General features: G+C 66.1%; 55 protein-coding genes and 1 riboswitch (1 of these 56 only partly in view). Of the genes, 23 read left to right on the top strand and 32 right to left on the bottom strand.

All coding sequences use genetic code 11. The features are described from left to right. The 13 genes from RBA40_RS02750 to RBA40_RS02690 form a co-directional block, all read right to left on the bottom strand. On the bottom strand, positions 1-760 hold the 5' portion of the coding sequence (locus RBA40_RS02750; RefSeq protein ID WP_306645758.1) for a PfaD family polyunsaturated fatty acid/polyketide biosynthesis protein. 635 nt of this gene lie to the left of the window's left edge; only the first 760 of its 1,395 coding nucleotides appear in the window; it begins with the start codon at positions 758-760; its stop codon lies off the left edge, out of view. Further along, entirely contained in the window at positions 760-1,599 is an 840-nt protein-coding gene (fabD, locus tag RBA40_RS02745) for an ACP S-malonyltransferase (protein ID WP_306645757.1), read from the bottom strand. Before fabD ends, RBA40_RS02750 begins: the two co-directional genes overlap by 1 nt. After that, on the bottom strand, positions 1,600-2,346 hold the full coding sequence (locus RBA40_RS02740) for a polyketide synthase (protein ID WP_306645756.1): 747 nt from the start codon (positions 2,344-2,346) through the stop codon (positions 1,600-1,602). Further along, positions 2,343-3,092: an enoyl-CoA hydratase-related protein gene (locus RBA40_RS02735; RefSeq protein ID WP_306645754.1), complete on the bottom strand. Its 750-nt coding sequence runs from the start codon at positions 3,090-3,092 to the stop codon at positions 2,343-2,345. The genes RBA40_RS02740 and RBA40_RS02735 overlap by 4 nt, the downstream gene beginning before the upstream one ends. Next, entirely contained in the window at positions 3,083-4,300 is a 1,218-nt protein-coding gene (locus RBA40_RS02730; protein WP_306645752.1) for a hydroxymethylglutaryl-CoA synthase family protein, read from the bottom strand. Before RBA40_RS02730 ends, RBA40_RS02735 begins: the two co-directional genes overlap by 10 nt. Beyond that, on the bottom strand, positions 4,297-5,493 hold the full coding sequence (locus RBA40_RS02725) for a beta-ketoacyl synthase N-terminal-like domain-containing protein (protein WP_306645750.1): 1,197 nt from the start codon (positions 5,491-5,493) through the stop codon (positions 4,297-4,299). The genes RBA40_RS02730 and RBA40_RS02725 overlap by 4 nt, the downstream gene beginning before the upstream one ends. Beyond that, positions 5,490-21,308: an SDR family NAD(P)-dependent oxidoreductase gene (locus RBA40_RS02720; RefSeq protein ID WP_306645748.1), complete on the bottom strand. Its 15,819-nt coding sequence runs from the start codon at positions 21,306-21,308 to the stop codon at positions 5,490-5,492. The genes RBA40_RS02725 and RBA40_RS02720 overlap by 4 nt, the downstream gene beginning before the upstream one ends. A 7-nt stretch (positions 21,309-21,315) precedes the next feature. After that, entirely contained in the window at positions 21,316-46,977 is a 25,662-nt protein-coding gene (locus RBA40_RS02715) for an L-histidine N(alpha)-methyltransferase (protein WP_306645746.1), read from the bottom strand. Between the two features lie 12 nt (positions 46,978-46,989). Continuing rightward, a complete protein-coding gene (locus RBA40_RS02710; protein ID WP_306645745.1) occupies positions 46,990-50,949 on the bottom strand; it encodes a non-ribosomal peptide synthetase in 3,960 nt (1,319 codons plus the stop codon). A gap of 289 nt (positions 50,950-51,238) precedes the next feature. Then, the gene (locus RBA40_RS02705; RefSeq protein WP_306645743.1) at positions 51,239-52,978 is read right to left on the bottom strand and encodes an ABC1 kinase family protein; all 1,740 of its coding nucleotides are present in this window, start codon (positions 52,976-52,978) and stop codon (positions 51,239-51,241) included. A gap of 17 nt (positions 52,979-52,995) precedes the next feature. After that, complete coding sequence (locus tag RBA40_RS02700; RefSeq protein ID WP_306645742.1) at positions 52,996-54,846, bottom strand: AarF/UbiB family protein; 1,851 nt, start codon at positions 54,844-54,846, stop codon at positions 52,996-52,998. 124 nt (positions 54,847-54,970) lie between these two features. After that, positions 54,971-55,276, bottom strand: coding sequence for a DUF6312 domain-containing protein (locus RBA40_RS02695; RefSeq protein WP_306645740.1), 306 nt, complete (start codon positions 55,274-55,276; stop codon positions 54,971-54,973). A 14-nt stretch (positions 55,277-55,290) separates the two neighbouring features. After that, a complete protein-coding gene (locus RBA40_RS02690; RefSeq protein ID WP_306645738.1) occupies positions 55,291-55,566 on the bottom strand; it encodes a DUF6200 domain-containing protein in 276 nt (91 codons plus the stop codon). 810 nt (positions 55,567-56,376) lie between these two features. On the opposite strand from RBA40_RS02690, the gene RBA40_RS02685 reads away from it, so the two are divergent. The 6 genes from RBA40_RS02685 (at position 56,377) to RBA40_RS02660 (ending at position 66,451) form a co-directional block, all read left to right on the top strand. Beyond that, the gene (locus RBA40_RS02685; protein ID WP_306645736.1) at positions 56,377-59,355 is read left to right on the top strand and encodes a SpvB/TcaC N-terminal domain-containing protein; all 2,979 of its coding nucleotides are present in this window, start codon (positions 56,377-56,379) and stop codon (positions 59,353-59,355) included. A gap of 2 nt (positions 59,356-59,357) precedes the next feature. Continuing rightward, positions 59,358-59,492, top strand: coding sequence for a hypothetical protein (locus tag RBA40_RS02680; RefSeq protein ID WP_306645734.1), 135 nt, complete (start codon positions 59,358-59,360; stop codon positions 59,490-59,492). A gap of 122 nt (positions 59,493-59,614) precedes the next feature. Continuing rightward, positions 59,615-59,851: riboswitch (cobalamin riboswitch) on the top strand. A 177-nt stretch (positions 59,852-60,028) separates the two neighbouring features. Further along, positions 60,029-62,131, top strand: coding sequence for a TonB-dependent receptor (locus tag RBA40_RS02675; protein WP_306645733.1), 2,103 nt, complete (start codon positions 60,029-60,031; stop codon positions 62,129-62,131). Between the two features lie 119 nt (positions 62,132-62,250). Beyond that, positions 62,251-62,634: a DUF2946 domain-containing protein gene (locus RBA40_RS02670; protein WP_306645731.1), complete on the top strand. Its 384-nt coding sequence runs from the start codon at positions 62,251-62,253 to the stop codon at positions 62,632-62,634. A 107-nt stretch (positions 62,635-62,741) separates the two neighbouring features. Then, positions 62,742-64,880, top strand: coding sequence for a TonB-dependent receptor (locus RBA40_RS02665; protein WP_374710447.1), 2,139 nt, complete (start codon positions 62,742-62,744; stop codon positions 64,878-64,880). Between the two features lie 8 nt (positions 64,881-64,888). After that, positions 64,889-66,451: a PepSY domain-containing protein gene (locus tag RBA40_RS02660; protein WP_306645729.1), complete on the top strand. Its 1,563-nt coding sequence runs from the start codon at positions 64,889-64,891 to the stop codon at positions 66,449-66,451. A 232-nt stretch (positions 66,452-66,683) separates the two neighbouring features. Here RBA40_RS02660 and RBA40_RS02655 read toward each other — a convergent pair whose 3' ends face one another. The 4 genes from RBA40_RS02655 to RBA40_RS02640 all read right to left on the bottom strand — a co-directional run bounded on the left by RBA40_RS02655 (position 66,684) and on the right by RBA40_RS02640 (position 72,060). Continuing rightward, positions 66,684-67,190 (bottom strand): DUF6506 family protein, encoded by a 507-nt coding sequence (locus RBA40_RS02655; protein ID WP_306645727.1) that lies wholly within the window; start codon positions 67,188-67,190, stop codon positions 66,684-66,686. Between the two features lie 159 nt (positions 67,191-67,349). Then, positions 67,350-69,158 (bottom strand): NHL repeat-containing protein, encoded by a 1,809-nt coding sequence (locus tag RBA40_RS02650; RefSeq protein ID WP_306645725.1) that lies wholly within the window; start codon positions 69,156-69,158, stop codon positions 67,350-67,352. Beyond that, a complete protein-coding gene (locus tag RBA40_RS02645) occupies positions 69,155-69,418 on the bottom strand; it encodes an SDR family NAD(P)-dependent oxidoreductase (protein WP_306645723.1) in 264 nt (87 codons plus the stop codon). The genes RBA40_RS02650 and RBA40_RS02645 overlap by 4 nt, the downstream gene beginning before the upstream one ends. Before the next feature lie 338 nt (positions 69,419-69,756). Further along, on the bottom strand, positions 69,757-72,060 hold the full coding sequence (locus tag RBA40_RS02640; RefSeq protein WP_306645721.1) for a beta-glucosidase family protein: 2,304 nt from the start codon (positions 72,058-72,060) through the stop codon (positions 69,757-69,759). 230 nt (positions 72,061-72,290) lie between these two features. Between RBA40_RS02640 and RBA40_RS02635 the strand changes: the two genes are divergently transcribed. Further along, positions 72,291-74,417 carry a beta-galactosidase gene (locus tag RBA40_RS02635; protein ID WP_306645719.1) on the top strand — a complete coding sequence of 709 codons (2,127 nt, stop codon included), beginning with the start codon at positions 72,291-72,293 and terminating at the stop codon, positions 74,415-74,417. 237 nt (positions 74,418-74,654) lie between these two features. Here the strand turns inward: RBA40_RS02635 and RBA40_RS02630 are convergent, their stop codons facing one another. Continuing rightward, the gene (locus RBA40_RS02630) at positions 74,655-75,509 is read right to left on the bottom strand and encodes a GDSL-type esterase/lipase family protein (protein ID WP_306645717.1); all 855 of its coding nucleotides are present in this window, start codon (positions 75,507-75,509) and stop codon (positions 74,655-74,657) included. Between the two features lie 1,242 nt (positions 75,510-76,751). Between RBA40_RS02630 and RBA40_RS02625 the strand changes: the two genes are divergently transcribed. Continuing rightward, positions 76,752-78,911 carry a beta propeller repeat protein gene (locus RBA40_RS02625; RefSeq protein ID WP_306645715.1) on the top strand — a complete coding sequence of 720 codons (2,160 nt, stop codon included), beginning with the start codon at positions 76,752-76,754 and terminating at the stop codon, positions 78,909-78,911. Positions 78,912-79,225: 314 nt separating this feature from the next. Here RBA40_RS02625 and RBA40_RS02620 read toward each other — a convergent pair whose 3' ends face one another. Further along, complete coding sequence (locus tag RBA40_RS02620; protein WP_306646036.1) at positions 79,226-80,458, bottom strand: glycoside hydrolase family 27 protein; 1,233 nt, start codon at positions 80,456-80,458, stop codon at positions 79,226-79,228. 136 nt (positions 80,459-80,594) lie between these two features. Beyond that, positions 80,595-82,253 (bottom strand): alpha-L-fucosidase, encoded by a 1,659-nt coding sequence (locus RBA40_RS02615; RefSeq protein WP_306645713.1) that lies wholly within the window; start codon positions 82,251-82,253, stop codon positions 80,595-80,597. A gap of 203 nt (positions 82,254-82,456) precedes the next feature. Between RBA40_RS02615 and RBA40_RS02610 the strand changes: the two genes are divergently transcribed. Beyond that, a complete protein-coding gene (locus RBA40_RS02610) occupies positions 82,457-84,493 on the top strand; it encodes a glycoside hydrolase family 2 protein (RefSeq protein ID WP_306645711.1) in 2,037 nt (678 codons plus the stop codon). Between the two features lie 80 nt (positions 84,494-84,573). On the opposite strand, the gene RBA40_RS02605 is transcribed toward RBA40_RS02610, so the two are convergent. From RBA40_RS02605 to RBA40_RS02585, 5 genes are all read right to left on the bottom strand, one after another. Beyond that, positions 84,574-85,416 carry an aldose epimerase family protein gene (locus RBA40_RS02605; protein WP_306645710.1) on the bottom strand — a complete coding sequence of 281 codons (843 nt, stop codon included), beginning with the start codon at positions 85,414-85,416 and terminating at the stop codon, positions 84,574-84,576. A 204-nt stretch (positions 85,417-85,620) separates the two neighbouring features. Further along, on the bottom strand, positions 85,621-86,817 hold the full coding sequence (locus RBA40_RS02600; protein WP_306645708.1) for a XylR family transcriptional regulator: 1,197 nt from the start codon (positions 86,815-86,817) through the stop codon (positions 85,621-85,623). A gap of 450 nt (positions 86,818-87,267) precedes the next feature. Beyond that, positions 87,268-88,119, bottom strand: a complete 852-nt coding sequence (locus RBA40_RS02595) for a helix-turn-helix domain-containing protein (protein WP_306645706.1) — start codon at positions 88,117-88,119, stop codon at positions 87,268-87,270. A gap of 79 nt (positions 88,120-88,198) precedes the next feature. Further along, positions 88,199-88,537, bottom strand: coding sequence for a hypothetical protein (locus RBA40_RS02590; protein ID WP_306645705.1), 339 nt, complete (start codon positions 88,535-88,537; stop codon positions 88,199-88,201). A gap of 210 nt (positions 88,538-88,747) precedes the next feature. Then, positions 88,748-88,933 (bottom strand): hypothetical protein, encoded by a 186-nt coding sequence (locus RBA40_RS02585; protein WP_306645703.1) that lies wholly within the window; start codon positions 88,931-88,933, stop codon positions 88,748-88,750. Between the two features lie 657 nt (positions 88,934-89,590). Here RBA40_RS02585 and RBA40_RS02580 point away from each other — a divergent pair. From RBA40_RS02580 to RBA40_RS02560, 5 genes are all read left to right on the top strand, one after another. Then, the gene (locus tag RBA40_RS02580) at positions 89,591-91,429 is read left to right on the top strand and encodes a beta propeller repeat protein (RefSeq protein ID WP_306645701.1); all 1,839 of its coding nucleotides are present in this window, start codon (positions 89,591-89,593) and stop codon (positions 91,427-91,429) included. Further along, entirely contained in the window at positions 91,321-92,094 is a 774-nt protein-coding gene (locus RBA40_RS02575) for a cellulose binding domain-containing protein (RefSeq protein WP_306645700.1), read from the top strand. Before RBA40_RS02580 ends, RBA40_RS02575 begins: the two co-directional genes overlap by 109 nt. A 25-nt stretch (positions 92,095-92,119) precedes the next feature. Next, on the top strand, positions 92,120-92,713 hold the full coding sequence (locus RBA40_RS02570; protein ID WP_306645698.1) for a hypothetical protein: 594 nt from the start codon (positions 92,120-92,122) through the stop codon (positions 92,711-92,713). A 175-nt stretch (positions 92,714-92,888) separates the two neighbouring features. Beyond that, the gene (locus tag RBA40_RS02565) at positions 92,889-93,125 is read left to right on the top strand and encodes a hypothetical protein (protein WP_306645696.1); all 237 of its coding nucleotides are present in this window, start codon (positions 92,889-92,891) and stop codon (positions 93,123-93,125) included. 81 nt (positions 93,126-93,206) lie between these two features. Further along, positions 93,207-94,259 carry a glycoside hydrolase family 62 protein gene (locus RBA40_RS02560; protein ID WP_306645694.1) on the top strand — a complete coding sequence of 351 codons (1,053 nt, stop codon included), beginning with the start codon at positions 93,207-93,209 and terminating at the stop codon, positions 94,257-94,259. A 45-nt stretch (positions 94,260-94,304) separates the two neighbouring features. Here RBA40_RS02560 and RBA40_RS02555 read toward each other — a convergent pair whose 3' ends face one another. From RBA40_RS02555 to RBA40_RS02525, 7 genes are all read right to left on the bottom strand, one after another. After that, positions 94,305-94,481, bottom strand: a complete 177-nt coding sequence (locus RBA40_RS02555; protein ID WP_306645692.1) for a hypothetical protein — start codon at positions 94,479-94,481, stop codon at positions 94,305-94,307. 224 nt (positions 94,482-94,705) lie between these two features. Beyond that, positions 94,706-94,864 (bottom strand): hypothetical protein, encoded by a 159-nt coding sequence (locus RBA40_RS02550; protein ID WP_306645690.1) that lies wholly within the window; start codon positions 94,862-94,864, stop codon positions 94,706-94,708. Between the two features lie 75 nt (positions 94,865-94,939). Beyond that, positions 94,940-95,794 carry a hypothetical protein gene (locus tag RBA40_RS02545; RefSeq protein ID WP_306645688.1) on the bottom strand — a complete coding sequence of 285 codons (855 nt, stop codon included), beginning with the start codon at positions 95,792-95,794 and terminating at the stop codon, positions 94,940-94,942. Between the two features lie 65 nt (positions 95,795-95,859). After that, positions 95,860-96,048 carry a hypothetical protein gene (locus RBA40_RS02540; RefSeq protein WP_306645686.1) on the bottom strand — a complete coding sequence of 63 codons (189 nt, stop codon included), beginning with the start codon at positions 96,046-96,048 and terminating at the stop codon, positions 95,860-95,862. A gap of 107 nt (positions 96,049-96,155) precedes the next feature. Continuing rightward, a complete protein-coding gene (locus RBA40_RS02535) occupies positions 96,156-99,317 on the bottom strand; it encodes a TonB-dependent receptor (RefSeq protein ID WP_306645684.1) in 3,162 nt (1,053 codons plus the stop codon). 79 nt (positions 99,318-99,396) lie between these two features. After that, positions 99,397-100,671 (bottom strand): hypothetical protein, encoded by a 1,275-nt coding sequence (locus tag RBA40_RS02530; RefSeq protein ID WP_306645682.1) that lies wholly within the window; start codon positions 100,669-100,671, stop codon positions 99,397-99,399. Between the two features lie 52 nt (positions 100,672-100,723). Then, on the bottom strand, positions 100,724-100,936 hold the full coding sequence (locus RBA40_RS02525) for a hypothetical protein (protein WP_306645680.1): 213 nt from the start codon (positions 100,934-100,936) through the stop codon (positions 100,724-100,726). Positions 100,937-101,753: 817 nt separating this feature from the next. On the opposite strand from RBA40_RS02525, the gene RBA40_RS02520 reads away from it, so the two are divergent. The 9 genes from RBA40_RS02520 to RBA40_RS02480 all read left to right on the top strand — a co-directional run bounded on the left by RBA40_RS02520 (position 101,754) and on the right by RBA40_RS02480 (position 114,999). Next, positions 101,754-104,174, top strand: coding sequence for a dockerin (locus RBA40_RS02520; RefSeq protein ID WP_306645679.1), 2,421 nt, complete (start codon positions 101,754-101,756; stop codon positions 104,172-104,174). A gap of 326 nt (positions 104,175-104,500) precedes the next feature. Further along, positions 104,501-106,105 carry a glycoside hydrolase family 43 protein gene (locus RBA40_RS02515; protein ID WP_306645677.1) on the top strand — a complete coding sequence of 535 codons (1,605 nt, stop codon included), beginning with the start codon at positions 104,501-104,503 and terminating at the stop codon, positions 106,103-106,105. 323 nt (positions 106,106-106,428) lie between these two features. Further along, a complete protein-coding gene (locus RBA40_RS02510) occupies positions 106,429-107,502 on the top strand; it encodes a glycoside hydrolase family 62 protein (protein ID WP_306645675.1) in 1,074 nt (357 codons plus the stop codon). A 116-nt stretch (positions 107,503-107,618) separates the two neighbouring features. Then, on the top strand, positions 107,619-109,172 hold the full coding sequence (locus RBA40_RS02505; RefSeq protein WP_306645673.1) for an alpha-N-arabinofuranosidase: 1,554 nt from the start codon (positions 107,619-107,621) through the stop codon (positions 109,170-109,172). A 34-nt stretch (positions 109,173-109,206) separates the two neighbouring features. Beyond that, on the top strand, positions 109,207-110,265 hold the full coding sequence (locus RBA40_RS02500; RefSeq protein WP_306645671.1) for a PA14 domain-containing protein: 1,059 nt from the start codon (positions 109,207-109,209) through the stop codon (positions 110,263-110,265). Positions 110,266-110,275: 10 nt separating this feature from the next. Next, positions 110,276-110,452 (top strand): hypothetical protein, encoded by a 177-nt coding sequence (locus RBA40_RS02495; protein WP_306645669.1) that lies wholly within the window; start codon positions 110,276-110,278, stop codon positions 110,450-110,452. After that, positions 110,449-111,927, top strand: coding sequence for a glycoside hydrolase family 43 protein (locus RBA40_RS02490; RefSeq protein WP_306645667.1), 1,479 nt, complete (start codon positions 110,449-110,451; stop codon positions 111,925-111,927). The genes RBA40_RS02495 and RBA40_RS02490 overlap by 4 nt, the downstream gene beginning before the upstream one ends. 79 nt (positions 111,928-112,006) lie before the next feature. Next, on the top strand, positions 112,007-113,452 hold the full coding sequence (locus RBA40_RS02485; protein ID WP_306645666.1) for a nucleoside hydrolase-like domain-containing protein: 1,446 nt from the start codon (positions 112,007-112,009) through the stop codon (positions 113,450-113,452). Positions 113,453-113,835: 383 nt separating this feature from the next. Next, positions 113,836-114,999, top strand: a complete 1,164-nt coding sequence (locus RBA40_RS02480; protein WP_306645664.1) for a helix-turn-helix domain-containing protein — start codon at positions 113,836-113,838, stop codon at positions 114,997-114,999. The last annotated feature ends 344 nt before the right edge of the window (positions 115,000-115,343 follow it).

Below are 115,343 nucleotides of genomic sequence, written 5' to 3'. Positions count from 1 at the left end.
ACTCGGCCCCCAGCACGAAGCCGGCGGCCAGCGCGGCCGGCGTGCCCATGCCGCCGGCCAGCCCCACGCGCGGGCGCGCCAGGTAGCCGTAACGCTGCTGCGCGGCGTCGCGCAGGCGCAGCAGCTCCGGGATCAGCACCGACGCGACGCGTTTGTCAGTGTGTCCGGCCGAATCGGCCTCGCCGCACAGATCGCTGGCCAGCGGAATGCGCGCGGCCAGCGCCGCTTCGTGCGCACTGATGCGCCCCTCGGCCAGCAGCGCGGCGACCAGCGCGGGCGGCGGCGGCGCCAGGAAGCGCTCGGCCACCTCGATGCGCGAGGCCTTGCCGAGAATGTGATGGCGTGCACGCACGCGCCCGTCGGCGTCTTCGCTCAGGCCGCTGCAGCGGTAGCGCACCAGGGCCGGCGTGATGTCGATGAAAGCGGCCGCCTCGATCACGCGCACCTCATGCCGGATCAGCAGGTCGACCAGGTCCTCCTCCAGCGACGGCATCAGCATATTGTGCAAAAAATTGACCCCGAACGGGGCACCGGCCGGAATGCTGGCGCGGATCTCGGTGAGCGCGGCATCGATCGCTTCGAGGCGCTGGCCGCCGGACCCGTAAAAGCTGAGCAGGCCGGCCCTGGCCATGCGCGCCACCAGCGCAACGGATGCGATGCCCTTGACCATGGCGCCGCACACATAGGCATAGCGCACGCCGTGATCGCGCAAGAATGCCGGGCTGCCCAGGCTGGCGGGATGGATCGTCGCGGTATTCATCAATTGGCGAACGCCGTGCTCTGGCGGATATTCTGGATCAGCCGGGTCAGCACCGCGCCTGGACCCACCTCGACGAACTCGCGCTCGCCGCGCCGGATCAGGTACTCCACACTCTCGATCCAGCGCACGCTGCCGCACACCTGGCGCAGCAGCGTTTCGCGCAGCGCATCGGCGGCGTAGGGCAAGGCGGTGGCGTTGGCGACGACCGGTGTGTGCGGCGGGGAAAACGCCAGGGTGTCCAGAAAACGCGCCAGCTCATCCTCGGTCGGTTTCATGTACCGCGAGTGAAACGGCGCGCTCACGTCGAGCTCGACGATGTGCCTGGCGCCGGCCTCGCGCAGGCGCGCGCCGGCCGCTCCCAGCTCGGCCTTGGGACCGGAAATGACGGTCTGGTCGTAGGCATTGTAGTTGGCCACATCGAGCGCGCTGCCTTCGACGGCGCGGCGCACCTGCGCCGGCGTCAGTCCGATCACGGCGGCCATGCCGCCGCCGCTCACGCGCGCCATCAGTTCGCCACGTTTTTGCACCAGCCTCACCCCTGTGGCAAAGTCGATCGCCCCGGCGGCCCACAAGGCGGTGATTTCGCCCAGGCTGTGACCGGCGAAAAACGCCGCCGGCGGCGCGCCGCGCGCCAGCCATGCGAGCGCGCCGACCACGAACAGCGCCGGCTGGGTGTACTGGGTCTGCGACAGTTTGCCGTCGGGGTTGTCGCGGCATAGCGCGGCCAGGTCGTAGCCGAGGATGGCCGAGGCTTGCGCCGTTTCCTGTGGAAATTGAGCAAACAGCGCCGCACCCATGCCCACGTGTTGGGAGCCTTGTCCCGGAAAGATAATTGTCATTTAGGTTCCAAATCTGGTTTCGATACGTTCGCGCACTTCGCTGCCGGCGAAGGTCGTCTCGTGCATGCGCCGTTCCGCCGCCACCGTGCCCGGCAGTGCTTCGCGGATGCGCTGCGTCAGGTGCCGCTTGAGCAGCACCAGCGACGCGCGCGGCTTGTCGGCGATCTCGCGCGCCAGGCGCAGCGCCAGCGCGACCACGTCCTTGCGCCTGGCCACATGCGCGCCGATGCCGCGCCGCGCCAGCTCGCCGCCCTGGTAGCCGCCGGCCGTGAGCAGCATTTCGGCGGCCAGCGCGGTGCCGAACTTTTCAGGCAGGATCAGGGTCGCCCCCATCCCCGGCGTAAAGCCGTATTTCATGAAGTTGGCGCTGTAGATGGCTTCTTCGGCGAGCACGATCACGTCGGCAAACAGACCCATCACGAGGCCGCCGCCGAGGGCGTGGCCCTGCATGGCCGCCACCACCGGGATCTCGCAATCGAGCAGAAGGCGGTACAGCGGCATGTCGTCGAAGCGGATGCGCTGCTCGACAATGCCGATCAGCTCGTCCCGGGTGCCGCCGGTACAAAACACATTATCGACCCCGTGCAGCACGACGACGTGGATGGCGGGATCGGCCTGGGCCTGGTCGAGCGCGTGCGCCAGGCCAACCACAAGCTCGTGCGTGAACTGGTTGCTGTTGGCGCGGTCGGCCAGTTCGATGAGCGCGATATGCGGCGCTGGAAAATCAAGGTGAACCACGGAACTCATGCTGTTTTTCCTCCCCAAAGGCCGTGTTCGATCAGCTCGTGCGTGCGGTCGAGACTGCCTGGTTGTTCCATGATCGCGACGATGCTGGCCACGGCCAGCTGCTCATCGCGGTCGGTGATCGGAGCGAGCTGCCCCATGTACTGCTTGAGCGTGGCCACCGCCGTCTCGGGAATGCGCTCGACCGACAGCACCAGGCGGCGCAGCGCCTCATGCCCCTGCGCCGCCAGCTGGTCGGCCAGGTGCAGCTCGACGGCGCGGCGCGCATCGATCTTGTGCGCCGTCAGCGCCAGCATCTGGCTGTTGTGCACGCCCAGGCGGCGGATCAGGAACGGCAGCACGCACGCCGGTATCAGGCCGATCAGCACTTCCGGCAGGCGGAAGCTGGCCGCCTCGGTGCAGATCACGTAGTCGCTCGCCGCGACCAGGCCCACGCCACCGGCCTGCACGGCGCCCTCGACCAGCGCGACGATGATGCACGGGCTGCTGGTAAACCGGCGCAGCAGCCTGAAATACTGTTGCGCCGCCTGGGCCGGCGCACAGCTGGCGCTGCCGCCCAGGTCGGCCCCGCTGCAAAACACGGCGCCGCTGGCGCACAGCGCCACCACGCGCACCAGCGGATCGGCCTCGGCATGGTCGAGCGCCGCGCCGAGCTGGCCGAGCAAGGCGGCATCGAGGGTGTTGTTGCGGTCCGGCTTATCGAGCGTGATGGTCAGCAGCCGGCCCTGCTTGTGGAGCTTCATGCCCATCGGTACTCCCGGTGGTAATCCTTGATACGGTCCAGCACCAGCAAGCCGCGTCCGCGCATCAGGCGTTCCCAGTCGAGCGATTCCGGCTCGGCGTCGCGCACGCCGAAGCGGAGAAGCTGCTGGGTTTCCAGCAGCAGCTCGTAGTCGGCCATCGACAGGGCATGGCGCGCGTCGAGGTGGGCGCCGATGTCGAGCCGGGCGATGGCGCGCTGCGAGGCTGCCGTGGCCACGGCGCTGTAGAACTCCGAACAGCATCCGGAGCCGTAGGAAAACAAGCCGACCCGCTTGGGCGCGTCGTCGAAGCGCCCGTGCGCCAGGATCCCGGCCAGCGCCAGGAACACCGTGCCCGAGTAGATATTGCCAACCCGTGCGCAAAAGCGCAGCGACGGTTCCAGCCGGCGCAGGAAATCCTGTTCGACCAGGGGCGGCGCCACGCGTTCGAACTTGCGCATCATGGTCCGGTGCGCGCCCTTGGCCATGCCGCCGAACGGGGTGTGCAGGGCCAGGTAGTCGAAGCTGCCGAAGGTGGTGCCGGGCGCCTTGCGCTGATAGGCCAGGAAGCTGTTTTCCATGCATTCGAGGTAGGTCAGCAGCGACAGGTCGGCATCGCCCGTTTCGATGTCCGGGGTCGGACGGCATGAATCCATCACTTCGAAGCCGTAGCAGCCGCTCAGCCCTTTCTCGATCTCCACCAGCACCGGCTGGTCGCCGATCAGCATGGCCACGCCGGCGGCGCCCTGGGACGGCTCGGCGTAGGTATTGGGAATCGGACGCGCCATGTCGGTGGTGATGACCAGCGACTTGGACCCCGGCGACAGGCCGGCGTGGGCGTGCGCCAGTGCGCTTTGCACGGCTGCCGTGCCGCCGTAGCAGGCATGCTTGACCTCGAAGGTGCGGCAGTTGCGGCTCAGCCCCAGCGCCTGGTGCACGTAGGTCGACAAGGGCTTGCCGAAGTCGACGCCCGATTCGCTGGCCACGATCAGCTGCTCGATGCGCTCCAGGCGCTCCGGCCCCAGGCGGTCGATCACCGGCTTGGCCGCGTTGACGGCGAACGTCACCGCGTCTTCGAACGGCAGCGCCACGGTTTTCTCGCGCATCAGCAGGTTTTGCATACGCTGCACGTCCAGCCCGCGCGCCGCCGCCAGCACGTTCACGTCGAGCGCGGCGCGGCCGACGTACACGCCCATGTCTTCGATCCCGGCCCTCATGCGCGGCTCACCGCGACGCAAGTGTTGAAACCGCCGATGCTAAAGCCGTTCGACAGCGCCGCATTGATCGTCAACGGCGCGCTCTCGCGCCCGGCAAAGCGCAGGCGCGGATCGATCGGCTCGTGCAGGCGCGGATTCGGATGGACGAACCGCTCGCGCATCTGGATGACGGTGGCCACCAGTTCCACCACGCCGGCCGCGCCGATGGTGTGCCCGGTGATGGCCTTGGTGGAATTGAGCACGGCGCCGGTCCCGACAGACTGGCTAATGGCGGCGCATTCGGCGCGGTCGCCCGACGGCGTGCCAGTGCCGTGCGTATTGATGTAATCGATCCGGCTGCCTTCGAGGCCGGCGGCGGCCAGCGCCGCGCGCATCGCCGCCGCTTCGCCGTCGGCATTGGCCTCGGTGCCGGCATTGCCGTCGAGGACAATCGACGCCCCGGCCAGCCGCGCCAGCGGCAGCGCGCCGCGTGCGCCGGCGCTGTCGGCGCTTTCGAGCAGGACCGCGGCGGCGGCCTGGCCGTACACGAAGCCCAGGCTGGCGCTGTCGAAGGGGATTGACGCGCGCGCCGGGTCGCTGTCCTCGGGCGGCGCGGCCAGCGCGCCCAGGTTGGCAAAGGCGAGCATCTCCAGTTCGGAAAAATCGCTCATGGCACCAACGACCAGGCAGGCGCGCGCGGCGCCCGAGCGGATCAGGGTCCAGCCCTGGAACAGGGCGGCGTTCCCGCTCGCCATGCCGGCGCCGGTGGTAAAGCCGATCCCGCCCAGGCCGGCGATCTCGCTCACCGCCGCCACCACCGTGCTGTCGAGGAAACTGGCGGCGTAGCGCGGATTGACGTAGGCCGGGCGTTCCATGAAGCGTTCGTAGGCGTCGGCAAACTGCGCCTGGTGCAGATTACTGCCCGCCACCACGATGGCGCAATCCGGGTCGGTCCACCTCCCCGATTGCAGCGCCTCGAGCGCGGCGGCGCAACTGGCCTGCAGCGCCGCCGGGCGGCCGCGCAAGACCTGGCGCGCACGCTCATCAAGCGGCGCGGCGCCGCCCTGGTACAGCGCGGCCGGAAAACTGCGTCCCGAGCGCGCCAGCCTGGTCCAGCCAAAAACGCCCTGCCCGCTGCGCAGCGCCGCGCCGAAGCCCGCCACGTCGGGCGCCAGCGCGCCCTGGAACCCCATGCCTGTCACGATCACCTTCATGCCTGCCCCTCCACCAGCACCGCACCGGCACGCCGGCGCAGGTGTATCAAAAATACCTCGACCAATGAGGCGATGTCCTGCACCCCGGCCAGTTCGGTTGGCGCGAACGTCAGCTGCAAGTCCTCCATCGTGCAGATCGCCACTTCCACCCGGTCCAGCGAATTGGCGCCCAGCTCGTGCAGGCTGGCGCCCATGGTGATGCGCGCGCCGTCCACGTGCGGCAAGACGCGCCGGACGTGTTCGCGCACCTTGCTGAACACCGCCTGCGCCTGCGGCTCGATGAAGCCGATCACCTGCTGCGCCACCGCGCCGATGGCCGGTTCCAGCCCGAGGCAAAAGTGATCGGTATCGATCGCCGCGATCCGAGGCGGCTCGCCCAGCCATGTGCTCCAGCCGTGATCGGGCTGGTCGTCGTCGATTTTGACCGGCGCCAGGCCGAGCGGACTGTCGGGGCCGATGAAACTGTGGCGGTTGCGGATCATGATGGTATGCATAGGACAAGGTTCCGGGTTGTAATGATCGAGCAAGGGTGCGCACTGGTTCGCCGTTGCTAGCAGCGGTGCGGTGAGCGCGGCCAGCTCGCGTTCGGACAGGCGCACGTCGCGCGTGCGTTCGAGCAGCGCGCCGACCACGGTGTTGAGGAAGCCATCCCACGAGGCGGCGCGCAGCGAGGCCAGCGCGGCCGAACCGGGGGCAAAGGCGTCGAGCAGGATCAGCGCCCTGACCTGCTCGCCGGCCTGCACCAGCTGGCGCCCCATCTCGAAGGCGACCGCGCCGCCGAACGAGTAGCCGCCCAGGATGTACGGGCCACGCGGCTGGATGCGCCGCACTTCGGCCAGATAGGCGCTGGCCATCGCTTCGAGCGTGGCAAACGGCGTTTCGCCGCAGTCGCACACGGGTGCGCGCAGCGCGTGCAGCGGCCACGAGGCCGGCAGGTGCGCGCCCAGGCGGGTGACCCAGTCGGTTTCACCGAGCACGCTGTGGACCCAGAAGCTGCGCGGCCCGGCACCGGCGCCGTTGATGGCGATCGAACTGGCCGGCGCCTGCCGTGGCGCGGCCGGCGCACTGGCGCCGCGCACCGACAGTTCGGCGGCCAGCAGCGCAATGCTGTTGTAGCGATGCAGCAGCGTGGCCGGCAAGGCGCCGAAACGCGGCTCGAGCTTGTGCAGGATATCGATGGCGACCAGCGAATCGACACCATACGCATCGAACGGGGCTTCATTATCGAGCTCGTCATCGAGCGTGCGCAGCACACCCGCGACCACCGCGCGCACCGCGTCCAGGTCGGCGCCGCCGTGCGCCACCTGTGCGGGCGGCGCCACTGCCGGTACAGGCGCCGCCTCAGGCTGCGGCGCGAGCAGGCGGATTACCGCCACCTGTTCCTGGTCCGAGGCGACGATCCGTTCGATCGCCTCGACCGCGTCGGCCAGCGTGACCGAACCGACGCCGTGCCGGCGCGCCAGCGCGCGATGGCGCTCGGTTGCGACCACGCCCACATCGCCCCAGAACCCCCAGTTGATGATCTTGACGGGCCAGCGCCGGCGTAGCGCCAGCGCCGCCGTGGTGGCGTCCTGCAGCGTGCTGGCGGCCGTGTAGCTGGCCTGGCCCGCGTTGCGGGTGAATGAAATGGTCGACGAAAACACCAGCAGCCAGTCGAGCGTCACGGCGTCGAACGCCTGCGCCAGCATGCAGGTGCCGCGCCCCTTGGCGCGCAGGGTGGCGCTGAAAGCATCGTCGTCCAGGCGCGCCAGGGTCTGGTCCTGCAGGGCCAGCGCCGAGTGGATCACCCCGTGCACCACGCCCCAGCGCGCCAATGCGGCGTCGCGTGCCTGTTCCAGCGCGGCCAGGTCGCCCAAGTCCGCGCGCAGGTAGATCGCCTCGCCTCCGGCCGCCGTGATGGCGGCGATGCTGGCGTCGATGGCGGCGTCGGCCGGGCGCCGCCCAACCAGGGCGATGCGCGCCTGGTGGGCCTGCGCCAGGTGGCGCGCAAGCGCACCGCCGATACCGCCGCCACCGCCGACGATCATATACACGCCGGCGCGGCGGAACGCCGGCTGATCGGCCGCCGGCAGCGCCAGCGGGTCAAGATGCTGGGCGTAGTACTGGCCGGCGCGCCAGGCGGCGCTGCCGGGAACGGCCTCGTTCACGAGGGCCGCCACGGCCGCGCCGGTGGGGCCGGCCTGCCCGGGAAGATCCAGGTGGGCCACGCCAACGGCGGGGAACTCCTTGGCGAGCACGCCGGCCAGGCCGGCCAGCGCGGCCGCCTGCGGCATGATCGCGTCGCCGTCGAGCACCCGGTAGATGCCATTGGTGAGCACCACCAGTTCGGGCAGCACGCGCTCGGCCAGCACCCAGGCACGCACAAACCGCACCAGCGAGAGCGTGGCCGTTTCCTGGAACTGGTCGAGCGCCACGCCTTCGGTGAGCGCGTGGCCGGCCAGTCCGGCCATGAAGACCACCCGGCCCAGGTCGGGCAGCGCGGCGGCCAGTTGGGACCAGTCAGAAAGCGAACGGTGATCGATGCCGAGCGGGCTCGCTCCCTCCGCACCGGGGCGCCAGCTTGAACCGAGCAGGACCTCGGTGACCGGCCCCGCCCCGGCCAGATGCGCGCCAAGGCCAAGATCGATCCCGGCGTGCAGGACCAGCGTATGCCCGGCCGTCACGGCGCGTGCCGGCGGCGCCGCGGCGGCGCGCCACTGCGGGCCGAAGTACGAGGCGGCGTCGGCGTCGGCGCCCGCGTCGCGGCGCGGCGGCAGCGAACTGAAACCGCTGATCTCGACCAGCAATTGGCCCTCCGGCGAAACGATCTCGATGTCGAAGCTGGGTGCCTCGCCCGGGCGCAGCGTGGCGATGGCCAGGCAGCCCGGCACCAGCGGTCCATGCTGCACCAGGCTGTCGAGCAGGTAGGGCAGCATGGCGTCGGCGGTACTGCCCTGGCCCAGTGCGAAACCGATCGGTGTCTGCAGCGCCGCGTCGAGCACACGCGGGTCGAGCGTGTAGCGCGCAAAGTCGGCCGGTATGTCCAGGCGCGCGATGACCCGGTGGCGGTCGCGCCGCAGCGACGCAATGCCGCGCAAGGCGCCACCGTACTCCAGGCCCAGGCTGTGGAAGGCGGCATACACCGCTTCGCCGCTGAATTCGTCGCCCTGGTCGAGCTGCAAGTCGATGCGGCGGGCGGCGGGCCGGTCGATCACCACCACCCGGCCACGGCAAAATTGGCTGTCAAAGACAATGTCGCCGGCGTCGGGCCGGAAGCGCGTGGTCAGCGCCTGGTCCGGCGCAACGAACGGCCGCATCCACACCACCTTGCGCAGCGCGATCAGGCGCGCGCCCGGCGTGGCCAGCCGCGCCGCGCAGGCCAGCGCGATCTCGACATAGGTCGCCCCCGGCAGGGTCGGGGTGCCGGCGATGACGTGCTGCGCCAGCAGTTCGTGGCGCGCGCTGAACTGCTTGCGCGCGGTGGCCGTGGAAAAGCTGTGCTCCAGGCTGTCGATCAGCGGATGCACCGCTTTTTCCGGGACCCAGAAGCGCCTGCGCTCGAACGGATAGGCCGGCAGCGACACCACCTGGCCGGCGCCCGGCGCGATCATCGTGGCGCTGGGGGCGCCGCTGGCGCGCAGCGCCACGATCAGGCTGGGGCGATCGGCGGCATTGACGACGCGCTGGTGCGTGTGGCGTGTGCGCCGCTGCGCCAGGGTGTGCGCAATGTCGGCCAGGGCCACACCGCTGCCACCGGCCTCGAGCCAGTCGGCCAGGGCACAGCAACTGCGTTGCAGCGCGGCCGGCGTGCGCGCCGACAGCACGAAACTGAGCGGTCCGGCCGGCGTTGGCGTCGCCGCCGGCGCCGGCCACTCTTCCAGTACCAGGTGCGCATTGGTACCGCTGAAACCGAAGCTGCTCACGGCGACGCGGCGCGCCATGCCGGCCGGCGGCACCCAGTCGCGCAAGACCTGGTTGACGTAGAACGGCGACGTGGCGAAGTCGATCTTCTCGTTCTCGTTCTTGCAATGCAGCGTCGGAGCCAGCTGGCGCGCGCGCAGCATCAGGACACTCTTGATCAGTCCGGCCACGCCGGAGGCCGGCAGCAAATGCCCGATATTCGTCTTGACGCTGCCGATCGCACAGTACTGCCGGCTTGCCGTGTAGTGGCGGAACGCATCGGTGAGCGCATCGACCTCGATCGGGTCGCCCAGCTGGGTGCCGGTGCCATGCGCCTCGGCACAGGTAATGGTCGACGGATCGATGCCATAGCGCTCGTACACGCTCATGGCCAGCGCGCTTTGCGACAGCGCACTGGGCGCCGTCATGCCATTGGTGCGGCCATCCTGGTTGATGCCGCTGCCGCGGATGACGGCGTAGATCCGGTCGCCCTGCGCCAGCGCGTCGTCCAGGCGCTTGAGGACCACCACGCCAACCCCTTCGCCGGGCACGAAACCGTTGGCGCCGGTGTCGAAGGTCTTGCAGTGTCCCTCGGGCGAGAGCATGCGCGTCTGGCACGTCAACAGGTGCATCTGCGGCGTGATCATCAGCGACACGCCACCAGCCAGCGCCAGGTCGCATTCGCCGCCGATCAAGGCCTGCGCGGCCAGATGGGTCGCCACGAGCGACGACGAACACGCGGTGTCGAGCGAGACGGCAGGACCCTTCAGATTGAGGAAATACGCCAGGCGGGCGGCCAGGATGGAACTCACATTACCCATGCCGAACTGCGCACCGGCCTCGGAATCGGGATCCATCAGGCGGAAGTAGTCGCCCTGCCCGGCCCCGGCGAACACCGCGCAGCGCATGCCCGAGAGCGCGCTGTCGGGCATGCCGGCGTCTTCCAGGGCCAGCCATGCCTGTTCCAGGAACAGGCGCTGCTGCGGGTCCATCCACTCGGCTTCCTGTGGCGAAATCTTGAAGAACAAGGGATCGAACTGGTCGACGCCGTCGATAAAGCCGCCTTTGCGGCAGTACGTCTTGTGCGGATACAGCTCGTCCACCGACCAGCGCTCGCGCGGCACGTCGGTGACCGAATCGACACCTGCCGCGAGGTTGCGCCAGAACGCATCGAGGTTGTCGGCGCCGGGGAAGCGCCCCGCCATGCCGACGATGGCAATGTCGGTCGCGCGCACCTCCGGCGCGGCTGCGGCGGCCACCTGCGGCGCGGCTGCCGGCGGCGGTGCGGCCGCCGTCATGCTGTCGACCCAGCCGGCCAGTTCGCACAGCCGCGAATAATCGTACAGACGCGTGGCGCGCAGATCGATGCTGAAGCGGTCCTGCAGTTTTTTGGCAAACTCGACGGCCAGGATCGAATCGAGTCCCAGTTCGACGAACGGCGCGTCGTCGGCGATGTCGGCGCGCTCGAGGTAGAGCAGCTCGGCAAGCATGGCGCGGATATCATCGAGGCTGCCGCCAGGGATGGCGCGCGCCGGCGCGGTGGCCGCCGGCGCCGAAGGTGGCACGGGCTGCACTGGCTGGGCCGGCGCCACGGGCGGCGAATCCGACAGGCCCGCAGCGCCGATGTGGGCGGCCAGTTCCGCCACGCTCGAATGGTCGTACAGGCGGCTGGCACGCAGGTCGATGGTGAAGCGGTCCTGCAGTTTCTTGGCAAATTCGACCGACAGGATCGAATCGAGCCCCAGGTCGACGAAGCGGGCATCGGCGCCGATGGCCTCCGGTTCCAGGTACAGCAGCTCGGCCAGGATGGCACGTACCTCCTCCAGGGGGCCGGGAGCGGCAGGCGCCGGGACCGTCGGGGCTGCGCTGATTGCCTCGGCGGACGCAGGTGCCGGGGCCGCCGTGGCGGCGCTGATCGCCTCGGCGGACGCACGCGCGGGGCTCGGCGCTGCGGTCTTTGCCGCGGGCACGGAAGGCCGCTGCTGCGCCTGGTCGAACCAGACGTGCTTGCGCTCGAACGGATAGGTGGGCAGCGATATGCGCCTACCGTGCGTGATGTGAGGCAGGCCGGCATGCGCCGCCAGGCTTGCTCCGCCCAGCCATGCGCGGCACTGGTTCAGCAAGTCAGGCGTGGAACTGGCCTGCAGCGCGATCCGGTGCTCGAACTGTTCACGCCCGTTCTGCAGCGTGAATACCAGATCGCGCCAGTCCACTGACGCGCTTTCGAGGTGCTCGCACAGCTGCACCACGGTCGCGCGCAAGGCACCAGCGGTCTTGGCCGACAGCGGCACGGTGGCGGCGAAGCCGGGCGCCGCGTCGCCTGGCGCGGGTGGCGCCGATTCCAGCGCCACATGGGCGTTCGAACCGCCGAAGCCGAAGGCGCTCACGCCCGCGCGCAGCACCGCGCCGCTCCAGTCGCTTCCTTCGGTGACCAGCCGGAATGGCGAGCCGTCCAGTTTCAGGTACGGATTGACCTGCCTGACATGCAGGGTCGCCGGCAAGCGCCGGTGCCGCATCGCCAGCAGCACCTTGATCAAGCCAGCGACGCCGGCGGCCGGCTCAAGGTGGCCGATATTCGATTTGATCGAACCGAGTCCGCAGGCGCCTGGCGCGAGCGTGACGCCCTGTTCGCGCGCCAGGGCCTGAAATGCGCTGGTGAGCGCCTCCACTTCGAGCGGGTCGCCCAGCTCGGTGCCGGTGCCGTGCGCTTCGATATAGCTGACGCTGTCGATCGGCACACCGGCGCGCTTCCAGGTATTGAGCACCAGTTCCGCCTGGGCCTGCGGGTTGGGAGCGGTGAGCGAGCTGGCCTTGCCGCCATGTCCCTCGGCGCTGGCACGAATGATGCCGTAAATATGGTCGCCGTCGGCCTGGGCACGCGCCAGGGTTTTCAGCACCAGCACGCCCACGCCTTCGCCCTTGACATAGCCGTTGGCCGCACTGTCGAAGGTTTTGCAGCGCCCGTCGGCCGAGAGCATGCCCAGTTGCGACGCCAGCACGTAGGTATCGGGCGAGAGGATCGCGCTCACCGCGCCGGCGAGCGCCAGTTCGCATTCGCCCTGCTGGAGCGACTGCACCGCGCGGTGCACCGCCACCAGCGAGCTGGAACAGGCTGTGTCGACGGTCTGGCTCGGGCCACGCAGGTCGAACCAGTACGACACCCGGTTGGCCAGCATGGTCTGGGTATTGCCCAGGGCGGCCTGCGCCCTGGCCTCGCCGGCGTCGCCGATGAGGCGCATGTATTCGTTGGGCTGAGCTCCCGCCCACACCCCGACCGGCCGTCCGGCCAGTGTCGACGGACGAATCCCGGCATCCTCCAGCGCCGACCAGGCATGCTGCAGGAATAGCCGGTGCTGGGGATCCATGAACACCGCTTCGCGCGGCGACATGCCGAAAAATGCGCTGTCGAAGTGGCCGATGTCCGGCATGAAGCCGCCCCAGCGCGATACCGACTTGTCATGTTCGCGCCCGGTGCTGGCGTGATAGGCGCGCCAGTCCCAGCGCTGCGCCGGCACTTCGGTCACGCAGTCGTCGCCGGCGTCCAGGTGTTCCCACAGCGCGGCGATATCGGCCGACTGCGGGAAGCAGCCGCTGATGCCGACCACCGCCACCGGCTCGGGCTTACCCGGAGCCGGCTTGGCGGCCGGCTCGGGTGCAACCGCAGGCTGCGCCGGCGGCGTGGCCGCGGCGCGTGCGGCGGCCCAGGAAGGCTGCAGATGGGCGGCCAGGGCGGCCACGCTCTGGTGCTGGAAGAACGCCGTCGGCAGGATCGGCACGCCGAGTTCCTGGCCCAGCGCCGAAGCCAGGTCCTTCATATACAGTGAATCCAGACCCACCTCCGAGAAGCGCGACGCGCGCGTGAGTTTTTCGGCCGGCAAGCGCACAATGCGCGCCGTGCACTGAAGTACGATCTGTTCGAGCGCATCGATCCCGGCATCGGCCTGCAAGGCCGGCATGGCGACGCCATGGCGTGGCGCCAGCGCCGCCTCGATGCGCCCGATGTCGCCGCACGCCACGGCGAGCACCGGCGCCCCCGGGGCCAGCGCCTGCCCCAGGAGGCGCAAGGCGCTGTCGCTGCGCAGCAGGTCGAAACCACTGCTGGCGACATAGCGTTCCTGCTCGCTCCCGGCCAGCCCCATGCCGCCATCGGCCCAGAGCGGCCAGTGGATCGCCACGCTGCGCCCGGGACGGCGCGCCGCCCGCCATTCGGCAAACGATTCCAGATAGCGGTTGGCACTGGCATAGTCGCACTGGCCGAAGTCGCCGATCAGGGCCGATAGCGACGAAAACATCACAAAGGCGTCGAGTGGCGTGTCGCGCGTGAGTTCGTCGAGAATGCGGGCGCCCTCGATCTTCGGCGCCAGCACCGCGCGCAGTGCGCTCTTGTCGGTCAACAGCGCCGGCTCGATGGCGCCGGCGGCGTGCACGATCCCATGCAGGGCGCCGTGGCGCAGGCGAATCGCATCGAATACCTGCTGCATCGCGGCGTGGTCGGTGACGTCGGCGCCGATGAATTCGATATTGCGTCCTGGCGCTTCCGGTGGCGCATGGCGGCTGGTGACGATCACGCGCGCATTGCACTGTTCGACCAGCCAGCGTGCCACCTGCATGCCGATGCGCCCGGACCCGCCGGTGATCCACCACACGCCGTCGCGGCGCAGCGGCGCTTCGCCGCGCGCCAGGGCCATGGGCACGACAGCGTGCAGCGAGCGCACGCCGTCGACGTGACGCAGCTCGGCGCCATCGACGCCGGTTTTCTGTTCACGGGCGATGGCCGCCACCGCATCGCCGTCAACCTGCAGGGTTTGCCACAGCATGTGCGGATGCACGTTACGCAGCGAGTGATGCAGCGCCGCGCTGGCCGCCGCGGCGTGCTCACCATTCCGGTGCAGTACCAGCACGCGCCGCGCCTGCGGCGCAGCGCGCGCGACCTCCAGATACTCGTCGAGCCGATCGAAGCAGGCGGGCATCATGGCGATCGCGCTCGCTGAACGCCAGTCGCGTCCGACCGGCACGGCCAGCAGCGCGCCAAGCCGCGCCAGGTCGGCATCGCTGCCGCCGATCAGGCACAGCGACGCTGGCGGCGCCGCCGGCGTCCCCTCCTGCGCGCTCCAGCACCGGCCGAAGACATGCACGCGCTCAAGCGCTACAGGCTTGGTCGCGGGCGCCGAATCGACCCAATAGCGCTCGCGGCTGAACGGATAGCCGGGCAGCGGCACGCGACGGTGCGCCGCCGCCGGGTACAGCGACTCCCAATCGAGCTGCTCGCCGGCCAGGTAGCGCGCGGCCAGCGCCTGGTTGACCGGGGCGCCCAGCACGGCGCGATGGGCATGGTGCTTGCGGCATGCGCCGAGCGTGTAGGCGATATCGTGCGGATCGTGGCGCTGGCCTTCGCCGGCCAGCCAGGCTTGCATCTGTTCCACCTGCGCGCGCAGCGCGCTCTCGCTCATGGCCGAGACGACCAGAAGGGACGCGTCGCTGGTGCGCGCCGGCAGCGGCGCGCGTGCCGGCGCCTGCTCGATCACCACATGCACATTGGTGCCGCTCAGGCCAAACGCGCTCACGGCCGCGCGCATCGGTGCGGCCGGCCAGGCCTGGCGCCCGGTTGCGACGAAAAACGGGCTGTTGGCGAAGTCGATGGCGCCGTTGGCGCGCTCGAAATGCAGCGATGGCGGAATTTCGCCATGCCGCATCGCCAGCAATACCTTGATCAATCCGGCGATGCCGGCGGCCGGTCCGGCGTGGCCGATGTTGGTCTTGGCCGAGCCGATGGCGCAGAACTGCCGGTCCTGGGTCGAGCGCCGGAAGGCGCGTGTCAAGCCTTCTATCTCGAGCGGATCGCCCACGCGGGTACCGGTGCCGTGCGCTTCCACGTAGCCGATGCTGCGCGGGTCGATCCCGGCGCGCTGGTACACCTCGGTCTCGAGCTCGGCCTGCGAGCGCGCGCTTGGCGCGGTGATGCCATTGCTGTGCCCATCCTGGTTGGCCCCGGACGCGGCGATGACGCCATATATATAGTCACCATCGCGCAGCGCCGCATCGAGCGGACGCAGTACCACGGCGCCCACCGCTTCGCCGGGAACGAAGCCGTCGGCGCCGTCGTCGAAGGCGCGGCAAAGGCCGTTCGGCGTAAGCATGCCGAGGCGGCCGGTCAGGTGATGGAAGCTTGGCGTGGTGCTGACGAAAACGCCGCCGGCGAGCGCCATGTCGCACTCCCCGCTGCGGATACTCTGGCACGCCAGGTGCACCGCCAGCAGCGACGACGAACACGCCGTGTCGACCGACAGCGCAGGTCCGCGCAGGTTGAGGAAATACGAGATGCGCGCGGCCAGCATGGAAACCCCGTTGCCGAGGAATGCCTGCGGCTGCAGGTTTTGCGGATCCATCTGATGAATATAGTCGCCGGCCCCGGCGCCGACGAACACGCCGCAGCGCCTGTCGTCGAGCCATGCGGGAGAGTAGCCGGCGTCTTCCAGCGCGTGCCACGCTTCTTCGATGAACAGGCGCTGCTGCGGATCGGTGAACTCGGCCTCGGCGCCCGACATGTGGAAGAAAGCCGGGTCGAACTTATCGATATCGTCGAGGAAACCGCCCCACTTGCATGGGCTCTTGCCCGGTTTGGACGGATCGGCGTCGTAGTAGCTGTTGACATCCCAGCGTTCGGCCGGCACTTCGCCGGTGCGGCACACGCTGTCGCGCAGATCGCGCCAGAACGCATCGGCATTGCGCGCACCGGGAAAGCGCCCCGCCAGGCCAACCACGGCGATGGCGCCGGACGCGCGCGCCGGCTCGGCCGGCGCCGGTTCTTCACTCGCCGCGGGGGAGGCTGGCGCGGCGGCGGACGGTGAGGCGACGGCGATATGCCGCGCCAGCTGTTTGACGTTGCTGTAGTCATACAGCACGGTGACCGTCAGTTCGGTCGCACAACTGGCGTTGACGCGCTTGACGAGGTCGAGCCCGGAAATGGAATCGACACCCAGCTCGGAGAAACGGCGCTCCGGATCGATATCGGCGGCCCCCACGCACAGCACCGCCGCCAGATGGCGCGCGATCACGCGTTCGAACTGCGCCACGTCGGCGCTGGCCGGCGCGACGGCGGCGGCAGGCTGCACGGGCGCACTGGCGGCAACGGGTGCCGGCGCCACGTGGCTTTCAGGCGCGCGCGCGGTGGCGATGAACACCGCCTGGGGCGCGTCAGGCTCGGCGCGAGCCAGTTCGACCCGGCCGAAACACTCCGCCAGCGCGGCACGCCAGCGGGCCTCGTCGAGCAAGGGCGAATGCGGCAGACGCGCCGCGGCGTCGTCGTACAGCCACCAGCCATCCGTCAGTCCGAAGGTCAGGGTCGAGAAGTCGAACACCTGGATGCTTTCGTTGAGCAGCAGTTCGCCGCCCTCGCGCAGCAGGCTGCGCACATTGCGCAGGCTGAGGCCGATGTTGCGCGTCGCGTGCAGCACATTCGAGGCCAGCACCAGGTCGAAGCTGTTCTCGTCGATGCCCTGGGTTGACGGCGCGCGTTCGACGTCGTAGGTGCTGAAGCGGGCAAACCGATACTGCGGACCGAGCTCCGTCTTGGCCTTGTGAACCAGGCCGGCGGACAGATCGCTGAACACAAAATCGACCCGGCCGGCATCGGCCGCCAGCGCCGCCAGCACCGCCCGCGTGGTGCCGCCGGTACCGGCGCCCACCTCGAAAATGCGGACCCGCCCGCGTTGTGCCAGGATGTCCCGGACCCGCAAGAGCAGCGCCTCCACCACACGGCTGTTATAGCGGTCGACGATCGGATTGTCGCGATACAGCGGCGCCACCAGTTCGGTCGAGCCGCCCGGGAACAGCACCTCGGCCGGGTTTTTCTCGCCCGCCAGCACCGCCGGGTAGTGCGCCAGGCACTGGTCGATCAACGTGGCGAATGGTGCACCCCAGCCGGTGATCGGTCCGCCGTCTGCTTCGACCGGCTTGGCCGCGATGGCCTCCAGCGCCGCGCCCAGGCGCGCGTACTTGGGCGCCACTGTCAGATTGAGGCGGCCGTCGGGACCGAAAAATCGGCGCAGCGCGGCGCGTCCATGGTTTTCGACCGCGGCAAAGGCGGCCGCGATATCGTCGTCCTGCGTCGGTGCCAGAAGGCCCATGCGCGCCAGCGTGGCGGGAACGACCTTCATCGGCATCAGCTGCGGCTGGTCGCTGGACAGGCACGCTTCCAGCGCGGCCAAGCCCTCCTCCACCCCGATCGCGCCGATCCCGTGTTCGAGCGCGCGCTGGCGATGCAGCGGCGTAGCCACCGCGCCGACGTCGCCCCAGAAGCCCCAGTTGACGACCCTTACCGAAAACCCGGCGCGCTCCCGCAGATCGAGCGCGATGGCATCCTGCGCCATCGACGCGGCCGCGTAGTTGGCCTGGCCGGCGTTGCCGAAGAACGAATTGGCCGACGAAAAAAACGCCATGAAGTCGAGCGCCTCTCCAGCGAACAGTTGCGCCAGAATGGCGCTGCCGGCCAGCTTCGGTGCCAGCACCGCCCGCAGCGTGGCGGCATCCATGTTTTTCATGCGCACGTCACGCAGCACCATCGCGGCATGGAACACGCCATTGATCGCACCGCAGCGCGTCCGGGTGTCGGCGATGATGGTGGCCAGCGCCGCCGCGTCGGTGATGTCGGCCTGGCGATACACGATCGCCTCGGGCAGCGCGAGCGTCAAGGCGCGCCGTCCCACCAGCACCACGCGGGCATCGTACCGGCTCGCCAGGTAGCGGGCCAGCACCAGGCCGATGCCGCCCGCGCCGCCGGCGATCAGGTACACGCCGCCGCGCCGCAGGCGGCTGGCCGGGTGCGCCGGCGGCACATGTTCAACCAGCGTGCGGCGATAGCGCTGGCCGGCGCGCACGGCCAACACCACGCCGGCTTGCGCGGCCGGCGCTTCGTGCCACGCGGCCCCCGGGTCGTCCGACTCGAGCGCACACACACGCAGGTGCGGCTCCTCGCGCGAGACCGTCTGCGCAAATCCCAGCAGCGCGCCACCCTGCGGCGGCGCGCAAACAACCACCGGCAGGGGCCGCGCGGCATCCTGGGGCAAGGCATGCAGCAAATGCAGCAAGGCGACCAGGTCGCGTTGCGGGTCGACGCGACCGCCGAGGAAAATCACGCGTTCGATCGGCTTGAGCTGTGCCACCAATTGGGCAAAAGCCGCCGGCGCCGCCGCATCCACCTGCCACTGCCCGGGTCCGACCGACAGGGTTTGCTCACCCAGGACCACATCGAGCACCTGCCCGGGGGGCGCCGCGTCGGCGCTCACGTCGGGCGAGCGCACCAGCAGCGTCAGGCCCGGCACGGCCGCGTCGGCCGCTGGCGCCGGGGCGGCAATCCATTCCGGCCGGTAGTAGCGCAAGGCCGGCTCGCCAGCCTGTTGCGGCACGGGCGCGGGATGCAGCTCCGCCACGCCGAATTGCGTCAGGTTCGCCAGCACCGCGCCGGCTTCGTCAACGAACGTCATCTCGAAACTGCGTGCGCCGGTCAGGCGCACGTGCGCATAGCAGATGGCCGGCAGCGGCGAATGCACGGCAACCACGCCGATCGACGCCGGCACCAGCACCGCCTGCGAGCTTTGCGCCAGCAAGGCCATGGCCGCCTGGAAGGCGCCATCGACCAGCGTGGGGTGCAGGGTGTAGTAGCCGATGCTGCGCGCTTCTCCCGGCGCCAGCTGCAACTGGGCCAGGGCCTCGCCCTCGCCCAGCCACAGCCGCTGCAAGCCGCGGCAGTAAGGTCCCAGCACCACGCCGGCGCCGGCGAAGCGCGCCAGCAGCGCCTCGACGTCGACGCCGGCGCCGTTCAGCCACTTGTCCAGATCGAGCGCCGCCCCCGGTGCGCCGCTCGCGGCCACGGTCCGGCCGCTGGCGACCGTGATGCCCGCGCCGAGGATGGAAAAGGCGCCATCGGGCTGCAGGCGCAGTTCGACGCTGGCGGCCTGCGCATCGATATGCAGCGGGCTGCGCAAGACCACCTCGGCCAGCGCACGCGCGCCGGTGGCGGCCAGGGCCAGCTCCAGGAAACAGGCGCCCGGCACGATGTGGCGGCCGAGAACCCGGTGGTCGCGCACGAATGGCAGGCTGGCGTCCCACAGGCTGTGGAAGCCGTCCGCCCCCGCGTGGTCCAGCAGCGGATGCGGCGCGCTGGTCAGTTTGGGCTTGGTCGAAACGCCCAGCGCGTGCTTGCGGCGTTCGAAACGGTAGGTCGGCAGGCCGATGCGCGGCGGCGTCTGGGTGCCGAACTGCTCGCCGGCATGCGGCAGCGCGGCATCGGTCTCGCCGATGGGTGCGCGCAGCATATCGATCAGCGCCGCGCGGGTTGCCGCGTGCAGAACCACCCGGTGCGCGTGATGATCGCGCCCGGTGAGCAAGGTCCAGCTCACCGAATCGAGGGGTGTCTCGGGCCGCTGTTCGAGCCAACGCGCCAGTGCGAGGCAGTTGTGCTCCAGCGCCGTGCGCGTTTTGGCCGACACCACAAACGGCAGCGTCTGGTGGCGTGCCTCGGCGCGCGCGCGTGCCGGTGCCTGGGCGATGACCAGGTGCGCGTTGGTGCCGCTAAAGCCGAACGAACTGATCGCGGCGCGGCGCGGTGCGCCGGCAGCCGCGGGCCAGGGCGCGAGCGTGGTATTGACGTGGAACGGGGTGGCGGCGAAACCGATGGCCGGGTTCTCATGCTCGAAGTTGAGCGACGGCGGCAACTCGGCCGCCTCCAGCGCCTTGAGCACCTTGATCATGCCGGCCATGCCGCTGGCGCTCATGGCGTGCCCGATGTTTGTCTTCGAGGAGCCGATGGCGCAAAAACCGCGGGCGGCGGTAAATTTGCGAAACGCCGCGGTGAGCGCTTCAATTTCGATCGGGTCGCCCAGCGCGGTACCGGTGCCGTGCGCCTCGACATACCCGATTGTCGCCGGGTCGATGCCGGACTTCTCGTACACTTCGAGCGCCAGGGCCGTTTGCGATGGTGCGCTCGGCGCCGTGATGCCGTTGGTGCGGCCATCCTGGTTGATCGCCGAGCCTTCGATCACGCCCAGGATATTGTCGCCATCAGCCAGCGCGCGCTCGAGCGGCTTGAGCACGATCACGCCCACCCCTTCGGCAGGGACGAAACCATCGGCGCTGCGGTCGAAGGTGCTGCAGGCGCCCTTCTTCGACAGCATGCCCGCCTTGGAGCCCGCCATGTAGAAATTGGGCGTGTTCAGCACGCACACGCCGCCGGCCAACGCCAGGTCGCTGGTGCCAAGGGCCAGGCTCTCGCAGGCAAGGTGGATCGCCACCAGCGACGACGAGCAGGCCGTATCGATGGCCACGCTGGGGCCTTTCAGATTGAGGTGGTACGAAATGCGCGCCGCCAGGATCGAACTGGCGTTGCCCATGAAGGCGTAGGCGTCGGGCTTGATGCCTTCATCGGATATCTGGTGGATGAAATCGCCGCCGGCCACGCCGGCGAAAACGCCGCAGCGCACGCCATCGAGCCTGGCCGACGTCATGCCGGCGTGCTCCAGCGCGCCGCTGGCCTCTTCCAGGAACAGGCGCTGTTGCGGGTCGATCAGCTGCGCTTCCTTGGCGGAGATGTTGAAGAAGGCACAGTCGAATTCATCGATGCCGTCCACCAGGCCGCCGCGCTTGCAGAAGTCCTTGCCGCGCGCCTGAGGATCGGCCTCGTACAGCTGCGCGAGGTCCCAGCGCGAAGGCGGAATCGGTCCCACGCTGGAGACGCCATTGCGCAGGTTTTGCCAGTACGCGTCGGCGTCGTTCGCGCCGGGGAAGCGGCCCGACATGCCGATGATGGCCACCGGCTGGCGCAGCGCCGGTGCCGGGGCTGCGACGCACGCCTGCACTTGGCCGATGAGGTTCATCGCCTGCACGGCGCTCAGTTCCTTGCGCGCCACCATGCGCAGGACGGTTTCTTTAAATGTAGTCATGTCTGCCTCAATTCCAGATCGGATGGTGGTGCACGGCCGCCAGCGCGGCCTCATAGTCAACCGCGCCGGACTCGAGCTGCTCGAGTACCTTGCGCAATGCTTCCTCGCTATCGGCGCCGGCGGGCCCAGGCGCGACCGGCGGCGCCTGGACCGGCGTTAAACGGGGCGTCACGACGGACGCAATCACGGGGGCCATCGCCGGCACCGTAGCCGGCATCGATTCATGCACGTGCCTGGCCAGCTGCGACAGCGTGGGATAGTTGAAAATCACGGTCGTCTGGAGTGCCAGCGACAGCCTGTCGTTGATGCGCTGTACCAGCTCGGCGCTGAGGATCGAATCGGCGCCAAAATCGGAGAACGACATCACGCCGCCGTTACGTACCTGCTCGACCGACATTTCGAACACCCCGGCCACGGCTTCGGCCACCACCTCGGTGACGGCGTCGAGCGACAGGGCGGCCGCCGTCGGCGCGCAAGGCGGCGCTACCGGTGCCGCAGCTTGCACCGCACGCTTACCGGCCGCCAGCACGCTCTGCGCGCCGCCGCCGTGCACCAGGCGCGCGTCCAGCCCCGCGCCCTCGAACACATGCAGCCACTGCTGCTGCGACAGCAACGGCGTATCGGGCAGGCGCGCCTGCGGGTCTTCGGCCAGCCACCAGCCGTCGAGCAGACCGAAGGTGACGGTGGCGAAATCGCTCACCGCGCTCATCTCGTTGACCAGCAACAGCCCTTGCGGGGCAAGCAGCGCTGCCGCATGGCGCACGGTGCGCGCGATCTGCTTGCACGCGTGAAGGCAGTTGGCGGCCAGGACGATGTCGAACGAGGCCAGCTCAAACCCTTGGGTCTGCGGTTCGCGTTCGATGTCGAGCAGCGCGAAACGGACGAAGGGATGGCTTGCGCCGAATACGCGCTCGCCATGCGCCAGGAAGGCTGGCGAGATGTCGGAGTAGACGTACTCCACGTCCATCCCCAGCGCGGCCAGGCGCTTGAGCAGCTCGGCACTGGCGCCACCGGTGCCGGCGCCAATTTCCAGTACGCGCACGGGGCGTGCGGCGGCGCTCGCGGCTTGCACATGCTGGCAGGCGGCCCCCGCCAGCGCTGCATGGAACTCGTCGGCCTTGGGCGAGCCGCGGTAGACCCGTTCCATCAGGTCGGTAGTACCTTGCGGGAAGAATGCCTCGGTCGGTGTGGCGGCCCCGCGCAGAATCGCCGGATAGGCATCCAGGCAGCGCGCCAGCAGGGTGCGGTGGGCCGCCAGTGCCGGGTGAACCGGCTCGTCGGCGACGGCGTCGCCGGTACGCAGCGCCATCGCTTCGAGCGCCGCCAGCAGCGGCCGATAGCGCGCCACCACACCCGGCAAGTCCGGTGCGGCGACAGCGCCAGCGGCGCGCCAGCCCATCGATTCGAGTACCAGGCGCACCCGCACGGCCGCGTAGCGCTCCAGCGCCTGGAACGCCTGCTCGTCGTCCGGTTCGGCCACGGCGGCGCGCGCGGGTTGGCGCATCGCCCTCAGTTCCACCCCGTCCAGGGCCAGCAACACGCGGCCGGCGCTATCGGCGATGGCGATATTGGCGCCGTCGAGGTGAATCCACGCGGCGCCGGCCAGCGAGGTCGTGCCCGACAGCGCGCCGACCGCGTAGGGCAGCTTGGCCTGGGCATCCTGCGCGTCGATCAGGAAGCCCATCAGGGCCTGCATGGCGCAATCGACCGTGCTGATAAAGTCACCGCCGGGGCGCAGTTCGGCGAGCACCTCGTTCGGCCCCACCGACAGCGATTGCAGCTTGCGCAGGCGCTCGCCATAGAAAATCCCGGCGCTGCGCGAGGCCGCATAGATGCCCTCGTGCGTCATGCGCGGCTGGCAGCGTGCGCGAATCTGTTCGATCGGCAGCGTGCGCGGGGCCAGGACTGCGCCGCCGGTCCTGCCACGGCTGCAAACGTTGCCGTCGGCCCTTACCTGGAACGCGCCGTCCGCGTCGAAACTGATCTCCAGCGTGACGCCCTGCTCCGCTGCCACCACCGGCGCCAGCCAGACGATGCCGGTCAGCGCCCCTGGCGCCAACGCAAGCACTTCGGCCAGCTGCGCGCTGGCGGGCATGACGCGCCTGCCATCGACCTGATGCCCGGCGAGGAACCATTCCTCGCCGCTGAAATGACGGGTATGGACAGTTCCCGGCGCGGCGTGCGCGTGCGCCGCTTCGGCGATCCAGTGGCGGGTGCGCTCGAACGGATAGGTCGGCAAGGCGATGCGGCGCCCGCCGCGCGCGGCGCGCCAGGCGCTCCAGTCGACACGTTCGCCGTCGCGCCATGCCTGAACCAGTTGCGCGGCGAGTGCGTCGGCCGGCTCGGTGGCGCCGCCGCGCAACTGCGCCAGCAATGCGGCGCTGCTGCCCGCCGCAAACGCTGTGCGCACGGCCATCGGCTCGCGCCCGGTCTGCAGGGTATGCGCAAGGTCGCCCAGTGCGATGGCCGGATGGCGCTCGATGAACAGCGCCAGTTCGGCGCACAGCGCCTGCAAACGCTCGCTCGTGCGGGCCGACAGCGGCACGATGTCGAGCATGCCGGCATGCGGGACGGTGCGCGTGTCCACGTGTTCTTCGACGATCAGATGGACATTGGTACCGCCCGCGCCGAACGAACTGATGCCCGCGCGAAGCGGCGTCCCATCGCTGGTCCACGGCTGCGCGCAGGTAGCGAGATGGAACGGTGACTGCTCCAGCGCCAGGGCGGGATTGTGCGGGGTGCAGTGCAGGCTCGGGGCAATGGTCCGCTCGCGCAGTTGCAGCAGCACCTTGTGCAGCGCCACCATGCCCGCCGCCGCTTCCAGGTGGCCAACGTTCGACTTGACCGATCCGAGCGCGCAAAACCCGCTCTGGCCGGTGAAGCGGCGAAATGCCTGGGTCAGCCCCGCCAGCTCGACCGGGTCGCCCAGTGCGGTGCCGGTGCCGTGCGCCTCCAGGTAAGTGATGCTCTGCGCCGGGACGCCGGCGCGGGCGATGGCGCCGGCGATCAGGTCGGCCTGGGCTTGCGGATTGGGCACCGTGAAGCCGCTTGTGCGCCCGCCCGAATTCATCGCGCTGGCGCGTATCACGCCGAGAATGCGGTCGCCATCGCGCAGCGCGTCGGCCATGGGGCGCAGCAGCACAGCGCCGACGCCCTCGCCCACCACCAGGCCATCGGCGCCACTGCCGAAAGGACTGCAATGCGCTCCACGCGAAAGCATCTTCATCTGGCTGAGCACGACGTATTGACGCGGGTGCAGCAACAGGTTCACCGCGCCTGCCACGGCCATGCTGCACTCGCCGCGCCGGATGCTTTCGCAGGCCAGGTGCACGGCCGACAGGGCCGAGGAGCAGGCCGTGTCGACCGCCATGCTGGGACCGCGGAAATCCATCAGGAACGACACCCGGTTGGCGATCGACCAATACGGCGAGTTGGCGCCGGCGGGCTGGCCGCCGCCCCACTGGCCGGCGCTGAACAGCTGGTAGTTACCGTGCATGACACCGGCAAACACGCCGACCTGCTGGCCGGCCAGCGCGGCGCGTGTGTGGCCCGCATCCTCAAAGGTGGCCCAGACGGTTTCCAGGAACAGGCGCTCCTGCGGATCCATCGCGTTCGCTTCGCGCGCCGAAATGCCGAAGAACTGCGCATCGAAATTGTCCACGCCCTCGATAAAACCGCCCCAGCGGCTGTAGGTCTTGTCGCGCGCCGCGCTGGTGTCGAAATAGGCGTCGTGCTCCCAGCGGTTGACCTCCGTGATGCAGTCGACGCCCTTGCTGAGCGTCTCCCACAGGGCGTCGGCATCGGGCGCGCCGGGGAAGCGCCCGCTCATGCCGATGATGGCGATGGCGTCGTCGGCCGATATGGCGCGCACGCCCGCCTGCGCGGGCAGCGGCGCTGGCAGCGGCACCGGCGCGGCAGCTGGCGCCGGCAATTTGAGCGCCAGTTGCGCCAGGTTGCGCGTTTCGAAGAACAGCGTCTTGGACAAGGGCCCGAGTTCCTGCTCCAGGCGCGCCGTGATCTGCATCATCACCACCGAATCGATACCCAGCGTTTCGTGGGCCTGCTCCGGCTGCACCTGTGCGGGATCGAGGCGCAGCACCTCGGCCACGATGCGGCGCAGGAATGGCAAGCGCTGGTCGGCGGCGCTGCCTGCCACAGGTGCGGCGGCGCGCACCGGCGCGGACTGCGGCGCCGCCGTGGTGCCGTCGGGCGGCGCCGACAGCTTGATCGGCACGGCCGCGCTGACCCCGGCCGCGAGAATGCGCAGAAACGCGGCGACGCCTTCGTCCGCGCCAATCGAAGCGGCACCGCGCCGCAGCGCCTGGCGGCGCGCCTGCGCCGACGCCACGATACCGACGTCACCCCAGTAACCCCAATGCATCGTCACCACCGGACAGGCGAAGGCGGCACGCCAGCGCGCGGCCAGTGCGTCCTGGATGCCGCACGCGGCCGCGTAATTGCCCTGGCCGGCGCCACCGCTAAACGAGATGGCCGACGAAAAGACGGCGACGAAATCGAGCGGCTGGTCTGCCACCGCCGCCAGCACCGCGCCGGTGCCTTGCGCCTTGGGCCGCAGGGCGGTGGCGATCGCGCTGTCGCTCATGGTCTGGATGGGCGCATTGGCCAGCACGATGGCCGAATGAATGACCCCGTTGATGCCGGCCCACAGGCCCTCGACTTCTTCCACCAGGGCGTGCATCGCGGCGCCGTCGGACGCATCGACCGCGCGATACATGGCCTGGCCACCGGCGCCGGCAAGTTCCGCGAGCAGCGCATCGATAGCGGCATCGGCCTCGCGGCGGCCGGTCAGAATGAGGCGGGCCTGCCAATGCCGCGCAAGGTGGCGGGCAAACGTCGCACCGAGCCCGCCGGCGCCGCCGACGATCAGGTAGACCCCGCCTTGGCGCAGCGGCACCGGTTGCACCGGCGCCAGCGCGCTCGGACGCAGCGCGGCGACACGGCGCGTGCCGTCCCGTCCATGCACCACATGGTGCACATCGGCCCCGGTTTCGCCGACGATGCGCGCGCCGGCGTCGGGCGCCCCGGCCGCCTCGACTTCAATGGTGCAAAACGCCATGCCGGGAACCTCCACGGCCAGCGAGCGGCACAGCGGCGCGAAGGCGCCGAGCACGCAGCTGCCGCCCGCCGGCACGATCACCCGCACCGCGCGCGTGGCAATGCCGCTGCGCATAAGCGCGAAAAATGGCATCAATTCCGATTCGATCGCGCCATCAATGACACCCAGGTCCGCGTCCGCGGTGCCGAACGCGCACAGGTAGTACAGCGTATCGAAGGGCCCAAGGGCGGCGCAGTCGGCCGCACCGGCAATCTCATGGACGCCGCTGCCGATGGCGCGGAAACTGCGTCCCATGACCGCCTCGACGCACTCGCCCGGCAGCGCGCTGCGAATCCGTGCTCCCAGGCCGGCGTCGGCCATCTGGCGCACGATCAGGGTGCGCCCGGATGGCGCGGCGACGGAAGGCGCCGGCGCGTCTTCCCAGACCGGCTCGAAATACTGGAGTGGCGCCACCACCGCCGGGGTCACGGCGCGCGGTTCGAAGCCGCGCATCTCGGCCAGCACCTCACCGTGCGCGTCGAGCAGTGCCAGGTCGAACCCGGCCCCGCTGCGCCGGACATGCGTGTGCGTGGCCGCGCCAAGGTCGGCGAAAACATCCAGCGATGCCAGCGCAAACGGCACCAGTACCGCGCCCTGGCCATCGATCAGCAGCGCCGCCGTTTGAAACGCCGCGTCCAGCAGCGCCGGATGTGCGGTCCATTCGCTCGGCGCCGATGGTTCCAGCGTTCCGATGGCCTCTGACTGGTCGAAGGCGATTGTCCGCAGCAGGCGGTAGCTGTTGCCGTACTCGATGCCGGCGGCGGCGCAGTGCTGGTAAAAATCGGGCGCGTCCATGCGCTGCGCCGGCGCGCCAGGCACCCGCCGTGGCGGCGCGGCGCATGGCGGCGCAAAGCTGCCGGCCGCGTGAATGCCGGCGTCGCTCACCAGTTCGAAGCGTTCGCCGCTGCGGCGCACTTCGACGGTGGCGTGATCGTCCACCTGGAGCGCCCGGCGCCACTCCACCGACGTGATGCGCCGTCCCGGCGCGCTGGCATGCGCGATGGCCAGCTGCGCCGCCGCCGACAGGGTCGGCTTGCCGCCCAGAAGATGGTCGCGCAGGTGCCAGTCGTGCGCCGACAGCGCCAGCGTGGCGCGCGGCGCCGGCTGGCCGTGCCAGTGCGAATCGGTGGCGAATGGATAAGTAGGTAAATGCATGCGGACTCCAGAGGTACTAAATGCAATCGGTTCGCCGGCTGCCCAGCGCTGCGCCAGCTTGCGCAGGTCGCCGCTGACAGGCACGCGCTCGCAGGCGGACAATTCGCGCAGCGCGCGCACCGGCGCCACGCCGGTGTAAAGGCGATCGTTGAAGGTTCCGCTGCGCCAGTCGCGCAAGCCCTGGTTCAGCTCGTCGATCGTGGCGGCGATGACCACCAGCCGGTGCTCGAAACAATCGCGGCCGCCTTGCAGGGTGGCGGCGATCCACCCCAGCGGCGCCTCCACCTCGAGCAGCGCGGCGACGCTGCGGCCAAGGGCGGCGGCGCTGCGCGCCGACACCGGGAACAGCTGCGCCGCCGCGCTGGACGGCGCCGGCGCTGCCGCCGGCGGCGCGGCGCGCAACAGCACATGCGCGTTCACACCGCCAAAACCGAAACTGCTCACGCCGGCCGTCAGCGGCGCGCCATCCGCGCCAGGCTCCCACAAGCGCCGCTCGCGCACCACTTCCAGCACGCTGCCGTCCAGGCGCAGATGCGGATTGAGCGTTGCGCAATGCAGGCTTTTGGGAAGGACCCCGTGTTCCATCGCCAGTACCACCTTGATCACGCTGGCAATGCCGCTGGCCGGCTCCAGGTGGCCGATGTTTGATTTGAGCGAGCCGATGCCGCAGAACGCCTGCGCCGGGAGCGTGCGTCCCTGGCGCCGCGCCAGCTCGCGGAAAGCGGCAGCCATGCCTTCGGCTTCGACCGGGTCGCCCAGTTCGGTGCCGGTGCCATGGGCTTCAATATAGGTCAGCGCCTCCGGCAGCACGCCGGCGCGCTCCCAGACGTCGGCCAGCAGCGTGGCCTGGGCCTGGGAGCTGGGGGCCGTCAGGGAACTGGAACGGCCGCCGTGCGCCACCCCCGTGCCAAGCACGATGGCGCGGACCGGATCGCCGTCGGCCAGGGCACGCGCGAGCGGCTTGAGCACAACCGTGCCCACGCCTTCGCCACGCACATAGCCATCGGCGCCCTGAGCGAATACCTTGCAGCGGCTGTCGGAGGCGAGCACGCCCATGGCCGCCACGGCTGCCCCGGTGGCCGGCGCGAGCAGCAGGTTGACGCCGCCGGCGATGGCCAGCTCGCATTCGCCGCTGCGCAGGCTTTGCACGGCCCGGTGCAAAGCCACCAGCGCGCTCGAACAGGCGGTATCGAGCGCTTCGCTCGGCCCCCTCAGGTCGAGCAGATAGGACAGGCGGTTGGCGATCATCGCGTGCGCGGTGCCGGTTGCAGCCTGGGGCTCGCTGGCATCGATCAGCGACGCGTAGTCGTTGGCCTGCACGCCGACGAACACGCCGGTGCGGCTGCCGCCGCACGACAGCGGCGCGATGGCGGCGTCCTCCAGCGCGTTCCATGCGCTTTGCAGGAACAGGCGCTGCTGGGGATCCATCAGCGCAGCCTCGCTCGGGGCGATCTGGAAGAAGGCTGCGTCGAAACGGTCGACGCCATCGATAAAACCGGCGTCGGGCAGATGGCCGCCGAGGGCGGCGCGCTCGGCCGGGATGGCGCGTACCAGGTCGGTCCCGGCGTCGAGATGACGCCAGAACGCGGCGATATCGGGCGCTCCCGGCAACTGCGCGTGCATGCCGATGATGGCGATGGCGTCGTCGGGGCGCGCATCGGGGATGGCCGGCGCTGCCGTTGCCGACGCGGCGGCCAGCGGCGCCAGGTGTTGAGCCAATGCGGCCGGGGTATTCTGTGAAAAGAAGATCGCCGGCGTCACCAAGGTTCCCAGGCGCTCGCTCAGGCGCGCGGCCAGTTCCTTGAGCGAGATCGAGTCGAAGCCATACTCGTGGAAGCTGAGCGAGGGGCGGATCTGGGCCGGGTCCATGCGCAGCAATGCGGCCATTTCATCGCGAATCACCTCGGCCAGCGGCACCGCAGACGGAGCGGCGGTTACGCGCGGCGCGGACGGTGCCGCCGCCGGGGCCTGCGCCAGCAGGTGCGCGCGCAGGCGTTCGGGCGCGCCGTTTGCAACCAGCACCACCGGCACGCCCAGCGACAGCGCGCTACCCATGGCCTGCAGCATGGCGTCGGCGCTCAGGGCGCGCACGCCGCTGGCCTGCTCGAACAGGGCCAGGCCCTGCGCAGGAAACGCGATCCCGCCACAGGCGAGCAATGGCCATTCAATTGCGACGATGCGGCCATCGCTGCGCGCCGCGTAGTCGCTCTGGAAGCGATTGGCGTAGGCATAATCACCCTGTCCGAAATCGCCGACGGTCGAGGCAAGCGACGAAAACAGCACGAACAGCGCGGGGCGGTCCGCTCGGGTAAGGCGGTCCAGCAGCATGGTCCCGTCCACCTTGGCGGCCAACACCTCGCGCATGGCGGCGGCGCTGCGCCCGGCCAGCGGCCCGCTGCCCATGGTGCCGGCCGCATGCAGGATGCCGTCGATGCGGCCGAAGCGCGCACGGACCTGTTCCAGCACGGCGCCGAGCGCCGCCTCGTTGCTCACATCGACCTGGTGATACTCGACTTCGGCACCAAGCCCGGTCAGCTCGCGCAGCAGTGCCGGATCGGCGGGACGCCTTCCCAGCAGGGCCAGGCGGGCGCCGTGACGCCGCGCGAAATGGCGCGCCAGCGCCATTCCCACGCCGCCCATGCCGCCGCTGATGACCAGCACCCCGTTGTGCGGGAAAGCGATATCGGCGGGTGCCGCGCTGACCTCGCGCACCTGGCGCTCCACCGCCCTTCCCTGCTCATCGTGCAGGGCGACGGTGAGCGCCAGGCGCGGATCGGCCTGGCGCAACGATGCGCCGAGCGCGTCGAGCGCGGCAAACGCCGGCTCGCCTGCGCTGACCCGGACGCTGACCGGCGCCAGCGTTTCTGCCGTCCCCCGGGCCAGCGCCTGCGCCAGCAGCAACAGCGCCACCGGACCGCGCTGGGCCAGTTCGGCGCCATCGCGCGGGGCCTCGCCGTCCGACCAGTGCCAGCAAAATTCGCATGGCCCGATGGCGCGCGCCTCAAGGTCTTCCAGCAGGCGCACATAGTCGCCCTGCTCCAGTGGCCGGATCGCCAGCGTCGCTTCATCCTTCCAGCCGTAGCTCCAGCCGGGAACGACCCGCACCGCGGCGCGCCCATCGTCGCCGAATACCACGCGCGCCAGGGACGGCGCCACGGCTCCGTCCTGGTGCGCGCGATGCTCCAGCTGCGGCACGAACAGCAGGGGCGCGGCCACCACCGCAGCAGGCGTGCACCAGTAGCGCTCGCGCGCAAACGGGTACGTCGGCAGCGGCACGCGCCGCACCTGTTCACCGGCGAACAGCGCCGCGATGTCGAGTTCCCCGCCGTCGAGATAGTCGCGGCGCTGCTGTTCCAGCGCTCCGGCCTGGACGACGGCGCCATCGGCCCGCACGGCGAGCAGCTGGTCGACCGCACCGGCCACGCTGTCGGCGACAAAGGCGGCCCGGTGCTCGAACTGGCGCCGCCCCGTGGCCAGCGTAAAGCTGACATCGCCCAGGCGCAGGCCCGGACGGCGGCGCAGTGCCGCCGCCAGATTGACGCGCATGGCGGCCAGCGCTTCGGCGGTGCGTGCCGACAGGCAGACCAGCCACGGGCGCGTGGCCTGCGCCGGCCTTGCGAGCGGCGGCGCCTCCTCAAGTACCAGATGGGCATTGGTGCCGCTGAAGCCGAACGCGCTCAGCACAGCGCGGCGGCGCCCCTGCGCCTTGCCCGGCCAGGCGCGCACGCTGGTCGGGACATAGAACGGCGTGCCATCGAGGCGGATGCGCGGATTAACCCGGGCGAAGTGGGCGGAAGGCGGAATTTCGCCATGCTCCAGGCATAGCAGCAGTTTTGCCAGCCCGGCCACGCCGGCGGCGGCGGCGGTATGGCCGATCGACGACTTGATCGACGCCAGCGCGCAGCTGTCCGCCGGCAGTCCGCCGAACACCTGGGTCAGGGCGGCCGCCTCGATCGGGTCGCCCAGGGACGTACCGGTGCCATGGCCTTCGACGACGTCGATGCTGGCCGGATCGATCTTGCCATTGCGGAGCACCTCGGCGAGCAGTTCGGCCTGCGACGCGGCGCTGGGCGCCGTGATGCCGTTGGTGCGCCCATCCTGGTTGGTGCCCGATGCCGCAATGACGCCATAAATATGGTCGCCGTCGGCCAGCGCCTGGTCCAGCGCCTTGAGCAGGACCACCCCGGCGCCTTCGCCGGGCACGATGCCGTCGGCGTCGGCGTCGAAGGCGCTGCACACGCCGCGCGGCGAGAGCATGCCGGCGCGCGACATCAGCAGGTACGGTTTTTCGGTCAGGTGCAGCGTGACCCCGCCAGCGAGCGCCATGTCGATATCGCCCTGCGCAATCGCCTTGCAGGCCAGGTCGATCGCCACCAGCGACGACGAGCAGGCGGTATCGATGCTCAGGGCCGGCCCGCGCAGGTCGAGAATATAAGCGATGCGCGCGGCCAGGATCGACGGCGCATTGCCCAGCATCTGGTAGACGTCGGCGGCGGCGCCGCTGGCGCTGATCAAGCCGTCGTACTCGTTGCCGAGCACGCCCGCGTAGACGCCGCAGCGCCGCCCTTGCACACCCGACGGCGCAAAGCCGGCATCCTCGATGGCCTTCCAGCACTGCTCCAGGAAGATGCGGTGCTGCGGGTCCATCAATTCGGCCTCGCGCGGCGAAATGCGGAAGAACAGCGGATCGAAGCAGTCATGCCCGTCCAGGAAGCCGCCCCACTTGCCGTAGGTGCGGTCGGTGCGTTCGGGGTCGCTCGACCACAGGGCGGCACTGTCCCAGCGCGCGGCGGGGACTTCGCCGATGGCGTCGGCGCCCGTGCGCAGCAGGTCCCACAGGGCGTCGGCGCTGGCGGCGCCGGCGAAGCGCACCGACATGCCGACCACGGCCACCTGGCGCGTGGCCGGCGCCAGCGCCGCTGCCGGCACGGCGCTGGCGACAGGCGCGGCCACCGGCGCGCGTGCCGCGATATGGCGCGCCAGGTCGCGGATGGTACTGTGATCGTAAATGACGTCGGCCGCCATGCTCATCGCGTACTGCTGGTTGAGCGCATCGAGCAGGCGCAGGCCGCTGAGCGAGTCGACCCCCAGTTCGGAAAAGCTGGCATCGATATCGAGCTCGCCCGCCAGCGCGCCGAGCGTGGCGGCGGCGTGACGGCGCACGCTCGCTTCGACCGTTTCGGCCGCCGGGGGCGCTGCCGCGGCCCGTGGCGGTGGCGCCCCGAGCGCGGCCAGGTTGGCCCCGGCCAGATCGGGTGCGTCCGCCGCCAGGCGGGCCTCGACCAGCACGTAGCGCATCAAGCCGGTGCGCAGCGCTTCGCCGAAGTTATCCCATGCTCCATGAACCTCGGCCACGAGGGCCGAATCGGCCTGCCGCAGCGTCTCGTGCAGGCGCGGGTCGACCAGGAAGTTCCCCACCTGCGCGGACAGGTCCAGGCAGCTGTCGATGCCGATCCGATGGCGCGCGAACAGCTGCGCATAGCGTTCGGCGTCGAGCGTGTAGGAGCCGGTCTGGCGCGAATTGACCGCGCTCGACGCCGACACGCAGTCGGCCAGCACGATGCGTCCCGACGGCGCCAGGTGCGCCGTCAGGTTGCTCAGCAAGCCATCCTTGTTGTCGATGTGATGCGCCACTTCGACGCCGAACGCCAGGTCGAACACACCGGGAAAGGCATCGCAGCTGCTGTCGCGATGCACAATGGTGACCCGCGCGCCGACGCCGGCATCGAGGGCGCGCGCGGCGCCAAGCCGGGCCTGTTCGGACGAGACGGTGAACCCGACCAGTTCCAGATGCGGATGGCGCAGCGCCAGCATGATCAGGTCAGTACCGACCCCGCAACCGATATCGAGCACCCGGCGCAGGCTCGCGAAATCGACCGAGCGAAACAGCCTGCGGCGCAGTTCGCGCTGCGCTTCGAGCATGCTGTCGTAGCCGGCGGGGTTGCGCTCCGGCGCGAAAAATGCCTCGGTCCAGGAAAAACCCGGCACCACGCTGTCGAACGGCGCCAGCGACAGATATTGCTCCTTGAAGCGCAGATCGGGCGCCACCACGGTCTGGTCGTAGTAGCTCGCCGCCGCGTTCGCGGCCGGCGCGGGCGCGCCGTCGTCCAGCCAGTACGGCTTGCGGTCGAACGGATACAGCGGCAGTGCGAGGCGCCGGCGCGGCTGCGGATGCAGACGCGCCCAGTCGACCTGGGCTCCCGCGCACCACTGGCCGGCAAGCGCATGCAGGTCGCTGGTGTCGGCGACGGTGCCCTCGCGGCGCGCCCGTCCCTGGCTGACGGCGTCGCCGTGCACGATCTGGCTGCCCAGTTGCGCCAGCGTCGATACCACCGTGGCCCAGCGGTATTCGAGCGCGGCGCGGCCGGTTTGCAGCGTGTAGGCCAGGTCGGCCAGCAGCGGGGCCTCGGCCAGGGCGGCATTGAGCCGCTCCAGCACGCGGCGCAGTGTTTCCGGCGTCTTGGCCGAGACCACGATCAGCTGCGGCCCGGCGTCGGCGGCGGCAGGAGCCGTCCGCTGCGGCGCCGCCTCGACCACCATATGCGCATTGGCGCCGCCGGCGCCGAACGAGCTGATGCCGGCAATCGGGTGCGCGGCGCGCCACGGCGTGGCATCGCGCGCGACGCTGAAGGCCGAATTGGCGAAGTCGATGTGTGGATTGAGCGCGCGCGCGGCGGCGCCGGCGTAAATGGTGCGATGGCGTATCTGCAGCAGGACCTTGGTCAGCGCCGCGATGCCGGCCGCCGATTCGCAGTGGCCGATATTGAACTTCACCGAGCCGATCGCGCAGGCACCGGGGGCGGCACCGCCAAAGGCTTTTTGCAGGCCGCCGATCTCGATCGGGTCGCCCAGGCGGGTGCCGGTGCCGTGTGCCTCGACGTAGCTGATATCGGCGCCGCTCACGCCGGCGCGCTGCATGGCCTGCGCCACCACGGCGCCTTGCGCGGCCGGGTCGGGCACGGTGTAGCCGGCGGTGCGCCCGCTGGCATTGATCGCACTGGCGCGAATGACGCCGTGAATCCGGTCGCCGTCGCGCAGCGCGTCGTCCAGGCGGCGCAGCAGCACCGCGCCCACGCCTTCGCCAGCCACGAAACCGTCGGCATCCTGGCCGAACGGCGCCGAGGAGCCGGTTGGCGAGAGCATCTGCATTTCGCTGAGCTGGATATCGTGCAGCGGGTGGGTGATCAGGTTGACGCCACCGGCGATGGCAGCGCTGCAATCGCCGTTGCGAATCGCCTGGCAGGCGAGATGGATCGCGGACAGGGACGACGAGCAGGCACTGTCGATGGCCAGGCTCGGGCCGGTGAAACCGAAATAGAAGGACGAGCGGTTGGCCACCGACCAGTGGGCCGAGCCGGCCGTGGCGGCGCTGGCGCCGCGTGCCCACGCCTCCGTTGCATTCCACTGGTAGGCCGCGTACATCACGCCGGCGAACACGCCCACCGGTCCGCGCGCGTTGAGCGTGTCGGCCGACTGGCCGGCGTCTTCGAGGCAGTGCCAGACGGTTTCGAGGAACAGGCGTTCCTGCGGGTCGATCAGGCGCGCTTCGCGTGGGCTGAGATGGAACAGCGCGGCGTCGAAACCGCGAATATCGTCGAGGTAGCCACCGCTACGGGCGTAGCTGCGCCCGGGCGTGCCGGGGCGCTGGTCGTAATGGGCAGCGCCGTCCCAGCGGCCGGCTGGAAGGGAGCCGATCGCACTGCGCCCTTCGGCCAGCAAGCCGGCAAACGCCTCGATCGTGGCGGCGCCCGGATAACGTCCGGCCAGGCCGACAATGGCGATGGCGTCGGTATTGGTCGCGCTGGCGGCGCCGGCCTGCGCGGGCGGCGCGGCGCTGTCGCCCGGTGCCAGCCTGGCGCCCAGGTGCTGCTCCAGCCGGGCGATGGTGTTAAATTCGAAGAGCAGCGTTTTCGACAGGCGGCCGGTACGCTCCTCGATGCGTTCGATGATTTCGAGCGCGGCGAGCGAATCGAGACCGTAGCGGTCGAACGGCTCGCCGGCCTCGATATCGGCCACGCTCAGCTTGAGCACCTCGGCGAACACCGACTTGAGCCAGTCGACGGCGCCGGACGGCGCCACGGCGGCGCTGGTGCGGGCGCTCGCCGGCGCCACCCGCGCGGGCATGGCGGGCGTGGCGGCAGGGGCCAGGCGCCCCGCTTCGATCTGGCCGTCGCTGACGGCGGCAATGACGGCCTGGATCGCCGTCTCGGTGCACAGCACGGCGCCCTGGCGGTAGCCGCACTCGTCCAGCAGGCGCAGCCAGCTCGACGGGGCTGCGGCCGGACCGTGGTCGAGCCGTTCGCCGCCATCCTTGAACAGCCACCAGCCCGGCGTCATGCCGAAAGTGAGCGTGGCGAACAGCTGCAAGCTGCTGATTTCATTTAGCAGCAGCACGCCGCCGCGCGACTGCAAGCGCTTGGCGTTGGTGAGCGCCGTGCGCAAGTCGGCGGTTGCATGCAGCACGTTGGCGGCGATGACGATGTCGGCGCCTCCGTCCGCCTCGACGATCGACGGGTCCAGCGTGTCGATATCGAGCAAGCGGAAACGCACGAACGGGTACGTTTCCTGCCAGCGCTGCTGGCCGCGCCGCAGGAACACCGGCGACACGTCGGTAAACAGGTAGTCGACCGGCTTTCCGGTTGCCGCCAGTGCCCGCAATACCGCCTCGGTGGTGCCGCCGGTGCCGCCACCGATTTCGATGATGCGCACGGGCCCCGTCGCGCGGCGCACCAGATCGGCGGCGGCGCCGGCCAGCACGCCGTTGTAGTAGCCGGTCAGCGCGTTGCCCTGGTAGATCGGCTCGACCAGGTCGAGGGTACCGCCGGGGAACAGGACTTCCATCGCATCCTTGCGTCCGGCCAGCACCTCGCCGTAGCTGGCAAGGGAGACGTCGAGCAGGCGCACGTAGGGCGTCAGTTCCGGATATTCCCGCTCCAGATCGGCGCGCTGCGGCGCGGGCATTGCGCTCTGGCCCTGCCACATGCTCAGTGCCGCCGCCAGCCGCTGATGGCGCGCCACCACCTGGAGCGGCAGGGTCAGCGCCTTCAGGGCGGCGTGCGCATAGTGCTCAAGCTGCGCGAAGCCGGTCACCAGGCGGCGCGCGTCGGCATCCGGCGCCAGCGCCGCGGCGGGGATCGGTGCCACGGCGCCCGGGGGGGCGATGGCCGCCGTCACGTCGGGCAGCATGTGCAGGCGCAGCAGCGCCTGCGGGGTGGCCTTGATGGCCACTACCTGGGCCAGCGGCGCGCCGAGGGTGCGGCGTAGCGCGTCCATGCCTTCGGCCGGCGTGATGGACAGGATGCCGACCCGTTCCAGGCGCTCGCGCACCACCTGGTTCGCCACGCTGCCGGTCTCGCCCCAGTAACCCCAGTTGATGACGCGCGCGTTCCAGCCACGCTCGCAGCGCAGCCACTCGGCGTAGGCATCCTTGAAGGTGCAGCCGGCCACGTAGTTCGATTGCCCGGCATTGGCGGAAAACGAGTTGGCCGAGGAGTAGAACAGGAAAAAGTCGAGCGTGTCGGTGCCCACCGCCTCGGCCAGATGGATCGAGCCCAGGGACTTCGGCTGCAACGCGGTGGCAAAGCGCGCCTCGCTCATCTGGGCGATGCTGGTATCGGCCAGCACCAGCGCCGAATGAATGACGCCATTGATCGGCCCCCAGGCGCTGCGCACCTGCTCGAACGCGGCGCGCACCTGGTCGCGCTGCTCCAGCGCGGCGCTGCAGTACATCACCTCGGCCCCCAGCGCACGCAGCTCATCGACCTGGCGCTCCTGCGCCGCGCTGCGCCCCAGCAGGGCGATGCGGGCGCGCCCGCTGCCCGCCAGATAGCGCGCGGTGGTCATCCCCAGGCCGCCGGCGCCACCGGCGATCACGTACACGCCGTTCTCGCGCAGCGGCAGGGCGGCCGGCGCGTCAAGCCGCACGGCGCGCAGATGGCGCCGGTAGCGCCGGCCGGCACGCCAGGCCACTTCCAGGCCCTCGCCTTCCGGCTCGGCGGCAATGGCCGCTGCCGCCGCCTCCGGCTCGAACGCCAGCGGCAGGTCCAGCACGCCCACCGCCACGCCCATCTCATTGCCGATGGTCCGGGCCAGGCCGGTGGTGGCGGCCGACCAGGGCTGCGGGCGATCCCCGCTTAGCACCGCGAACACGCCGTTGGTGACGACCTGCAGCGGCCCGCGCCAGCGCCGCGCCAGTTGCAGCAGCGTGTACACGCCATCGCGTTCGGCGCGCTCGAGCGCCACGCCCTCGGGCTGCACGGAGCCGAGGAAGAACAACCCTGCCAGGTTATCGAGCGGGACATGCGCCGCATCGGCGCAGGACAGCAGGCGCGCATCGGGCAAGCGCCGCGCCAGCGCTTGCGCCAGTTCGCGCGCATGCTCGGAATGGACGATCCCCACCGTGCCGGCGCGCGCACTCCTGGCCGGCGCCGTCTCCGGGCGCCACACCGGCTGCAGCGTGTCGATAGGCTGGGTGGCTGGCAGCGGGCGCACCGCCAGTGCCTCCACCCGCGCCAGCGTGGCGCCGCCGGCGTCCATGACCGTCACATCGAAGCCAAAATCGCTCTTGCGCACGTGGACCGTGGCGGCCTGCCCGGTCGCCCCGCACACGTCGATCCTGTCGGCCGCGAACGGTGCCGCCGCGACGCTGTCGGCCAGCGGCAGCGCCGCCTGCCACGCCGCGTCGAGCACCTGGGCCAGCGCGCCACCGGCGCTCAGGGTCGCCCACACCTGGTCGGCGCCGACCTGGAGCGCCTGCAACAGACGGAATGAGGGCCCGTAATGCATGCCGAGCGCGTCGAAGCGGGCATAAATCTGCTGGTGGCTAAGGCCTTCGCGCACGAGCGCGGTGGTGGCCGGCGGAATGCTGGCGCCGGCGCCTGAAACGCCGGGCGCCGGGTCGAACGAACCGCTGCAGTACAGCACGTCGTCGCAGTGGACCTTGAAGGCGGGACCGGCAAAGCTGATGCGCAGCTCACGCGCCGCGCCATCGACCACCAAAGGCTGCAGCCAGACCAGATCGCGGAAGGTGCCGCGCGCGCAGCCGTGCGCCGCCAGCACCAGTTGCAGGTACGCCGACGCCGGCAGCACGCCCCTGCCCTGCGGCCGGTGCTCGCGTATCAATATGTCGGCCGCGCCGATAGTGCATTCGGTCGCCGCGCGCGCCGGCGCCGCCGCCGATACGGGCAGCGGCTCGGCCCAGATGCGCTTGCGCTCGAACGGGTAACCCGGCAGCGGTGTCACGCGGCCCTGGCGCGGTACCGGCAGCGTTGCGCCGGCCAGCCATTCGGCGGTCAGTTGGTCCAGCGTGCGGCCGCCGGCGGCCTGCGCCCCGTCGAGCGCTTCCCAGGGAGCCTTGGCCATGGCGTATTCGCCGCGATCGAGCCGTTCGACCAGCTCTGCCAGGGTGGACGCGCTCAGCGCCAGGCGCCACGGCAGCGGCTCGCGCCCGGCCGCCAGGGTAAAGGCCACATCGGCCGGCGCGGCGTCGGACTGGCGCAGCGCGTCGGCCAGCACGCCGCTGTAGACGCGCAGCCGTTCTTCGGTGCGCGCCGACAGCACGAACAGGTGCGGCTCGACGGCCGTGGCGGCGCGCGGCGCGGCCACATGCTCTTCGACGATCAGGTGGGCGTTGGCGCCGCCGGCGCCGAAGGAACTGATGCCGGCGCGGCGCGGCGCGTCATCCCAGTCGGTCAGCGTGTGCGCCAGGCGCATGCCGGCAGCATCGAGGTCGAGCGCGGGATTGGGTTCGGCCGCATGCAGGGTCGGGGCGATTTTTCCATGTTTCATTTGTAATAAGACCTTTGCGAGAGACGCGATGCCGGATGCCGCTTCCAGATGGCCGATATTCGATTTGATGGAGCCGAGCAGGCGCTGGCGGCGCGTGCCCGCGAACGCGCTGGCCAGTCCGGCCAGCTCGATCGGGTCGCCCAGCGCGGTGCCGGTGCCGTGCGCTTCGATGTAGCCGATGCTCTCCGGCGCCACGCCGGCGCTGCGCATCGCGCTGGCGATCAATTCGCCCTGCAGCGCGGGACTGGGCACCGTGTAGCCGTTGGTTCGCGCGCCGTGATTGACGGCGCAGGCGCGGATCACGCCATGAATATGGTCGCCATCGGCGATCGCCTTGTCGAGCATCTTCAGCACCACCACGCCCACGCCCTCGCCCGGCACGTAGCCATCGCCGCCGGCGCCGAAGCTGCGGCAGCGCCCATCGGTCGAGGCAAACTGGCCGTGGCTCAGGCCAAGATATTTTTGCGGATGCAGGTTCAGATTGACCGCCCCGGCCAGCGCGGCCTCGCACTCGCCCCGCCGCAGGCTCTCGCAGGCAAGGTGGATGGCGCTCAGGGACGACGAGCAGGCCGTGTCGACCGCCATGCTGGGGCCGCGCAGGTTCATGGCGTACGACACGCGGTTCGGAATCGACCAGTAGGGCGAATAGGCGGGCAGGAAGCGGCCCTCGGCGCGGGCGGTGGCCGCCAGCAGCTGGTATTCGCCGTACATGACACCCGCAAAAACGGCGGTGCGCGCGCCCAGCCGGGCCGGCGTGTAGCCGGCGTTTTCCAGCGCGTGCCAGGCGCTTTCGAGGAACAGCCGCTCTTGCGGGTCCATGGCCTCGGCGTCGACCGGGGAGATCTGGAAAAACAAGGGGTCGAAGCAGTCGACATTGGACAGGAAGCCGCCCCATTTGGCGTAGCTGTAGCCGGGCTGCCTGCGCTCATCGTAAAAACCGGCCAGCGGCCAGCGCTCGGCCGGAATCTCGACGATGCTGTCGCGCCCCTCGCTCAAATTGCGCCACAGCGCGGCAAGGTCGTCGGCGCCGGGAAAGCGCCCCGCGATACCGATGACGGCCACCGCCGACGATGCGGGCGGCGCCGCGGCGGGTTCGGCGTGGTCGCCGGCGGGCGCCGCTTTCGGGGCCAGGTAGTTGGCCACTTCACGCAGGTTGCGGTATTCGAACAGCAGCGTTTTCGGCAGCGTGCCGAAGCGGCGCTCCAGCGCGCGGTTGATCTGCACCACCAGCACGGAGTCGAGCCCGAAGCGTTCGAACGGCGTGTCGGGCTGGACCCGCTCGGCGGGCAGTTGCAGTTCGGTCGCGAACAGTGCGCGCAGCCAGTCGAGCAGCGCCGCCGGCGCCTCGGCTGCCGGCGTCACCGGCATGGCTGGCATGACAGGCGCGCGGCGCCGATGCAGGATGGCGACGTTGACCGGTCCGGCGGCCAGTGCGCGCCAGGTGGCGGCAACGGCGCGCGCCGTTGCCATGGCCACGTGCAGCGGATCGGCCGCCAGTGCGCCAGCCATGCCGCCGTGCTGCCAGATCGGCCACGCGACCGAGACGCTGCGTCCCTGGCGCCGGCCGGCGGCGCGCAGCGCCTCGCGGGCCTGGGCGAAGGCGTCCAGGAAGCCGTTCGCCGCGGCATAGGCGGCCTGCCCCGCGTGGCCGTACAAGGAGGCGATCGAGGAACCGCACAGGAACCAGTCGAGCGGCAGGTGGCTGGTCGCTTCGTCCAGGTTGACGGCGCCGGCCACCTTGGTTTGCCACACCAGTGCGCAAGCCGCAGGGTCGTGGTTCACCAGCAGCGCGTCGCGAATCACCCCGGCCGCGTGGACGATGCCGTCGATGCGGCCGAACTGCTGCATCACCTGGGCGATGGCCGCGCGCACCTGGGCGGCATCGGTCACATCGGCCTGGATATAGGTGTAGTCGCCGACCTCGCGGGCGCTGCGGCCGATCAGCACGACCTTGGCCTGGTACTCGCGCGCCAGCGACTGTGCCAGATGCATGCCGACCGCGCCGGCACCGCCACTGATCAGATACACCCCGCCGTGGCGCAGCGTTGGCGCCTGCGGAGCGCCTTCCACGGGCTGCAGCTGCAGCCCCGGTTCGCGCCCGCCCAAGCGAAAAACGGGCCGCAGGCGCGCGCTTTCCAGCGCGATCGTGCGCACCGCCGCGGCGAGGGCGGTTTGCGCGGGCACGTCCTCGCTCGCCTCCACGGCCAGCTCGACGCCACGGCCGGCGCGCATCAGGCTCCGGGCCGCGCCGAGCAGCGCCTGCAGGTTGCGCAAGCCGTCGCCGCCGGGCACGATCACCACCCGCTCAAGCGGCAGATGGCGCAGGTCGAATTCGCCCAGCAAGCGTTCGAAGCTGGCAGCGTCATCGAACGGAAACTCCCAGCTGTATTGAAAGGTGTCGCGCCACTGCGCCGCGTGGCGCACGAGCGGCGCGTCGGCCGGCAACTGCGCGTGCGGGTCGCACAAGATGTACAGCGACGCGCGCGCGGGCGCGGCGGCCGGCGCCCCGCCAGCCTGCCAGCACGGCGCCGCCAGCACGGTTTCGGTCACGCGCACACAGTAGTGACGCACTGCCAGCAGCACCTCGCCATGCTGGTCCAGCAAGTTCAGGCTATACGTGTCGGGCGCCGTCAGTTCGGCGTGGGCCCAGCGCGGCACGCCCGCGCCGTGCCAGCTGACCGAGGCCAGTGCGAACGGCAGCGGCAGTTCGGTGCCGACCGCGCCACCGATGGCCGCCAGCGCCTGCAGGCCGGCCTCCAGCGAGGTGGGGGCCAGTTCGCCGCTGCGCGGGGCGATTTCGGCCAGCACCTCGCGCTCGTTGCTGGCGGCGCTGACCAGGCCACGGAACGCGTCGCCATAGGCGAAGCCGGCCGCCGCGAGGGCTCCGTAAAACGCGTCGGCGTCGATGCGGCCGGTGCAGCGCCGGGCGATGGCGTCCAGGTCGACCCGGGCGGGCGTGGCCGCAGCCGCGCCGAAGCCGCCTTCGCACAGCACCTGGGCGCCGCTGCGGATCACGAATCGGTCGCCCGCGATGTCGACCTCGACCCGCGGCGGCGTGGCGCCGGCCACCAGGGCACGCTGCCAGCTGACATCGTGCAGCGCGCCGGCGCCGCTGGCCTGGCGCGCCAGTTCGAGGTACATGACCGCCGGGAGCACGCGTTCGCCGTCGATGACGTGCTGGGAGAAGAACCATTCGTCGCCGCGCCAGTCGTGCGCGTGGGTCCGGCCTTGCGCGGTGCCGGCTTGCGCAGCGGCGCGCCAGTGGCGCTCGCGCGCGAACGGGTACAGCGGCAGCGCCACGCGGCGCCGCGCCTGTTGCGCATGCAGCGCGGACCAGTCGATCTGCTCGCCGGCGAGATAGCGGCGGGCCAGCGCGGCCAGGCCGGGCGGCGCGTCCGCCGGCATGGCGGCGCCGCCGAGCTGCGCAGCCAGGCCGGCGCGCTCGCGCGCCACGAAAGCGGCCCGGTGTTCGAAATGGGTGCGTCCGAATGCCAGCGTGAAAGCGATATCGGCCAGCGCGGCATCGCTCTGCCATGCCTGCATCTGGGCGATCTTGCGCTGCAGCGCCGCTGCGCTCAACGCCGACAGCGCGATGAGCTGCCATTCGTCCGGGGCCGGCGGCGCCTGCGGCGCAACGGGCCCTTCCTCGATGACGAAGTGCGCATTGGTGCCGCTGAAGCCAAAAGCGCTCAGGGCGGCGCGGCGCGGCGCACCGGCCCACGGCAGCAGCGTGCTATTGACGAAAAACGGACTGTGCTCGAAATCGATCAGGGGGTTGGGCGCGTCGAAATGCAGCGACGGCGGAATGCTGCGGTGGCGCAGGGCCAGCAGCAGCTTGATGAATCCGGCCGCGCCGGCGCCGGTGAGCAGGTGGCCGATGTTGGTCTTGACCGAGCCGAGCGCGCAAAACCGGCTGCGCTCGGTGAACTGGCGAAACGCCGCGCTCAGCGCCTGCACTTCGATCGGGTCGCCCAGGCGGGTGCCGGTGCCGTGCGCCTCGACATACTGGATCGAGGACGGATCGACCCCGCTGCGCTGGTACACCCCCACTTCAAGCGCGGTCTGGGCCGGACCGCTGGGCGCGGTGATGCCGTTCGAGCGGCCATCCTGATTGGTACCGCTTCCGCGAATGACCGCATGAATGCGGTCGCCGTCTGCCAGGGCGCGCGCGAGCGGTTTGAGCAGCAGCACCCCTACCCCTTCGCCCGGCACGAAGCCGTCGGCGGCGCCGTCGAAGGTGCGGCATTTGCCGTTGGCCGAGGCCATCCCGCTATCGGCGAAAAAGCGCGCGCTGCGCTCGTCGAACAGCGACACCGACACGCCGCCGGCGAGCGCCATGCCGCATTCGCCGGCGTGGATGCTCTGGCACGCCAGATGAATGGCCACCAGCGACGAGGAACAGGCCGTGTCGACCGCCAGCGTGGGGCCCTTCAGGTCAAGATGGTAAGACACCCGCGCCGGCAGGATCGCCAGCGAATTGCCGATCATCGACAGGCTGCTCGCGTCATCGCCGCCGTACTGGTTGGGCTGCACACCGGCGAACACCCCGGTCGCGCTACCCTTGAACGCGGTCGGATCGTAGCCCGCCTCTTCGATCGCATGCCAGGCCGCTTCGAGAAAGAGGCGCTGCTGCGGGTCCATCTGCGCCGCTTCGAGCGGGGTGAAGTTGAAAAACTCCGAATCGAAGCAGTCGCGCTGCTCCAGCGCCGCGCCGAAGCGCCCCGGCGCCAGTTCGCGCACGCTGTCGCGCCCTTCGGCCAGCAGCGCCCAGAATGCCTCCAGATCGGGGGCGCCGGGAAAGCGCCCGGCCATCCCGACCACCGCGATGCTGTCGCCGGCCAGCGGCGCCGCCGCCGGCGCGGCGGCCGGCCCAGCCCCGGCCAGGTTCAGGTGCCGAGCCAGCGCCGTTGCCGTGGGATGGTTGTAGAAGTCGGTCGCCTGCACGGTCACGCCAAGCGCTTGGGACAGCTCGATGGCCAGGGTGGACGAAACCAGCGAGTCGACCCCGGCCTCGGAAAAGGTGCGCTGCGCCGACACCGATGCCACCCCGAGCACGGCGGCGGTGCTGGCGCAAATGCGCGCCACCACGCCGTCGTGCGTGCCGGCGGGGCTGGCGACGCCGGCCGCCTGCCCCAGCCTGGCCGCCTCGAACAGGCCGTTGGCGAGCTGGCGCGGCGCGTAGCCGCACTCGCCCAGCACGGCGTTCCAGCCGGCTGGCGAGAGCAGTGGGCTGTCCGGCAGGCGCAGGCCGTCGGCGGCACGCCACCAGCCATCGAGCAGGCCGAAGGTGATGGTCAGGTAATCGTTGACCTGGGTCGTTTCGGCGATCAGCAGCACGCCCGCGTCGAGCCATGCGAGGGCGCGCCGCAGGTCCTGGACCACGTGCAGCACGTGGGCCCCGATCACGACGTCGGCCGGCTCGCAGCGTGGCGGCGGCTGGTCCAGGTCGAGCACGACGAAGCGCACCTGCGGATAGCGCGCCGCGAGCCGCTCGCGGCTCTTGGCCAGCAGCGACGCCGACACGTCGGTGAAGCAGTAGTCGCAGCTGTGCCCTGCCGCCGCCAGCGCCGCCAGCACGCACTCGGCGGTGGCGCCGGTGCCGGCGCCCACTTCGAGGATGCGCAGCGGCGCGCCGCGCGCCGCGGCCAGTGCGACCACGCGCGCGGCAATGGCGTCGTTGATGGCGCTCGTTTCGGGCGCATCGCGGTAAATCGGCTCCACCAGTGCGGTGGAGCCTTGCGGGAACAGCACATCGCGCCCCGCGACGCGCCCTTCGATGACGTCGAGCAGGCGCGCGGCGCACAGGTCGATCAGCGCCACCCATACCGATGGCGGTGGCGCGCACGCCACCGGTGCGCCGCGCGCGAGCATGCGCACCAGCGCGTCGCACAGCGGGCGCTGTGGTTCGAGCGGGCGCCACAGCGAACTGTCGAGCCGGCCGGCCCGGGTCAGCGCGGCGCGCACGGCGTGGCGCGCATAGTCGTCAAGCGAGCCGGCCGGCGCATCGGCCGCAGCCTCGGGCCAGCAGCGGGTGCGCTCGAAGGGATAGGTCGGCAGGGCGATGCGTTGTCCGCCGTCGGCGCTCAGGTCGGTGTCGGTGTATTCAAGTGCGTCGAGTTTGCGCACCGCCTCGTCGAGCGAGTGCGCCACGACCGTGGCGTTGACGGCGAAGCGGCTGCGTCCATGCGCCAGCGTATGGGCGACGTCGACCAGCGGCGTGTCCGGATGGGCGCGCAGAAACGCCGCCAGCTGCCTGGCGCTGGCATCCACGGCGGCCTGGCTGCGCGCCGACAGGCGCAGCGGCAGCGCAGCGGCACTGGCCGGGCTCGGGGCGCGCGGCGGCGCCTCTTCCAGGATGACGTGGGCATTCGTGCCGCCAAAGCCGAACGCGCTGACCGCGGCCCGGCGCGGACCGGCGCCCTGCTCCCAGTCGGTGAGCGTGGTGCCGACCCGGAACGGCGTGTTGCTGAAATCGATTGCAGGGTTGGACTGGCGATAATGCAGGGTCGGCGGCATTTGGCGGTGCCGCAGCATCAGCGTTGCCTTGATCAGGCCGGCGATGCCGGCGGCCGTGTGCAGGTGCCCGATATTGGTCTTGACCGAACCGATCACGCACGAAGCCGCGGGCGCGCCGGCATAGCCGCGCGCCAGGCCCTCTACTTCGATCGGGTCGCCCAGGGCCGTGCCGGTGCCGTGCGCTTCGATGTAGCCGATGCTGTCCGGCGTTACGCCGGCCAGCAGCAGCGCTTCGCGGATCACCCGCATCTGGCCCTGGCTGCTCGGCGCCATGAAGTCGGCCTTGTCGGCGCCGTCGTTGTTGACGGCCGAGCCCTTGATCACGGCCAGTACCGGGTCGCCGTCGGCCAGCGCGTCTTCCAGGCACTTGAGGGCAACCAGGCCCGCACCGCTGCCCTGCACGGTGCCGCGCGCGCCGGCATCGAAGGCGCGGCAGTGGCCATCGGGCGAAAACATCATGGCCGGGTCGTACACGTAGCCGGCCTGCGGCAGCACCACGCAGGCGCCGCCGGCGATGGCCATGTCGCACTCCCCATGCAGCAGGCTCTGGCAAGCCATGTGCACCGCCACCAGCGAGCTGGAACTGGCGGTCTGCACCGTTACGCTGGGCCCGGTCAGATTGAGCTTGTACGACAGGCGCGACGCGGCATAGTCTTTCTCTTCCGAGGTGTAGGCCACCATGCGTTCGATCGGCGTGCGTGGTTCGGCCTGGCGGAAGCCGCTGCGTGCGACCGCCACGTAGACGCCGGTCGCGCCGGGCACACCCTTGGGGTCGTAGCCGGCGCTTTCGAGCACTTCCCAGGCGCATTCGAGCAGCAGGCGTTGCTGGGGATCGAGCATGTCGGCGTGGCGCGGAATGATGTTGAAGAAGCCGGCATCGAACATGTCGACATCATCGAGCACGCCGCCGGCGCCGACGAAGCCGGGCTGCGCCAGATCGGCTTCCGGCACGCCCCAGCGGCGCAAGGTGGCATGGTCGACCTGGCGCACCGATTCGATCCCATCGCACAGGTTGCGCCAGTAAGCGTCCGGATTGGCGGCGCCGGGCAGGCGGCAGGCTACGGCGATGATGGCAATGTCGTTCTTCGTTGTCATGGAAAATACTTTCTATGATGCGCGGCGCAAGGCGCGCCGCATGTGCCGTTTGGCGCTCAGCGCGTCGCCGCTGTCGTCGGACGGCGGTGCTGGTGCCGGTGCCGGCGCTGCCGCCACGGCGGTTCCCGTGCGCTCGCCAAGATGGGCGGCGAGCTGCGAAATCGTTGTATATCGAAACAGGTCGGTGACCGACACGTGCACGCCGAGGCGCTGCGCCAGTTCGCGGCGCAAGGCGATCATCGAGAACGAGGTGCCGCCCACTTCGTTGAAGCGCTCATCGTGACCGACCGACGCGAGGCCAAGCAGGTCGCGCCAGATGGCGGCGATCTGCCCCGCCAGCTCGCCGCCGGCGGCGCCACCGGTGCCGGCAAGGGCGACCGGCTCGGGCGCCGGCGCCACCTGCGCCAGGGTGGCTGGAACGCCACCGAGCATCGCCGCCAGCGCCACGCTGTGCGGGTCCAGCGCGAGCGCAGCGAGCACCGGGGCGGCGTCGTAGGCGCCCACCAGGCACAGGCCCAGTCCCAGCTCGGCGGCCGACTGCCGCAAGATCTGCGCCATGTGGCCCGCTTCCATCCAGGCGAACGGCTCGGCCATGTCGCCGTACAGCGCGCGCAGGGCGTCGAGCCGGGCAAAGAAGAACACGGTGAACGCCGCCTCCCCCGCCATGCGCTGGTTGGCCGGCACCTGGCAACGGGCGTCGACGCCCTGGCCCGGGCCGACGAACAGCAGCGCGTGGCGCGCCGGGTGGTAGTAATACATGCCGGCGGCCAGTTCGCCAACCGCAGCGCCCAGCTGCACATAGGTTTGCACGCTGTAGCTGTCGCCCGCCGACGGATAGCGGCGCTGCAGGCGCGCGCCAGCCTCGATGGCGCCCAGGCCGCTCAGCAGCGCGGCCAGTTGCGCCAGCGTGACGGCACCGGCGAAGTCGCGCACTGATTGCAATGGCGCCGCCGCCGGCGCGCATGGCAGCGCGATCGCGGCGGCGCCGGCGAGATCGGCGCGCAGGCTGGCGCCCGGGGCGGCCAGCGCGCGTCGCGCCGCGCCGGCAGCCACCAGCGAATCGCCCCCGAACAGGCGTTCGAGCGCGGGCCGGGGCGGCGCGGCGTCGGCCACGCCCTGGACCGGCGCGGCGCCGGCGCGCGCGGCGAGCAGCTTGCGGTCGATCTTGCCGTTCGCGGTCAGCGGCAGCGTGGCGAGCGAGATCAGGCGCGATGGCACCATGTAGGCCGGCAGCGTGGCCTTGAGCCGCTCGCGCACCTCGCCCACGCTGGCCGCGCCGGTGATGAACGCCGCCAGGCGCTGCTGGCCATGGGCGTCGGTGAAGGTCAGCGCCACCGAGCCGCCCACGCCGGGGCAGCGCTCGAGCGCCACCTCGACTTCGCCCAGTTCCACCCGGTGCCCGGAAATCTTGACCTGGCCGTCGGTGCGTCCCAGGAATTCGATGTTGCCGTCGGCGTAGTAGCGCCCCCAGTCGCCGGTGCGGTACAGGCGCTCGCCGGTGCCCGGATGGCGCACGAAACTGGCCGCGGTCAGTTCCGGGCTGCCCCAGTAGCCGTCGGCCAGCCCGACCCCGCCGATGTACAACTGGCCGACCACGCCGTCCGGGCAATCGTCCATGCGCTCGTCGAACACGTGGAAGCGCTGGTTCGCCAGCGGCTTGCCGTAAGGAATACTCTTCCAGGCCGGCGACACTTCCCCGATGGGGTAAGCGATCGACCAGATCGACGCCTCGGTGGCGCCGCCAAGGCTGACCAGGGGGAAGGACACCCTGCCGGGCAGGCTGAGCGGTATCCAATCGCCGCTGAGCATGCCCAGGCGCAGGGTGGGCAGGTGCAGCGCGGCGCTGTCCTGGGTCAGCATGTGCAGGTGGCTGGGCACCGAATTCCACAGCGTGACCCGGTGCGTGTTGACCAGTTCTTTCAGGTAGGCCGGATCGAGCAGGCCGTCGGCCTGTGGAATCACCAGCGCGCCGCCGGCCGACAGGGTGCCGAAGATATCCCAGACCGACAGGTCGAAGTTGAGCGCGGACAGGCCGAGCACCCGGTCCAGGGCGCTGACGTGGTAGCGCTCATTGATGTCGCGCACGGTGTTGGCCGCGGCGCTGTGGCGGATCATCACCCCCTTGGGCGTGCCGGTCGAACCGGAAGTGAAGATCACGTAGGCCAGGTCGTCCGGCGTGGCCGGTCCGGGGTCGCATTCCACGGGCGACAGGAGGGATGCCGGCTCCTGCGCGGCGGCGATGCGCTGCACGCCGTCAGGCAGTGCCACGTCGGCGGCGGCCACCGCGTAGCGGCAGCGGCCCAGGCGCAGCAGCTCGGCCACGCGGGCCGGCGGAGCCGCATGGTCGATCGGCAGGTAGGCGGCGCCCGCCATCTGCACGCCCAGTACCGCCACCACCTGGGCCCAGCCGCGCGGCAGCGCGACCGCCACCAGCTCATTGGCTTGCGCCCCGCCCTGGCGCAGCGCGTGCGCCAGGGCGGCGGCGCGCACGGCCAGCTCGCGGTAGCTGAGCGTGCCATCCGGGGCGATCAGCGCGGTCCGCGCGGGCGTGAGGGCGGCCTGTTCCAGCACGCGCCCATGCAGCGTCCGCGCCGGCCATGGCATGGCGGTGGCGTTGGCCTGGGCGCGCCGCTCGCGCTGGGCGGCCGGCAGCGGCAACGACAGCGGCGCGTCCCAGGCGGCGTCGCTCTCGGCCAGTTGTGCGATCGCCCCGGCCCAGGTGTCGAACATGGCCTCGGCCAGGCCGTCGGGGAAGTAACCCTCGCGCACGTCCCAGCTCAGGTACAGGCGCCCCTCGTCGTCCATGATCTGGCAGTCCAGCCCCACTTGCGGGGTGCGCGTCATGCCGGTGACGAAGCGGCCCAGCGGGGCGCACGTTGCGTGCCGGTGCAGCAGGCTGGTAAATACCACCGGCATGAGCGATCGCGCGCCGTGGCGCTGCCCCAGTTGCGCGGCGAACTCGATGCCGCTCGTGTCGGCATGGGCCAGGTCGCTGGCCAGCTGGGCGGCGATGGCACTTGCCCCGGCGGCGAACGGCGCGGATCGGTCGCAGTCGGCCGCGAGCAGCACATTGCTGCTGAATTCACCCAGCACGCCGTCCGGAATGGCTTCGGCCAGGTGCTTGCCGACGGTGAGGTTGAGGGCGAAACGCGGCTGCGTCGCCCAGCGCGCCAGCACCTGGGCGAAGACGGCGACGACGGCCGGCACGCGTCCCAGCGAACGCGCGGCGGCGTAGCCCTGGAATGCTTTCCAGTGTGCGACGCCGATGCGCTGCTCGTAGCGCACGAAACGCCCGCCGGTCGGCACCACGGCGTTGACCGGAAGCTCGGGCGCGCGCGGGAAGTCGTCCAGCCGCGCGCTCCAGTAGTGCGCGCACACATGCTGGCGCCGCAGTTTTTCCTGGTGCCGGGCGGCGAAGACATCGCGGTAATGCCCCGTCAACGGCGCCGGCGGCGTGTGCGGATCGTCGTGGAGCCGGCCCAATTCACCGATCAGGCGAAAGATGCTGGCGGCATCGATCATGATCATGTCGAAGCCGAGCCAGAGCCGCATGCCGGCGTCGGTACGCGCCGCCGCGACCCGGAACAGCGGCCAGCGGGCCGGATCGCTGCGGGTGTCGAACATCTGGTCGCGCAGCCGCTCCAGTTGCAGCGCCGTTTGCGCCACGCCGGCGCCGCGCAGGTCGAGGCAGTCGACCGGGTAGTGGGGCACGGTTGCCAAAACGTGCTGACCGGCGCCGTCGAAGATGGTGCGCAAGGTCTCGTGGCGAATGACCAGCGTGTTCCAGGCCGCTTCCAGGCGCGCCATGTCCCATTCGGGGCGCTCCAGCTCCCAGCACAGCCAGCACCCGGTGCCGCCCAGTTCGGGCAACTCGGGGCCGATCAGGTAGGCGAGCTGCAGTTCGGTCAGCGCAGGAAGGCTCGCCTGGGTGGCGGCGTCGTGGACGGCCGGGTCGGGGGCGGCCCCGCTCACCCGCCCGTCCCTTGCCGGGCGGCGCGCAGCTTGACGGCGGCACCGGCTCGAACAAGCAATTCATTCCTCATTTCGACGTTCACGATCTCCTGCAAGTGCATGCAATCCCCTTGAGTTAATGTGCTCTCATCCATGTTCCGAGACGGGCGTGCGTCGTCGTAGCGATGCACCTTGTCAACAATTCCTGAACGGACTATGGATCAAAAAAGAAGTTACGTAAAGAACAATTAAGATAATTAGACAACCGGACTCGCGCCGGGCTGCGCAGCGGCGCCATGGGCGGCCCCGCTCACCCGCCCGGCCCTCTCAGCGCGGCGCGCAGACGCGACCCGCAATACATAAATAGCGCCAGGGCGGCCAGCGTGAAAGCGCGGTTTTCATGGGCGAAGTCGGGAATGACATCGATCAGTTGCGCGACCGTCGCGTGGCGCGCGTGCTCGAATTCGAATTCGATCACGCCAAAGGCGAGCAGGACGGCGGCCGTGAGCGCCTGCGCGGCGCGGGTCACCAAGCCGAGGATCTTGTCGACGAAATATTCACCCTTGGACATCTGGGCGCGCAGACGGAACATCTTGCTTCCCATTTCCTCGAGCTGCATCTGGGCTTCCGCGCTGGCGGCGTGCATTTTTTCCACCAGGGTGACGACGCCGCGTTCGCACAGGTGGCCGACAGCGCGCTTTTGGGCGCCCTTGAAGTATTTCGACACGAGTTTCATGTAATTGACCTCGGGCAGCAGCGCCGCCAGCGAGGCATCCAGCGTGGCCCAGGTGCGGCTGATCTTCATGAACGACCAGCTCAGCACGATCTGGTTTTCGATCAGCACATTGCCCGCTTCGAGCCCCATATTGCCAATCGACTTTTCGTAGTAGGGCAACTCGGAATGCTCGGCCCGTTCGGACCAGGCCTGGTAGGTACGCACCACTTTCGCCTTGACCGCTTCGATATCGATCGGTGGCAAGCGGTCCGACAGCAGGAACAGGTAATCGACGGCCATCGGAAAGTCTTGCTCGCCGACGCCCTTCATCGACATCTTGTAATACTCCAGCAAGGTGGCGTCGTTGGTGCCGGCACTGCCGAAGTCGATCAGCGCCAGGCGGCTGTCGCGCAGAAGCAGGATGTTGCCCGGATGCAGATCGCCGTGGAACAGGTTGTCCTCGAATAGCTGGCGAAAAAACGTCAGGAACAGCTTTTCTCCGACCTTGGCCGCATCGACATGATTCTCCCGGCACCACAGACGCAGGGCTTCGGGATCCTCGCGGCCCATCTCCAGAAAACTCGACATCAGCACCCCCGGCACCCATTCGAGCACCAGCAGGCGGCGCGTGCTGCAGTCGAATACCTTGGGCACGTACACTTTGTGCGCGCGCAGCGACTTGCGCAGGCGCAGGGTATTCGAGGCTTCGTAGCGGTAGTCGACTTCTTCACGGAAAATCTGGGTGGTTTCCCAGAGCATTTCATCCCAGGTGAAAAAACCCATGCCAGGCATGTAGCGCATGGATTTGAGCATGATGCGCAACAGGAACAGGTCACGCGCAAAGCGCTTGTCGATGCCCGGCCGCTGCACCTTCACTGCCACGCTCTGGCCGGTCGAGCGCAAGGTGGCGCGGTGCACCTGGCAGATCGAGGCGGCGGCCACGGGATGCTCGTCGAAATGGCTGAACACCGCTTCGAGCGGCTGCCCGAGTTCGTCTTCAATGCAGCGCCGGGCGATGACAAAGGGGAAGCCGACGGCGGCGTACTGCAGGCGCGACAGTTCGCGGCTGAATTCCGGGCTGAGCAGGTCGGTGCGCAGCGACAGCAGCTGGCCGGTCTTGACCCACAGCCCGCCCATGTCCTCGATGAGCGAACGAATTTCCACCGCCATGGCCAACCCCAGCGGACGGCCGCGCAAGCGGTACAGAATGAGACGGGTAATCCACCCGAGCATGCGCGCAACCAGGCCCAGCGTCCTTGCGAGCGAAGCTGTTTCCAGGGGCTGCACATCCACTGGCGCCTGCCGGCCGCGCGACACCAGCGTCGATGGGATCAAGCGCGGGTCCAGCGTCTTCAAGCGGCGCCCCGCACCACGCGGTCTTCCTGTTCGAGGCGCCGGCGGATGCTGCGCACGCTGCCATAGACCAGCATGGCGCCGATGATAATGGCGAACCACGCACCCACCGGCAAATGTTCAACATTCTGCGCATGCGCCGTTGCGGCCGTATGGCGCAGCGGCGCGACCACGTCGGCGTGATGCTGATGCAGGTAGATCCAGCCGGCATACACGGCGCCGATCAACACGGCCCGGCCGACCCACTTGACCAAGGTTGCGCCGACATAGGCCAGTTTGCCCGTGCTCGCGCGGAAGTTCTGCGCCTTCTTCCGCACCGACGCCGTTTCGAAGCGCACCAATTCGCTAATCGGACCGACGATGCCGGCCACGGCCTTTCTGACGCCGCCGGCGAATACCGACCGCATCTGGCGCGCCGCCGCCTTTTTGGCGAAGCGCTCCAGTTCCGTGCGGTGATTCATGCGCGGGCAGCACTGCGCCACCAGCGCGTCGGCGCTGCCCATGGCGTCCATCAGCTTGAACATTTGGGCGTCCAGCACAATGCCGTTGCGGTCGAGGATGGCCGAGACGTCGCGGGTCAGGACAAACAAGGACTTTTCCTCGTGGCCGAGAGTGTCGAGCACGGCGCGCGCCGCGTAATTGCGGACGGTGCGGATCAACTCGGCGCGCACGTTCGCCAGATTACTGGCCGGCAGCGAATCGCACAGCAAAAACAGCATGTCGGCGAACTTGTCGTACGCCTCGTTGGCCAATGCGGCCATGGCCAGATTGAAGATGGTGAGGAAACGCTTGTCGACCGAGGCGGTGGCGTCGCAGCTGAGTATGGCGAAGCGGCTGTTGCGCAGTAACAGGATATTCGACGGGACCATGTTCTGGTTGAAAAAATCGTCTTCGCAGATTTGCCGCAGCAAGGAATGGTAGACGCGCCGGCCGGCCACATCGAGCTCGATGCCGTTCGTGCGCAACCAGCCCTGCGCGGCCTGCGGGTCGCGTTCGCGCAGATCGATGAGCTCTTGCACGCTGGGCGCCGCAATATGTTCATGGACGAGTATGTGCTTGCTGGTATAGGCGCGGAACAGGCGCGGCACATACACCTTGTGTTCGCGCAGCACCCTGCGCATGCGGCGCCGCGCCGACGCTTCGTAACGCAGATCCAGCAAGGCCGGCAGGCGCTCGGCATAGCCGTCGATGATGTCGTCGAAGAGGGTGCGCCGGGGTCCCTTGAGGCGGTGCCGCACCTTGGCGAGAAGCTTGAGTATCCGTAGGTCGCGTTGCAGTCTTGGCGCCAGATGGGCGCGCTGGATCCGCACGTCGACCTCCACCGCTTCGCGGCGCAGCGTGGCCCGGTATGTCTCGGTGTAGTTGCCCACCCGGACAGGCTGTGGGTCGAAGCGGGAAAACAGTGCCGCGACCGGTGTGCCAAGATCACGCAGGACGAGCGCGTCGATGTCGGCAAACGTCATCGATGGCGCCGGCCGCGCATGCCGTTGCAAGGACGGACGCATGGCGGCCGGGAACGGTCCCTGGGGCTGGGCGCTACGCTGCAACAGATCGAACCAGAAGCCCTGGTATAGCGCCAGCCGCAGGCCGATGGCGTCGCCGCTTTCCCCCAGTTGCGCCGGGCGCAGGAGGCGCGCCACCCTGTAGCGCACCCACAGGCGCAACAGGCCGAAGATCACCGTTCCATGGCTGTGCACGGTGTGGGCCGGCGCCGCGCTGGCGCCCAGAGCCGGCGTGCTTGCCGGAAATACCGATGGCAATCTGGCGCTCTCGAGCAGCCATTTCGCCCGTGTCCGCAGCACCGGGCGTGCGGATGGCGGCGGTACGTGGGTGGGCGCTTGCAGGCTCATAGGACCGATCACGCAGACATGAAAAGGCAGGCCGGCACGATGCCAGCACTGACGTCAGAGCAAAAAAAGGGGGATGTGCGGGCGGGCGGGCGCAAAAGCGGCCCCGCCAGTCTTCACCGGTGCTTTATTTCCGCGTACTCTTCCAGGCTTGCTTTTGCGCTTTGCGCATATTGGCCATCATGTCATACAACCAGCCGTTCTTCTTCTTGCGATTCGACGTTTCGTGGCGCTGGGTATAGATCACGGCACTGCGCGCCTGGGCCTTGCCGACACGGCGGATCAGTTTTTCGAGCGGACGCAGCAGCTTGGTGCTTCTTTTCTTGCGTCCAAGGTTACGCAGATTGGTGGCCACGTAGACGTGGCCGGTCGCCGCATCCTTTCGCAGGATGGTAATGCGACCAACGATAGGATCGAGTTTCAGTTCGGACATGAGATTCCCCCGGCTTAGGATTTGAACAGGGCTTTCAAGCCCTTCTCCCGCTTCTCGCGCACGACCAGCACGATGGGCTGTGCCGATGCGGCGATCTGGCCGCTTTTCTTCAGCTCGTCGAGGACGATGCCGATTCGATTCATTAACTTGCCCTCGCCACGGCGCAGCCCCTTGACCTGCTTCTTTTTGCGCGTGCCAAGATCGAGGATCAATGGCGCGTCATGTTGGGCTACTTCGGAGGTAATGATGACTGACTCACCTGACTCGTCGGAACTTTGAATGGACTTCATGAGAACTCCTTCGTTGGTACCTGCGCCCGTGCGCACGTGTGCTTGAATGATAGCATCTGTCTAAGATTTATCGCGCGACATGATAAAAAATTTCACATTTCAGTGTTGTAGTTGTTTTCCGTGCAAATCGTCAATTCCGGACGGCAAATTTCGCACCTTGCAGAGCCCGCGCACACCCCTGCCCGCGCAGCGGCTTGCCGTTCACATCGTAGGCGGCCGCCTCCAGCAATCCGGACCTGCGCTTCATCAATATCTGTACAGCACCGAGGACCTGCCTGCGGCGCCGTTCCAGAGGGAGGTCAAGTAAGTGGCCAGTGAAGACCCGCAGCCGCGATCGCGAGCAGCCGTGGAAGTTTGCATCCGCTGCAAGTGGGATTGGAATCGTTGCGTTCCTGCGTTGGAAGGCGGCGATCGGCTGCCACCCATTTGCCCGGACAGACAAAAAAGAACTGCGCTGCGCTCGCGGCCAGGCTGCGCTCGCCGTTCAAGCTACTGTCCTCCTGGCACCCACGTTACGGAGCGGCGTCGCTGCTGCCGGGAGCAGCGGAGCGCGGCGGCTGGCTGTGTGGTTAACGAAACAACTGCATTGAACGCGTCGTCTATCGATCACTGGCCTTGCGCTGTTCGTGCACACAGCGAGCCCATATCGACCATATTGTGACATGAATGCCGACGTGACAATGTGTGTATTTACATGCGCTGCAAGCTACTAAGCTTGACCGGTGATCATGCCAGGCGCACACAACAGCATCGCATCCCGACGCCACATGGGGCGACCATTTTCGAGTGCAAGAGCGATCGGAGGCGACGGTGCAGAACCCTCGTGAAGCAAACCGTTCAGCAAGCGTGCAAGGCGACGCCGCTACCCAAAGCGGGCAGACCTTACCCGGGCAGGGCCAGTCCGCACCGCCCTCCATTTCCCTGCCAAAAGGCGGCGGCGCGATCAGCGGGATCGGCGAGAAATTTGCCGCCAACCCGGCCACCGGCACCGGATCGATGTCGGTGCCGATCGCGGCCAGCCCGGGACGCGCCGGTTTCGGTCCCCAGCTCTCGCTCGGGTACGACTCCGGCAATGGCAACAGCGCCTTCGGCTTCGGCTGGAGCCTGGCCCTGCCCGCCATCACCCGCAAGACCAGCAAAGGCCTGCCCCGGTATGACGATGGCGACCAGTCGGACGTCTTCATCCTCGCCGGCGCCGAGGACCTGGTGCCTGTGCTCGGGTCCGACGGCCGACGGCAGGAAGACCGCGACAGCGTCCCCGGCCATACGCTGCAGCGCTACCGGCCGCGCATCGAGGGCTTGTTCGCGCGCATCGAACGCTGGACCCGGCACGCCGACGGCGACACGCACTGGCGCATCTGGTCCAAGGACAACATCCTCACCATCTACGGCCTGGACGACGACTCACGCATCGCCGACTCCCCGTGTGGCGGCCCGCAACGTGTGTTCAGCTGGCTGCTCTGCCAGACGCGCGACGACAAGGGCAACGCCATGCTCCACCAATACAAGGCGGAAGACGGCATCGGCATCGACCTCGACCAGGCGCACGAGCGCAATCGCGGTGCGCGCAACGATCCCAGCCGCAGCGCCAACCGCTACCCGAAGCGCATCCTCTACGGCAACCGCACCCCGCTGCTGATCGCAGGCGAGCGCCCGGCCGCGCTGCCCGACATCGATCCGGACTGGATGTTCGAGCTCGTGTTCGACTATGGCGACCATGACGCCGACGCCCCAGGGCCGCACGACGACTGCGCCAGGGACCCGGCCGGCGCCCTGCTCCATCCGTGGCCGGCGCGTCCCGATCCATTCTCCAGCTACCGCGCCGGCTTCGAGGTACGCACCGCGCGCCTGTGCCGGCGCGTGCTGATGTTTCACCATTTTCCGTGCGAGCCGGAAGTCGGGCGCGATTGCCTGGTGCACTCCACCGACTTGTGCCACGCGCACGACCACGCACACGACCATGCGCACCAGCAGCACGCCGCTGCGGCCTACAGCTTTTTGCAAGCGGTCACCCAGAGCGGCTACCGGCGCTGCGGCGACGGCTACGCGCGCAGCAGCGTGCCGCCAGTCGAGTTCGGATATACAAGGCCCGTGGTCCAGGAGACGGTGGAAGAAGTCGATGCCGACAGCCTGGCCAACCTGCCGGCCGGGGTCGATGGCAGCGCCTATCGCTGGGCCGACCTGCATGGCGAAGGCGTGCAGGGCATCCTCACCGAACAGGGTGGATTCTGGTACTACACGCGCAACATCAGCCCCCTGGCCGGGCGCGCGCAGTTCGCGCCGCTCGAAACGGTCGCGCTGCGGCCGAATGTGTCGCTCGCCGGCGGCGTGGAATTGCTCGACCTCGCTGGCGACGGGCGGCCCGACGTGGTGGTCATGCAAGGCCCCATGCCGGGCTTGTACGAGCACGACGACGGCGAAGGCTGGCAACCGTTCAAACCGTTCCGCGCGCCCCTGAACCTGCCATCACGCGACCCGAACCTGCGCTTCGTCGACCTCGACGGCGACGGCCGCGCCGATGTGATGATCACCGAAGACGACGCCCTGCTCTGGCACCCCTCGCTGGGCGAGGAAGGCTTCGGCCCGGCGCGCCGCGTATTCCCGGCACTGGACGAGGAAAAAGGCCCGCGCGTGGTCTTCGCCGATGCCAGCGAATCGATCCACCTGGCCGACCTTTCCGGCGACGGCCTGGCCGACATCGTGCGCTTGCGCAATGGCGAAGTGTGCTATTGGCCAAACCTCGGCTTCGGCCGTTTCGGCGCCAAGGTCACGATGGACAACCCGCCATGGTTCGACCACGCCGGCCAGTTCGACCATCGCCGCATCCGGCTGGCCGATATCGATGGCAGCGGCAGCGCCGACATCATCTATCTGCACAGCGAGGGCGTGCGCCTGTATTTCAACCAGTCGGGCAATGCCTGGGGCGCGGCGCACCGCATGCAGGTATTCCCGCGCATCGACGACCTGGTCAACATCGCGGCGGTCGACCTGCTCGGCAACGGCACCATCTGCCTGGTCTGGTCCTCGCCCTTGCCGGCCGATGCAGGCCGGCCTATGCGCTACGTCAACCTGATGGGCGAGCGCAAGCCCCATCTGCTGGTCCGGACCGACAACATCCTGGGCGCCGAAACCGTCCTCGACTACGCCACATCGACCCGTTTCTACCTTCAGGACAAGCGCGGCGGCAAGCCCTGGCTCACCCGGTTGCCGTTCCCGGTGCACGTGGTCGAGCGCGTCGAAACCTGGGACCATATCAGCCGCAGCCGCTTCGTCACCCGCTACGCCTACCACCACGGCTACTTCGATGGAGAGGAGCGCGAATTTCGCGGCTTCGGCATGGTGGAACAGTGGGATACGGAGGAATTCGGCACGCTGGCGGCCTGCGAGGCAGCGGCCGACAATATCGCCGAGGCGTCGCATGTGCCGCCCATCCACACCAGGACCTGGTTCCATACCGGCGCCTGGCTCGGCCGCGACCGGATAGCGGACTGTTTCGACGGACCGCCGCACGCCCGCGGCCGCGGCGAGTACTTCCGCGAACCGGGATTGAGCGAGCGCGAGGCGCGCGCCCTGCTGCTGCCGGACACGCCGCTGCCGCCCGGTCTGACCCTGGCCGAGGAGCGCGAAGCGAGCCGCGCGCTGGCTGGCGTGATGCTGCGCCAGGAAGTCTACGCCGATGATGCCGGCCCCGGCGCCGCGCCCTGGCAAGCGGCGCGCGCCTGCACGCCGTACACCGTCACCGAACAGAATTTCCATGTCCGGCGCTGCGCTACGAACTGGGCCGGCTAGGCATGAACGACTGGATGGCTGAACTGCACGTGAACAATGTGGCGGACAAGGACTATGTCGCCTCCTGCTTCGCCACCCACAGCTGCTATCTGGGCCTTTCCCGCTCGGCGCGGGCGACCTTGAAATACAACTGGTAAGCGCCGGCTTGCCTGAACTCAAGGCCCGGGCCATCGGTTCCAGCGTGGCCGGCAAGCGTAGCGCTTCCTTGGGCTCGGCCTGTCATTGCATATGGAAACGTTGCTAAATACATCAGCAGCCGTTATGATTGCCACGTTTTGGTGCTCGCGGCCTTGTTCCGAAGGCCGCAGTTAAACGGGAAACACGCGCTGGCATGCCAGCGGCAAACGTGTGCTGTCCCCGCAACGGTAAAACAGGCGCCGCATGTCGTCCAACGACGTGCGGCCGGTTGTCTCTTTGGTCCACTGTGCCGCTGGCATGGGAAGGCGAGGCAATCTGACCTGTCAGCCCGGATACCGGCCAGGACGCATGGAAGCAAGCGGCCGGGAATTGTCGTGTTTGTGGATCGCCTGGGACCGCGCGCAATGCCGCCGCTCCCTCATCTCCATCGACTCTCGCGCCTCTGTCGGCCGCAGCTTTCTTTTTCTCGGCGCACGGGGATGTGCGCCGTATAAAACAAGCAGACCGGCATGCCCGGTCTTAACCGAGAGTACCCGTGAAAAATATCACCCCTGCCCCGTCGCAACGCGGGCTGCGCCTGCTGTCGCCGATGCTGCTGCTGGCCATGCCCGCCTTTGCCAGCGCCACCGTCGACGGCGATACCCCATCCTCCGTCCAGCAAGTGCGCGTGTCCGCCAGCCTGATACCGCTCGGCGTCGCCGATTCGGCCAACCAGGGCACCGTGACCGCCAGGCAGCTCGAAAACCGCCCCTTGCTGCGCACCGGCGAGCTGCTCGAAGCGGTGCCGGGCCTGATCGTGACCCAGCACGCCGGCGACGGCAAAGCCAATCAATATTTTGCGCGCGGATTCAATCTCGATCACGGCACCGATTTCCGCACCACCGTGATGGGCATGCCGGTCAACTTGCCGACCAATGCGCACGGCCAGGGCTATTCGGACCTCAATTTCCTGATTCCGGAGCTGGTGAGCACCATCGCGTATAAAAAAGGCACCTATTACGCCGAGGAAGGCGATTTTTCCGTCGCCGGCGCGGCCGCTTTCGACTACGTGCGGCAAATGGAGCAAGGCTTGTTGAGTCTGGAGACCGGCCAGAACCGCTTCAGCCGCGCGCTGCTCGCCAACGCCACCCCGCTCGCCGCCGGTACGCTGCTGTACGCGCTCGAGCGCGCGGGCCAGGATGGCCCGTGGGAGACGCCGGAAGACTACAAGCGTGTCAACGGCGTGCTGTCGTACAGCTGGCGGCGCGGCGACGACGATGTGCGGATGACGGCGATGGGCATGCATTCGTCGTGGACGTCGACCGATCAGGTGCCGCAACGCGCGCTCGACGCCGGCCTGATCGGCCGCTATGGCACGCTCGCGCCCACGGATGGCGGCGAAACCTCGCGTTACAGCCTGTCGGGCGAGTGGAGCCGCCAGTACGGCACGGGCAGCGCCAGGGCCAATGCCTACATCATCACATCGCGGCTCGACCTGTTCAGCGACTTTACCTATGCACTGGACGATCCGGAGCACGGCGACCAGTTCCACCAGGCGGAAAGCCGGCAGATTCTCGGCCTGGACGCGCAGCGCACATGGCGCCACGCACTGGGCCCCTTCGCTTCCGAGACAGCGTTCGGCGTTCAGCTGCGCCAGGACAGGCTGGCCCCGGTCGGCCTGTATTTGAGCGAGGCGCGCCAGCGCCGCTCGACCGTGCGCGAGGACCGGGTCAAGGAGCGCAGCGGCGCGCTGTACCTGTCCAATAGCACCGTCTGGGCGCCATGGCTGCGCACTGTCGCCGGGCTGCGCGCCGACCGCTACGCGTTCGATGTCCACAGCGACAGGCCCGCCAACTCGGGCAAGGTGAATGCCGGCATCACCAGTCCGAAGTTCACGGCGATTTTCACGCTGGGGAAAAATGCGGAGATGTACCTGAACTGGGGACGGGGATTCCACAGCAACGACGCCCGTGGCGTCACCGGCACTGTCGATCCCAAGACCGGCCTGGCGGTGGACGCCGACGGTGCGGACATCAAGCGCGCCACGCCGCTGGTGCGGGGAACCGGCAAAGAGGCAGGCTTGCGGCTGGCCGGCCTGGTGCCCGGCATGCAAACCACCATCGCCGCCTGGAAGCTCGACCTCGATTCCGAACTGATCTTCATCGGCGACGCCGGCACCACCGAAGCAGGCCGCCCGAGCCGGCGGCACGGCATCGAGCTGGCCAATTTTTACACGCCCGCGAAAGACTGGATCATCGATGCCAACCTCGCGTGGTCGCACGCGCGCTTTCGCGACAGCGATCCGGCCGGCGCATTCATCCCCGGGTCGATCACCCGCACTGCCTCGGTCGGTGTGTCGGGCGCCGCCGGCCCGTGGTCGGGCGGCGTGCGCCTGCGCTACTTCGGCCCGCGCGCACTGGTCGAAGACGATTCGGTCCGCTCGCCCTCGTCCACCTTGCTCAACATGAAGCTCGGCTACCGGCTCGCGCCGCACCTCAAGCTGACCGTCGAAGTGCTCAATTTGCTGGACCGCCGCGTGAGCGATATCGACTACTACTACGCATCGCAGTTGCCGGGCGAGCCTGCACCGGTGGCCGACATTCATACCCATCCGGGCGAAATGCGCACCCTGCGCGCCGGTCTGGCATGGCGCTTCTGAATGTCCGCGAACCTGCCTGCGCCGGCACGGCGCCGTTTACGGTGTTTATCGGCGCTGCTACAATCCGCGCATGTATACGATGAGAGCGGCGTAACGATGAGAGCAGTGCGGCGATGCGCATGAACCGCAGGGCGAATGTCCTGGCGTCCTGGCTGGCCGTGCTGGCCATGCTCGTGGCCGTGCTGGCGCCGGCGCTCTCGCATGCATTCGCCGCCAACGCCGGCGCGCCCTACCCGCAGGCTGACATCTGCCGGGCTGGCAGCGCGGGGGCCGCCGCCGACCGACTGGCGGGCGGCGGCGACGCCGCGCCCGCGCCGCACGACGGCAAGCTCAAGCACTGCCCGTACTGCCATCACGGCAACGGCATGCTCCTGTTGCCGCAAGCGCCTTGCCCGCCGGCCCTTGCCGTCGCCGACGCCCCACCCACCGCGCGTCTCCCCGACGCGCCCAAAGCCCGCTTCGAATGGACAGCCGCGCAAGCACGCGGTCCGCCGTCGCTCTGACCCGGTAAGACTTCGCTCACGAATCGGCTCAAGCAAGCCGATCAGGCGCCGCATGCGGCGTCCATCTCCACTCGCCTGTCACAAGGCAAACGAAACAAGAGCACCAAATGACTGCAACCCCATTCCATGCGGCGGCGCTGGCCTTTGCCTGCACCGCCATGAACCCCCACGCCCGTGCCGATGAGCCTCTTCCCACGGTGGAGATCACGGGAAGCGCGCCGCGCGCCAACGGCAAGCTCAACCTGGACACGGCCACCGCCACCGGCAGCCGGCTCGGCCTGACACCGCGCGAAACACCGGCCACCGTCACCCTGGTCGACCGCGCCATGATCGACGCGCGCGGCGCCCAGGACACCCAGGAAATCCTGCGCGCCATTCCCGGCGTCACCGCCCACAATGCGCCAGGCAATATCGGCGTCAGCTACCGCGGCTTTGGCAGCGGATCGATCAGCCAGCTCTTCAACGGCGTCAACGTACAGTATGCGATCGCGGCGCGCCCGGTCGACAGCTGGATCATCGACCGGGTGGAAGCCATCGGCGGCCCGTCGAGCTTTCTGTTCGGCTCGGGGGCGGTCGGCGGTTCCATCAATTACATCACCAAGGTAGCCGAACGGCGCGACTTTAGCGAGGCGCAGGTGCGCCTTGGTACGGATGGTTTGAAAGAAGCTTCCATCGGCGCAAACCAGCGCCTCGGCGACCAGCATCACATCCGCATCGACCTTAATCATCGCGACGCCGATAGCTGGATCGACGCCAGCGGCGCCCGCTCGACCCAGCTGGCGGCATCGCTGCGCTCCGACCTCGGTCCGCGCTTTACCCATATTCTGGCCTACGAGTTCCAGGAAGAGAATGTGGAGCGGCCCTACTGGGGCACGCCGCTCCTCAATCCGGTCGGCGGCCGCGCGCGCATCGATCCGGCCACCCGCTTCAAGAACTACAACAGCGCCGACGGCGTCTACGCCCAGCGCGTGCACTGGCTGCGCTCAGTGGCCGAATGGCGCGCCAGCGATGCGGTCCAGCTCACCAATACCGTGTACGCCTACGACGCCGTGCGGGACTACCGTAACGTCGAGAGCTACCGCTTCAACCCGGCCAACACGGCCGTGGAGCGCTCCGGCATCCTGTTGCAGCGCCACGAGCAGCGCATGCTGGGCGAGCGCCTCGACGCCACCTACAAGGGCGAGTTGGCGGGCCGGCGCAGCGACTGGGCGCTCGGCATTGACGTCAGCGTCAACCGGCAGACCCGCTTTCCGAACAGCCTGCCGGCCTCGCTCGGCAGCGTCGATCCGTACGCCTTCGCGACCGAGCGTTTCTTCGACATTCCCGGCATGAGCCCGGCCTTGCGGCCCGACCGCGACAACAAGGTCACGACCCGCGCCGCCTACATCGAAAACCGCACCGCCATCGCGCCGTCGCTGAACCTGGTGAGCGCGCTGCGCCACGAGCGCATTGAGCTGGACCTGGTTAACCGGCGCGAGATAAACGCCGCCAACCCGGCCAGCTTTGCGCGCCGCTACAGCCCGACCACCGGCCGCGCCGGGCTGGTATGGGACCTCGCGCCGGGTACCACCGCCTACGTCCAGTATGCAACGGCGGCCGACCCGCCGTCGGGCGTGTTGTCGACCGCCTCGTTTGGCGACGTGCGCAACAACAGCGACCTGACCACCGGACGGCAGGGAGAGATCGGCGCCAAGCTGGACTTCTGGCAAGGTAAAGGCGCGGCCACGGTGGCGGCGTACCGCATCGAGCGCAAAAACATCGCCACCCAGGACCCGGACAACAGCGCCGTGACCGTGCTGGTGGGCGAGCAATCGGCCAACGGCGTCGAGCTGTCGCTGGGCCTGCAACCGACGCGCCGGTGGTCGATCCAGGGCAACCTGACCCGGGTCGATGCGCAATACGAGCAATACCGCCAGGGCGGCGTCTCGCTGGCGGGCAAGACGCCCGCGAATACGCCGCGGTCGGTCGCCAACCTGTGGCTGGGCTACGCCGTCACGCCCGCCATCAAGGCCAGTCTCGGTCTGCGCTACGTGGGCAGCGTGTATGCCGATGCGGCCAACAGCATCGCCTGGCCGGCCTACACCCTGCTCGACCTGGGCCTGCGTTACCAGATCAGCCACGATGTCACGGTGGTGGGACGGGTGCGCAATGCGGGAGACCGGGTCCACGCCGTCAACCTCGGTGCGAGCATGGCCTATCTGGGCGCGCCGCGCACGGCCGACCTTGCGCTGCGCGTGGCGTTTTGAGGCCGCCGATGGGAAGCTCGTTCAAACGCCTGCTATTGCTGGGCCACCGCTGGCTTGGCATTGTCCTGTGCGCCTTTTTCGCGATGTGGTTCGTCTCCGGCGTGGTCATGATGTACGTCGGTTATCCGAAACTGACCGATGCCGAGCGCCTGCGCCATTTGCCGGCCTTGCAGGCCGGCGCGCCGCTGCTCGGGCCGCACCAGGCCATGGCGATGGCCGGCATCACCGGACCGCTCAAGGAACTGCGGCTGGCCGCTGCCAGCGGGGGGGACGCGGTCTACCTTGTTTCGCCCGCCGGCGCCAAAGGCGCGGCGGCCATCGCCGTCGATGCGCGCAGCGGCGAGCCGATACCGCTCACGGACCAGGCGCGCGCCATGGCCAGCGCCGCCGCCTTCGCCGGCCCGGGTGTCGGCACCCATTACCTGGGCACGGTGGACGAAGACCCCTTCACCCACTCGCGCGGGCTGGATGGACACCGGCCCCTGCACCGCGTGCAATTGGCCGACCCGGACCAAACGCTGCTGTATGTGTCGGGCCGGACCGGAGAAGTGGTGCGCGATGCGCCGCGCCATGAACAGCTGTGGAACTACGCCGGCGCGTGGATCCACTGGCTGTACCCTCTGCGCGGCAACGTGTTCGAGCCTTACTGGGCCGATATCGTCAACTGGCTGGCGATCGCCGGCACCGCCATGGTTCTCAGCGGCGCCACCGTCGGCCTGTTGCGCTGGCGCTTCCGGACGCCCTACCGCAGCGGTTCGCGTTCGCCCTATCCGGGCGCGATGATGCGCTGGCACCATATCGGCGGCCTGCTATTCGGGGTGGTGACGGCAACCTGGATCTTCAGCGGCCTGATGTCGATGAACCCGTGGCGCATCTTCGACGGCGGCACGCCACCGCTGCGCATGCAGGCGCTCGAAGGCACGGCGCTGCTGCCGTCCGCGCACGATGCGGCGCCGGCGGCGTTATTGTCCGCTGCAGGCCCGGGGATACGCGAGCTCAAGTGGACGCGCGTGCTGGGAGACACACTGGTGCTGGCCCAGCCGGCGGCCGGAGCGCCGCGCGTGCTGGACAGCCGGACCAGCCGCCCGGCAGCGGTCGCTGGCGGCGCGCTGCTCGATGCCGCGCGCGCGCTGTTGCCCCATCCGGTGGCCAAGGTCGAACGCCTGGACGCGTACGACCTGTACTACTACAGCCGCGACGCCCACAGCATGACCGGCGGCGCCGGCAAGCCGCTTCCGGTGTGGCGCATCGCCTTCGCCGATCCGCACCAGAGCTGGGTGTATCTGGATCCCCATACGGGTGCGCTGGCCGGCCGCAGCGACCGCCACAAGCGCTGGAGCCGCTGGCTGTTCGCCATGCTGCACAGTTGGGATTGGCTGCCTTTGCTGGAGCGCCGGCCATTGTGGGACCTGGTCATGCTGGCGCTCAGTCTCGGCGGCGCCGTCTTGAGCATGACCGGCGTGGTGATCGGCTGGCGCAGGCTGGGGCGAAAGTTGCATGCCGCGGGCGACGGGCGCGCATGGTTCAGGCTACGCCGCCGGGCGCTGCCGGACGGCGCGCCGCGGATGTAGTGACAGACTATGTCAGGGCTGGGCACGGGACGAAAATAGACCCTGGCCGGTCAGACAAAGCTTCGATCCCATCTGCCGTATATGGAAATACTGGATCCGCAGCAGCAAGCGCTGGCTCGATGTTGACAGCAGCTTTGCTCGTTCGGAATGAGGACGTTGTTTGTTGCCAGCCTCAGCAAATCATTTCGAATCACCCATGCGCGCCCTGTTCGGCGATGGGCGCCAAGGTGGCCTATGCCGGTGATGACGGCATAAAAAGTTGAGCGAGTTGCTCTTGCTGCTCGGGCGTGTAACGTACAACACCCACAGGTATTTGCATGTCCACCGACCGATGTATCGAGGCAGCCTCATCTTGAGTGAAGCCACCGCACAATTCGATCAACTGAATGCCGCTCTGCTGCAAATCGATGGCGACTGAAACCGCTTCCTCAAAATGAGAGACACAAACAATCGTTGTTGAGAACGCGGGAGAATTCAGAGATGCGCGATGGACGGCTGGAGCGTAGCCAGGTCCCTTGATGATCATTGCAAATCGGATCAGTTGCATGGCGATGGGGAGGTAGCGTTGAACAGATGGCCGCCGCGCAAGTGAATGGTGGACGGCAATGAGCGACCAGTCCGCTATACGCCGTGTTAACCTGGCGCAAAAATTTGCAACGCCATTGTAACCGGAGTTATCGTAACCGATCTCAGCCGCTATCGAAACTAGCATGCGGGAGACCACTTCGGCCCCGATCAAATCTTTCGCCCAATGCCGCTGATGGGTCAGAGAGGTGGCAGGACCTTGTACGAGATAACATCCGGCGTCCCGCCGTGTTTTTCAAATGGGTCAAGGCCATGTCTTTAACCGTAGTCAATTTTTTGAAACGCGTATATAAGCGGGGCTTGCCATCTACTTTCATACCGGGACCTTGAATATTCGAAACGTAGGCGTCCGATTTGCATCCTTCATCGTTATCAAGCGACGCCGGATGCGCGATTCGGTCACATAGGCTGTGCCATCCGGAGCGATGCTCAGATTGGTCGGACTGTCGAGCCCTGTGGCAATGACCTCGATGACCCGTTGCCCTTTTGCGAAAGGATCCGGGATCCGCAAGATTTTTCCCTCGCCACTTGTGACGGCACCTTCCAGGACGATGAGCGCGCCGTCGGGTGAAAATGCGAGCCCATCGGGGTTTTCGAGCGAACGCGGCAGTTCCATCTCGTGCAATGCGCCGCTGTCGAAAATGAGTAGCTTCCCTGTTCCGTAGTTGCCGATAATGAGTCGCCCGTCTTGTGCACGGGCGATCCCTGCCGCACCGATGCCATTTTTTGGCATCAGTAGCGGGTGATCGATGATGATTCTAAATTGGCGGGTGGTGGTATCGAATTCCAGCACCCGGCCCCCGACGCTGTCTGTCACGAGCACATGCCCTTCCGGCGTCAGCGCTATGTCGTTGCCGAACCCCGCATCCGGTAGCGGCAACACATCGCGCAGACGTTGGGTGCGTAGATCCACCGAGAAGATCCGGTGAAGCCGAGCACCGGATCGGTGCGGTAGAAAGTCGGGCGACGCTCCCCACAGCAGGTTGCGTGCGGTGTCGAGCCGCAAAGTCGTTCCGGCGAATATATCCTTCGATCCGGGCAGCAGCGTGGACCATGCGCCGTTGCGATTGCGGTGCAGCAGCCGGCCCTGATCGATCAATCCAACGTATAAAGTGCCATCGGTAGCTGCAGCAATACCGTTGGGAAAAGCCGTGCCCTTCGGTAGAGCGATCGACGTCAGGTCATCGGGCGACACCGGCCAGCGTACTGTCCGCAGCCTGAACGGGGCGGGAGGCGTGCCGCGCTGATCACCAAACAGTTTGCGAAACTGGGACTCCGCGATCACCACGGAGCTTCCGTTGACGATCCCGCTGACAGGCTCGTCCAGTCCCTCGGCCACCGTCGTCAAGCGGGCTGTGGCACCTTCCGGCTCAATGACGGTAACTCTTCCATTGCCTCCTCCGATATCATTTTCAAAGGCGACCAGTTTTCCGGGTGCAAGATAGCGTAGCGCGTCGGCCCCCGCCAGCGCACGGGGCAGCTTAACCGTGCTCGGCACGCCGGCAAGGCTGTCGGCTAACATGGGAATACGCAGCAGACGCCCGTCAGAAAATGTCGAGAGGTACAGTACGCGGCCGTCAAAGACGATGCCATTCCCATTGAACTGGGCGCCGCCAAGCAGCGGGTGCTCGCTCCACACCGAGATCCGCGCCAACGTCAGATCGAATTTGAGCACGCGCGCTCTTGCGGTATCGCTAATGTATAGATTGCCGTCCGGTCCGCGCGCGATATCATTGCAAAAACCACCTTCCGGCAGTTCCCACCGTCCGCGCAATTTCCCGCTGGCGAGGTCGAAAGAGAACAATGCAGAAGCCGACTTCGGTGCTTGTGCTACCCCGAGGTCCGCACTACAGGCAAACAGCTGCGCACCTTCGTCGTCGACCAGCAAGCCCTGCACCGACATCAGGCCACTGCCGGGTGCGATAAACGGCGCTGCATCCGAAGCGCCGGGCGCAACGCGTGCGATGGCCGATTGGGTGGCACTGCCGGCGTACATTGTGCCATCTTTACTGACGGCCAGACTTTCCGGGAAAAAGCCGTCAGGAAGACGCTGCGCGCTGGTGTCGCCGCACAGCATGCCGGCAGCCACTGCGACGACCAGGGAGAGGAGACGCATGCTCATGCCTCCGCCGCGACGGAGCTGACCGCGCCGCTCAGCCATGCGCGGGTGTCCGCATCGGCGTCATTGGCGACATCTGCTTGTATTGCAAGCCCTTCGCCGCCGGCATGCCGGATCGTGGCTACCACTGTGTCGAGTCGATCCAGCCTGCGGCCAACCACTGCCACCCGGTATCCGGCCCGCGCAAATGCCAATGCCGCGGCCGTCCCTATTCCCGTGCCGCCACCCGTTATAAGCGCTACTTTGACGTCGTTGTTGACCATGCTGCTTCCCCCTGTGTGGATGATCTGAATGCCAAGGGAAATCTTGCCATGGGCAGGACTAATGAAAAAGAGCCTGCCTCTCACTGCCTAAATGAATATTATTCAGCAACGACCACCCTCGATTTGGAACCACTTGCCGCCTTCGCAGACATCGTTCGGCTTTGCTTTTTCCGGCCCGCAGCTGCCGATAGCGTTGCTTCACATCGCCCATCAATGCCAGGCTGTGCCGCAGGTGCGAAAAAAAAGCCCCTGAAATCAGAGGCTTAGTTCTCCTTCCTGTTCCCCGACCTGGGCTGCGCGGAGCAAGCCCTGATCGAAGAAGCGGACGAGGCGCGCCGTCAATTACGTACAGGAAATTTCACACCTTGCAGAGCGCGCGCACCGCCCTGCCCGCGCAGCGGCTTGCCGTTGACATCGTAGGTGGCAGCGTCCAGATGAACGATGGTGCTGACGGCCTTGGCGTCGGCCGCACTGGCGGCGAGGATGACCTTGTAATCGCCCTTCGCCACTTTCCAGGTTTTGGTGGCGGAGTCGAACATCGCCAGCAAGCGCGGATCGACAGTGATCGATGACTGAACGGCGGCGCCCGGCTTGACGTCGACCTTCCGGAAGCCGACCAGGCGCTTGGGCGCTTCCCATCGGGCCTTGACCGGGGTAACATAGACCTGCGCCACTTCCTTGCCCGCCAGCTTGCCCACGTTCTTCACCGTAAACGATGCCTGCAGGATGCCGTTCCTGACGCCCGCCACCAAGTCCGACAAGGCAAACTCGGTATAGGACAAACCGTGGCCGAACGGGAACAAGGGCTGGAGTCCCTTCAAGTCGAACCACTTGTAGCCGACCGCCGCGCCTTCGCCGTACTCGACATCGAAGCGTTGGTCTTCCACGTGGGGATAGCCGCCGAGCACAGGACGGGGCAATTGCAACTCCGATACCGGAAAGGTGGCGGGCAAATGGCCGGAGGGATTGACTTCGCCGAACAGCACCCCGGCGATGGCCTCGCCGCCGCTGCTGCCCGGGTACCACGCCTCCAGCACCGCCGACACCTTCGGCAGCCAGGGCATGGTCACCGGACCGCCGGTTTCCAGGACCACGACGGTCCTGGGGTTGGCCGCCGCCACCGCCGCAATCAGCTCATCCTGTTTGCCCGGCAGCGAAAGATTGGGGACGTCCATGGCTTCGCCGGTCCACTGGGTGGCGAACAGCACGACCACGTCGCTCTCGCGCGCCAGCTTGGCGGCGGCGGCCGCGTCGGTGCCGTCGTTAAACGCCACCATCGCCTGCGGTAGCCGTCGCGCAATGGCTTGCAACGGTGGCGATGGATAGTACATGACCGGGCCGGGCCAGGTCGTGGGCTCGATGCCCGGCACCGCATTGCCACCGGCCGGATAGACCAGCGACGAGCCGCCGCCGGCCAGCACGCCCTTGTCGGCATGCCCGCCGATCACGGCGACCCGCTTGAGCGAGCGATCCAGCGGCAATGCGTTTGCCGCGTTCTTCAGCAATACCATGCCCTCTTGCGCATCCTTGAGCGAGACGGCGGCGTTGGCCTTGAAGTCGATCGTCCCGGGTGCCGGCGCGACCGGGTGATCCACCACGCCATGCTCGAACATCGCGTGCAGGACGCGGCGCGCCATATCGTCCATGCGCGCTTGCGGCACCCAGCCGTTCAACACCGCCTCCTTCAGGGGCGGACCGAAATAATCGGCGCGATCGAAAGGCATGCCCGATTGCTGGTCCAGGCCGGCATTGGCGGCCGGAATCGTGCTGTGCACCGCTCCCCAGTCCGACATCACCCAGCCTTTGAAGTCCCAGTCCTTCTTCAGCACCTGGTTCAGGAGATAGTCGCTCTCGCACCCATACACGCCGTTGAGGCGGTTATAGGAACACATGACGGCGCCCGGATTTCCTTCTTCCTTCGCGATCTGCAGAGCCAGCAAATCGGACATCCGCGCCGAGCGGTCGTCGATCTTCACGTTCAGCGTGGTCCGGCCCGATTCCTGGTCATTCAAGGCAAAATGCTTGAGCGTGGAGATGACGCGGTTCGATTGGATACCCTTGATTTGCGCGCCCACCATCTTGCCGGCAAGCAGAGGATCTTCGCCTGCGTATTCAAAGTTACGTCCGTTGCGCGGCTCGCGCAGGAGGTTGACGCCGCCTGCCAGCAGCACGTTGAAGCCGTAGGCGCGCGCTTCCGCGCCGATCATGGCACCGCCCGCGTAGGCGGTTTGCACATCCCAGGTGGCTGCGGTATTGAGGCCCGACGGCAGCGCCGTTGCGGGCCGCGCCTCCGGGCCGCCCTGGCTTGCCACGCCCAGGCCGGCGTCGGTTTCCCACAGGTTCGGAATACCCAGGCGGGGAACACCGTGAATAAAGCCGGCCGACTGCTTGTAGGATTGCTCCGGACGCTTTGTCTTTTTCGACTCCATGTCGGCGCCCAGGTAACCATAGACCAGCTTCAATTTCTCGTCCAGGGTCATTGCCCTGACCGCCAGTTCCGCGCGTTCCCCGGCGGCGAGCTGCGTGTTCATCCACGGCTGGGCCGCATGCGGCGCGTTGGCGCCCGATTCGGCGGCCAGAACCGGCGCGCAGCAGATGGCAAGCACGCTGGACAACAGGCTGATCTCTTTCTTCATTCTCATCGTTACTTCCATTGGTTTGATTGACCGATCTGTGCACGTAGTGTGAAAGCAGTGCCATGGCCCGGCAATTCCGAAAATCGTCAAGGTCCGACATGAAATTGCGGATCCGGCGCACGGTCCGTGACAAATCATGTGCCGGGCCGGTCAATTTCATAATTGCGCGGCCAGGAGCCAAGGTTCCACAATAGGTCGGCGCTTGCCTGAGCGACGATCCGACCGGAAGATTTCAAATGCTTAAACGAACAATTTTTTCGTATGCGCTGTCGTATGCGATCGCTGCCGGAGCATGGGCACCGGCCGCCGCCCGGACTCCAGCGGCCGACTTTCCAACCATCCTGTATGGCGCGGCCTATTACCACGAATACATGCCTGACGAGCGGCTCGACAAAGACGTGGCGATGATGAAAGCCGCCGGCTTCAACGTGGTGCGCCTGGGGGAATCGACATGGAGCTTGTGGGAACCGGAAGATGGCCGCTTCGAGTATGCGTGGATGGACCGGGTCATCGATGCCATGGGCAAAGCCGGGATCAAGGTCATCATGGGCACGCCGACCTACTCGATTCCCGCCTGGATGGCCAAGCAGAACCCGGAGATCCTGGCCACCAAATTCAACGGCGCCAAAAACACCTATGGCATGCGCCAGAACATGAACACCGACTCGGCGGCCTACCGCTTTTATGCCGAGCGCCTGATCCGCAAGATTGCGGCGCGCTACAAGGACAACCCGAACGTCATCGGCTGGCAGGTCGACAATGAAACGAGCAGTTACGGCGCGGCCAACGACGATGTATTCATCCGCTTCACGCACCATCTTGAAAAAAAATTCGGCACGCCGGAAAACCTCAGCAAGGCGTGGCTCCTGAATTACTGGGGCCAGAATCTGCATAGCTGGGTCGACCTGCCGCGCCCCGATGGCGCCCAGAGCACCGGCTATAAGCTGGAGTGGTCGCGCTGGAACCAGATGCGCGTGACCGACTTCCTGACCTGGCAATCGAATCTGATCCGCGAATGCGCCGCGGCGCGCCAGTTCGTCACGCACGATTTCGCCGGCGCGATGCACACCGATATCAACGAGGAAGCCGTGGCGCGCGCGCTCGACATATCGGGCGTGAATATCTATCACTGGAACACGCCGGACAATTACAGCGGCGTCGATCAAACGCTGCAGGCGGACTTCACGCGCTCACTCAAGCGTGACAATTTCCTGGTGCTTGAGACGAATGCGCAGACCACGGACTGGAGCTCTTCCTTCCAGTATCCGCCATATGACGGCCAGTTCCGCGAAGACGTCTACACGCACCTCTCGAACGGCGCCAACATGGTCGAATACTGGCACTGGGCGTCGATCCATGCCAACCAGAAGACGTACTGGAAGGGCGTGTTGTCGCACGACCTGGAGCCGAACCGGGCGTATGCCGAAATGAGCCGTACCGGACGCGAGCTCAAGAAAATCGGCCCACGTCTGGTGAACCTGAAGATCCACAGCGACGTGGCAATCCTGTGGAGCCGCGATTCGCTCAATGCCATCAACGATATGCCTTTCGCGAAGGAGTCGCAGTGGGGTAGTTCCGGAAGCAAGGCCGATTACGCTTCGCAGGTGCGGCAAATCCACCGCGCGCTGTATGACCTGAACGTGAGTACCGACTTCGTCTTCCCGGACGCGAGCAACTTTTCATCGTACAAGCTGCTGATCGTGCCGTCCTTGTATGTGGCGGACGACGCGCTGCTCAAGCGCATTACGGACTACATCAACAAAGGCGGCCGGGTGGTGATGGGTTTCAAGAGCGGCTTCACCAACGAAAACACCATGGTGCGCCCTGTCATGGCGCCGGGCCCGCTGCGCGAGGCGCTCGGCTTCCACTACCAGGAATTCTCCAACCTGGCCCAAGCGCTGGCCTTGAAGGGCGATCCATTCGATGCGGGCGCGGACAACAAGGTGCACCACTGGGCCGAATTCCTGCAGCTCGATACGGCCAAGGCGCTTGCCTACTACGACCATGCTTTCTACGGCCGCTGGCCCGCCATCACGTCGAACCAGTACGGCGCCGGCAAGGTGATTTACGCGGGAACCTACCTGTCGGGCAAACTGCAGAAGGCCGTCTTGCAGTCGTCGCTGCAGGAACTCGGCTTGATCGGGCCAGACCAGCAATTGCCGCCCAACGTGCGCACGCGCGTCGGCACCAACGGCTTGAACCGGACTGTGCGCTACTACTTCAACTACTCCGGCGCCGAAGTGAGCTTCAGCTACCCGCATCGGGCCGGCACCGACCTGCTCTCGGCACGGCGCGTGGTTTCCTCGGAAAAACTGACCCTGGCCCCATGGGACCTGGCCATCATCGAAGAAGACGCTAAATAGCCCAGTCGCCGCCCTCGCGCAAGCGGGGACAGTTGCGCTTCATCAGGGCGAATTGTCCCTTCAGCCGCACCGCTTCACCCCACCTGCCGGGCACCACCCTCGCCTACGCGCCAGTAACCCGCCCGGCGCCGTTTTACCTGCAAAGCTGGCGCGTGTCGCCAGCTGGCGCCGGTGCCCGGGAGCTGCCACCGCAATGAGCGTTCGCGCACCGCCGGGCACAGCTTTGGTTTGCGCGTTCTATTTCAGCAGTTTCTCGATATCCGGACGGATCGCATCGGCCCAGATCCGGTAGCCCTTCTCCGACAGGTGCAGGAAATCCGGCTGGAGTTCTGCCGACAAGGTGCCGTCGGCACCGACGAAGCGGGCACCGTAGTCACGGAAGAACACGGTATTGCCATCGCCGAGCGTCCGCACCATCTTGTTGAGCCGGCCGACAGTGAGGCGCTCCGCCGCATCCGGCAGTCTTCCTTCCGGCAACACCGCATTGAGGAGGATGCGCGCCGCCGGATACTGCCTGCGCAAGGTTGCCACCACCGCCTCGATGCCGCTGAACGCGTCTTCCGCGCTTTCGCCGCAGAGATTGATATTGTTCACACCGATGAGCAGCACCACCAGTTTCGGCTTGATGGTGATCATCACGGGATCTTGCAGGCGCCACAGCACATTGCCCGTGTGGTCGCCGCCGATGCCGAAATTGGCCGGTTTGAACTGCCCGAAATTAGCCTCCCAGACCGCCTTCGGCCACATCTCGGTGATCGAGTCGCCGACGAACATCACGTCGATATCGCCTTGCGCAGCGCGCGCAAGGTGTTCGTCGTTCATCTGGCGCCAGCGCCCGATCGACATCCAGGGATAGCCGACGGCGCGCGGCGCCGCGGTGGTCGCGCATGCCGGCCCCGCCTTCGTTGGCGACGCATCGGCTGCGAACGCGCCATGCGCGGCGAACGCCATCAACAACAATGCAGGGTGCGCCAGCGTACGGATCGTTTTATTCATGGTCCAACTCCGATAACAGTTTTTGCCGATTCGGCAAGCAGTAAAAAGCGACGTGGCCGCACTGGCATCGACCGGCGCACAGGACAAACCGGGCATGCACAAGGCGAACAGGCGGCTGGAAGTTCTTTTCATACAGTCATTGAAGGGTAGAAGGATGAAGCGGAAAAACACCCGCCATCGTCTTCATCCGGCCAGTCTGGTACAGCGAGTTCGGAACGGGTAAGGCACCCGGGACCTGAAACGCGGTCGGGCGCGAAATGCGGCGCGCGCCCTCATGCCGATGGCGCCCTGGCCCATGTACTGCCGGTACATCGCCGAATTCATTGTGCCTTGTGGAGAATTGTGTCGCAATTACGAAAAGCATCACCGCCACGCACGAAATTGACGAAGCGGCTCAGGTGATCTTCAATGCGCTCACCTCGGCAAACACGCTTGCGGGCCGGCAGCGGTACCCGCAACGAACTGCGGCCCGGGCGGCGCCTTCACGACCCTCGCCCGAGCGCGTGCCCCATCACGCGTGAATAACGCGGAACAGGCTGGGTGCCGCGCGGGATGTGCATGGCGTGCCGCACACATCAATGCGCATGAGCCGCATCGCTGAACGCTTGTCTAATGAATTTAATGTGCCGCTTTCGCAATTTTCATAATTGCATCCCGGCAGCGCCGCCCGCACAATGCCTGATCGCGCGCTGTTGCAGGTCAGCGCCCTGCCCAGCAACGCGCTCGGTAGCGCGCGCGACGGCATGCGCGCTGGTGGCGTCGCAGGGCACTGGGCACTGGGCACTGGACGTGGGCTACAGAACGCAACGGTGACAGGAAGGCCGGCTTTCCTGCCCGGGCGCCTTGCGCTTAGCCGATCGGGACGGGGCGTCGGTGCCGACGGCGTGGCCGCACCTGGCGCAAGCGTCCGGCAAAGGCGACAGCGCCCCTTGCGCGTATGGCCGGCTGGCGTGATCTGAGCGCTTCACCGAGGCCCGGCATCCCGCCTGAAAAAGGACCATGCAGTTGCTGGAAAGCTCAAGATTCGCGGAATCGGCAGGCGAATGAAGCAAAATCCTGGCCGTGTCCCGCACGGCGGGCACCACGCCGTTTCGCCTTCACGGACCTCATGTGGCGCTGAAAAGCCAGCAATGGGACCCAGCATGTACTGATGATCAACCAAGGATCGCCTGAACGCGGCCGGGCACGATGCCTATTGCCGCGCCGCGGGCAAGTTAGCTTTCACACTTGAGAAAGGAGGCCGCAAAGAGCTCGCATGGCCCGGCCAGCGCGGCCGGTTCGCGGCCGTCCTGGACGGACGCATTCCAATTGAAGTGAGAATAGCAGGAGACACCTCTAATGAAATTAATAAAAACCATGCTCGTGCTGGCAACAGTATTGAGCGCAGCCAGCGCGTGCGCGCAGAACGCCGCCGGTTACAAGTGGGACATCGTGCCGATGGGCGGTGCGGGCTTTGTCACCGGCGTGTTCCCGGCCAAGACCGAACAGGGCATGGCGTATGCCCGCACCGACGTAGGCGGCGCCTACCGCTGGGACAAGGGCGCAGCCAAGTGGGTGCCGCTGATGGACTGGATGCCGGAAGCCGACATGGGGCTCATGGGCATCGAATCGCTAGCGGTGGACCCGAAGAACGCCGCCAACATCGTGCTGTTGGCCGGCACCAGCTACTTCGGCAATGGCCGCACGGTGATCATGCGCTCGACCAATTACGGCCAAAATTTCACCTTTACCGACGTGACGGCGCAGTTCAAGACGCACGGCAACGGCTACGGCCGCCAAAGCGGTGAGCGGCTCGCATTCGACCCCGGCTCGAGCAACATCCTGTACACCGGTACGCGCTACAACGGCCTGTTCAAGAGTACCGATTCGGGCGCCAGCTGGACCCGCATGAACAGCCTGAACGTAACCACCACACCGAACGACAACGGCGTCAACCTCGTATTGCCGGACCCGACCAGCGTGGTCAACGGCGTGGCCCAGCGCCTGATCGTCGGCGTGTCGCGCAACAGCACGGCCGGCCCGAACCTTTACCGTAGCGACAACGGCGGCCAGACGTTCACCGCCATCAGCGGCCCGCCTGGCAAGCTGATGCCCCAACGCGGCGTTTACGATGGCCTGGGCAATCTCTACCTCACCTACGGCAACGGCGCCGGTCCGGGCGGCCTGGATGACCCCTTGAAAGAATCGGACCCGATGAACCAGGGCGGCGTGTGGAAGTACGACGTGACCAACTCGCGCTGGACCAATGTCACCCCGTCCGGCATGACGAATGCCTTCAGCGGCATCAGCGTCGATCCCAACAATCGCCAGCGCGTGATCGCCTCCACCATCAATATGTACTGGACGCAATGGAAGAGCGCCGACGGAAAGGACACCTATGGCGACCGCATCTTCCTGAGCACGAACGGCGGCACCAGCTGGACCGACGTAGTGGCCAACGCCAGCAAGGCCACCGACGGCATCGCCTGGATCGCCGACGAATCGATCCACTGGGCCGGCTCGGTGGTATTCGACCCGTTCAATGGCCAGACTGCCTGGGTCACTTCGGGCAACGGTATCTTCAAGACCACCAACGTCGGTGCCGCACAGCCGACCTGGACCTTCAACGTGCAGGGCCTGGAAGAAGCCGTGCCGCTGGGCGTGGTCAGCGTGCCGGGCGGTCCGCTGGTCAGCGCGATCGGCGACTATGACGGCTTCCGCCATTACAACACGTACACCTATGGCCAGCGCCTGACGCCGAGAATGGGCACCACCACCGGTCTGGCAATCGCCCCCGGCAATCCGTCGATCATGGCGCGCGTGGCGGGGAAAGTGCAGTACTCGCAAAACGGTTCCGTCAATTGGGCCGAGGCCCCGGTCACGAACGGCGTGCAAGGCCAGGTGGCGCTGTCAGCCAACGGCGGCGTGCTGCTGCACAGCCCGAAAGACTCCAGCACCACCTGGCGCTCCCTGAATTTCGGCTCCAGCTGGACGGCCGTCAACCACTTGAACATCAAGAACGCCTTCCCGGTCGGCGACGCGGTCCACCCGAACCTGTTCTATGCCTATGACCGCGGCAACGGTAATTTCTGGACCAGCTACGACGGCGGTGTCAATTTCTACGCCATCAGCCAGCTGCCAGCGTGGGGTTCGGACCGCATCCGTGTCGCGCCCAACAGCGGGGGCGACGTCTGGGTGCCGCTGAACGGCAACGGCCTGATGCGCTCCACCAATTCCGGCACCTCCTTCGTGAAAATCAACAGCGTCAGCGACTGCGCCGGCATCGGCTTCGGCAAGGCGGCCACGGGTGCGTCCTACCCCACCATCTTCATCTGGGGTACCGTGAACGGCACGCGCGGCCTGTTCCGCTCGACCGATACCGGCAACACCTGGCTGCGCGTCAATGACTGGGCGCACCAGTACGGTTCCAACGGCGCGATCGTGGTGGGCGACATGAACACCTTTGGCGTGGTGTACATGAACACGGCCGGGCGCGGCTTGGCGGTGGGCCGCCCGTAAGCCTCCCTCGCCTGTCCTTTGCCGATGAAGGACAGGCGAACTCCTGCTTTGCCTGAACTAAATCCGTTTTGCGAGGGAGCGTGGCGCGGGCTTGTGCGCAGGATAACTTGATGTCGCATCGACCGCACCCGCGGTGTCGGTACTTTGACTTGGACAGCAGATCGACGCCCAGCGGCTCCAAGTGCAGCATACGCGGGAATCGCTTGCCAGAGAGCGCGTCCCGCAGCCCGCGCGCCTTCAACACTCCCGGCGTTGCGGGAGGTGGATGACCGTGGCAAGTGCGCCAATTTGCGCGCTTGCCGTGCGATGCCCGATCACGCCACGATACCCAGCAGGACTGAACCATGGGGAACCAGCGTCTGGCGGATGACTGCGCGTGCGGGCGGGAGATCCTGGCGTTTCCACAGGTTACGCAGCGCCACGGTTTTGTCGCCCAGGTTGAGGCGCGACAGGTCGAATTCGATCTCGACCGGCGCATCTTCCGTGTTGAACAGCGCCAAATAATGGACCGGTTTGGCGCCGTTCGCCCGGGCGCTCCAGATGCGCGTGCCCGGATCGGCACGATGTGGCCGGTTCTGATGGCTCTTTTGATTCACCGCGAGCACTTCCGGATTGGTCAGCAAGGCGAGCGTGCCCGGGTCCATATGTCGCAAGTCGCCACCCATGATGAGCGGCGAGCGCGCGATGCTCCATAGCGTCATCAGCGTCTGCTGCTCATCCGGTGTGAACTTTGTGTCGCGCGAGCCCATCGCAAGGCGCCCAAGGGGCAGCATGTCGGCGTCGGGCCAGGCGTTTTCCGCCATGGCGGGGTTCCACTCTTCAAGGCGCTGGAACTGCGCCTTCAGCAATTTCCAGTCGTCCCAAAAATCGTCCGAAATGCGCCACAGCTGCGCGTAGTGCGGCACATGGCTGGCCCATTTGAGATCGGTTTCGCCGGGCGACAGGCTCAGCGCAATAGCACGCCCGGATGCCTGGATGGCTTTGTGCGCGCCTTCGATCTCGCGCCAGTTCTTGTCGTAAGGACGCGACATGTCATCCATCTTGACGAAGTCGACGCCCCACGATGCATACAGTGCGAAGATGGAATTGTAATAGTCCTGCGCGCCCGGCCTGGTCATGTCGACGCCATACATGTCCCCGTTCCACGCGCAGGTGGAGGTGGTGTCGGCGATATCCCGCGCATGCAAGCGCGTGCCCAGGATCGGCGTATTCATCCGCACCGCCTGGCGAGCAATACCGCGCATGACGTGGATACCGAATTTCATCCCCATGCGATGAATCTGATCGGCAAGACCTTTGAACCCTTTGCCCTTGGTGGCCGACGGAAACCTGTTGGGCGCCGGCAGCAAGCGGCCATATTCATCCATCGTCAGCTCGGCATCCTTGCGATAGTCGTAGCCGGTGGCATTCGGCTCATACCACTGAATGTCGACCGTGAATATGTCATATCCCGCCGGCAGCAATTTCTGCGCCATGATGCGCGCGTTGTCGAGTGCCTGGAGCTCGGTAATGGTGGTGGCGAACGAGTTCCAGCTGTTCCAGCCCATCGGCGGCGTGGGTGCCAGCGGCGTCCGGCTACCGGTTCCCGGTGCGGCGGCGGGTGCTGCGCCAGGCAGGGTCGCGGCCGCGGCGACGGAAGCGGCAAGGAGGTGGCGGCGAGGTAGATTTATCATAAAATCCTTATCATGTGATCTTCAGCCCGCGAGCATACGCCGGCCCAGGCTCGTCGTCGGGCAGAGTGACCTGCAATCCCCGCGCCGTCTGGCGGAAGGCCAGCGCGCGCCCGGAGCCGAGCAGCTCGACCTTCGAGACCGGCCTGGCCAGATGCGCACTGCCGCCATGCATGGACGCAATCATCACCTTGTCCGTTTCCGGCTTGCCCATGACGAAGGCATACACGCTCTCGCCCTTCGCCGTGAAGCGGATATCGGCCGCCGAAAACGGCTTGCTCTTGCCTTCGTTGAACCCGGCTCCCGACATCGGCGCCGCAGCTTCCTTCATCACCGGCCCTTCCCCGAACACGGACCAGGGCCGGGTGTCGTAGATGCCCTCGCCATTGACCGCCATCCAGCGGCCGATTTCCTCGACAATGGCCTGCTCCTGCTCGTCGATGGTGCCGTCGCCGCGCACCGGTACGCTCAGCAGCAGGTTGCCGTTCTTGCTGACCACGTCGATCAGCATCTGCACCACCGTCGGCGCGCTCTTGTAGGACCGATTGTCGTACACGCGCCGGTCGTAATGCCAGTTGCCGATGCAGGTACAGGTCTGCCACGGCAGCGCTTCGATCTGGTTGCTTTGGCCGCGCTCGATGTCCCAGACCATGGCGCGGCGCTGCCGGGCGTCGAGGATCTTGCCGTTAATGACGGCCTCGAGTTTTCCCCTGGCGGCGATGCTGCGGTTGTACATGTGCGCCGCCAGGCGCAGGCCGACGTTACTGAACGGCCACAACGGCAGCACCGTATCGTCGAAATACACCATGTCCGGGTCGTGGGAGTCGATCAGGTCGCGCGTCCGGGCGAAAAAATTGTCGCAGTAGGCCTTGTCCGGAATCGACGCACCGCCGCCCCAATGCCACTGTGCGTGCATCACGCCGCCATCGCCTTCGTTCTTGCTCAAGGCATGGTTCTGCGCGTACAGCGCCTGGGGATCGCGCCCTTCCCACCACGTGCCCTTGCCGTCGGCCCGGGTCAACGTCCCATCGTAGGCGATGCCGGCGTACGGGCCGCTCTTGTCCGCGCGCTGCGCCGTCTCGTACCAGGTCCAGGCGTGCGCCGCATGCACGCTCACGCCGAAGCGCAAGCCGTGGGCGCGCGCCGCCTTGCTCCAGCCGGCGATGAGGTCCTTGCGCGGGCCGATGCTGGTCGAGTTCCATTGCGGCTGGTGGCGGCTGTGGTACAGGTCGAAGTTGTCATGATGGTTGGCCAGTGCCATGAAATACCTGGCACCCGCCTTTTTGTACAAGGCCATCAGGCTGTCCGGATTCCAACGCTCGGCCTTCCACTGGTGAATGACGTCCTTGAAGCCGAACCTGGACGGGTGACCGTATTTTTGTACGTGGTAGCGATAGGCATCGCTGCCCTCCTCGTACATCAGGCGCCCATACCAGTCGCCGAATTCCGGTTCGCATTGCGGGCCCCAATGCGCCCAGATGCCGAACTTGGCATTGCGGAACCAGTCCGGGGTCTGATACGTCGCCAGCGAATCCCAGTCCGGCGAGAACGGGCCGTTCGCGATCGCCCCCGGCCCGGTTGGCGCAAGCGCGTCGGCGGCGCGCGCAACGCCGGACAGGGCGACGGCCGGAATGGCCACTCCCAGGTGTTTCAATAAATGTCGCCGTTTCATGATTTCTCCCTTGCTTCCATTGCATTGGATTGTGCAAGCCGACCATGCGTGCCGCAATTGCGAAAATCGCCAGGACGAGGCACTAAAACAGCCAAGGGTCTGGCGATGCTCAAATATCGACATGCCGATTGGTGAATGTCGCAATTGCCGTGTCGCGTCCCGGCGGCGACAATCGCCGCACAACAACAATGAACAGAGCCAGCATGTCGACACCGATACCTGCATGGATGTGGATCCTGTCCGCGGCGCTGATGGCGCCTTTTGCCGCAGGCGCGCAAGCGCGTCTCACGGTCCCGCTGGACGCCGGCTGGCGTTTCCAGAAGGCGGACAGCCACCTCTGGCAAGCCGTCACCCTGCCCCACAGCGTCGATGCCGCAAACAGCGCGGGCGCGCCACCGTACCGGGGCACGGCGTGGTACCGCCGCACGCTAAACTGGCCGCGCCAACGGCCAGGCCAGCGCCATTTCCTCGAATTCGACGGGGCCATGCTGGTGACCCAGGTCTGGATCAACGGCCACCACGCAGGCCGCCATGCGGGCGGCTTCGCGCGCTTCCGGTTCGACGTCACGCGCTGGCTCACAGCGGGGCGCAATGAGATCGTGGTGCGGGTCGACAACGCCCCCGACAGCGACGTGGCGCCGCTCGGGGGCGATTACAGCATGTCCGGCGGCCTGTATCGGCCTGTGCGCATGATCACGACCGGCGACGTCCACTTCGACATGCTGGACTATGGCGGCCCCGGCGTGTACTTCACACCGTCCGCCGTTTCCGCCGCGCGGGCGTCGCTGGCGTGGACCGCACGTGTGGCGAACCAGCGCGGCCGCACGGTGCGCGCCGTCGTCACCACGCGCCTGCGCGATGCCGGGCACCGTGTCGTCGCGACGGCGAGCAAGGCGGTGACCCTGCAGCCGCACAGTGTCAGCGCGGTCATCCTCAATAGCGTGCTGGCCGCCCCCCGCTTGTGGCAGGGCGCGCGCGATCCCTACCTGTATACCAGCGAGGCCGAATTGCGCATCGATGGCGGCCAGCCCCGCTCGCTCGACCAGTTGTCGTTCCAGACCGGCATCCGCGATATCCGGCTCGACCCCGCCCAGGGCATACTCCTGAACGGCGCGCGGTATGCCGTGCATGGCGTCAACGTGCACCAGACCTCGCTGCCCGGCAAGGGTACCGCCGTGTCGAGCGCCGACATCGAGGCCGACTACCGCATCCTGGAGGAGCTGGGCGTGACCGGCCTGCGCTTCGCGCACTACCAGCACCCGCAGCATGCGTATGACCTGGCCGACCGTCTGGGCTGGCTGGTCTGGACCGAAATGCCGCTGACGGCGGCGGTCGGCGGCACCCAGGCGTTCCAGGCCAACAGCGTGCAGCAACTGCGCGAATTGATCCGCCAGAACAGCAGCCACCCGTCGGTCATGGCCTGGGGTCTGGGCAACGAGATCTACAAAGTGGACGCCGACAGTGCGGCCACCCTGGCATTGCTGCAGCGGCTGGCGCACAAGGAAGACCCCAGCCGGCCGACGGTATATGCCAATTGCTGCGGCCCGATCGATGGCCCGCAGGCCTCGCATACGGACGCGCTCGGATCGAACGTGTATTTCGGCTGGTATGAGGGGGAGTTCGCCGAGCTCGGCCCCTTCCTCGACGCCAACCGCGCGCGGCGCCCGGCCACGCCGCTGTCGGTCAGCGAATACGGCGCCGGCGCCGGCGCGGGGCAGCAGGAAGACCCGCCGCGGCGCCCACTGCCAGGCGGGCCCTGGCACCCCGAGCAGTACCAGGCCCTGTACCACGAAGCCGCGTGGCGCCAGCTTGCGGCGCGGCCGTGGCTGTGGTCGAACTTCATCTGGGTCGGCTTCGACTTTCCGTCCGCCGGCCGCAATGAAGGTGAGCGCCCCGGGTTCAACGACAAAGGCCTGGTCAGCTTCGACCGCGGCGTGAAGAAGGATGCGTATTTCTGGTATCAGGCCAACTGGACGTCCCGGCCGATGGTGTACCTGACGTCGCGCCGCCATACGCAGCGCCAGGCCGCCGAGGTCCAGGTCAAGGTGTACAGCAATCAGCCCGGCGCCAGCTTGCGCCTGAACGGCGTCGACCTCGGCGCGCGGCCTGTCGCCGGCCGCATCGCCACCTGGCAGGTGCGGCTGGCGCAAGGCGCCAACCGCCTTGAGGTCAGCGCTGGCAGCGCCACCGATTCCGTGGTCTGGCATTACCAGGCGCCGCCGGCGGCGCCCAGGAACTGAGATCAATCGAGGCCGGGCGCCTTGCATGACCGGCGGGAGCATCGTCTGTTGCGCCGGGCCCGAGCTTCATTCGAGCCAATCTACGCCTCGAGCGCGAGCCGGTAGACGGTCGTCTGGCGATACACCTGTCCGCGGCGCAGGACGACTTGCGGCCAGGCCGCGCTCATCAGGCATGGACGGGCATGGGCTTCGAGACAAAAACCGGCGCGCTGGCCGGTGCACAATTGCAAGGCCGCCTCGGTGGTGTACATCTGGAGGCGCCGGCCGGAGCCTGGATCGACCACGCGGGCAACTTCGCGCAACGCGCCCTGCCCGCCGGCATAGTGGTCGCGGACAAACAGACAGTGGTTGAATCCGCCCATCAGGCGGGTCTGCGTGCCGGACCAGCGCAGGCGCGGACCGATCGGGGCCGGCTGACGAAAGTCGAACGGCGTTCCCCCCACCGCAGCCACGCCGGCCGGTGCACCGCCAGCATCGACTTCCACAAAGTAAGCGGCGTCAATCTGCAGCATGTGATCGCCCACGTCGGCATGACCACCGTTCAGGTTGAAATACGGACGCAACTGCACGTCGAGCGCAACCGGCGCAGCGGCCGTGGCCTTGTAATTGATGATCAGGCTGCCGTCGTCATCGAGGTGATAATTGACCAGCAGTTCCGCGCCGCCGGGGGCCGTCAGCAGCAGCGACACGCCACCTTCGGCGTGGCGGCCTTGCCATCGCGCCGCGGGAGAAGCCGAGGAAGCATGATCGGGTTCGGCGAGCACGACGTCGGCCATGCGGCCATAGCGGTCGGGCGCGTGCCATGAGCGCAGCGCGGCGCCGCGTTCGCTGATCGTCACCGCCATGCCGCTGGCGTTGCGGAGCGTGTACAAGCGGCATTCATCCGGCTGCGCAGTGGCGCCGAAAATGGGAGTAGTCATCATTGAAAATTCGGGGGCTTCCGGTTCGAGAACCGCACCGTGCCATTCTGCAACCACCGACATGGCGCATCAATTGCGAAAATCACCAGCCGGGCACACGATTCTGGCGAACTGCTCCGCACAGGCGCTGACGCCTGGCAGCACGGGCGGCAATGCCGGCGCGCCAGAGAGGAATAGGGCGCAGCACGCCGGCCGGCGACCCCCTCTTCATCCAGGCGCCAGTGTGTTCTCGCCGAGCGCGCGGTCGCGGTAGGCACGCGGTGTGCAGCCCAGTTCGCGTTTGAAGACCAGGTACATGTACTGGGTCGAGGTGAAGCCGCAACCGGTCGCCACGTCGGCGATGCTGCGCTCCGCGCTTTCCAGGCCGGCCTTGGCAGCATCGAGCTTGAAGCGCAGGATCACGTCGTGCACGCTGCAACCCATTTCATGACGGAAATACGTTTCCAGCGAGGAGCGTGACACCCCCACGTAGTCGGCCACCTGGTGCGTCTTGATGCCCTGGCAGGCGTACTGGCGGATGAAATGGCGGGCCCGCATCACATGCGGATGCTTGATGACCTGATGCTGGCTGGACGCGAACACATTAATGCCGGCCGGCGGCACCTGAATCCGCATATTCGCCAGGCGCACCCCGTGCAGCATCTGATCGAGCAAGTGCGCCGCCGTGCGCCCCATCTCCTGCGCTCCCTGGATCACGGAACTGAGCGGTATGCGGGTGAACATGCGCACCATCGGGTCGTTGTCGATGCCGATCAGGGCCACCTGTTCCGGCACCTCGATGCCGGCGATGGTGCAAGCTTGCAACAATTGGCGCGCGCGCGCATCGGTGACGGCAATGATGCCAACCGGTTTGGGCAAACTGCGCAGCCAGGCGATCTGGCCCTGGACCGATTCGTCCCACGACGAGGCGGTCGTTTCGCAGCCACGGAAGATCTCGGCGTCCATCTGGTCGTCCCGCATCAGGCTGCCAAATGCATTCTCGCGCTCGCGCGCCCAGCGGTTTTCCCCGGTCATGGGCAGGCTGAACATGGCGAAGCGCTGCAGGCCGACATCGATCAGATGATCGCGCGCCAGCTTGACGAGCTTGAAATTATCGGTCGCTACATAGGGTATCCCGCGAGGATATTGCGCCTCGTCGGCATAGGAACCGCCGACCGCCACCACCGGGATGCTGCAGCGTGACAAGGCCGCCGCCACGGCGGGATCGTCAAAATCGGCGATGATGCCATCGCCCTGCCAGTGCTCGATGCCGGCCAGGCGCAGGCGAAAGTCTTCTTCCAAAAACAAATCCCAGGCCGCGCGCGTACTGCCCAGGTAAGCGGCAATGCCCGCGGTAACTTCACGGTCAAAACTCTTGTTGCCGTTAAATAGCAAGGCAATCCGGTGTACTTTCGAGGTTTTCATTGTGCAGTCACCCCATGCAAGCGATGGCGGGCGAGAGCGGGAATAAACCAATCATATTGTAGGGCGTCATAATCGTCGTCTCCGTTATATATTTTTATGAAAAACATGTCACTGGCACGCAGCATGGCGACCGCCGTCGTTGGTTTTAATTAAATCGACAGGCTGTTCCATGCAAGCATACGAGGCGCTACCCGCGCAATAGCGCGGCGATATTCATCCGCACCTGCTCATGCTTGAAATAGCTGATGCGGCAGAGATAGCGGATGTGAATTTCTATTTGCGCCGGGCTGATAAAACCACATCGACGCCGTAGCGAACCCGGGGTGGGCGATAGCGAAGCTACGCCGCAGCTGAAGCATAGTGCGTCACCCGGGCGCGGCGCTGACACCGGTACGGATACTACTAACAAAATGCAGAAATTGCGATCAGTTGTGCAGGAAGTGCAAGAGGTCAGGCGCCGGCATCCGCAGGCGAACCGGACAACTCGGGGGCGCGGCACCCGGCAGGTTTTTCCTGCGCGGTGGCGAGGGAGCGGAAGGCTTTCGGCGTGCAGCCGTATTCTTCCTTGAACAGCTTGTTGAAATAAGACACATTGGCATAGCCAACCGCATAGGCGATTTGCGCGACAGGCGCGTCGCTTTTCTCCGCCAGCAACCGGGCCGCTTCGGTCAGCCGCAATTTATTCAGATAGCTGGTGAACGTCATGCCGAGTTCTGTTTTCAGCACGTCATTGATCTTATTTCGATTCGCGCCGGTGCCGGCAGCCACGCCTTCCAGATCCAGCTCGGGGTTGGTGTAATTCGTGGCGATAAACCGCAGGACCGCGGCCTTTTCCTTATCCTTATAGGGTTCCAGGGTTAATTGCCGATAAGCCACCAGCGTCAGGTCTTTTTTCATTTTGGAATCCAGGCTCGCGATCAGCGCGCGCGAATGGGTCCGGAAAAACCAGAGGCCGAATGCACTCCAGCTTGCCAATATAACGCCTGCCAGCCAGGCGAGATAACGCTCATCGCGGCCATGCAGCGCAAGTTCGCCGATTTCAACCTGCGATTCGACATCGCGTGGGCTATCAGGGCTGGTTCCAAACACGATTTTCGACACCTTGTTCAGCGCATAGCCCTGCTGCGGCAGGTCGAGCTTCATCTGGCGGAACCACCACTCGGGAATACTGAAGCGGGTCATGTCCAGGGTGACCGGCACGCCCTGGGGATTGCAGGAAAAGTAGGTGCCCGGCGATCGATACGTCTCGAACTTGCTAGGTAAGGAGACGTTTTCGTCAAACGTGGAAATGAGCAGTACCATCGAATTGGAGGGTGTACATTTGGCAAGGAAGGTAACATTGCAGTCGATCCGGCCCCGCCAGCGCCGCCTCTGCCCGGGTTTAGCGCGGCTGGCCGCGCAGCCGCTTGCCATTCATGTCGTAGACGGCCGCTTCCAGGTGCACGACAGTGCTGACGGCCTGGTCATCCGCCGCATTGGTCGCCAGGATGAGTTTGTAATCACCCTTGGCCACGGTCCACGTTGTGGTGGCGGAGTCATAGTCGCCCAGCAAGCGCGGATCGACAGCGATGGCAGCCTCGATGCCGGCGCCGGGGTTGACCTCATGGAAGCCGGCCAGCAAAGGAGCCGCGTTCACGCTGCTGACGCCGGTGTCCAGCACAGGCATGCAGCACATGGCCACCGCTGCAGAGAGCACGCTCATCCTTTTCTTCAATTCCATGTTTGTTTCCATTAGCGACTGGCAGCGACCGAGCCGCGCCAAGCGGACGGCGCTGTTTCCCATCGGGGCAAGGATGCCAGACATGTTTATCCTTTGCGTACGGCGGAGCAATGAATGGCGCGGCGAAAAAGCGGGCGGCCGAAGCCGCCCGAAAACCACCCGAAAGGCAGCCAGAGACTACTAACTACTCACTACAGACCAACTCCAGGATCACGGTTTCACGGTGACGACGACGATCGACTTCGGCGGCAGGTCGAACGCCAGCGGCGCTTCGCCCTTTCCGGCCGCATACGCCGCGGGAATCAGCGCGTTCGGCCGCGCGACCAATGACTGGCGGCGCTTCCATTGCACCAGCGGCCTGAGTCGGATAATGCGTTTCCTGCGCGTGTACACCATCCTTGCATTTTGCGAGCCACGCCATGGCGCCGCAATTGCGAAATTCATCAACACGACCAATCAAATAGGCTGCAGGCGAACCGAGGCCGCACCCTCTCCCCTGGCGGGCTTTGACGCCTTGGCGCGACGGGCCCGGGGCGGGCCAATGCTCAGGCCCTGGCACACCTGCTGAACACTGAGCCCTTGTTCTTTAATCATGTTGACGAGCTCAAGCTTGAAGCCGGGATCGACATTGCGGCGTTGCCTTGTCAGGCGAATCGACCCGGATGATGGCTTGTCCACCTATCGACGTGTGCGGGCAAATCAGAGCACAACCATGGGCTGATCCGGGCGCGCGACCTGCCCAGGGAGTTCGACGCATATGAGGAGCCTCCCATTGAGCAGGCACACCTATCTGGGCGCCCTGCTTCTCCTCCTCTCTTCCTCCTTCTTACCTCCTTGGCGGCGCGTGACCCCGAATTGCTCAGTAACGCTTCGCTGGGAGATTCTGGCTGATTTGATTTTGAAAATTGGTGACTTTCGTAATTTGCAAGAACCTGGCAGCGATGCACAATCGAAGCGCAAATGAGAACGTTTTCAGCTAGCAGACCGTGTCGAGGGCTAACCGGACTGTCGTTGTGACCAAGAACAAAACTACTACATCTTGTGGAGACAGTTATGCACGTAAAGAGAACAATACTGGCGCTGGCGGCAGGTCTGCTGATGATCCAAGGGGTCGCGGCCGAAAGCTATCGCTGGGACAATGTTGCAATGGGCGGCGCGGGGTTCGTCTCAGGTGTCGTCGCCAGCAAGAGCGAGCGCGGCGTGGTATTTGTGCGCACCGATGTCGGCGGCGCCTACCGCTACGACAATCAAAACCAGCGCTGGGTGGCCCTGACTGACTGGCTATCCGAAAGCGACACCGGCCTGATGGGCGTGGAGTCGCTGGCAATCGATCCGCGCAACGCGGCCAATGTGTACATGCTGGCCGGCACCGACTACTTCAGCAGCGGCAAGACCGCGATCCTGCGCTCGACCGACTATGGCAAGACCTTCAAGATCACCGACGTCACGTCCCGGTTCAAGACGCACGGCAACGGCATGGGCCGCTCGAACGGCGAGCGGCTGCAGGTCGACCCAGGTTCGGGCAATGTGCTGTTCGTCGGCACACGCCACGACGGCCTGTTCAAGAGCGTCGATTCGGGCGCGACCTGGAACCGCGTCAACAGCCTGAACGTTACCGGCACGCCGAACGGCAACGGCATCTGCTTCGTGCTGCTCGATCCCAGCAGCGTCAGCAACGGCACGGCCAAGCGCATCTATGTCGGCGTATCGCGCTACGGTTCGGTGGGACCGAACCTGTATTTCAGCAAGGACGGCGGCGCCACATTCAACCCGGTGGCGGGTGCACCGGCAGGGCTGATGCCGCATCGTGCCGCCATCACGCCCAAGGGCCGCCTGTACCTGACCTACGCCAACGGCGCCGGGCCGCACGCACAGTCCGACAGCGAGCCGCTGAACACGGGCGCGATCTGGGAATACAACGCCGTCGGCGGCGCCTGGACCAACGTCACGCCAGCCGGCATGAGCGCCCCGTTCGGCGGCATCAGCGTCGACCCGACCAATCCGAAGCGCCTGGTCGCCTCGACCATCAGTATCTGGTTGCAGCAGGCGACGCAGCCGGGCTTCACCTGGGGCGACCGCATCTTCACCTCGATCGATGCAGGCCGCACCTGGACCGACCTGATGAACCGCGGCATGTCGGTCGATGCGAACGGCATCGACTGGGCCCACACCGCCTCGATCCACTGGGCCGGCGCGATCGAGTTCGACCCCTTCGACCCGACATCCGCGTGGGTCGTGTCGGGCAATGGCGTGTACAAGACGAGCGACATCGACGCGCCCAAGAGCGTCTGGAAGTTCGATGTGAAGGGCATGGAAGAGAGCGGCGCCTACCAGGCCGAGAGCATCCCGGGCGGCCCGCTGGTGTCGATCATCGGCGACTACGACGGTTTCATCCAGACCGATCCGTCCCAGTACGTCCCGCGCCATACCCCGACGATGGGTTCCACCACCGGCCTCGCCGTGGCCGCCCAGGCCACGCACGTGCTGGCACGGGTGGGCGACGAGCTCTACACCTCGACCAACCAGGGGGCGAGCTGGGACAAAGCACCGGCCAAGATGGCCACGCGGGGCAATCTGGCGCTGTCGGCCGATGGCTTGGTGCTGCTGCATAGCCCGGAAAATTCGATCACCACCTACCGCTCGGCCGATTTCGGCGCCAGCTGGACCGCCGTCACCGGCCTGGCCGTGAACAATGCGCGCCGGTGGCCGACCCGGTCAACCCGTCCAAGTTCTATGTCTACGAGCGCAGCACCGGCGCACTGCTGGCGAGTACCGACGGCGGCGTGTCGTTCAGCCATAAAGCCCAGCTGGCCAGCGGCGGCTCGGACTTTTTGCGCGCCACGCCGGGGCGCGAGGGCGACCTGTGGATGTGCCTCGAATCGAATGGCCTGAATCACTCGACCGATTCAGGCGCCACCTTCACCAAAGTGGGCTTGATCAATTCCTGCGGCACGGTAGGCCTGGGCAAGGCCGCGCCGGACGCCAGCTATCCGACCCTGTACATGTGGGGCGCGGTGGGCACCACACGCGGCCTGATGCGCTCGGTCGACCAGGGCGTCAGCTGGGACCGCGTCAACGACGATGCCCATCAATACGGCGGCATGCTGGGCCGCTTTGTGACCGGGGACATGAACACCTATGGGACGGTCTACATGAGCAGCAACGGCCGCGGCATCGCTTACGGCAAGATCGACCCGGCCGGCGACGTCACGGTCGTGCCGCAGGTACATGCCGTGCCGCCGAAGGCTGCCGAGTGCAAGTACGTCGTGACCAACACATGGGGCTACGGCGGCATGGCCGAAGTGCGCATCACCAACAAAGGTACGTCAGCCATCAACGGCTGGACGGTGAACTGGACCTACGGCGACAACTCGACCGTGGGAAATTACTGGGCCGCCAAAGTGGCCGGCAGCGCGCCGACCTACACGGCGACGAACAGCGAGGTATGGAACAGCGACATCCATCCGAACCAAACGGCCTCGTTCGGTTTTGTCTTCGGCCAGAGCACGGAAAATCCTGGTCCGGTACCGGTCGTCACCGGCGACATTTGCAAATAGATCCCACTTTTTAACAGACATGACCATGAAAAAAACTCTCTGTGCATTGATCGCCAGCGCCAGCCTGATGCTGGCCGGCCCCACCCGCGCCGGCGTGCTCGGTTTCGACGATGTGAACACCGCCGGCGATTTCGCCAGCTTGAGCGAGCTCAATCCCTACGCCGGCCTGAACTGGAGCGCGGACTGGTACGCGGGCGACAACAGTATCGGCGGCTACGCGAACGCCGCCCATTCCGGCGCCAACTTCGTCGTCAACGGTTTCGGCGCGCAAGACATGAGCATCAGCAGCGCGACCGGCTTTAACTTCGCCGGCGCCTGGTTCGCCGCTCCCGCAGGTGCCGGCGACAAGGCCGGCTGGATCAACATCCGCGCCTACGATGCCTTGAACCGGCTGATCGGCCGCACCGGCAACGTCGCCATCGGCGGCAGCTACCTGTGGGTGGCTGGCGGGTTCAGCAACGTCGCCTCGCTGACCATCGCGCGCGATACCGGCTGGTATGCGATGGACGACTTCACCATGACCGACGCGACGGCGGTACCCGTGCCGCCGACGCCGCTGGTGCTGGGGATCGGCCTGCTCGCGATGGGGCTGGGCCGGCGCCTGAACCGGCACGGCTAGCCAGTCGCTACCGTCATCGCGGCGCAGGCGTCCCCGCCTGGGCCGCGATGACGGCCCTTTCTAGGGAGAACTACGCCTGCTCCTACGCCTGTCGGCTCCAGATGGAAATCGGCCCGCGCTCGAACCGAATTTCAAACCAGAGAAAGTAAGTTCATCCCAATTCAGTCTTCATGCCATGAAAAAGATAGTCAAACCCATTTTCGCACTCCTGGTCTTGCCTGTTCCGGCCGGGGCTTTGGCACAAGCTCAAAATCCATTAATTTTTGCGGATGTACCCGACATGGCCATGATCAGGGTTGGTGGAAATTATTATATGAGCAGTACGACCATGCATATGAATGGCCTGTTTAATTACGCGACAAAAACTACGGGAGGATATGCGGATCTTGATTGGTTTAGAGTCAAGTACTAGATGAATTCCGCATCGGCAGATCGCAGGCAACCGCTGGAATTCCGCGAATGATATTCGATGCATCAACCAGAGGAGATATTAATGAAACCAAAAAAATCCAGTATCAGAATGGCCCTGTTGGCAGCCTTGGCAGCAGGTGGTTTTGGCGGGAGCAATGTCATTGCCTGCAGCCCTGCCAATTCCGTCTTTAACTGGACGTCGAGCCCGCCGCTGATTGCGCCTCAACCAGATCCACATCAGACCATCTACGGCGTGAAAGATCCTTCGATTGTTTACGCCGAAGGCAAATATCACGTATTTCTCACCACGGCCGGTTCCGCTGGCTGGGGTCTTGGGTACACCAGCTTTGACACCTGGGCGAACGCGTCGGCCGCGAAGATAGTCCCCCTTGACAAGTCCCCGATGGGGCCCGGTTATCGTGCGGCGCCGCATGTATTTTATTTCGCTCCGCAGAAAACATGGTATCTCGTCTATCAAGGTGGGGATCCGCTGTATTCAACCTCGACAGATATCAGCGATCCGCTGTCCTGGAGCGCACCGAAACCGTTTTTCCCAGTCATACCCGACATCGTCAAGGCGCCGCAAGGCAATGGCTGGCTGGATTTTTGGGTGATCTGCGATGATAAAAAATGCTATCTGTTCAGCACCGACGATCATGGACGTTTGCTTCGGTCCGAAACCGAGTTAAGCCAGTTCCCGAATGGCTTCCATAACACTGTCGCCGTCATGACTGAAAAAACCGATGATGTGTTCGAAGCAAGCAATACCTACAAGGTTGCCAACACGAATACCTACATTACGCTGGTGGAGGCAATTTCGCCGAAAGGACGCTACTTCCGGATTTGGAAGAGCGATAGCCTGGAGGGAAAATGGGAGCCATTTTCTTCCGCGCCCATGAACGCTTTCGCGACTGCTGATAATGTTGGACACATTTGGTCGGAAGGGATTTCTCACGGTGAAATGGTGCGGAACAATACCGATCAAACGATGACAATCGATCCTTGCCAGCCGCTCGAATTCCTCTTCCAGGGAAATGACCCTGCAGTGCGTACGGACGATTACATCAAGATTCCGTATCGCTTGGGTGTGCTCACGGCGAAGGGTGAAAATCCAATAAGCGCGCTCTGCCGCTGACCCAGCCCGTCATCGCAGCCTTCAGTGCATCCGGAGCTTGACTGCCTACCTTTTCCGATCTCGCACCAGTCTGTGCATGCCTGCTGACAGTGCGATCTCGAACGGCGCAGCAGGCAAGTCCTCGGCGCCATACAGATTCACGTAGGGCGCATCGGCGCAGGCATGGCGCACCTGCGTCGTGCCCGGCTGGCTGGCCTGTTTCAGCGTCACCGTGTCCTCCATGCGCCACCGCCAGCACATACCGGCAAGCCGTGCCCGCACAGGCTTCGAAACCGGTCGCATGGCCGGCGCTATAGGTGCGCAAGCCCCCGCCAGTGTGCTTGAAAGTGACCACAAGATCCGGCCCTGCCCGCGCCAAACGCCGACAGCTGCACCACAAGGAAGGGTAATTCCGGCTGGGCGAATGTCTTGCGCCAGTCGGCCATCAACAGCGGCAGCAGGGTTTCCTATTCTTGCGCCGCGCCCGTGTTGGCCTCGCCCTGGTACCACGCCGCCAGTTTGAACTTGTAGCCTGCCAGCGGCGCGATCATCGCGTTGTGCAAGGTCGACAGACTGGTCGGAACACCCCACGGCGCCGGCGCGATCGACAGGCCGGCCGCGCGCATGCGCAGCTGGTATTTCCATGGCGCGGACAGGGCAATGAACTGCCCGTCGCTGGTCCTGACGCCGCGCTGTGCCGGCTACCCGGTCAGCCCGCCGCCCTTGCTGCCGGTGAGCACACGGATCGCGATCACGTTGTGGCCCGGTTTGAAAACGCCGGCGGGAACGGCGTAGTCGCGCCATACCCAGGCGATACTGCCGCCGCCCACGCGCACGCCGTTGACCCAGGTGCTGTCATAGGTATCGATGGGGCCGGGCTGGACGGCGTTGGCCGCCTGCGCCTCGGTCGGCGTCACGCTGGTGCGGTACCAGGCTGCACCCTCGAAGTCCGCCAAGGCTTGGGGCAGCAGGTTTGGCCATGCGGCGTCGTCGAACTGCGGCGTGCGCCACGCGCGCTGCGCCTTTGCCTGTGGGTCGTGCGCGTGCCACCATTGCTCGTGCCGGCGCGCTTCGTCGGCCATCGCCTTGGCGGGATTGGCAGCCTTGTCCGCCAGTGCCTCAAGCCGCCCTGCATAGTCCGGCAGGGCGCTGAGCGACGACGCGCCGATCCACCCCTCGATCGTGGTAGCACCCCAGGTCGCCCCAATGAAGCCGACCGGCACCTTCTCCTTCTGCTGCAAGGTGCGCGCCATGTAGTAGCACGCCGCCAGCGCCTCGCCGACGGTCTTTGGCGTCGCCATGGTCCATGCCACCGGCCGATTCAAGTGTGCTGGACGGCGGGTTCGCTGGCTGGCGCGTTGAGTATTGACGAAGCGCAGATCCGGATTGGCGGGAAATTCCGTCCACGCGCCCGTCGACAGGCGCACCGGAAACGCCGTGTTCGACTGGCCGGCGCACAGGTAGACGTCGCCGATCATGATGTCCTTGAGCGTCGTGGTCGCGCCGGCGCCATTGACGGACTGCGTGTGCGGTCCGCCGGCCGGCATGGCCGGCATGCTCGCCCGCCATCGGCCCTGCGCGTCGGCCTCGGCCTCGGCGCTCCTGCCACCAAGGCTGACCGTCACGCCGAGTCCCGGGGGGCCGCCCTGCCCCACACGGTCAAGGCTTCGCCGCGCTGCAGCACGGCATGGTCGCTGAAGATGCCGGCAAATGCCGGTGCCGCCGGCTGCGCCAGCAAGAGTGTTGCCAGCGATGCAGCAAGCACGAAGCCGGCCGTGCCGGCCAGGCGGATACGGAGATCATTCTTCATTGGTGTCACTTTTCGAGGGCGTGCCTTGCCGTCGCCGGCCAGGACCTGGCCGGCGACGTCGACACTGTCCGGCGTGGCGGCCCCGCATGCGGGGCCGCCCTTGCCCTTTAGTACGTGTAGCGCAGCGCCAGGCGATAACTGCGGCCTGGCTCGAACCATGCACGAGGCATGTTGCCGATACTCTGCTGCTGGGTCTGCCTAACGACGGCATCCGTGAGGTTGCTTGCCGAGAAACTGGCCTGGACACGCCCGGAGATCTTATAGTCGAGCCCAAAGTCCAGCTGTCCGGCCGCTTCCTGCCAGGTCGGCAAGCCCCAGGCCACGTCTGTCGGATAGACCGTCTTGCCGTTGACAACCGTTGCGCGGGTTGGATCGGCGCTGGTGGCGCCGCCGTTGCCATCCGACGTGCCATTGACCTGCACGCCCTGCAGGAAACGACCGCGCCAGCTGTAGGCCAGGCGCATCGACACCGGTCCCTTGTCGTACAGGAAGGTCAAGTTGTAGGCGTTGCGCGACAAATACTGCAAGGGCATCTCGGTGAACGGCAAGCCATTGGTGTCGCAGCCGTACAAGCTCAAGGAACTGTTGTTGAAGGTGTCCTTGGCCGGGCAGTACTTCAGATTGAACGGATGGTGCAGCGTCTGCTGGCTCTTGATGTAGGTGTAGTTCGCCGCGACGCCGAAGCCCTTGGACCACTCCGGCAACATGTCCGCCAACCCTGGCACATTATTCAAGTAGGTCTGGCCAGCGATCTCCAGGCCGGTCACCTTGCCGTCGGCCACATTGTCCGGCGCGGTGATCAAGAAGGTTTGCGCGTTGCCGGCAATGCTGTTGAAGTCGCGGGTATAGGCCGAGTTCATGATGATGTCGCGCACTTGCTTGTGGAAAACGGCGGCCGTCAGCGACCCGCCGCCCTTGGGATACCACTCAAGCGTCAAGTCAAAGCTGCGGGCCTTGATTGGCCTCAGCTGGACGTTGCCATCGCTCTTACCCTCGTATCCGACATTCTGCACATTGGTGCCAGAGACATTGACCAGCTTTTGCTCGACCTCGGTGTACTCCCTCAGCTGGTTAAAGCCCGGACGGTACATCGACTGCCCGAATCCGAAGCGCGTTTGCAGCTCGGGGGTCACTTCCATCTTCAGGTTCAGACTCGGCAGCACGTCGACGGAGCTGCGGCCATCCTTGATTTGCTGGGCCATCGGTGCAAACCTCGGCACCGACGCCGGCGGATTGCCGGGCACCTTGAGTATGGTGTAGCCCTGGGCGTCCGCGCGGGTGTGGACCAGGCGCACGCCGGCGCTGCCCTCGATCGGGAAGCGCAGGTCGTCGAAGCCGAAGCGCCCCGACAGGTAGACGGCCTCGGTCCTCTCCGATTGGCGGCTGGTTTTCTTCGGATTGCCTTCGAAGACGAGCGGCAACGCAGGCTCTCTCAAATTCGAGCAGTCCTGCTGGTCCCCGAATCGCGCAGCGTTGGCGTCCTCGCACGACAACTTTCTGGACGCGTTGACGATATTGTAGATATTGCCATAGTCCCTGACCGCAGCCATGGTCGGTACCACCAGCGCGCCCGGCATCGGGACCTTGCCGTTGAAGAAGTTGTTGAAGTTGTACGTGGTGGTCTCCACCAACGCCCCGTACCTCGGATCGCTCAGGTAACCGAGATTGGCGCGCGACGCCCAGCCGGGCAAGTCGGTCCTGACGGCCGGCTGCCCCGCGATGGACGTATTCTTGACCCCCCATGGTTCGGCGGCGGACATCCAGTCCGAGCCCATCGATGCGGTGTTGTGCACCGAGCGCTTGGTCGCGCGCACGCCGAAGCGAAGGTCGCGCATGACCGGATGGTCGAACTTGAAGCGCACATCGGTCTTCCACGCATACAGGTCGGCGTCGGCCTTGCTCAAGTGCGGAACCGCGACGTCCAGGTAATAGTTCGCCCGATTCGTCAGGAACGCCTTGGCCGTGTCGTCGAAGGTGATCTGGCCGGGATGTCCGCTCAGGTCGACGTTCATGCCCGGCACGAAGGTGGCCAGTGTCAAGTTGCCGCCAATACTCTTATTGGACGCATGGACCCATTGCAAGTCGTTCTGGAGCGACCAGCGATCGTCGATTTTCCACTTGGCGTTCCAGGCGATCTCCCGGGTCTGCGAGCGCCTGTCGTTATAGGCTTGGTTGCTGCTGAAACCCAGTCCCCCCGCCGCGAAATTGTTCGCGCCGCGACCGCCGATCGGATAGGTGTACCTGGCCGACTGCAGCACGCCGTTGGCGTCGAACTGCGGGTTGATGAGCACCGACTTGTAGGGATCCTCCACACCCGTGAACAGGGCGTTCTCGGTGCCGGTTTCCTTGTAGCCGGAGTGGAAATAGGTAAGCGCGGACTCGAGTCCGCCCTGCTTCCACTGCAGCGCGGCATACGCGCCGACGCGGTCGGTCTTGCTGGTGTTGGTGCGCCACGAGGCTGATTTGGGCACCCACCGGGTTTGTCCATCGACGATGTCGGTGCGCGGAAAGTAGGCGTCCACCTGGATCGAGTCGTTGCGGTTATTGTTCTGGTTGCCGGACAAGTTGAACAGCGCACCCCATTGGCCGAAGCTGTTTTCCCAGCGGTGCGAGACCAGGCCGGAGAGGGCGGGCGAGGTTTTCTTGCCGAGCTCGTTGTGGTTGACGTAGGTCGAGGCCGCGAATTTATCGCCCTTGTAGTCGAAAGGCAGCGCGGTGCGCAAGTCGACCTGGCCGCTGACGCCGCCTTCGATCAAGTCGGCCGGCGGGTTCTTGTGCACGATCACCGCGGACATCAGTTCCGCCGGTATGTCGCCCCAGCTCAATTCGCGTCCCGGGTAGCCGGCCGAGAACGATTCGCGGCCGTTCAAGGTGGACGAACCCCAGGACAGGCCGCGCACCGAAATGCCGGAACCCTCGACCGAGAAATGCTCCGGGTCGCCGCGCGAGCGGTTGCGGTCCATCGTCACGCCGACGATGCGCTGCAGCACCTCGGTGATCGACCTGTCGGGCAGCTTGCCGGCCTCTTCGGCGACGACGCCATCGACGACCTCCTCGGCATTCTGCTTGAGCTTGGCGGCCGATTGCATCGCCGCGCGCTGCCCGCTCACGACCACGGTCGTCACTTCCTCGTCCTTGGCGGCCGGCGCCGAAGGCGCGCTCTGCGCCTGCGCGTCGCCGCTGTACAGCATGGCGAGCTGCGCCGCCGCGAGCGCCAGCGCGGTCATCCTCAAGGGTTGCCGCTTGACGATTGTTCCAATTGTCCTCATTGTCTCCATCCTTTTTAAATTCTTGTTTTGCTTTGGTTGCCCACCGCACCGGGCGCGGGCAGTAAATCGTCGCGCGCCATCACTGGAACGTGATCTTGCCTTTCAGCTTGACCGTGGTCGGGTAATTCGGCGCCGGCGCGGTCGCACTCGGCACATCGACGTTACCTTCCGTTGAGGCGAACGATAAATGGACGATCGGATAGTCTTGCAGCTCACCCCAGGGGTCAAGATTCGGCAGCTCGCACCCGCCGTCCACCACGACGAGGTCCTTGAGGCGGACAGCGTAGTTCGTCAAGGCCGGTGAGCCTGGCTTGAACGTGGCCCGCAGCGTCACGTAGCAGTTATCGTTGTTTGCTTTCTTGTTGTAGTGGCCGAGGACAAGGTCGACGTTGACATTGTTGTTCTTCGAATCGAACCATTCCTGATTCAACCCGAGGGTGAACTTCACCTGCGCCTGGGCATCGATGCGCATGCCCTCCATCATGCTCCCGGTGTTCGACTTATTCGCCACGCCGGGCGCGTACACATCGATTTGCGCCCAGTTATGCCACCAGCCGTCGGCCGGGGGGGCCTGCAGCCAGTTGTAGGTATTGCTGACGGTGCCGTCTGCCGCCAGGCTGATATCGCACCAGCCGTCACACCACCAATTGCGCAGACTGCTGCCTCCGACCGGCTCAACTTTCCCGTTCTCGATGGTGAGCGCCGCACTCTTATAGCCGCTCAAGAACGTCAGCTCGGGCGCCAGTGCGGTGCCGACCGGTATGGTCCTTTCCAATGTCGCCGTCGCGTAGATCTCGCCGCCGTCCGCGGTGGCGGTGACAATGCACAGTCCATCGGCGAGCTTTTGCATCGTGCTTCCACTGATCGAGCACACCGCGGGCGTGCTGGAGGTAAAAACGACGGGTAAGCCCAGGCTCGAGGTTGCCGCCAGCGACACTGGCGTCGCATCCAGGGGCTGCGCCCCCGGGTTGCGGAAAGCCTGGATCACCTGCGGGCGCTTGGGAATGACGAAAAGTTGGCGCGCCGTAGCCCCGATGTAGCCATTCCCACCGACTTGGTTGGCGTTCACCGAGCACTCGCCCGCTTTCAGCAACGACAGCGTGGCGCCGCTCACGGAGCAGATGTTCGGCGTGTTCGACACGTAGGTAATCGGCCCGCCGGAACTGGCCGTCGCTTTCAGGTCGATGGTCGCGATGATCGGCGGAACAGCCAAGGTCTCCCCACCCGGAAACAGGAAGGAAACGGATTGCGCCGTCCCGCCTTCGCCGCCGCTACCCTCGCCACTGCCACCGCCTCCGCAGGCGGCCAGCAGCGTGGCGCAGGCCAGCCCGACAGCCGTAAGCTGGAATCTCATTTTTTTTGTCCCCTCATGATGTTGACTTCCTCTATGTGGCATTTACTACAAGTTACTCGTCACCGGCTACGCCGCCGACAAGGGAAAATTCGCCGCCACAGCCGACGCTTATTGACAAAATCACAAGCAATAAATATGACGGTAGCGTTTTTATGGCAAGCTCGACATCTTCATGCTGCCAAGTTTCCCGGTGGCCTCGCATGGTCTCCCGGCCAAGGGCCAGCATAGGGAGGTCGGCGCCGCGGCCGATAACGATTTCCCTCAAGATGCTATTCGTATGCGAAAAGTGTCAGAACTTGTGGATTTACTGTTACTGCTTGCTCAGGATTCTGTCGGCCCTGGGTGTTCTCCCGCGCTGGACGGCACGTGTGCCCCGCCTTGACGCGTTCGGGGCGCGGCTGCCAAGGGCCAGCGACATTGCGCTGCCCTATCAGCCGCCGCGCCAGCCGCGGCCACCTTTGACGCGCCCGCTTCCGCGGCACAGACCGCACCTGGCAGCTGGGGCAATAACAATTGCATCTTTGCCAACCAAGCGGTGGGCCTCATGTTACCTCTGCGGCAACATGGCACCAGCGCGGACGCCCCGTTGCTATCGGGGCAACGCGACGGCGCGCGTCATTGCGCGTGGCTGGCACGGGTCAGGCGGGCAGCAACAGGATATGGGGGGCAGCGCCATAGCGCCAATGGTGAAGATATTACAAGCGTGCAGATAATTGTATTGTTACTGCACTTCCTTGCATTCGATCTGCGGCGACGGCGGCGCGTCCGCTGGCGTACAGGGTACTGGCCCCGGATCGAACAGCGGCTATGTAAGCGAGCAATAGCAAAATCTGCACGCGTACCGGTACCGGCCGTGCAGGATTTTTACAGGAGGCCGTCAGGCAAGCGGGAGGGCATGTCGGGGTGTAGTTTTTGCCGCAATATTTGGGATAGACTCGGCCGGTTTGCTGGACCGGTGGGGCCCTCTCCCCGTCCCGCAAGCGAAAGCCAGCCGGTCATTGGAGAGCATGCCCGACCTGGACGCCTGAGTGCAGCAGCCATGCCGGCATGCCGCAACCACCACCTTGTTCCGGGACGACATAATGAAAAAAGAGCAACTCTTCGCGCTGTCAGCGCTGCTGGTTTCCTTGATGGCCGGCTGTGGCGGCGGCGGCAGCGGCACCCCAGCTGCCGGCGTACCGCCCGTGCCTGCCCAGCCGGCGCCTCCGGCCCGGCCGCCCGCTCCCCCCGAGCCCGCCACTCCCGTCCCCGTCGCCACCTCTGCCCGCCGTGCTGTCCTCGCCCAGCCGGCGCCCGGCCTGAGCAGCTGGACCAATGTGAAGTTCGGCGGCGGCGGCTATGTACCAGGCCTGGTGTTCCATCCCACCAGCCCGGACGTCTTGTACGCCCGCACAGATATGGGCGGCGCCTACCGCTGGAATGCGGCCGCCTCGTCCTGGCGGCCGATCACGGACGGCTTCAGCGCTGCCGAAAGCTTCTACCACGGCTCCGAGAGCATGGCGCTCGATCCAAACGACGACCAGCGCGTCTACATGAGCACCGGCATGTACCTCTCGGACAAGGCCGACGCGCGCCTGTACATTTCCACCGACCGCGGCGACAACTGGACCTACGTCAACTTGCCGTTCTCGGCGGCCAGCAACGCCCAGGGCCGCGCCGTCGGCGAGCGCCTCAGGGTCGACCCGAACCATCCTGCCATCCTGTTCTACGCCACGCGCACGACCGGCCTGTGGAAGAGCGCCGACCGCGGCCAGACCTGGCAGCAGGTGGCCTCGCTGTCGTCGCACAGGATGACCAAGGCGCAAATCGAAGCCGTCCACTGGAGCGGCGTGGTCGGTGTCGAGCAAGTGATCTTCGACACCACGACCAAGGGTACCGGCAGCGCCACCCAGACCATCTACACGGCCGTCGCGCCGGACTATGCCGCCGTGGCAGGGCTGAAACACAGCATGTACAAGACGACCGACGGGGGCGCCAACTGGACCGGCATCCCCACGCCCGTGACCGGCTACCATATCCCCCACATGGTACGCGCCAAGGACGGCATGATGTACGTCGCCTTCACGCAGGGCACGGGCCCCGGCGCCAGCGGTTCGGCAAGGCTGTACAAATTCGACGGCAACAACTGGACCCTGCTCAAGAGCTATGATTCCTCGGCCGCAGGGACAGGTTTCGGCATGGGCGGCCTGTCGGTGTCCGGTACCGGCGCCACCACCCGCATCGCGCTCGGTGTCACCAATTCGTGGGGCAACTGGGAAGGCCAGCCCGTGGTGCAGCTGTCGGACGACGCTGGCGCCACTTGGCGCGAGATTTCCGCAATGGCCCCGCACGGCGGCGACAAGGACGGCTGGTCGGGCTGGGTCGACGACGTCGAGATCGACCCGAACAATCCGGAACGCATCCTGCATGTGCATGGTGGGGGCGTGTGGGAAACCCGGAATGCGTCGGCGGACAAACCCACCTGGTCCAACGCCACTGCCGGTCTGGAGGAAACCGCGACACTGGCCCTGATGGCGCCACCGCCAGGCGCCGCGTACAGCCTGCTCAACAGCTCGGGAGACATCGGCATGGTCGTCCATACCGACCTGGCCACTGCCCCCGTGCGCGGTCCGAAGGGCTGGTTCGGCAACAGCAACAGCGCCGACATGGCCTGGTCCGCATCGGCTTACATCGCGACGATCGGCACCACCACCTGGAACCATCCCAACGTGGGCGGCGCCTACTCCACCGACGCGGGCCTGAGCTGGACCGCTTTTCCGACCAACCACCCCGACGGCCTGGCCCACCAGGGTGGCAACTCGACGCTGGCGGTCACCGCGCCGGGCCACATCGTGTGGGCGCCGTCCGATTCCGTACCGGCGTACACCACCAACCATGGGGCGAACTGGACCTACACCAATCTGCCGGCCGTGGCACCGGGCCGCAGCTACCGCCTTGCGGCCGACCGCAAGAATCCGAAGCGGGTGTATGCGTACGAGTCGGGCGGCGGCTGGTGGGGGCCGGCGCCGAAGTTCTACGCCTCGACCGACGGCGGCCGGACTTTCACCGCCAGCAGCCAATTTTCGGCGGCGGGCGCGCGCGCCGAGTTTGTCCACAACGCCTCGTTGGCAGTCAATCCCAACGCCGAAGGCGACGTGTGGCTGGCCGACGGGCATAGCGTCTTCCACTCGCTCGATGCCGGCGCCACCTGGACCAGGCTGAGCGCGACCGGGTCCATCTGGGGTACCCATCCCACCTCGGAATGGCCCGAGGTGTATGGCGCCACCGCCATCGCCCTGGGCAAGGCGCCGGCCGGCGCGAGCTACTCGGCCTCGGTGTATCTGGTCGGCGTCATCAACGGGGTGTGGGGCGTGTACCGCTCCGACAACCGTGGCCGCAGCTGGAACCGCATCAACGACGACAAGCATCAGTTTGGCGGTGTCGGCGTCATCGCCGCCGATCAGAACATCGCCGGACGCCTGTATATCAGCGGCGGCGGCCGCGGGATATTGTTTAATAACTAAAGACGAAACAGCTGCGCCGGCGCTTGAATGCGGCAAGGCGGCCTTCTTCATGACCGGCGCCTGGCTCGCCACCTGCCCCGAACCGGCGCCGCGAGTGGCCCGGGCCGGGCGGTCCGGGCAGCCGGAAGCCAGGAAATCATGACATCAATGACTCGAAAACAAAACGACGTCGTCCCCGCTCAGCGCGGGGACGACGTTGTTTTCTTTGTCAGACCAGTTAACACAGAAGCATGCAATTTTTACGAAGAGCCAATCTGGCTAACTGATGTTTTCCACATCAGATCCGGATTGATATTTATTACGCACCGCACCAGGAAACCGTAAAGATGAAACTCAAAACGAATATTCTATCAACAAGAAATTCTGCGTCGATCGCATATACCATCGTGAGATCCATGTCCGCATTCCTGGTTGCGCTTGCTCCTGGCGTTGCTTTGGCGCAAGCACAAAATCCCATCATGTTTGCTGATGTGCCGGATGCGGCCATGATCAGGGTCGGCAACAATTATTATATGAGCAGTACAACAATGCACATGAACCCGGGTGTGCCCATCATGAAATCGACAGATCTAGTCAATTGGAAACTGATCAACTATGCCTACGATACGCTTGCAGATGTGCCGGAGCTGAATCTAACAGAAGGAAAAAGCATCTATGGCAGGGGTTCATGGGCAAGCAGTTTGCGTTACCACAAGGGGATGTACTACGTAAGCACATTTGCACATGACGTACCGGGTGAAACCTATATTTTCAAGACAAAAGATATTGAAAAAGGAAATTGGCAAAGAGCTTCTTTCAAACCGGCATATCATGACGGCTCCCTGTTTTTTGATGATGATGGCAAGGCATATTTAATTCATGGCGCGGACGTACTGAAAATCGTTGAATTAAATGACGAATTAACGGGCGTTAAACAAAGCGTTCCGGAGAAGATTCTCATCGAGAACGCCAGCGCACCATGTGGGAAAAATGCAAGCCTTGCAGCCGAAGGATCTCAATTATTCAAGGTAAAAGGGAAATACTATTTATTCAACATCTGCGCGCCGGCGAACTGGGGAATGCGAACCGCCATCATCCACAGGGCCGATAATATCAATGGCCCTTGGGAAGGAAAAGTCGGCTTACAGGATCTGGGCGTTGCTCAAGGCGGGTTGATAGACACTCCCGACGGGCGCTGGTTTGCTTATCTTTTCCGCGATTTTGGTGCCGTTGGCCGAATTCCCTATCTCGTTCCTGTCACGTGGGAAAGTGGTTGGCCGGTATTAGGAGACAATGGCAAGGTCCCGGAAAAGCTGAACCTGCCGGCCAGTCAGGGTTTGATTCCGAACCTGGTAGTTTCTGATGAATTCAATCGCAAGAATGGAGAAGAAGCATTACCGTTGGCTTGGCAATGGAACCATAATCCGGACAATTCGCTTTGGTCCGTCAGCGACAGAAAAGGATACTTGCGCCTCAAAACAGGGCGGATAGACACGGATTTTCTTCTGGCCAGAAACACGCTTACCCAGCGCACGATTGGTCCCACCAGCTCCGCTTCTGTTGTCCTGGATATTTCCAAAATGAAAGACGGCGATTTTGCCGGATTATCAGCCTTTCAAAAGGAGTATGGGTCGGTAGGGGTCAAAGTTGAAAGGGAAAAAAAGGCAATCGTCATGATCGCTACTGACAAGGACAAACCCGTCGAAGCGCAGCGGATTGCATTACATCAGAGCAAAATATATTTAAAGATAGATTGTGATTTCACCAATAAAAAAGATGAGGCCAATTTCCACTACAGTCTGGATGGAAAAGTGTGGAAACCGATAGGTGAGACTTTCAAAATGAAATACACCATTCCGCATTTCATGGGCTATCGCTTCGCCCTGTTCAACTATGCCACGAAAAATACAGGCGGATATGCCGATTTCGACTGGTTCAGAATCAAGTACTGAGATGTGACGATAGCCAATAAAAAGCTGCGAGTGAATAGCGCCGGCATCGCCACCCAGGCGGCGGCTTGAAGGCGCAGTCATCGGCATGATCGAAGCGTGCAAGCATTGTCGGATCGGAGAGCACGCTCAGGCACGTGAGCGACCTAACACTTCTGGCACGCTTCGTTCAAAAAAACAGCGAGTTGCATAAGTCTGTGCACTCTGTCTTTCTCGAATGCGCGTGTTTCGGCCTATGCTTCCTTCCGAGCCGGCATCGTCAGGGCGCAGGCAAACTGTTGAATCCTGCGATTGATTTTCGATGCGCCAAAAGGAGGAAGATATTAATGAAATTTAAGAAATGCGGCATGGGAGTGATCCTGTTGGCTGCCTTGGCAGCAGGCGGTTGTAGTGGGAACAATGTCATTGCCAACAGCACTGCCGAATCTGCGGCGCCTCTTGCTAAACAGACGTTTAACTGGACTTCGAGCGCGCCGTTGATTGCGCCGCAACCAGCTGCCAATCAGACGATTTACGGCGTGAAAGATCCTTCGATTGTTTACGTGAACGGCAAGTATCACGTATTCGTCACAACGGCTGGGTCTGCCGGCTGGGGTCTGGGATACACCAGCTTTGACAAATGGTCGGACGCGCCCGCGGCGAAAATAGTCCCGCTTGACAAGTCCCCTATGGGGCCAGGCTATCGCGCGGCGCCGCAAGTATTTTATTTCGCTCCGCAGAAAACATGGTATCTCGTCTATCAAGGCGCCGATCCGCTGTATTCCACCTCGCAAAATATTGGCGATCCGATGTCCTGGAGCGTGCCGCAAAAATTCTTCCCGGTCGAACCCGACATCGTCAAGGCGCCGCTCGGCGTTGGCTGGCTCGATTTTTGGGTGATCTGCGACGACAAAAAATGCCATATGTTCGGCACCGACGATAACGGACGCTTGCTTCGCTCCGAAACTTCATTAAGCCAGTTCCCGCATGGCTTCCATAACACGGTCGCCGTCATGACCGAAAAAAAGGAAGACGTGTTCGAGGCGAGCAATACCTACAAGATTGCCAACACCAATACCTACATAACCCTGGTGGAGGCCATTTCGCCGAAAGGACGATACTTCCGGATCTGGAAGAGCGAAAGCCTGGACGGCAAATGGGAGCCATTCTCTTCCGCGCCGATGAACGCTTTCGCGACTGGCGATAATGTTGAGCGGATTTGGTCCGAAGGGATTTCCCACGGGGAGCTGGTGCGCACGAATACCGATCAAACGATGACGATCGATCCTTGCCGGCCGCTCGAATACCTTTTCCAGGGCAATGACCCTGCGGTGCGTACGGACGACTACATCAAGATTCCGTACCGCTTAGGGCTGATCACGGCGAAAGGTTCAAATCCAATAAGCGCACTGTGCCGCTGACCTGGCGCGTGATCTCCATGGGAATCATTCCGGCGATGGGCCCGGGCCGCCATCACGAGCAAACCGCATGGCGGCTTTGTAGCAATCTTTGAATACTACTGTATGGATACCCCTGTATGAACATCATCAAACACAGCCTCGCCGTTCTCGGCATGATCGCGGCGCCGGCCTTTGCCGCCGGCCAGGTCAGCATCAGCATCGACCCCGGCAAGCCCGGCCCGGTCATCAACAAGAACGTGTACGGCCAGTTCGCCGAACACCTCGGCACCGGCGTCTACGAAGGCATGTACGTTGGCGCGAAGTCGAGCATCCCCAACACCAGGGGCTGGCGCAATGACGTCCTCGGCGCGCTCAAGGCGTTGCATGTACCGCTGGTGCGCTGGCCGGGCGGCTGCTTCGCCGACACCTACCATTGGCGCGACGGCATCGGCCCGCAGGACAAGCGCCCGAGCAACATCCACACCAGGGCGGGCGGCGTTGTCGAGGTCGACGAAATCAACGCCGTCGGCACCCACGAATTCTTCGACCTGATCGACATGCTGGGCGCCGATGCCTACGTCAACGGCAACGTCGGTACCGGCACCGTGCAGGAGATGTCCGACTGGGTCGAGTACATGACGGCCGACGGCGGCTCGCCCCTGGCCAGACTGCGCGCGCAGAACGGGCGCGTAAAGCCGTTCAAAGTCGCCTTCTTCGCTATCGGCAATGAGTTGTGGGGCTGCGGCGGCAACATGAAGCCCGAGTACTACGCGAACCTGTACAGCAATTACGAGCACTTCCTGGCGGCACCCGGGCAGACCAGGCCAAAAATGATCGCCAGCGGCGGCAGTGGCTTCGACACCGCGTGGACCGCAGCCCTGAGCAAGGAACTGAAGGGCCGCACGACCGGCATCACCGTCCACCAGTACACCGTCCCGACCGGCAACTGGGACGTCAAGGGCAAGGCCCTCGGCTTCAAGGAGGGCGAATGGCTCTCGACCCTTGCCAATACCATGAAGATGGATCAGCTTATCAAAGATCACGTGGCGGTACTGGACAAGAACGATCCCGAGAAAAAGATCGGGCTGCTGATCGACGAGTGGGGCACCTGGTATGACGAAGAGAAAAGCGCCAAAAGCGCCCTGTTCCAGCAGAACTCCCTGCGCGACGCGCTCGTGGCGGCGCTCAACTTCAACATTTTCCATGAGCACGCGGAGCGGGTCACCATGACCACCATCGCCCAGATGGTCAACGTCCTGCAGGCGATGATCCTCACCGACAAGGAGAAGATGGTCCTGACCCCGACCTACTACGCGTTCCAGATGTATGCGCCGTTTCAGGATGCCACGGCGCTGCCGCTGGCGATCAAGGATAACACCAGCTACACCCTGGGCGCGGCGACCATTCCGGGCGTGAGCGCTTCGGCGGCACGCGCCAAGGACGGCAAGGTGTACCTGGCGCTGGTCAACACCGATCCGGGCAAGGCGGTCGAGGTCGCCGTCAACGTCGCCGGCACGAAGGTCAAGGGCGCGGCCGGCCGCGTGCTGACCGCCGCCACGATGGATGCGCACAACACGTTCCAGAATCCGCACGTCATCAAGCCGGCGGCATTCAACGCGCGTGCCTCAGGCGGCAAGCTGTCGATCAAGGTGCCTGCCAAGGCCGTGATGGTGTTCGCTCTGGAGCAATAAAAGCGTCGCGCGCAAGCGCTCGATCATCGCCAGCATGCGCGCCCCCAACGCAAGCGCCGTCCGGGGCGTGCACGCGCACAGTGGCCAAACTTCGATTCATTTCTATTGTCTGTGGAAACGTATGTGCCCGATACCGCCGCAAACCAGTCCGCCCCCGCCCGAAGCTCAAGCTGAGCGGCGCTGGGGGCGCGAGTACCATCGCTACGCCATCGGCATTGTCATTGCCCTCCATCTGGCGCTGGGGATGTCCGTGATGCTGTCGACCTCGCGCACGCCCTCGCCTGAACCGGCGCCGCGTAGCGTCGATGTCGTGCTTTTCGAGACGACAGTGCCGGAGAAAACGATTGCCGAAGCGAAGCCCGAGCCAGGCAAGGTCGAGCCTCCTGCGGCAGAGATCCCTCCCCTGCCAGAACTGCCTCCCGCCAAGGTCGGCGAAAGCCCAGTGCCCCCGCAGCCCGTGGTCGAGGCCATCCCGGTGCCGGCAGTGGTCGAGGCCATCCCGGCGCCGGCAGTCATCGCGCCCCCACCCCCACCGCCGCCGCCCGTGGCCAAAGCCGAGGCCAGCACGCCTCCCAAACTGTTCGAAGAATGCGTGGACTCCCCGGACCGGCACATGGTGGCCGATGTCTATAGCCTGCGCACCGGCACCCAATCGGTCATGGAGATGCGCCGGCGCAAGCCGATCAAGCGCGTCTGCCTGGCCCAGCTCAATATCGCACCACGCGAATTTCGCGAAGGCTTTCCGGGCCTGGACACGACAACCGACTGGTTTGGTCTGGATATCCGCTTCACCGTCAATGTTGCCGAAGCCGGCACATGGGAGCTGATGCTGTTCTCCGACGACGGTGCCATTCTCAGCATCGACGAGCAGGACGTGATCAACAACGATGGCATCCACCCTGCGTCGCCGGAAATGGCCATGGTGAAGCTGGACAAGGGCTTGCGGAACTTCCGCGTGCGCTACTTCCAGGGGCCGGCGCATGGCTATCTCGCCCTGATGCTTGGATGGAGAAAGCCCGGAGCGGCCGATTTCGACTACCTGCCGCGCAGGCTGATCGGGCGACCGCCGGCCGCCATGCTGGCCAGGGAATGAGGAGAAATACATGAACCCCGCATACAAGCGCATCGTCGTCGTTGGCGGCGCCGCAGCCGGCTCGATGGCGGCCACGTCACCGGCGACAGCGCCGCAAGGCAGCTTTGATGGAAAGAGTCCATCTGGCTCCTGCGCCGACATCGCCTATCCGTTCCACTTTTCACCCCTTATCTTCGGACTCTCATGAAAAAAAACCACCGCTTCACTGTCATTGTCTTGTCCGCACTGGCGACGCTGCCTGCGCCGTCGTTCGCGCTCAACCCGGTCGTTCAAACGATGTACACCGCCGATCCGGCCCCGATGGTCCATCAGGGCACGCTCTACCTGTTTTCCAGCCACGACGAAGATGTCGGCGAGGCCAACAACTTCAACATGAAGAACTGGGTGCTTGCGACCACCACGGACATGGTGAACTGGACCCAGCATGGCGTGATCGCCTCGCTCCGCGATTTTCCCTGGGCCGCCAAGGAGATCTCCGGCTGGGACGGCTTTCACAACGGCGCCTGGGCTCCCCAGGTGATCGAGCGGGATGGAAAATGGTATCTCTATGGCCCGGTGCAAGGCCGGGGCATTGGCGTGCTGGTGGCCGATAATCCCCTGGGGCCCTACGTCGATCCCCTCAAAAAACCCCTGATCGGCGGACACTCCAGCGGCCTGTACGACAGCATCGATCCGACCGTGCACATCGACGACAAGGGCCAGGCGCATCTCGCCTGGGGCAATCCCAACCTGTGGTCGGTGAAGCTGAACAAGGACATGATTTCCTACGACACCAGCGTCGGAGAGAATGGCATCATGCGCCATCCGATGACCGTCAAGGCCTTGGGCGAGCGCAATCCACCCGACAAAGTAGGCACGACGCTGCCGGCGCCTGCTCTGCGCGGCACATCCTACGAAGAAGGTCCCTGGCTGTATAAGCGCAACAATCTCAATTACCTTTTTTTTGCCGGTGGTCCCCTCCCCGAGCATCTCGCCTATTCCACCGGCCCCACACCCGAAGGCCCCTGGACTTACGGCGGCGTCATCATGCCCCCGCAAAGCGCCTTCACCAACCACGCGGGCGTGATCGATTACAAGGGCAAGACCTACCTCTTCTACCACAACGCCGCGCTGCCGGGAGGCGACGGCTTCAAGCGTTCCGTGGCGGTCGACGAGTTGAAGTTCAACCCGGATGGTGTGGTCCCGATGGTGCAGCCGACCAAGGAAGGGCCGGCGCCGGTCGCCACCCTCGATCCCTACAAGCGCGTGGAAGCCGAGACCATCGCCTGGTCGTCCGGTGTCAAAATCGAGCCCAGTAGCGCCGGCGGCCAGAATGTGCGCGACATCCACGACCGGGACCACATCCAGGTGCGGCATGTCGATTTCGGCGCGGCCGGCGCGCGCGCCTTCATGGCCAGCCTGTCCAGCACGGCCAAGGCGAAGGCGGCCACCGGGGCGGCAATCGAGATCCGTTTGGGCAAGCTCGACGGCCAGTTGATCGGCACGCTGCCGGTCTCGGGAACCGGCGGCGCATGGAAGCCCCAGTCGGTCCGGATCTCCGGCGCTTCCGGCGTCCACGATCTGTTCTTCGTGTTCCGCGGTGCGGCCGGTGAAGACCTGTTCAAGTTCGATTACTGGCAATTCTCCCGGCGCGGCCTGACCGCGGACAAGGCGGCCAACTAAGGAGGCCAACTAAGGAGGCCAAGCAAGAATAACTGGAATAATCCTTGCTGGCGAGCCAGCCCCTTAATTCACTAGAGACATGATGCGACTACTTCCAATCACCGCCATGCTGGCGGCGTTTCTGACCTGCGCGCCGGCCCTTGGCTTGGCCGAACCAAAACAACGCCTGATTGTCCTTAGCGATATCGAAGCCGATCCCGATGACAGCCAGTCGCTCGTGCGCTTGCTTCTGTATGCGAACCAGATCGATATCGAAGGCATCATCGCCACCACCTCGACGCATCAAAAGTCGCGTATCGCACCGGCATCCATGCACGCGATCATCGACGCCTACGGCCGCGTACAAGCCCAACTGTTGAAGCACGAACCGGGTTTTCCGAAAGCGGCGGCGTTGAAAGCGGTGGTGCGCTCCGGCTCGCAACGCTACGGCATGCAAGGTGTCGGCGAGCACCAGGATTCGCCGGGGTCGGTCGCCATCATCAAGGCGCTGGAAAAAAATGATACGCGGCCACTTTGGGTGTCGGTCTGGGGAGGCGCGAATACGCTGGCTCAAGCGTTGTATCGCATTGGCAAAGACCGGACGCCGGAGCAAGCCGCTCGCTTGATCAGCAAGTTGCGCGTCTACACGATCTCCGATCAGGACGATACCGGTATCTGGATGCGCACCAGGTTCCCCGACCTGTTTTATATCGTCAGCCCCGGCGGGTATGGCAATGGCACCTGGACTGGCATCCACACTGCCGAGCCGGGCTTCGACAGCACGGAAGTGAGCAACAACTGGCTCGCCGCACATATTCAACAGGGGCATGGAGCGCTGGGCGCGATGTATCCGGATGTCTCTTTTGGCATGGAGGGCGATTCGCCAGCGTTCATGTCCTTGATTCCTAACGGCCTGAACGCACCCGAGCATCCGGACTGGGGCGGCTGGGATGGGCGCTACGAGTTGTATACGCCAGCGTTGGAGACGACCAATCCGGAAGGCTTCACCGGCAACGTTCCCGTATTGCAAGAGCCTCGTGCCATCTGGACCAACGCCGTGGATAGTTACACGCCGTTCGTCTACAACGACTATGGCCGCAACGTGCGTGCCCACGATAAGGTCGCCAAGGGGTACAGGGCCACGATCTGGCGCTGGCGTAAAGAGTTCCAGAACGATTTCGCCGCTCGGATGGACTGGACCACCAAGCCCTATAAGGAGGCGAATCATCCGCCAGTCGTCAAGCTCAGCCCTGGTACTCGGCTGACCATCCGATCCGGCGAAGGCTTCATGCTGAGCGCCGCCGGCAGCGCCGACCCCGACGGGGATCACTTGAGCTACCTGTGGTTTCAGTATCCCGAAGCTGGCACCTACAGGGAGCAGATCAAGTTGGGGTATGCGGAAAATCATCATACCGTGTGGGGGCAGGCGCCAGTGGTAAGCAAGAAGGAGACCGCCCACTTCATCGTCAAGGTGATCGATAAGGGCAGTCCGGCGCTGACCCGCTACGGACGCGTCATCGTCACGTTCATGCCGCCTGCACCCTGAGCAGGGTCAAATTCACCGCAAGGCCAGTCGAGCCGGGACAAGCGCCTGTCACGAAAAAAGCAGCGCCATGCGGCCGAACGGTGGCTCGGCTTGCACCGCCATGCTGCGCAAGCGCGCTTGCTCCACCTCCATGCCTGCCAGCAGGGCCGATGCGGCGCCGATGATGTGCAGCCGAAGCGCGCAACGGCGGCGCGAACGGCATGCTGCGCGCCGACAAACACGCCTCCGGCCAAACGCGCTGGACATCCATCCATGGCGCGCAACAGCGCCGCAGTGACAGACGGAACGACATGCTGTACATTGCGAGACCTGACGACTGATGACTGCCGCCGCACCGGCGTGCAGCAGGCTCGCCGCTGTCCGACCACCCAACTTTTACTTCTATGCGCGCGTTATATTCAAAGGCACTGGTTCGGCTGGTCCTACTTCTCGGTTTAAGTATCCTGATCGGATTTCTGTGCGTCACGCGCAGCTATCACCGCGTCTCCTTATTCGATCAAGACGATTTTTCCTGGCAGTTGCGCAAGTCGCACAATGGCAACGATACGACCACCAGCCTAAACGCCAGAGTCGATGCCGCGCGCCTGATCATGGAATTCGTCCTGTCAGGCAAAACTCCCTATCTCTATGCATCGAGCGCCCTGCTTTTCACGGACGGCAATGGCAAACCCGCATTGCTCGACTGGTCCAGGTTCGACAAGATCAGTTTCGAAGCACGCTGCTTCCCCGCCGCTGCCATCCGGGTCGGTCTGAGCACCTTCGATGACAAGTTGTCCAAACCGGATGATCTGACGACCTATCGCTCGCCATCGGCCTACATCAACTGCAATCAGGACGGGGCCCGTGTCCAACTCGATCTGGCGCATTTGACCATTCCGCAATGGTGGGTCGACATGAATAAACTCAACCCATCCGACCTGGGTTACTCGCTGACCAAGGTCGCGCAAATCGAAGTTGGCACCAGCAATGCCAGCCCTGTCGGCATCCCGTCGCGTATCGAAATCGCCAGTATCGAAATGCACGAGCGGAAATACGGCTACCTGTACTTTCTCGCCGCCTTCCTGATACTCGCCTGGGGCGCTTTCGTATTCTGGTTCGTCAAGCAGTACGCTGTGGCTTTGGCCAATGACCTGCACGCGCGGATGCAGAAAGACCTGCCGCTGGTGGCCTACCAGCAGCTCGCGCTCGAACCGCACCGGGAAAAGGGAAAATCCGCCATTTTGAGATTACTGGCGACGCGTTATGCGGATTCGGAACTCGATCTGGACACCGTGGTGTCGGAAACCGGAGTCAACCGCAATAAGGTCAACGACATCTTAAAGGCGGAAATGGGCTACACCTTTACCGGTTATCTGAACAAGCTGAGATTGACCGAAGCATCGCGCCTGTTGGTAGAAAACACCAGCGCCAGTATTGCGGAAATTGCCTATTCGGTCGGCTACAAGAATTCCTCGTATTTCAATAAGCTCTTCAAGGAAGAATACGAATGCACGCCCAAGGCATTTCGGGAAATATGCAAGAACGAGGCGCAGGAGCCGGCCCCATAGAGCACCTGTTGCGCTGGCAGGGCTGGGCGCGGCCGTCAAAGCGCGCGCTTTGCCGCCTGTTCGGCTGCGCGTGCTTGCGCTTCAACTTCGCCACATCGATTCGGCGGGACGGAGTATGAACGGCAAAATCAGCTGTGTTGTCCTGAAATCGGCTGACGAGACACTGCCTTCTACAAGGTTCGCTGGCCAAGGACCACAAATCGACGCCCGCTGCACTGCCTCGGGCGTTTTGCATTCGAGGGGCCGCTGTGGCCTGTCGCAGTGGTGGATCTGGAAGCCAGACGAATCATGGTCGCTGCAATACGGCGCCATACGGAGCGTCATGATGCGGCGCCAGCAGGGAC

This window comes from Massilia pseudoviolaceinigra (assembly GCF_030846505.1).
In the GTDB taxonomy this organism is placed as follows: Bacteria; Pseudomonadota; Gammaproteobacteria; order Burkholderiales; family Burkholderiaceae_D; genus Telluria_A; species Telluria_A violaceinigra.
Note: the sequence above shows the minus strand (reverse complement) of the source record. Positions and strands in the feature narration are given on the sequence as shown.

Coding starts and splice junctions, on each gene's coding strand:
- RBA40_RS02605 (WP_306645710.1), bottom strand. CDS start 85,416: ATGATGACTACTCCCATTTTCGGCGCCACTGCGCAGCCGGATGAATGC.
- RBA40_RS02595 (WP_306645706.1), bottom strand. CDS start 88,119: ATGGTACTGCTCATTTCCACGTTTGACGAAAACGTCTCCTTACCTAGC.
- RBA40_RS02600 (WP_306645708.1), bottom strand. CDS start 86,817: ATGAAAACCTCGAAAGTACACCGGATTGCCTTGCTATTTAACGGCAAC.
- RBA40_RS02495 (WP_306645669.1), top strand. CDS start 110,276: ATGAACCCCGCATACAAGCGCATCGTCGTCGTTGGCGGCGCCGCAGCC.
- RBA40_RS02680 (WP_306645734.1), top strand. CDS start 59,358: ATGAACGACTGGATGGCTGAACTGCACGTGAACAATGTGGCGGACAAG.
- RBA40_RS02635 (WP_306645719.1), top strand. CDS start 72,291: ATGCTTAAACGAACAATTTTTTCGTATGCGCTGTCGTATGCGATCGCT.
- RBA40_RS02715 (WP_306645746.1), bottom strand. CDS start 46,977: ATGACAACGAAGAACGACATTGCCATCATCGCCGTAGCCTGCCGCCTG.
- RBA40_RS02620 (WP_306646036.1), bottom strand. CDS start 80,458: ATGGGCTGGAACAGCTGGAACTCGTTCGCCACCACCATTACCGAGCTC.
- RBA40_RS02510 (WP_306645675.1), top strand. CDS start 106,429: ATGAAATTTAAGAAATGCGGCATGGGAGTGATCCTGTTGGCTGCCTTG.
- RBA40_RS02730 (WP_306645752.1), bottom strand. CDS start 4,300: ATGAGGGCCGGGATCGAAGACATGGGCGTGTACGTCGGCCGCGCCGCG.
- RBA40_RS02640 (WP_306645721.1), bottom strand. CDS start 72,060: ATGAGAATGAAGAAAGAGATCAGCCTGTTGTCCAGCGTGCTTGCCATC.
- RBA40_RS02560 (WP_306645694.1), top strand. CDS start 93,207: ATGAAACCAAAAAAATCCAGTATCAGAATGGCCCTGTTGGCAGCCTTG.
- RBA40_RS02610 (WP_306645711.1), top strand. CDS start 82,457: ATGTCGACACCGATACCTGCATGGATGTGGATCCTGTCCGCGGCGCTG.
- RBA40_RS02725 (WP_306645750.1), bottom strand. CDS start 5,493: ATGAAGGTGATCGTGACAGGCATGGGGTTCCAGGGCGCGCTGGCGCCC.
- RBA40_RS02550 (WP_306645690.1), bottom strand. CDS start 94,864: ATGCGCGCGGCCGGCCTGTCGATCGCGCCGGCGCCGTGGGGTGTTCCG.
- RBA40_RS02660 (WP_306645729.1), top strand. CDS start 64,889: ATGGGAAGCTCGTTCAAACGCCTGCTATTGCTGGGCCACCGCTGGCTT.
- RBA40_RS02580 (WP_306645701.1), top strand. CDS start 89,591: ATGCACGTAAAGAGAACAATACTGGCGCTGGCGGCAGGTCTGCTGATG.
- RBA40_RS02500 (WP_306645671.1), top strand. CDS start 109,207: ATGCGCGCCCCCAACGCAAGCGCCGTCCGGGGCGTGCACGCGCACAGT.
- RBA40_RS02570 (WP_306645698.1), top strand. CDS start 92,120: ATGAAAAAAACTCTCTGTGCATTGATCGCCAGCGCCAGCCTGATGCTG.
- RBA40_RS02650 (WP_306645725.1), bottom strand. CDS start 69,158: ATGAGCATGCGTCTCCTCTCCCTGGTCGTCGCAGTGGCTGCCGGCATG.
- RBA40_RS02645 (WP_306645723.1), bottom strand. CDS start 69,418: ATGGTCAACAACGACGTCAAAGTAGCGCTTATAACGGGTGGCGGCACG.
- RBA40_RS02670 (WP_306645731.1), top strand. CDS start 62,251: ATGAACCGCAGGGCGAATGTCCTGGCGTCCTGGCTGGCCGTGCTGGCC.
- RBA40_RS02630 (WP_306645717.1), bottom strand. CDS start 75,509: ATGCCCGGTTTGTCCTGTGCGCCGGTCGATGCCAGTGCGGCCACGTCG.
- RBA40_RS02530 (WP_306645682.1), bottom strand. CDS start 100,671: ATGAGATTCCAGCTTACGGCTGTCGGGCTGGCCTGCGCCACGCTGCTG.
- RBA40_RS02615 (WP_306645713.1), bottom strand. CDS start 82,253: ATGAAACGGCGACATTTATTGAAACACCTGGGAGTGGCCATTCCGGCC.
- RBA40_RS02545 (WP_306645688.1), bottom strand. CDS start 95,794: ATGCCGGCCATGCCGGCCGGCGGACCGCACACGCAGTCCGTCAATGGC.
- RBA40_RS02735 (WP_306645754.1), bottom strand. CDS start 3,092: ATGGGCATGAAGCTCCACAAGCAGGGCCGGCTGCTGACCATCACGCTC.
- RBA40_RS02505 (WP_306645673.1), top strand. CDS start 107,619: ATGAACATCATCAAACACAGCCTCGCCGTTCTCGGCATGATCGCGGCG.
- RBA40_RS02720 (WP_306645748.1), bottom strand. CDS start 21,308: ATGACTACATTTAAAGAAACCGTCCTGCGCATGGTGGCGCGCAAGGAA.
- RBA40_RS02695 (WP_306645740.1), bottom strand. CDS start 55,276: ATGTCCGAACTGAAACTCGATCCTATCGTTGGTCGCATTACCATCCTG.
- RBA40_RS02485 (WP_306645666.1), top strand. CDS start 112,007: ATGATGCGACTACTTCCAATCACCGCCATGCTGGCGGCGTTTCTGACC.
- RBA40_RS02565 (WP_306645696.1), top strand. CDS start 92,889: ATGAAAAAGATAGTCAAACCCATTTTCGCACTCCTGGTCTTGCCTGTT.
- RBA40_RS02490 (WP_306645667.1), top strand. CDS start 110,449: ATGAAAAAAAACCACCGCTTCACTGTCATTGTCTTGTCCGCACTGGCG.
- RBA40_RS02690 (WP_306645738.1), bottom strand. CDS start 55,566: ATGAAGTCCATTCAAAGTTCCGACGAGTCAGGTGAGTCAGTCATCATT.
- RBA40_RS02480 (WP_306645664.1), top strand. CDS start 113,836: ATGCGCGCGTTATATTCAAAGGCACTGGTTCGGCTGGTCCTACTTCTC.
- RBA40_RS02515 (WP_306645677.1), top strand. CDS start 104,501: ATGAAACTCAAAACGAATATTCTATCAACAAGAAATTCTGCGTCGATC.
- RBA40_RS02625 (WP_306645715.1), top strand. CDS start 76,752: ATGAAATTAATAAAAACCATGCTCGTGCTGGCAACAGTATTGAGCGCA.
- RBA40_RS02665 (WP_374710447.1), top strand. CDS start 62,742: ATGACTGCAACCCCATTCCATGCGGCGGCGCTGGCCTTTGCCTGCACC.
- RBA40_RS02520 (WP_306645679.1), top strand. CDS start 101,754: ATGAAAAAAGAGCAACTCTTCGCGCTGTCAGCGCTGCTGGTTTCCTTG.
- RBA40_RS02590 (WP_306645705.1), bottom strand. CDS start 88,537: ATGGAATTGAAGAAAAGGATGAGCGTGCTCTCTGCAGCGGTGGCCATG.
- fabD (WP_306645757.1), bottom strand. CDS start 1,599: ATGACAATTATCTTTCCGGGACAAGGCTCCCAACACGTGGGCATGGGT.
- RBA40_RS02585 (WP_306645703.1), bottom strand. CDS start 88,933: ATGGTGTACACGCGCAGGAAACGCATTATCCGACTCAGGCCGCTGGTG.
- RBA40_RS02535 (WP_306645684.1), bottom strand. CDS start 99,317: ATGAGGACAATTGGAACAATCGTCAAGCGGCAACCCTTGAGGATGACC.
- RBA40_RS02700 (WP_306645742.1), bottom strand. CDS start 54,846: ATGAGCCTGCAAGCGCCCACCCACGTACCGCCGCCATCCGCACGCCCG.
- RBA40_RS02740 (WP_306645756.1), bottom strand. CDS start 2,346: ATGAGTTCCGTGGTTCACCTTGATTTTCCAGCGCCGCATATCGCGCTC.
- RBA40_RS02540 (WP_306645686.1), bottom strand. CDS start 96,048: ATGAAGAATGATCTCCGTATCCGCCTGGCCGGCACGGCCGGCTTCGTG.
- RBA40_RS02555 (WP_306645692.1), bottom strand. CDS start 94,481: ATGGAGGACACGGTGACGCTGAAACAGGCCAGCCAGCCGGGCACGACG.